Consider the following 115,343-nt stretch of genomic DNA (forward strand, 5'->3'; position numbering starts at 1 on the left):
CGGGGCTGGGTGTCGGGGTGAACGCCGAGACGGTGGTCAGCGCACCGGTGGGCTTCAGCATCGCCTATGATGGCGGGAGGATTCGCCCGTACATGACCCCGCGCGTGGTGCTGGAGCATCACTCCGGGCCCGCTCCGTACGTGGGTCCGTGGGAAGGTCGCGCGGTGGTGGACTGGGGCGTCGACGTGTCGCTGCCGGTCGGCGGCACGCTGCGCGCGGCGCTCACGACCGGGAGCTACAAGGCGTTCGGGATCGGAGTCAGCTTCTGATCCGGACGGCAGGTGGGCGCGTTCCGGCCGCACCCATCGGCACCGAAAACAGGACTGGCCCGCGCAGTTGCCGCGGGGCCGGTCGTCTTTCGCGCTCGCCGTGGACGGCTGGGCGATTTGGTTCGGCTGGCGCCTCCCGACGATGTCTGCCCGGCCGATGAACTTGCGGTGCCGTCCGCCGCGCCTGAGCTTACGACCCCTGTGCAGATCCAAATCCATCGATCTTCTCCATGCTGATCGCGCTGACGCAAGCCGTTCCGCCGAGCATCGTCCACTGCGAACTCACGCACCTGGAGCGCGAGCCCATCGACCTGGCTCGTGCAATGGAGCAGCACCGCCGCTACGAGGAGGCGCTCGTGGAACTCGGCTGCAGCCTCCAGCGGCTCCCTCCCGCACCGGAGCTGCCGGATTCGGTGTTCGTCGAGGACACGGCGGTCGTGCTCCCGGAGCTCGCCATCGTCGCCCGTCCGGGTGCGGAGTCGCGCCGCGCCGAAGTAGCCTCCGTCGCGGAGGCGCTTCGGCCTTACCGCCGCCTGGCCTTCATCGAAGCTCCGGGCACGCTCGACGGAGGCGACGTTCTGGTCCTGGGCTCCCGCATCTGGGTGGGGCTGTCGGAGCGCACGAACGCCGATGGAATCCGTCAGCTGGAGAGGATCGTCTCGGGCTTTGGATATGAGCTTCGATCCGTCACCCTCACGGGCTGTCTGCACCTGAAGACGGCCGTCACCCAGATCGGCGAGCGCACCGTGCTCCTGAACCCGGCCTGGATCGACGCCGCCATGTTCGAAGGGCTGGATCGTGTCGAGGTGCACCCGGACGAGCCGTTCGCGGCGAACGCGCTCCGGGTTGGCCAGGTGCTTCTCTATCCCGCTGCGTTTCCGCAAACGCGGGAGCGGCTGGAGGAGCGGGGCTTCACCGTCCGCACCATCGAAGCCGACGAGCTGGCGAAGGCGGAGGCGGGCCTGACCTGCTGCAGTGTCCTGGTTCCGGTGTAATCCTGCACGGCGAAGCCGAACGAGAGCACAGTACGGCGAACCTCGAGCTTCGATCGCGACGCAACCACGTGAGCCCGGCTACGGTTCGCTCCGCTTGCCCCCGCGCCGGTTTCCCCATAGGCTGCTGGCCGACCCCGTCCGCCGCTCCCCCTGATCCCGTGCGCCCATGACCAGGCCGATCTCCCGCCGTGACTTCGTACGCACCGGCGCAGCCGCCGGGGTGGCCGCCGCGCTCCCCGTGCCGCTGGCCGGCGCGCCCGCGGTGATCGTCCGCTCCGCCGCGCGGCCGGTGGTGATCGCGTCCGGCAACGGCAACCACATCCGCAACGGCGGCCCCATGGCCGCGGTAGAAACGGCGTTCAGGCGGATGACGGCCGGCGCCGACGTGCTGGACGCCATCATCGCCGGCGTGAACCTCAACGAGCTGGATCCGGCCGACTCCAGCGTGGGCTACGGCGGATTGCCCAACGCGGAAGGCGTGGTGTCGCTCGACGCCTCGGTGATGCACGGGCCCCGCAGGCGCGCGGGCGGCGTCGCGGCGCTGGAGGGCGTGCGCACGCCCTCACTCGTCGCCAGGGCGGTGATGGAGAGCACCGACCATCACCTGCTGGTGGGCGAGAACGCGCAGCGGTTCGCGCGGCAGATGGGCTTCACCATCGAGGACGACCTGAACACCCCCGAGTCGCGCCGGCTGTGGCTGGAGTGGAAGCGGCGCACGGATCCGGCGCGCTACCCGGACCCTGCAACGCGCGCGCAGGCCGGCCACGAGGCGGGGCTGCAGATGGTGGCCGAGGGGCTGATCGATGCGCACCACTACTACGGCACGATCAACTGCAACGCCATCAACGCGGCGGGCGACATCTGCGGCTGCACGACCACGAGCGGCCTGGCGTGGAAGATCCCCGGCCGCGTGGGCGACTCGCCCGTGCTGGGCGCGGGGCTGTACGTGGACAACGCCGTGGGCGCGGCGGGGAGCACGGGGCGCGGCGAGGCCAACCTGTACAACCTGACGTCGTACCTGATCGTCGAGAACCTGCGGCGGGGGATGTCGCCCCGGGACGCGGGGATGGAGGGGCTGAAGCGCATCGTGCAGAACACGGTGGAGCGCCGGCTGCTGAATGAGCGGGGAACGCCCAACTTCGGCATCCAGTTCTACGTGCTGAACGCGCGCGGCGAGCACGCCGGCGTGTCGCTGTACCCGGGCGGCACCTACGCCGTCTGCGACGAGAACGGCCCCCGCGACGAGCCGCTGGTGCCGCTGCTGCAGGGCCGCGCATGACCGCCGGGAGGGTCGCCGCGCAGCGGATGTTGCGCCCCGCCGGCCCCTCGCGATAACCTCCCCTTACGGCGCGCGTCCCAACGGGGGCCTCGCGCCGTGGCCCGCGCACGCATCGGAGCGATGCCGCTGGGCGCTGGCCTGGACGCGCGGCGCGGGCTTCCGATCACCCGCAGAGGAAAACGAATGCGCATCCGCTCGGTGCTGGGCCTGCTCCTGTTCTGCGTTCTTCCTTCGGCCCTGCGCGCGCAGGGAAACTGTCCCACACTCGCCGCGGGCTCGCTCGTCCGCCTTCACTCCGGCACCGAGGGCACCTACAGGCTGCCGCTGCCCGTGCAGCCCACGGATACCGCGATCGTCATCCCGGCGTCCGGCGAGATCGTGCGGCCCCCCGTTCGCTGCGGCGACCTGCGGCGGGTGGAGCTTCGCGTGGGCCCGGGCTCGCGCGTGAGGTCGGGGCTTACGGGCGCGGGTGTCGGAGCGTTGATGGGGGGCATCGTCGGCGCGGCGCTGGGCTATGCCGACTGGCGGGGGAGCTCCGACTTCCAGCTGTTCTCGCGGCAGGAAAGCATGGCGCTCGGCGCGGTGCTGATCGGCGGCGTGGGCGCGGTGACGGGCGGCGTGATCGGGGTCGTCGCGCCGGGGAGCCGCTGGGAAAACGTCCCCCTGCGCTCCGGCCCGGCGCGCACATCCGCAGGGGGGCTGCGCATCGCTCCCGCGGGACGGTCGCAGGTACGCGTATCCTACACGCTGCCGCTGTGAGCGACGGCGTGGCTGGATGGACGGGCGAACACAGCTTGGCGCGCCATCCGGCGCGCCGGCTCACGGGAGGATGAGATGACGCACGCAACGGGAACGTTCGAGGTGAAGCTCGCGCCGCAGGCGGTTACGTTCGAAGAGTCGGGGCTGGGGCGGCTCTCGATCGACAAGGTGTTCCAGGGCGACCTGCAGGCCACCAGCAAGGGCGAGATGCTGGCGTATCGCACCGCCGTGCAGGGCTCGGCCGGGTACGTGGCGATGGAGCGCGTGGACGGAACGCTGCACGGGCGCGCCGGCACCTTCGTCCTTCAGCACAGCGGCACCATGAACCGCGGCGTGCAGCAGCTGGCGCTCGCGGTGGTGCCGGACTCGGCCACGGGGGAGCTGGAGGGGCTTTCGGGGTCGATGAAGATCATCATCGAGGGCGGCCAGCACTCGTACGAGTTCGAGTACGAGCTTCGCGCCGAGCCCTGACCTCCACCGTGAACGGGATGCCGGTGCCGGACAGGTACGTGGCGCTGCTTCGCGGCATCAACGTGGGCAAGGCCAAGCGCATCGCCATGGCCGACCTGCGCGCCCTGGTCGCGGACCTCGGCTACGGTGACGTGAGCACGCTGCTGAACAGCGGCAACGTGGTCTTCACCGCGCCCGGCGCGGACCCGGACCACGCGGCGCGCCGCATCGAGGATGCGCTTCGCGAGCGGACCTGCGTGTCTTCGCGGGTGGTGGTGCTCACCGCGCGCGAGATCGGGGAGGCCGTGGAAGGCAATCCCTGGCGCGACGAGGTGGTCGACCCGTCGCGGCTGCTGGTGACCGTGCTGTACGATCCCGCCGACCGCCGCAAGCTGGAGCCGTTGATGGACCAGGACTGGGGCACCGATCGCCTGGCGCTCGCCGGCCGCGTGGCGTACGTGTGGTGCCCGGACGGGGTCCTGCAAAGCAAGCTGCCCGAGGCGGCCGGCAAGGTGCTCCGCGACGCGGCGACGTCACGAAACTGGGCGACGATGCTCAAGCTCCACGCGCTGGTCCATCATCCCACGTCGTAAGAAGGCCGTGCGCCGCCGTGGCGCTTGCGCGGCGCGCGGATTCCGCGTAGCGTCCGGGTGAGGCAATCGTCCTCGCCTCCTCCCGCAGACCCTTCCTCCCCAGATCCTTCCATGACACGATCCAGCGGCTTTCTCCTGCTCCTTCTCGCCGGCTGTGCCGCCCAGGCTCCAACCCCCGCCGGGCCGGAGCGGGTGAGCACCGTTGCGCTGCCGCCCACCCCCGACGGCATGATCGAAGCCGGGACGCTCGCCGTCCGGACACGGGTGGAGCCGCGGGTCGCCAACGTGCTGCTTCCGTTGGACAGCGCGTGGGCGGCGCTTCCCGACGTGTATGCCGCGCTGGGGCTGACGGGCGCGGGCGTTATGGACGAGGCTGCCCGGCAGTTCGGTGTGGGCCCCGTGGTGCTGCCCCGGCGCCTGAACAACACGCCGCTGTCGCGTTTCGTGGACTGCGGCTCCACGCAGTTCATGGCCAACGCCGACTCGTACGCCGTCCGGCTGCAGGTTTCCACCCAGCTCGTCGCGGAGGGAACGGCCGCAACCCGCGTACTGACCGTCGTGGAGGGCACCGCCCGCTCGCGCGAGATGTCGGGCAATCCCGTCACGTGCACCAGCACGGGCGAGCTGGAGCGGCGGATTGCCCGGCAGCTGCACCGCGCGCCCTGAGGGCAGTGGCTTCCGCATGGGCGGGAACGGCTCGCGCCCTCTGCCCCTCACAATCGTTATCGCGATGACTCCACCCATGAATCGATCGATCATTCTGCCTCTCGCGCTCCTGTGCGCCTGTGCTCCCCAGGCGTCGCAGGTTCCCGTCGGGCCCGAGCGGATGAGCACGGTGATCATCGAAACGCCGGGAGGAAGCGCGGAGGTGCGCATGGTGGCCGGTCGCCCGCACACGCACAGCAGCGTGGTGCTGGCGCCCGTGGAGCAGGCCTGGGCGGCGCTGCCCGGCGTGTACGAGGGGCTGGGCCTGCCCGGCGCCGGCATCGTGGACGAAGGGCAGCGGCGCTTCGGCATGGGGCCCGCGACGATGCCCCGCCGCGTGAACGGCGAGCGCCTGGCGCGCTTCCTGGACTGCGGCCACACCGTGTCGCTCCCCAACGCCGATGCGTACGCCGTGACGCTCACCATGATCACGCAGCTGAATGCCGAAGCGCCGGCTGCCACGCGGGTGCAAACCGTTCTGGAGGCCACCGCGCGGCCGCGCGACACGGCCGGGAACGACGTAACGTGCACCAGCACCGGCCACCTGGAGCGCCTGATCGCCTCGCGCCTGCAGCCCGCCCCGCGGTAGCCGTTTCGCCGTCCGCATCCTCGCTTCACCATGAGCCGGGCGGGTCTTCTCCCGCACGGCTCACCCGTTTCTCTCCATCCCGATCGAAAATGAGAATGTCGATTCATGCGTTCTGCCGGGTTCTTGGCTGTGCGGCCGCCGCGGTGCTCCTGGGGTGCGAGCCGGCCTCCCAGGACGATGCCCGCCGCGCGCTGGCCGCCGACACGACGGAACCCGCCCGTCCGGCGGAGGTGGCTGCCCTGGAGCTGCTCTCGTTCGATCCGGAGGCGCTGCCCCCGAACGCCGACGTGACCGGAAACGTGGTCGATGGCGCCCGGTGGCGGGATGCCAACGGCGAGAACGTGGTCGTGCTGGCGGAGACGGGCGAGTTCCCGTCGGCCGGCGAGTGCGATACCGATCCCCCGTGCCGCGACGCCGAGATCCGCGCCTACCACTTCGCCCGGAATGGATCCACCTGGAAGCGGCTCTGGCTCGTGACGGACTTTCAGCGGGAATGCGACTTCGACCTGATCGCCGAGTTCGTGAAGGGCAGCCTCTCGGTGACGGACCTGGACCACGACGGCGTGGGCGAGAGCACGTTTTTGTACGCGCTCGCCTGCACCAGCGACGTCAGCCCCTCCACGCTCAAGCTGATCATGCACGAGGGGCAGGCCAAGTACGCCATCCGCGGCACCACCGACCTGTCGGCCGTGCTCGGCACGTCCGAGTACTCGGGGGGCGACCGGAACGTCGATCCCGCCTTCGGGCGCGCGCACCCCAGGCAGCGGTCGTACGCGCTCGCGCAGTGGGGGCGCTTCGTGAAGCCGAAGTCCTCCGTCGTACCCGATGCGGGGGAGCACGACCACTGAGCGGCGCGTGGCGCGGAAGGTGCCGCGCCGGGCAGCCCCACTCGATGCAGGAGAAGCAAGGATGTTTCGAAAGCTGTTTGTGACGATGGCCCTCTGCGCGGGGGTGCTGGGCGGGTGCGACAGCCCGTCGAAGCCCGAGGAGTTCGATCCGGTGGGCACCCTGAGCTTCAGCTACCAGGGCGCGATCAGCGGAACGTTCCAGGCCACGGGCGCCATCGACGTCCAGCCGGGCACCGTGCCCGCCGCGGCGACCGGCGCCACGGCCGTGCGCGAGGAGGAAAGCCTCGCGCTGGTGGCGTTCCAGGCACGCGGGGCGGGGCGGGGGGATGCGTTCGCGCTCCTGCTGGGCGACGCCGAGAAGGGAACGCTTCAGCTGAACCCCACCGCCTGCCAGCAGCAGCCGGCGCCGGAGTGCCGCATCGGCATCTTCGTTCCGGACGTAGCCGCCACGGAGCTGCCCGACACGCGGGATCCCTCCGAGCTGATGGCCAAGAGCTACGTCCTGGTGCTGGGGGCCGTGGAGGTGGTTTCGCGGACGCGCCTGCGGATCAGGGGGACCTTCCAGGGAGTGGCGGTGCGCACCGACAATCCCGGCTTCCAGAACACCATCAACATCGGCCAGGGCCAGTTCGATCTGCCCATCCGGCCCGAGGAGTGACGGGGGCGCTCCGGGATGATCACCCCCGACGAGATCGTCTCCGCCCTGCTTCCCATGCTGCGGACGTGGGTGGCCGGCGAATACGGAATCGCGATCGGGGGATCGTACGCCAAGGGGAGCGGCGATTCCCTTTCCGACGTCGACATCTACCTCTTCGCGAACGAGGTGCTTCCGGCCGCGCGCCGCGACGAACGTGTGGTGGCCGAACTCGGGGCGGAGGCGCGGCCGGAGTCGTGGGGCGCGGACGATCCGTTCGTGCAGGGCGGGACGGACTTCTGGTACGCAGGCCAGCGGGTGGAGTGCTGGCTGCGAAGCACGCGCGCGGTGGATCGCACGCTGCGGGCGTGTCTTGGCGGGGAGGTGCGGCGCGAGTACGTGGTGTGGACGGTGATGGGATTTCTGAGCTACGCCGCGCTCGCGGACGTGCATTCGATGAAGGTCGTGGACGATCCGCACGGCACCCTCGCCGGATGGAAGGCGGCCGTGGCGACCTACCCCGAGGCGCTGCGGCAGAGCATCCTCGGCCGGTTCATGCCCGAAGCCGCCTTCTGGCCGGAGAACTTCCACTACCGAACCGCCGTTCAGCGAGCGGACGGCATCTACACCTCGGCTATCGTCCAGCAGGTCCTGCAGGCGCTGATCCAGGTGGTGTTCGCGCTCAACCGCGTGTACTTCCCTGGTGAAAAGCGGCTGGCGCGGGCGATGGAAACGCTGCCCGTCCAGCCGTCCGGCTTTGCGCGCCGGGTGCAGGAGCTCCTGGCGTCGGCGGCGATGGACGTGGCGGGGCTGGAGAAGCAGCGGCGCGAGCTGGCGGACCTCGTGGCCGAGATGCGTGGCCTGGTCTCGGCGGAATCGAGCTAACCCGTTGCCGCACCAAGCCTGTCATCCTGAGGCCCAGTCGCGCGGTACCTGCCGGTGCGCCGACCCTCGCGGGCCGAAGGATCTAGCCTGGGGCGCGAACCAACCGGGGCGCGGGCGGCGGGTTCACCCGTTCCGGGACGGAAGGGAGCCGGGTTGCCCGATCCACGCGCGACGCGGTATAATCCCCGGCTCCCGAGCCGCCGGACGGCCGGGACGTACCATCGACTCAAGGGAGATGCGCGTGAAGAGCATCGTGTGCGTGAAGCGCGTCCCGGACACCGAGGCGCGCGTTCGCATCGCCGGCGACGAAAAGAGCGTGGATGCCGCCGGCATCAAGTTCGTCCTGAACCCGTACGACGAGTTTGCCGTCGAGGCCGCCCTGAAGCACAAGGAAGCCGCGGGCGCCGGCAGCGTGACGGTGATGACGGTGGGTGGCGCCGAGAGCGCCGAAACGCTGCGTACCGGCCTGGCCATGGGCGCCGACGACGCCGTCCTGCTCAAGTCCGACACCAAGCCCGAGGGACTGGCCGCCGCGCGCGCCCTGGCCGAGGAGATCAAGGGGCGCGAGTACGACCTGGTGCTCTTCGGGATGAAGGCCATCGACGACGACCTGCAGGCCGTGGGGCCCATGACCGCCGAGCTGCTGGGAATTCCCTGCGCCAGCGCGGTCACCGAGTTCAGCGTGGCCGACGGCAAGGTGACGGCGAACCGGGAGATCGAGGGCGGCCACGAGGTGGTGGAGCTCAAAATTCCCTGCGCGCTGACCCTCACCAAGGGCGCCTACGAGCCGCGCTACGCGTCGCTCAAGGGCATCATGGCGGCCAAGAAGAAGCCGCTGGAGCAGAAGGACGCCGCCGCGGGCGACTCCGGGGTGCAGGTGCGCAAGCTCAGCTATCCCGCCGAGCGCCAGGCCGGCCGCATCGTGGGCGAAGGCGCCGACGCGGTGCCCGCGCTGCTGCGGCTGCTGCGCGAAGAGGCCAAGGTCATCTAAAGGCGAGAGGAACCAATCATATGCCAGGCATTTTCGCGTTCGCCGAAACGCGTGACGGCGAAATCCGCAAGGTTTCGCAGGAAGTGGTGACCGCCGCCCGCAAGCTGGCCGATGCGCTGGGCAGCGAGGTGCACGCCGTGGTTCTGGGCGGCTCCGGCATCGGCGGGAGCGCGGCCGAGCTGGGCCGCGTGGGCGCCGACAAGGTGTTCGTGGGCGAGGCCGAGGCGTTCGGCACCTACTCGGCCGAGGGCTACACCACCGTCATCGTCAACTTCATCCAGCAGCACGGCTGCGACGCCGCGCTCTTCCCGGCCACGTCCATGGGCAAGGACCTGGCGCCGCGCGTGGCCGCCCGGCTGGGCGTGGGCTACGCCAGCGACTGCACCGCGCTCGACGTGCAGGGCGGCGACATCGTGGCCACGCGCCCCGAGTACGCCGGCAAGCTGAACGCCCAGGTGGCGTGCACGGGCAAGCCCGCCGTGCTGTCGCTGCGCCCCAACGTGTTCCTGCCCAGCGACAACGCCAAGGCGGGCGAGGTGCAGGCGCTGGACGTGTCCATCAACACGGCCGACTTCGGCGCCATCGTCCGGGAGATCAAGGCGGGCGCGGCGGAGAAGCTGGACGTGGGCGAGGCGCCCATCATCGTCTCCGGGGGCCGCGGGCTGGGCTCGCCCGAGAACTTCAAACTGCTCGACGACCTTGCCGCCGCGTTCGGGGGCAAGTGCGCCGTCGGTGCGTCGCGCGCGGTGGTGGACGCCGGCTGGCGCCCGCACGCCGAGCAGGTGGGGCAGACGGGGAAGACGGTGTCGCCCACGCTGTACTTCGCCGTGGGCATCAGCGGGGCCGTGCAGCACCTGGCGGGGATGCGCACGTCGCGCTACATCGTCGCCATCAACAAGGATCCCGAGGCGCCCATCTTCAAGGTGGCCGACTATGGCATCGTCGGCGACCTGAACGAGATCCTTCCGCGGATGACGGAAGAGGTCCGCAAGATGATGGCGTAAGCCGTCGCCGCGGGTGATGAAGATCGCAGGGGGCGCGGCCTGGCCGCGCCCCTTTCGTTCCTCGTTGCGTGCGGGAGTCGCGCGCCGCGTTCCGCCGTGCTATCGTATACGCTCCACAGACGGGCATCCCCGCTTTCGAACCCGCCCCACGCCACAATGAGCGACGACCTCACCGCGCCGGACCACCTGGAAAAGGCCCGGGAAATCATCTGGGAAGCCGTCGACATGCTCGAAGAGGCGCAGCGGGTGCTCTTCAAGGCGGGCGACTGCTACGTGGGCCAGGTGTGGGGCGACGGGGTGCGCGCCATTCTCGACATCACCGAAGAGATGTCGGAGCTGGCGGGCGACATCACGGCCGTGCACATCGAGATTGGCAAGCTGTCGAAGCGCGACAAGGCCCGCGAGTGATCTGCTGACGGCGCAACGACATGCGGGGCCGGACCTCACCTTGGGTCCGGCCCCGCGTCTTTGTCTGCTCGGCTTCTCGCGCTACTCGAACCAGGCGGAAATCTCGTCCAGCGGCTTGCGCGACAGGTCCGGCACGCGGGCGTCGGCGGCGGGATAGCCCACGGGCATCAGCAGGAAGGGCTTTTCGTTCGCGGGGCGCTGCAGCAGTTCGGAAAGGAAGCCCATCGGCGAGGGCGTGTGGGTGAGCGTCGCCAGCCCCATCCGGTGCACGGCGGCGATGAACAGCCCCGCCGCGATTCCGCAGCTTTCCGTCGAGTAGTAGTGGGTGCGCTGGCTCCCGTCCGCATTCACGCCGTGGCGCTGGCGGAAAAGGACCACCACCCAGGGCGCGGTGGTGATGTGCTCCTTTACCGCGTCCGTGCCCAGCGGCGCCAGCGCGTGCAGCCACTCGGGCGGCATCCGTCCGCCGTAGTTGGCGCGCTCCTCCTCTTCCGCCGCCTCGCGCATGATCCGCTTCATTCCCGCATCGCCCACCACCACGAAGGTCCACGGCTGCTGGTGCGCCCCGGACGGAGCCGTCCCCGCGGTGCGGATCGCATGTTCGATCAGCTCGCGCGGCACCGCCCGGTCGGAGAAGTGGCGGGTCGTACGCCGCCGGTCCATCTCCGCGTAGAACTCGCGCGCACGGCGCAGCATCTCGTCCTCGGGACGCCGCTCGAAGTTCAGCGGCACGAACGCGCGATCGGGATCGTGTTGCACGGCGGAAGCGTCGTCAGGGCAGGGAGGGACGGGGGACTCGGCCGATAATATCGCCTGCCCCTTCCACCGGGCCACCTTTGACACCGTTCCGCCCGGTGTCTAAATTGCTCGCCTCTTTTCCTGGCCTTGGCCGGGTGCTGCACGGGGCTGAACGAGGGCGGGATGGAGCGGCTGACACGCGCGCGGCTGGAAGAGATCCTGGAGCGGTGCAGGGGGTTGCGCGTGGCGGTGGTGGGCGACCTGATGCTCGACGTCTACCTGGTCGGCGCCGTGTCGCGCATCTCGCCCGAGGCGCCGGTCCCTGTGGTCCAGGTCACCGAAGAGCGCCTGGCGCTGGGGGGCGCGGCGAACGTGGCGGCCAACGTCGTCGCCCTCGGCGTGGATTGCGCGCTGATCGGCACGGTGGGCGCGGACGCGGCCGGGCTGCAGGTGCGCGGCGCCCTGACGGAGCTGCACGGCGGCACCGTGCGCCCGCTGCTGGTGGAGCACGCCGGCCGCCCCACGACCACCAAGACGCGCGTGGTGGCGCGGCACCAGCAGGTGGTACGGTTCGACCGCGAGCGCGACGAAGACGTGGGCGGCGACTGCGCGGCCGAGCTGGCGCGGGCCGTGCGCGAGGCGGTGGCGGAATGCGACGCGCTGGTGCTGGAAGACTACAACAAGGGCGTGCTGGTGCCCTCGGTCATCCGCGCGGCCCTCGAGGCCGCGGCCCAGGCGGGCATCCCCAGCGTGGTGGACCCCAAGTTCCGCAACTTCTTCGAGTTCGGCGGAGCGACGGTGTTCAAGCCCAACGCGGTGGAGCTGAGCGCCGCCCTGGGGCAGCCGCTGAACGCCGACGACGACGCCTGGCTGGAAGCAGCCCGCGTTCGCGTCGGCGCGCGGCACCTGCTGCTGACGCTTGGCGAGCACGGCATGGCGCTGCGCTCCGAGCAGGGTGAAACGCTCCGGATTCCCACGGTGGCGCGGCAGGTGTACGACGTGTCCGGCGCGGGCGATACGGTGACCGCGTTCGTCGCCGTGGGGCTGGCGGCGGGCGCCACGATCGAGGAAGCCGCGGTGCTGGCGAACCTGGCGGCCGGCATCGAGGTGGGAAAGGACGGCGTGGCCGTGGTGACGCCGGACGAGCTTCGCGCCATGCTTCCCGAAGGCCGCCGCACGGAAGACGGCTGACCCGTCGTACTTCCGCACTCACGCACTAACGCACTCACGCACTGAAATGCAACGAGTTCAGACCGACCAGGCACCGGCCGCCATCGGCCCGTACAGCCAGGGGATCATCGCCAGCGGCTTCGTGTTCACCGCGGGGCAGGTGCCGTTCGATCCCGCGTCCATGCAGCTGGTGGAAGGCGACATCGGCACGCAGACCGACCAGGTGATGAAGAACCTGGGCGCCATCCTGCGCGAGGCCGGCGCCGACCTTTCCACCGTGGTGAAGACGACGGTGTTCCTGCGCGACATGAACGACTTCGTGGGGATGAACGAGGTATACGAGCGGCATTTCGGCGAGCACAAGCCGGCGCGCAGCACCGTGCAGGTGGCGCGGCTTCCGCGCGACGTGGCGGTGGAGATCGAGGCCGTCGCCGTTCTGCTGGACCGCTAATTGTAGCAGTCGACGGGCGCCCCCCTTCGGCGGGGGGCGCCGTGTTTTTTCCTGGACCCAAAGCCCGAGCCGGCACCAATGACGACCGTCAATCCGCATATCTTCCGTCAGTACGACATCCGTGGCGTGGTGGGACCCGACGTCACCGCGCAGGTGGCCGAGCAGATCGGCCGCGCCTATGCCTCGCTGGCGCGCCGCCGGCTGGGCAAGGACCAGCCGGTGCTGAGCCTGGGCCGCGACAACCGCCTGACCAGCAACGAGCTGGCCGACGCCGTCTCGCGCGGCATGGTGGCCGCGGGCGCGCGCGTGGTGGACGTGGGGCTGGTGCCCACGCCGGCGCACAGCTTCTCGGTCGCGCACTGGGGGCTGGACGGTGGGCTGCAGGTGACGGGCTCGCACAACCCGCCCCAGTACAACGGCTTCAAGATGACGCTGGGCGGGCGCTCCATCTTCGGCGACTCCATCCAGGAGATCCGCCGGATGATCGCCGAAAGCGACTACGAGTCCGGCGAGGGCGCGGTGGAGCACCGCGAGGTGCTGGGCGAGTACGTGCAGGTGCTGGCGGCCAAGTTCACCATCGACCGGCCGATCAAGGTGGTGGTGGACTGCGGCAACGGCACCGGCTCCATCGTGGCGGTGGAGCTGCTGCGCGCGCTGGGGCCCAACGTGGAGGTGATCCCCATCTTCTGCGAGTCGGACGGCACCTTTCCCAACCACCACCCGGACCCGGTGGTCGACAAGAACCTGGTCGACATCATCGCCAAGGTGAAGGAGACCGGGGCCGACCTGGGCGTGGCCTTCGACGGCGACGCCGACCGCATCGGCGCCATCGACGACCAGGGCGGCATCGTCCGGGGCGACACGCTGCTGCTGCTGTACGGGCTGGACCTGATCCAGAAGCACGGGCCGGGGCAGAAGGTGGTGATGGACGTCAAGTGCTCGCAGCAGCTGACCGAGGTGCTGGAAAGCAACGGCGGCGTGGCGATCATGAACGCCACGGGCCACTCGCTGATCAAGGAGCGGATGAAGGAGGAGCACGCGCTCCTGGCCGGCGAGCTCTCCGGCCACATCATGTTCGGCGACGACTACTACGGCTTCGACGACGCCCTGTACGGCGCGCTGCTGCTGATCGACATCGTCGCACGCAGCGGGCGGCCGCTCAGCGCCTGGCTTGCGGAGTTCCCGCAGTTCGTTTCCACCGCCGAGCTTCGCTACCCGGCCACGGAAGAGACCAAGTTCGAGATCGTGGGCCGTGCGACGGCGCACTTCCGCAAGGACCACGACGTGATCGACGTGGACGGCGCCCGCGTGCTGTTCGGCGACGGCTGGGGGCTGATCCGCGCCTCGAACACCGAGCCGGTGCTGGTGGCGCGCTACGAGGCGCGCTCCGCCGAGCGGCTGGAGGAGATCCGCTCGACGATGGAAGGCTGGCTGCAGGGTGAGGGCATCGGCGGGCCGTCCGTCGGGCACTGACGGGGCTCACCGCAGTGGGTGCGCGACCAGGGCGTGTCATCCTGAGGCCCAGGCGCACCGTACTGGCCCGCACGCCGGACTTCGCGGGCCGAAGGATCTAGCCTGCGACGCGTAAACGGTTGGGCGCGGCAGCGGTCATTGTAGCCGAGGCCTCGGCTGCCGTGGGGCCCTCACCCGGCCGCGCTGACACGCGTGCCACCCTCTCTCCCACAAACAGCGTGGGAGAGAGGGTATACTTCAGGCATCGGTGCAAACCCGTTCCTCCTGAGCAGGAGCGCGCGGCATGGCGGTGAACTCGTCCAGTCCGTTGAACGCGGTGGCGGCCCTGCTGGTACTGTGGGGGGCCGTCATCACGCTGCCGCTGGGCCTCGTGGGAGCGCTGTCGGACACCGGGCCCATGCGCATGGTTTTCGCCGTCATGGCGGCGGGCGGCGCGGGCATGCTGTACGGCGGCGTAAAGATGTGGAAGCGGTGGCGCCTCGCCGTGCTGGTGGAGCGCGAGCACCAGCGGGAGATGCGCGCCGCCGTCGGCGCGCCGCCGATGGAGCACGGATCGCCCATCCCGCCCGGCCCGGGCGTCGCCCTGCGGTCCGGCGAGCTGGTGCTGGCGCGGTGGACGTACACCGCCGACGAGTGGCGCGAGTACACGCGCGCCGAGTGGAAGCGCCGGCGGCTCGAGGCGATCGTCGTCGGCGTGTTGCTCCTGCTGGTGGGATACTGCAGCGGCAGGGGCGGGGGCGACGAGGGGAACGCGATGATGGCCGCCGCCGGGCTGGTGGGGGTCGCCATCACGGGCGGGTTGCTGGGCAGGGCCTACCTGGCCCGCAAGGCGAACGAGTCCGCGCCGGGCGAGGCGGTGATCACGGGCTCGGCCATCCTGCTCAACGGCAAGTACCACGTGCTCTCGAACGAGACGTACAGCTTCCAGGGCGTGCGGTACGACACCGAGGCCAAGCCGCCCCTGCTGGAGTTCAGCATCAGCTGGAGCACGCGCCAGGGAGCATCCGGGGAGAAGATTCGCGTTCCCGTGCCCGCCGGGCGCGAAGCGGAGGCCCGGCAGGTGGTGGCCGCGCTCGGGGGCCGGGTGGACCCGCCGAGCCCGCCCGGCACGTCCTGAACCAGCTTGCCGCCCCTTTGCGGCAGGCGTAGAATGTCGCCCCGCTGCAGAGGGTTCGTGGCGCAGAAGACCGTGGTGATCGCGCTGGGCGGCAACGCGCTGGCCCAGCCGGACGAAGAAGGGACGATCGCCCAGCAGTTCCGGCACACGCGCGAGTCGCTGTCGGCAGTCGTGGAGCTGGCGCGCGAGGGATGGCAGATCGCCATCGTGCACGGCAATGGGCCGCAGGTGGGCAACGAGCTCATCCGCAACGAGCAGTCGCGGCACCTGGTTCCCCCGCTTCCGCTGGGCGTGCTGGTGGCGGGGACGGAGGGGTGGATCGGCTACATGATCCAGCAGTCGCTGCAGAACGCCCTTCGCGCGGGCGGCGTGGACCGGCAGGTGGTGACGATGGTCACGCAGGTGCTGGTGGACCCGGACGACCCGGAGCTGCGCCGGCCGACGAAGCCCATCGGCCGCACGATGGACGAGGCAACGGCCCGCGCCCTGGCCGCCGAGCTGGGCGGCCAGGTGGCCGAGGCGAAGGGGGGATGGCGCCGCGTGGTGCCCAGCCCGCGCCCGACGGCCATCGTGGAGCGGGAGATGATCCGCTCCCTCGTGGCCCAGGGCCACCTGGTGATCGCGGCGGGCGGCGGCGGCTGCCCCGTCTACGACCATCCGCGGTACGGGCTGGAGGGGGTGGACGCGGTGGTGGACAAGGACCGCGCCGCCGCCATCCTGGGCCGCGACATCGGCGCCGACGTGCTGGTGATCCTGACCGACGTCGACCGCGTGTACCGCGGCTTCGGCACGCCGGAACAGCGTGCCGTGGAGCGGCTGACGGTGGACGAGGCGGACGAGCTTTTGGCCGGCGGCGGGCTGGGAAGCGGCAGCATGGCGCCCAAGCTGGAAGCCGCGGCCGAATTCGTGCGCCGGGGAGGCACCCGCGCCATCATCGCGCGGCTGGACCAGGGCAGGGAAGCGGTGGCGGGGCAGGCGGGAACCGAGGTAGTGCGGAGGAAGTGCGGAAGTGCGTTCGTGCGGGAGTGAACACCGCGTCGAAACGCACTCACGCACTCACGCACTCACGCACTTGTTGTTAAACCCCAACAGGGATCGTCCGTGAACATCCACGAATACCAGGCGAAGGAGCTGCTCGCCGCCCAGGGGGTTCCCGTCCCCATGGGCGAGGTGGCCACCACGCCCGAGCAGGCGGAAGCGATCGCCCGGCGGCTGGGCGGCGCCGTGGTGGTGAAGGCGCAGGTGCACGTGGGCGGCCGGGGCAAGGCCGGCGGCGTGAAGCTGGCCAGCACCCCCGAAGAGGCGCGCGACAAGGCCGCGGCCATCCTGGGGATGGACATCAAGGGCCTCACGGTGGAAAAGGTGCTGATCGCCCCCGCCGAGGACATCGCCACCGAGGCCTACGTGGGCATCATCCTGGACCGCGCCAGCAAGGCGCCGGTGTGGATGGTTTCGGCCGCCGGCGGCATCGACATCGAAGAGGTGGCGGCCACCGACCCGGACAAGATCACCAAGATGGCGGTGGACCCGCGCTACGGGTTCCTTCCCCACCAGGCCCACCTGCTGGCCACCAAGCTGTACAGCGATCCCAAGCAGGTTCGCGCCACGGCCAGGATCCTCCAGCAGCTGTACAAGGCGTTCATCGAGGCGGGCGCCTCGCTGGCCGAGATCAACCCGCTGATCACCACGCCCTCGGGCGAGGTGAAGGCCATCGATGCCAAGTTCAACATCGACGACAACGAGCTCTTCCGCCTGCCGGAGATCGAGGCGCTGCGCGACGAGAGCTCCGAGGACCCGGCCGAGGTGCTGGCGCGCGAGGCCAACCTCACCTTCATCAAGCTGGACGGCGACGTCGGCTGCGTGGTGAACGGCGCCGGGCTGGCCATGGCCACCATGGACCTGGTGAAGTACTACGGCGGCGAGCCCGCCAACTTCCTGGACATCGGCGGCTCGTCGAACCCCGAGAAGGTGGTGAACGCGCTCAAGATCATCACCACCGACCCGCAGGTGAAGGCCATCCTGTTCAACATCTTCGGCGGCATCACGCGCACCGACGACGTGGCGAACGGCATCGTGACGGCGACGAAGATGATCGACATCAAGGTGCCCATCGTCATTCGCCTGACCGGCACCAACGAGGAGATCGCCGTGAAGATCCTGGCCGAGAACGGCTTCGCCGCGATGACCGACATGGACGAGGCCGTGCAGAAGGCCGTCGCTTTGGCCAAGGGGGAGGCCCAGTGAGCATCTTCATCGATCAGAGCACCCGACTCATCGTACAGGGCATCACCGGGCGTGACGGCTCGTTCCACGCCAAGCAGATGATGGAGTACGGCACCAACGTGGTCGCCGGCGTCACGCCGGGGAAGGGCGGCCAGACGTTCGAAGGCAGCGTGCCCATCTTCAACACCGTCGAAGAGGCGATGAAGGAGACGGGCGCCAACTCGTCGGTCATCTACGTGCCGCCGGCCTTTGCCTCCGACGCCATGTTCGAGGCCGCCGACGCGGGGATCTCGTTCATCGTCTGCATCACCGAGGGCGTGCCGGTGCTCGACATGACCCGCGTGCGTCCGTACGTGCTGGACAAGGGCGCGCGGCTCCTGGGGCCCAACTGCCCCGGCCTGCTGTCGGCCGGCAAGAGCAAGGTGGGGATCATCCCGGGCCACATCACGCAGCCGGGGCCGGTGGGGCTGGTGTCCAAGTCCGGCACGCTGACCTACGAGGTGGTCTACAAGCTCAAGGGCGCGGGGATCGGCACGACGACGTGCGTGGGCATCGGCGGCGACCCCATCAACGGCACCTCGTTCATCGACTGCCTGGCGGCGTTCGAGGCCGACCCGGAGACCAAGGCCATCGTGATGCTGGGCGAGATCGGCGGCACCGACGAGCAGGACGCGGCCGCCTACATCAAGCAGCACGTGACGAAGCCGGTGGTGGGCTTCATCGCGGGCCAGACGGCGCCCCCGGGGCGGCGGATGGGCCACGCGGGGGCCATCATCTCCGGGAGCGCGGGAACGGCCGAGGAGAAGCTGCAGGCCTTCCGCGACAACGGGATCGCCGTCGCCCAGCGCCCGCTGGACGTGGTGGGGCTCATCCAGGAGGTTCTCTGAGCGAGGCCCCCTCCCGGGCGGGGCGCGCGGTTCGGCTGACGGAGATCCTTCGTCCCGAGCACGTCGTCGCCCCGCTCTCGGCGGCCACGATTCCCGAGGCCGTCACGCAGCTGGCGCGCACGCTGGTCGCCTCGGGCGCGGTGCCCGACCGCGAAAAGCTGCGCAAGCTGCTCACCGCGACCCGCGTCCGCGACCTGATCCACGTGGGCGACCGCGTGGTGATGCCCCACCTGCGCACCGACGCGGTGGAGGAGCTGGTGGTGGCCGTTGGCATCGCGCCGCGGCCGCTGCCCGAGGCGCCGGGCGACGCGGGCGCCGTGGCGCAGGTGGTGGTGCTCGTCCTCGCCCCGCTTTCCGCCGCGGGGCTGTACCTGCAGACGGTGGCGGCGCTGGCGCGCGTGCTTCGGCACGACGACGTGGTCGACCGCCTGGTGGCGTCGCGCAGCGCGGCCGAGGTGCTGGCCATTCCCGCCGTCCGCGAGATTACAATCCAGCCACGGCTGCTGGTGAGGGACGTGATGACGCAGCGCGTCTTTCGCACCACGCCCGACTCGCCGGTGCAGGAGGTGCTGGAGATGATCGCTGAGCACAAGCTGCGCGCCGTCCCCGTCGTCGGCGAGAACCGAGAGGTGCTGGGGATGGTGAGCGACCGCGACCTGCTGCGGCACTTTCTTCCCGGCGTGCAGCGCCCGGCGGAGGCCAACGCGCTGGTGTGGCAGGAAACGCGGGTGCGCGAGGTGATGTCGCGCTCGGTGATCTGCGTTTCCGAAGACCAGGCGCTGGCCGAAGTGACCGGCATGCTGGTGAGCAAGGACATCGAGCGCCTGCCCGTGGTGCACGATGGGCAGCTGACCGGCTTTTTGACCCGCGGCGACATCCTGCGCAAGGTGTTCGGGTTCGCCGCGGCTCCCTTGGACCCTGACCACGAAGGATAGATTTCTCATGGCACGCACTTTCGCCATCATCAAGCCCGATGCCGTGCAGAACGGCCACGCCGGCAACATCATCGCCCACGTCCAGAAGGCGGGCTTCCGCATTTTGGGCATGAAGCTCACGCAGATCAGCCTGCCGCAGGCCCGGAAGTTCTACGAGGTGCACGCGGAGCGCGGGTTCTACGGCGAGCTGGTGGAGTTCATGTCCAGCGGCCCGTCGGTGGTCCTGGCGCTGGAGGCCGACAACGCGGTGGCCCTGTGGCGCGAGACCATCGGCAGCACCGACCCGGCCGAGGCCGCCGAGGGCACCATCCGCAAGCTGTACGCGGAGAACAAGGGCCGCAACGCGGTGCACGGCTCCGACAGCGACGAGAACGCCGCCATCGAGATCGCCTTCTTCTTCAGCGGCACCGAGCTGGTGGGCTGAGGCTCGCCGGGACCCCTGGTTCCGGGGCGGTGACGTAGTTTCGGTGGGACATGACGGGGATGCTCTCCAGCGGAGGGCGTCCCCGTTTGCCTTCCTGGCGCCCAGACCGTTGCCGAGGCGCCGGATTTCCGCTTATCCTGTCCCTTTCGCGTGTACCCGCCCCCCGCCGTGGAGACCCTTCCATGCTCCTGAAGATGTTCGTGCTGGCCGCCGCGTTCCAGCAGCAGCCGGCGGCGCCGCCCTCCCCCGTCGCGCAGATCCGCGTGACCCCCGCCGCCCCCGTGATCGCCGCGTACGACTCCCTGCAGCTCCGGGCCGAAGCGCTTGACGCGCAGGGCCGGCCGGTGCCGGGGGCGCGCATCGTCTTTCGCCCCGCCGGCGGCCGGTTCGAGGGCAAGGTAGACAGCACCGGGATGGTGCGCTCCGGCAGCACCGGGACGCTGCCGGTTTCGGTGGTGGCGCTGGTGCCGGGGAGCCGCCCCGCGCTGCACCGGGTGGAGGTGCGCATGGTCCCCGGCCCCGCGGCGCGCGTGGAAGTGACCCCGGGAACCGCGCGGCTGGTGGTGGGGCAGCGGCTGCGGCTGTCGGCCACCTCCTTCTCCGCGGCGGGCCACACCCGCGAGGACGCTTTCAACTGGTCCAGCTCCCTCGCCCGTGTGGCGCGGGTGAACGAGGCCGGCGTCGTGCAGGCCGTGGCGCCCGGGCGCGCACGCGTTTCTGCGGCCGTGGGCGGGGTATCCGGGGCGGTGGAGGTGGAGGTGGTGCCCGACAACGTGGCGCGGCTGGAGATCACCCCCGCCACGCACGGGGCGCGCACCGGCGACGTGGTGCGCTTCCGGGTGACGCCGCGCGACGCGCAGGGGCGGGAGATTCCCGGGCTGACCCCGACGTTCAGCTTCTCCCCGGGGGAGGGCGTGATCGGCGCGGACGGCGCCTTCGTGGGCTACGAGGCCCGCGCGTACACGGTGACGGCGCTGCTGGGCCGGCACTCGGCGGACGCCACGGTCACGCTGCGGCACCGCGACGTGCGCCGCCCCGCCACGGTGGTGGGGCGCCTGCCCCGCACCCGCTTCAGCACCGAGGAGGTGTGGCTGCACCCCAACGGCCGCAACGCCTACCTGGGCTCCGGGGCCGGGGGAGACGTGCTGTACGTGCTGGACGTGAGCAATCCCGCGCAGCCCGTGGTCACCGACTCGATAGTGTCGAACACCCGCCGCGTGAACGACGTGATGACCACGCCGGACGGGCGCTACATGGTCCACACGCGCGAAGGCTCGTCGGACCGCCGCGACGGGATCGTGATCGCGTCGCTGGAGGACCCTGCCCATCCGCGGGTGATCTCGGAGTTCAAGGAAGGGGTTAGCGCGGGGGTGCACTCCGCCTTCATCTACCAGGACCCGCGCCACGGGACGCACGTCTATCTCACCAACAACGGCACGGGCGCGCTGCACGTGCTGAACCTGGACGACCCGGCGAACCCGCGCGAGGTGGCGCGGTGGAGCACGCCGCGTCCGGACGCGGGGCGCAGCCTGCACGACGTGGACGTGCAGAACGGGCTGGCCTACCTGAGCTACTGGAACGACGGGCTGGTGATCCTGGACGTGGGGAACGGCGTCCGCGGCGGCACGCCGGCCAGCCCGCAGCTGGTGTCGCAGTACCGGTACGACCTGAACGACCTGTACCGGCAGGTGGAGGCCGTCGGCGGGCCCGGGTTCATCCGCGGCACGCACACGGCCTGGCGTCACCGCGACTACGTGTTCATCGCCGACGAGGTGTTCGCCTCCACGCCGCCCCGCGGCGCGCGCGACGCGTCGGCCGACCGCGCCTATGGGCGGATGCAGGTCATCGACGTGTCGGACATCACCCGCCCGCGCTCCGTGGCCTGGTACGAGCCCGAGTACGGCGGCGTGCACAACGTGTGGGTGGATGGCGAGACGCTGTACATGGGCGCCTACAACGGCGGCTTCCGCGCCTTCGACGTGAGCGGCGAGCTGCGCGGCGACCTGCGGGCGCAGGAACGCGAGATCGCGCACGTGCACACCGCCGACATGCAGGGCCACGTGCAGAACCACGCCATGACCTGGGGCGTGGTGGTACGCGACGGCCTGGCGTACGTGAACGACAACAACAACGGGCTGTGGATCATCCGCATCGAGACGGCTCCCGAGAGCGGGGTACGGTGACGCGCCGCACGGCGCTGGCGGCGGCGCTCGCGGCGGCCGTCTGCGCCCCCTGTGCCCTGGCCGCCCAGCCGGGGCCGGAGCGCACCTACTACGTGTGGGTGGCGGCCGAGGCGGTCGACCGGCTGTCGCTGGTGCGCTTCGGCCCCGGTGGCGCCCGCGTGGAGCGGGAGGTGGGCATCGGCAGGAACATCATGGACCCCGAGGGGCCGCACGGGGTGGACGTTTCGCCCGACGGGCGGCGGCTGTACGTCTCCACCGGCCATGGAACGCCCTTCGGCGACCTGTGGGCCTTCAATGCCGCGGGCGACAGCGTGCTGGGATCGGTGACGCTCGGGGACTTTCCCGCCACCCTGCAGGTGAGCCCCGATGGCGCGTACGCCTACGTGGTGAACTTCAACCTGCACGGCGAGCACGTTCCCTCCTCGCTGAGCGTGGTGAGCACGGACCCGCTGGTGGAGGTGGCGCGCATCCCCACCTGCACCATGCCGCACGGCAGCCGCCTGAGCGCGGACGGCACGCGCCACTACTCCGCATGCATGGTGGACGACCTGCTGGTGGAGGTGGATACCCGCGCGCTCGGCGTCGCGCGCCACTTCCGGCTGACCCGCGGCGCGGAGGGGGGGATGCAGGGCCCCGTCCCGCCGAAAGCGCCGGGGGGGCCCCCCGCGGACCACGGGGGGCACGGGATGGCGACGCCGGCCCCGGGAGGGTCCGCCTGCTCGCCTACGTGGGCGCAGCCGTCGCCCGACGGAGCGCGGGTGTGGGTGGCCTGCAACCGCAGCAGCGAGATCGTGGAGGTGGACGTCGCCTCCTGGCGCATGGTCCGGCGCATCCCCGCAGGCGACGGCATCTACAACCTCGCCGTCACCTCGGACGGGGCCCTGCTGGTGGCCACGAACAAGCGCGGGCAGAGCGTGTCGGTCTTCGACACCCGGACGGGGCGCGAGCTGGCCCGCATTCCCACCCTGCGGCGGGTGGTGCACGGCGCGGCCATCTCGCCGGACGACCGCTATGCGTTCATTTCCGTGGAGGGGGTGGGATCGGAGCCGGGGACGGTGGAGGTGATCGACCTCCGCGCCAGGCGGCGGGTCGCGGCCGTGGACGTGGGCCAGATGGCCGGCGGGATCGACGTGTGGAAGATGGAGCCGTAAGCGTGTCCATCGATGCCGCGAACCCCAACTTCATGATTCCGCGAATCCGGCGGACGCTGGCCGCCCTGCTGGCGCTGGCCGGGCTGTCCGCGGCCCCCCCGGCCGTGGCGCAGGAACCCGTCGTGATCCGGGGCACCGTCGCCGATTCCACCGGCACCCCGGTGCAGTCGGTGACGGTGCGGATCACGCGGCATCCGCAGAACGATGCGGCGGCGACGCAGACCGGTTCCGCGGGCACCTTCACGCTGACCTTTCCACCCGGCGCCACCGAGTACTACGTGCTGGTCTCGGGACCGGGATGGAAGCCGTTCCGCACGCGCATCGCCCCCGATCCCCCGAATCCCGCGTGGTCCCGGCTGTCCGTTCGCCTCCTCGCGGCCGACCCCGTGGTGCTGGCCCCGGTGACGGTGCGCGCCGTCCGCGCGCCCCCCGGCCGCGACATGGCGATGGGCCCCGGCGTCGGGGCGGCGGAAGCGCCGGTGGAAGGGGTGGCCGCCTCGCTCGCTCCCACCGAAGCGGGAGAGTTGGCCGCGATGGCCGCCACGGTTCCCGGGGTGGTGCGCACGGGGGAGGGGTTTTCGGTCCTGGGGCTGGACCCTTCCCAGAACCGCGCCACGCTGAACGGGATGGAGTTCGCCGGGAGCTCGCTGCCGCGCGACCTCGCGGCGCGGACACGCGTCGCCACCTCCGCGTACGATCCCGCGCGCGGCGGGTTCAGCGGCGCCGAAGTGGCGGTCGAGGTGGCGCCAGGGAGCGCGTACACCCTGGGGAACGCCTCGCTTTCGACTGGCGGCTCGCCCTTTTCATCGGGGGGAGACGCGACCCAGCCGAACGATTTTCGCGCCGGCGTCGGGCGCAATGGCGAGCTCTCTCCGGAGCGCCTGTACTACAGCGCCGGCGCGCAGGTGAACCGGCAGTCGCGGGATGCGATTTCGATCGAGAGCGCAAGCGCCGAGGCGCTCGCCGGTGCGGGGGTGAGCCCCGCCGCCGCGGCGCAGCTCGAGCAGGTGTTGTCGTCGCTCGGCATCTCTCCCGGCGCGGCCGGCGGCACCGCCACGACGGACGAGCTGGCGCTGATGGCGCGCGTGGACCACACCCCGTTGGGGCCGCGCTCGTGGGGTGCCACCGCCTACGCCAACGCGGGCCGGAGCGATGCCGTGCCCGGGTTGACCTCCACCGCCGCGTCGGGGGTGCGCCGCCGGTGGGCGACCCTCGCGCTGCAGGGGGAGCACTCGCGGCTGATCGGCCGTTTTCACCGCAACGACACCCGCACCTCGCTGAGCGTGTCCACCCGCGCCGTGGAGCCGCTCTTCGCGCTCCCCGGGGGCCGGGTGGAGGTGGAGGGGGACGTTCCGGGAAGCGTGGCCTCGCTCGGCTTCGGCGGCGGCTCCGCCGACGCACGGGGCCGCAGGTGGAGCTGGCAGGCGACCAACGAGACCCGCTGGAACGATTCCGAGAACCGGCACCAGCGCAAGGTATACCTGGAGTCGCTGCTGGAGGGGTTCGACGACGCCGACGCAACGGGCACGCGCGGCTTTTTCACCTTCCGTTCGCTGGACGACCTGGCCGCGGGCCGGGGCGCCACGTATTCGCGCCGGCTGGGGAGCACCCGCGCCGAGGGCGTGCAGTGGAACGGAGCCCTCGCGCTGGGCGACAGCTGGCGCGTGTCTCCGCGGCTTCGGGTGATGGGCGGTGTGCGCCTGGACGCGAACCGCTTTCTCACCGCGCCGGCGGAGAATCCCGGGGTGCAGGAGGCGTTCGGTGTGCGCACCGGCTACGTCCCCAGCGGGTGGGGCCTGAGCCCGCGCCTGGGGTTCAACTGGTCGCCGCGACGCAGGCTCCCCACGCCGGGCATTCGCTTCTCCCCCCTTGGCTCCCGCGGTGAAACCCCGGTTGGGCTGGTGCGTGGGGGTGTGGGCGTGTTCCGGGGGCGCCACGCGGTGGAGGCGCTGTCCGGACCCCTGCTGGCGACGGGCCTTTCCGGCGAGGCGGACGAGATCCGCTGCTTGGGTCCGGCCGTTCCCGCCGCTGACTGGACCGGGGCCGGGGCGTCGCTCCCGGCGCGTTGCGCGGATGGCGGCGGGGCGTTCGCCGATTCGACACCCCGGGTGGAGCTCTTCGCGCCGGGTTTCAGCCCGCCGCGGAGCGTGCGGGGGAACCTCGCCTGGAGTTCGCGGGTGGGGTGGCTGGGGTACACGGTCGAGGCGCTCTACTCGCTGAACCTGGACCAGCCGGGGACGGTGGATCTCAACTTCGCGGGAGCGCCGCGCTTCGTGCTCTCCTCCGAGGCGGGGCGCCCGGTGTACGTGGCCCCGTCGGGGATCGATCCGGCCACGGGTTTTGCCGCGCCGGGTGAGGCGCGCCGGGATCCGGCCTACGGATCGGTGCGTGCCCGGCGGTCGGACCTGCGTTCCGAGAGCCGACAGCTCACCGTGTCGCTGGCTCCCGAGCTTCCGGACCGCTACTGGCTGGGACTGGGCTACACGCTTGCCGGCTCCCATGCGCAGTTCCGCGGCTTCGACGGGGCCGCGCTCGGCGATCCCTCGGCGGCCGAGTGGGCACCGGGGCGGTTCGATGCGCGCCACCAGCTCCAGCTCCAGGCGGGGTGGAGGCGATCGCATCTTAGCGTGGGATTGTACGCCCGCTTCACCTCCGGCCTTCCGTACACGCCGGTCGTGGCTGGGGACGTGAACGGCGATGGCAGGGCGGGCGACCGGGCCTTCGTCTTCGACCCGGCCGTAGCTCCCGCGGGTGTCGCGGAGGGGATACGCGCGCTCCTCGCGTCGGCCCCGGGCGGGGCGCGCGACTGCCTGCGCGGACAGCTGGGCCGCGCCGCGGGGCGGGGCAGCTGCCGCGGACCGTGGACCCAGCACTCCAACCTCCGCTTCTCCTACGGGAGCCCGAACATGCGCGGTGCGCGGCTGCGCGACCGGACCTCGCTCCAGGTGGCGGTCGAGAACCCGCTGGGCGGTGTGGACCGGCTCGTCCACGGGCGCGCGGGCATTCGCGGCTGGGGGGCGGCGGCCTCGCCGGACCCCGTGCTGCTGCGCGTGACGGGCTTCGACGCGGCGGCCCAGGCGTTCCGCTACAGCGTCAACCCGCGGTTCGGAAGCACCCGTGCGCACGCCGCCGCGCCCGTTCGCGTCACCGTGCAGCTCAGCCTGGCGATGGGTGCGCCGGTGGAGCGGCAGCAGCTCCAGCTTCATCTTCGCCCCGGGCGTGGCGCGGCAGGTGCGCGGATCACCGCGGAGACCCTGCAGCGGCGGTACGCCCGCAACGTCCCCGACGTGTACGACCGCATCCTGGCGATGTCGGATTCGCTGGTGCTTTCCGGCGAGCAGCTGCAGGCGCTCCGGGCGGCCCAGGCGCCCTACCGCGCCCGGGTGGACTCGGTGTGGGCGGGCCTGGCGGCGTACCTCGCCGCCCTCCCCGAGAAGTACGACGTGGCCGAAGCCGTGCGGCGGCAGGAAGAGGCCACGGACCGCGCGTGGGACCTCAACCGCGGCCAGGGCCCCGCCATCCGCGCCATCCTTTCGCCCTTCCAGATCCAGATGGCCGACTGGATCGTCATCGACGCGCTCGGCGGCGTTCGGCCGGGCAAGCCGCGGCTCTTGTGGCAGTGACCGCCGCCGCGGGCCGCGGGGAGGACGAAAAGCGGGGACGCCCTCGGCCGGAGGGCGTCCCGTTTCCGTTCCGATCGACTGGCCCGAATCGCGCGGGACCAACGTTTGCGGCAAGGAGCGGGTCGGTCTTGTAATCGGACTGGTTCCGCGAGGTACACCCTGAACCCATCACTGCCCATGCAGCGAACAATCCTGTTGTCCACCGCCGCCGCGGCGCTCGCGCTGGGGGTGGCGGCCCCCGCCGCGGCGCAGAACGCCACGGCACCCCGCACCGTCACCATCACCAACCCGGTGCCGCTGACGGTGGAAACGTACCGCCTGGCCAACGGGCTGAACGTGGTCCTGTCGCGCGACACCTCCGTGCCCGTCGTGGCGGTGAACGTGTGGTACCACGTGGGCTCCGGCAACGAGGTGGCCGGGCGCACCGGGTTCGCCCACCTGTTCGAGCACATGATGTTCCAGGGGTCGGCCAACGTGGGCGACGACCAGCACTTCCGGCTGATCTCCGAGGCCGGCGGCACCCTGAACGGCACCACCAACTCCGACCGCACCAACTACTTCGAGGCGGTGCCCAGCAACTTCCTGGAGCGGGTGCTGTGGCAGGAGGCCGACCGCATGGGCTTTCTGCTGAACGCCATGACGCAGGAAAAGCTCGACAACCAGCGGAGCGTGGTGCAGAACGAGCGGCGGCAGAACTACGACAACGCGCCGTACGGCCTGGCCACCGAAACCATCTCGCGGCTGCTGTTCCCGGCCGGCCACCCGTACTCGTGGACCACCATCGGCTCGCTGACGGACCTGAACGCCGCGTCCATGGAAGACGTGTCGGGGTTCTTCCGCCAGTACTACGCGCCCAACAACGCCTCGCTGGCGGTGGTGGGCGACTTCGACCCGGCGCAGGCCCGGCGATGGATCGAGCGCTACTTCGGCTCCATCCCGTCCGGCCCGCCCATCACGCGGCCCACCCCGCAGCCGGTGCGCCTGGCCTCCGAGGTGCGCCACGTGCTGGAAGACCGCGTGCAGCTTCCGCGGCTGTACGTGGTCTGGCCCTCCCCGGCGCAGTTCCAGCCGGGTGACGCCGACCTGAACGTGCTGGGCTACATCCTGGCCGGCGACCGCAGCTCGCGTCTTCACCAGCGGCTGGTGCTTCGCGACCAGCTGGCCCAGTTCGTCGGCGCCAACCAGGGCGGCCGCTCGCTCGCCGGCCAGTTCGGCATCACGGTGCAGGCGCGCCCGGGGGTAGACCTGGACCGCGTGCTCGCCATCGTCGACGAAGAGGTGGCGCGCCTGCGCGCCGAGGGGCCCACGCAGCGCGAGGTGGAGCGCGCGCGCAACAACCTCGAGGTGTCGTTCGTCCAGCGGATGCAGACCACGCTCGGGCGCGCCGACGCGCTGAACAGCTACGCCACGTTCAACGGCGACCCGGCATTCATCCAGCAGGACTACGCCCGCTACGCCTCCGTCACCACCGGCACCGTGAAGCAGTCGCTCGACTGGCTGGGCGCGGGCCGCATTGTCCTCAGCGTCGTGCCGCAGGGGCAGACGCAGCTCCAGGCTTCCCGATGAACGCGAGGGCGATTTCCATGACCAAGGCACATCTTCTCGCGGCGGCCGCACTGGCCGCGGGAACCCTGGCGGGCTGCGCGCCCGCCGCACAGCCGGCGACGCAGCCGTCCGGGCAGCCGCTGGACCGGGCCACCATGCCCACGGCGGCCGCCGATCCGTCGTACGACTTTCCCAACGTGGAGCGCCGCACGCTTTCCAACGGGCTGCGCGTGTGGCTCGTGCAGCGCCCGGGCGCTCCGCTGGTGACGGTGCAGATGATCGCCGACGCCGGCGCCGTCGCCGACCCGGCCACCATGCCCGGCATCGCCTCGCTGACCGCGTCGATGCTCAACGAGGGCACCGCCACCCGCACGGCCGATCAGATCGCGGACGAGCTGGGCTTTCTGGCCGCGTCGATGAATGCCGGGGCGGGGCTGGAAGCGGCGTCGGCGAACCTGTCGGTGCTGGCCCGCAACTTCGACCCGGCGCTGGACGTGTTCGCCGACGTGGTGGCCAACGCCTCGTTCCCCGAGAGCGCCTGGCCCCGCATACAGTCGCTGCGCCTGGCCGCGCTCCTTCAGCAGCAGGACCAGCCCGCGGTGCTGGCGAACGACCAGTTCCAGCGCATCGTCTACGGACAGGGGCACCCGTTGGGCCGTCCGGTCAGCGGCACGCCGGCCGCGGTGCGCGCCGCCACCCCGGCGGCGCTGCGTGAATTCCACCGCCGCTACTACCGCCCCGACAACGCGCACCTGATCGTGGTGGGCCCGCTGGCGGCGGCAACCGTGCTGCCCAAGCTGGAGCGTGCGTTCGGCAGCTGGCAGCGGGGCGGGCCCGGGGCCTGGACCCCGCCGTCGGACCCGGCGCCGCTGCAGGCCACGCGCATCTACCTGGTCGACAAGCCGGGCGCCGCGCAGTCGGAAATCCGCATCGGCCACGTGGGCGTGCCCCGCGTGCACCGCGACTACTTTCCGCTCCTGGTGATGAACACCATCCTGGGCGGGCAGTTTTCCAGCCGCATCAACCTGAACCTGCGCGAGGCCAAGGGCTACTCGTACGGCGCGCGCAGCGGGTTCCAGATGGGCCGCATGGCCGGGCCCTTCGTGGCGAGCGGCGGCGTGGAGACGCGGGTGACCCGCGAGTCGGTGGTGGAGTTCATGCGCGAGCTGGAGGACATCCGCGGCGCGCGGCCGGTCACGCAGGAGGAGCTGGACCTTGCCCGCGTTTCCATCATCCGGCGCGAGCCGCTGACCATGGAAACCAACGGCCAGATCGCCGGCCGCATCCAGGACATGATCCTGTACGACCTGCCGGAAGACTACTTCGACAGCTACAACCGGCGGGTGGCCGCGGTGACGGCCGAGGACGTGAACCGCGTCGCCCGCGAGTACCTGCAGCCGGGGCGCTTCGCGATCGTGGTCGTGGGCGACCGTTCGGTGGTCGAGGCGCCGCTCCGCCAGCTGCCGTACCCGGTGGAGGTGGTGGCGGCGGAAAGCCAGGCGCCGGCCGCCCCCAGCGGCGGGCGCTGACCGGGCCCCCGGCGCCGCCCGCGCGGGGCGGTTCCGGGTGATGTGAAGGGGGGAGGAGCACGCACCGTGCTCCTCCCCCCTTCGCTTCTACGGCCCGCTCTTCGTTCTACCCGTCGACGGCCACGGCCGGCGGGTACCACGTGGGCCAGACGGGCACCGGGTTGCGGATGAACTCCAGCGTGCGCTGGCGCCAGCGGTCCGTGGCGCCCGGGGCCTGCCACTCGCCCTCCGGCCGGCCGGTCGCCAGGGTCACGTGCATCACCCGCGGCAGCAGGCGCAGCACCGCCAGGTCCATCCCCGTGGCCGCGTCGAGGTCGGGGAGAAAGACGTGGCCGGGGTCGTTGCTGTCGGCCCCGTACCCCAGCAGGCCGATGGCCGCTGCCACCTCGTGAAAGCGCGCCAGCTGGCCGGGCGCCACGTCGTAGTCCGCCGCGCGCGCCGCGGGGCGCCCCAGCCGGTCCACCCGGCAGTGCCACGAGGTGAGCGTGGTGGTGGCGAAGGGGCCCGGCCGCGAGCGCCCCTGCTGGAACACCCACGCCTGCCGTTCGGCGCTGCGGTACGTCTCGCGGCGGCGCGCGCGAATCCCTCGGCTGGCCAGGTCGCGCTCGAAGCGGCGGATCATGGACATGAACACCGGGTCCAACTGCAGCAGGTTGTTGTGCACCCGCCGCACCTCCGGCCCAAAGCGCGTCCGCAGCACGCGCCACTCCCACTCCTCGAAGCTTTCCCCCGGCTCGGGGTGCGGCATCCCCGGCACGCCGACGATGTGCGTGCCCGGAAGCGGGGTCGCGGGGCGGTAGACGGGCACGTCCAGGTACGAGAGCAGCCCGAACCTGCCCGGTCCCTGCGCCCCGTACCGGCAGCGCATCTCCAGCGGCGACGGATCGCGGCGGAGCGATTCCAGCGGCGGAATGCCGCAGTCGGCCCAGGTGGTGGGCGGACGCAGCCCCGCGGGCGATTGCGCGCCCGCCGCGCCCGACAGGAGCGCGGCGGTGAGGGCGAGAAGGGCCGGTTTGCGAACGGGCATGGATTGCGGGCGGCGGTGCGATCGGATCGACGTCCACGAAAGCTCTGCGCGGAGTCGCCCGCGCGCAACTCCCGCCCGCAACGCAACGCGGTCCGGGCGCAGTGTGCGCGTGGGATGGTGGCCAGCCACGGCAGGCGCCTCTGCCTAGGTTGCGGGCACCCCGCGCCCGGCCTATGCTGTGCCCGCCGAGCGCCGCGCCACGTCGACCCGACCCTACGGATGTCCGACATCACCGCCGACACGTATCGCCTCCGCCGCGAGCGGTTCCTGGCCGCCATCGGCGACGGGGTGGCGGTGCTGCCCGCCGGCCCCGAGCTGCTGAAGTCGCGCGACACCGAGATCCCGTACCGCCAGGGGAGCGACTTCCACTACCTGACCGGCTTTCCGGAGCCCGGCGCCATCGCCGTCCTCACGCCGCACGACCCCGAGCACCGGCTGACGCTCTTCGTCCGCCCGCGCGATCCCGAGCGCGAAGTGTGGAACGGCGCCCGCGCCGGCGTGGAGGGCGCGCGCGAACGCTTCGGGGCAGACGCCGCGTATCCCATCGAGCAGCTGGACGAGCACCTGGGCAAGCTGCTGGAGCCCGCCGACGCCGTGTGGATCTCGCTCACCGGCACCGCAGGCGACCTGGAGATGCGCGTGCTGCGGCTGGTCGCCGGCTTCCGGAGCACGCGCCCGCGCGCCGGCAAGGGCCCGGTGGACGTCCGCGACCCCGGGTCGGTGCTCGACGCCATGCGCCTGGTGAAGGAGCCCGAGGAGATCGCGCTCATCCGCACGGCGGCAGAGCTGGCTGCGCGCGGGCACCTGGCCGTCATGCGGGCGGGGCGTGCCGGCGTGGGCGAGTGGGAGCTGCAGGCCCTGCTGGACCACACGTACCGGAGCGCCGGGGCGGAGTGTGGGACGGCCTTTCCCGCCATCGTCGGCTCGGGTGCGAACGCGACGACGCTGCACTACCACGCCAACTCGCGCTGCATCGAGGAAGGCGACCTCGTGCTGGTGGATTCCGGCGCGGAAGTGGGGATGTACTGCTCCGACATTACCCGCACCTTTCCCGCGTCCGGCCGCTTTTCCGCCCCGCAGCGGCGGGTGTACGACGTCGTCCGGGCGTCGGTGGATGCGGCCATCGGCGCCATCCGCCCCGGCGCTCCCTTCAGTGGCGTGCACGAGGCTGCGCGGCGCGTTCTGGTGCAGGGGATGGTGGACCTGGGGCTGCTGACGGGAGAGGTGGACGCGCTGATCGAGTCGGAGGCGTTCAAGCGCTTCTTCATGCACCAGACGTCGCACTGGCTGGGGATGGACGTGCACGACGTGGGCATGTACCGCGACCGCACCGGCGAGTCCGTCGCCCTTCAGCCCGGGATGGTGCTGACCGTGGAGCCAGGCCTCTACATCCCCGCCGACGCGGACGACGTTCCGGCCGAGCTGCGCGGCATCGGCATCCGCCTGGAAGACGACGTCCTGGTGACCGTCGATGGAAACGAGATCCTCACCCGCGGCGTCCCCCTCGACGCCGACGAGGTGGAGCGCATCTGCCTGGGCGAGTGACCGCCTGCTCAACCCTCGATTCGCATCCTCAAACCTCTCCCTCCCCATGATCCGATCCCGCCTGATGGCCGCGCAGCAGACCGAAGCCCACGGATTTCGCCCGCGGGGAAGAGAAGTGTCGCGCCTGGAGGGGCTGAGTGACGCGGTGTTCGGCTTCGCGATCACCTTGCTGGTGGTGTCGCTGGAGGTGCCGCGGACGGCCACGCAGCTGTTCGAGGTGATGCGCGGGTTCGGCTCGTTCGCCGCGTGCTTCGCGCTGCTGTTCCTGGTGTGGTGGAACCAGTACCGCTTCTTTCGCCGCTACGGGCTGAACGACGGCGTGACGATGGTGCTGAACGCGGCGCTGCTGTTCGTCATCGTGTTCTTCGTGTATCCGCTGAAGTTCGTCTTCACCATCGTCATCGGGATGTTCACCGGCTCCGCGCCGTGGCGGGCGGTGTCGGCGGGTGGCGATCCCGTGCTCACGCACGACCAGTGGCCCATGCTGATGGTGGTGTTCAGCGGCGGTTACGTGGCGGTGTTCCTGATTTTCGCCCTGCTTCACCTTCACGCGTACCGGATGCGCGAGGCGCTGGAGCTGGACCCGCTGGAGCAGTTCGACACCGTCACCACTGCGCGCGAGAGCATGGTGAACGTGGGGATCGGCGTGTTGTCCATTCTGCTGGCGGTCTTCGGCGGCGGGCTGGGGCCGTTCCTGGGCGGGATGGTCTTCTGGCTCGTGGGCCCCGCGATGTGGCTCAACGGCACCTTGGCCGGCCGCGCGCGCAGGCGGCTGCAGGCGTCGCTCGCCGCGGGCTGAGAGCCGCCCAACGCTCCCGGGTGCGGCGTTGTACTCTGAGATGCGGGCATGGAACACATCCCCAAGACATCTCCCTCTCGCTGGAGTGGAAAACCATGAAGACGAAGTGGCTGCTGGCCCTGGCCCTGGCGATTGCGCCGGCCTCCCTTGCGGCGCAGGTGGTGGCGCCCCCGCAGACGCCCGAGGCGCGCGCCGAGCGGGAGCGCGCTGTTCACCGCGAGCACGCACGGGCGCGGCACGCGGAGGGACGCGCCCACCGCGAGCACGCGCTTCGCCAGCGGGAGCACGCCGGCCGGATGCGCGAGCACGCGGCGCGGCAGCGGGAGCACGCCGCCCGCATGCGCGAGCATGGGGTACGGACCCGTGCCCATGGAGCCGCGCGCGCGCAGGCTCTTCGCGCTCGGGAGCATGCGGCCCGGCGGGGTGAGCACACCGCCCGCGTCCGCGAGCACGCGGTGCGGCACCGCGAGCATGCCCGTGCCCACCGGGAGCGCGCAGTCCATCGCGACGCCGCCCGCGCACACAGGGAGCGCGCCGTGCGCCGGGCCCGCGACCGCCGCGAGGACGTACGCGACCGCGCGGAAGACCGCCGCGATCGCCGTGAAGACGTGCGCGACCGGCGCGAGGACCGCCGGGACCGGCGAAACTGACGCGAGTCGACGCGATATCGTCGCGGAAGGCGGGAATCGCCATCGTGCGGCGCTGGCGCGTCGCTTCCATCGTAGAAAAAACGCCCCGTCCGGCGCTGCCGGGCGGGGCGTAGTCTTTGGCGCGCGAGGCGCGCTCTTTCGTGAACGAGGGCGGCCTCCCAGACCCGCTCAGCGCGCGTCCAGTGTACCGCCGGTGCTCAGGGCCCCGGCTCTGCGGGCCGCAGACGTTGCAGCTGTCCGCGCAGGTCTGCCAGCAGGTGTCGCCGCCACAGGTGTTGTTGCTGCACCCCCCGCCGCAGGACCAGTCGCAGGTGGCCCAGGCGGTCGCGCCGCCGTTTCCCGGGCAGTCACAGGTTACCACGATGGACTGCGGTTCTTCCGGCTCGGTGCTTTCGTGCAGGCGCACGGTGCCGCCCCCCCGAACGGGCAGGGCGGTTTCGAAGGAGTCGACGCGCAGGGAATCCAGGTTCAGGCGTAGCTTTTTCATCTCGTTCTCTCGTGTGCTGGAGTGATCCGGTTGCCGCCGCGGGGTCAGGGCGGGCAGCGCTGCGGGCCGGTCGGAGGGTTTCCGTTTTCAGCCACCTTTCAGATGGAATATGGCGAAGCGCGCCGCGTGCGCAAGGCGCGCCGCGTGCCGCCCCTTGCGTGATGCGCCGCAACTGCTAGATTTGCCGCTGCACGTGAGATACGTGCCGTGGATGGATTTGCGCGACCGCTTGCGTACCACGTTAAAAAAACGCTAAAGAGTCGGGATGGATCGGAGGACACAGCCGGTCCGACGCGATTTCGCCCCGCACTCACCACGAGCCGCGGGGTTTTTTCTGTCATGCACGGAATTGGATCGATGGACAGCAGCCGCTCGCCCTACCTTGCCGCCCTCGACGAACGCGTCCTGGTGTTCGACGGTGCCATGGGCACCAGCATCCAGCGCTACGACCTGACGCCGGAGGACTTCGGCGGGCAGGCGCTGGAAGGGTGCAACGACTACCTGGTGATCACCCGCCCCGACGTGGTGGGCGAGATCCACGCGTCGTTCCTGGAGGCGGGAAGCGACGTGCTGGAGACGGACACCTTCCGCAGCAACCGGCTGACCCTGCGCGAGTACGGCCTGCACGACCAGGTGCGCGACATCAACGTGGCCGCGGCCGGGCTGGCGCGCTCCGTCGCCGACCGGTTCGCCGCGGAAACGGGGCGTCCCCGCTTCGTCGCCGGCTCCATCGGCCCGTCGGGGTTCCTGCCCTCCGCGAGTGACCCCACGCTGGGCAACATCACCTTCGCCGAGCTGGTGCCCGTCTTCCAGGAGCAGGCCGCCGCGCTCATCGAAGGCGGCGTGGACGTGCTGCTGATCGAAACGTCGCAGGACATTTTGGAGGTGAAGGCCGCCGTTTTCGGCTGCCGCGCCGCCATCGCCCAGGCCGGCCGCCCCGTCGCCCTGCAGGTGCAGGTGACGCTCGACACCTCCGGCCGCATGCTGCTGGGCACCGACATCGCCGCCGCCATGGTGACGCTGGAGTCGCTGCGGGCCGACGTCATCGGCCTCAACTGCTCGACCGGGCCCGAGCACATGCGGCAGGCCATCCGCTACCTGGGCGAGAACTCGCGGCTGCCCATCTCCTGCATCCCCAACGCCGGCATCCCGCACAACGAGGGCGGCTGCGCGGTGTATCCGCTGCAGGCGCAGCCCTTCGCCGAGCAGATGGCGGAGTTCATCGGCGAGCACGGGGTGCGCATCGTGGGCGGGTGTTGCGGGACCACGCCCGACCACATCCGCCAACTGGTGGAGCGCATCCGCGACGTGAAGCCCAAGCGCCACGAGGTGGAGTACGTGCCGCGGCTGTCGTCCGGCATCCGCGCGATGGACCTGGTGCAGGTGCCCGCGCCCACGATGATCGGCGAGCGGGTGAACTCGCAGGGGTCGCGCAAGGTCAAGCGGCTGCTGCTGAGCGACGACTACGACGGCATTTTGGACGTGGCGCGCGAGCAGACGGAGAACGGCGCGCACGTGCTGGACGTGTGCGTGGCGCTGACGGAGCGGCAGGACGAGGGCGACCAGATGCGGAGCATCGTCAAGCTGCTGTCGCAGGGGGTAGAGGCGCCGCTGTGCATCGACAGCACCGAGGCCGACGTCATCCGCACGGCGCTGGAGCAGTCGCCCGGCCGCGCCGTGGTCAACTCCATCAACCTGGAGAACGGGCGCGAGCGCATCGACGCCGTTCTTCCCCTGGTGGCGGCGCACGGCGCGGCGGTGATCGCGCTGACCATCGACCGCGACCTGGGCGGCATGGCCAAGACGGCCGAGCACAAGCTGCAGGCCGCGCGCAAGATGTACGACATCGCCACGGGCGAGTTCGGGCTGCCGGCCGACGCGCTGATCTTCGACGCGCTCACCTTCACCCTGGCGACGGGCGACGAGGAGTTCCGCCGGTCGGCGGTGGAAACCATCGAGGGGATCCGCGCCATCAAGCGCGAGCTTCCGGGGGTGCTGACCACGCTGGGCGTCTCCAACGTCAGCTTCGGGCTGGCGCCCCACGCGCGCGCGGTGCTGAACTCGGTGTTCCTTCACCACTGCGTGCTGGCGGGGCTCGACACGGCCATCATCAACCCGGCGCACGTAAAGCCGTACTTCGAGATCGATCCGGAAGAGCGCCAGCTGGCCGACGACCTGATCTTCGACCGGCGCGCCGAGGGCAAGGACCCGCTGGCCGACTTCATCAACTTCTACGAGGGGAAGTCAGGCGAGACGGAAGCCGTGGGCGACCCCACGCTGGAGATGACGCCGGAAGAGGCGCTGCACTGGAAGATCCTGCACCGCAAGAAGGAAGGCGTCGAGGACTGGATCGACCGCGCGGTCGAGAAGCTGGGCGCCGTTCCCGTGCTGAACGACGTGCTCCTCCCCGCGATGAAGGAAGTGGGCGACAAGTTCGGCGCCGGCGAGCTGATCCTGCCCTTCGTGCTGCAGAGCGCCGAAGTGATGAAGAAGGCCGTGGCGCGGCTGGAGAACTACCTGGAAAAGGCCGAGGGGCAGACCAAGGGCAAGGTGGTGCTGGCGACGGTGTACGGCGACGTGCACGACATCGGCAAGTCGCTGGTGAACACCATTCTGACGAACAACGGCTACACGGTGTTCGACCTGGGCAAGCAGGTGCCGGTGAACACCATCATCGAAAAGGCGCAGGAGGTGGGCGCCGACGCCATCGGCCTCTCCGCGCTGCTGGTGTCTACCTCCAAGCAGATGCCGCTGGCCGCGCAGGAGCTGTCGAAGCGCGGCCTGAGCTACCCGCTGCTGGTGGGCGGCGCGGCCATCAACCCCAGCTTCGTGCGCAGCGCGTCGCTGATCGGCGAGCAGCCGTACGCGTCGGGGATGTTCTACTGCAAGGACGCCTTCGAGGGGCTGGCGACGATGGACCGCCTGATGGCGGAAGACGGGCGGGAGTTCGTCAGCGCGCACAACGAGGAGATGGTGCGGCGCCAGCGCGAGTACGAGGAGCGCAAGGCGTCGGCGAAGGACCAGCGCCCCGCCAGCCGCGAGAACGCGCTCCCGGCGGCCGACGTGCCGGCGCCGCCGTTCTGGGGATGGAAGGTGCTCGACAAGATCCCCGTGGACGACGTGGTGGAGTGCATCGACCGGAACACGCTGTACCGCATGCAGTGGGGCGCCCGCAACCTGAAGGGCGACGAGTGGGACCGCGTGGTGCGTGACGACTTCGAGCCGCGGCTGGCGCGCTACACCCGCGAGGCGCGCACGCAGGGGTGGCTGCGGCCGCGGGCCATCTACGGCTACTTCCCGGCGGGACGCGACGGCGACGACGTGGTGGTGTTCGACCCGTCGGACCGGACGAAGGAGATCGGGCGCTTCTCGTTCCCGCGGCAGGACGACCGCGAGCAGCTGTGCCTGGCCGACTACTTCCGCCCGCTGAACGGCGGGGGACCCCAGGACGTGCTGCCGCTGCAGGTGGTGACGAGCGGCGACAAGGCCGCCGAGTTCATCGAGCGCCGCACGCAGGGCGGGGACTACAGCGAGGGGTACTTCCTGCACGGCTTCAGCGTGCAGACGGCCGAGGGCACGGCCGAGTACGTGAACCGGCTGGTGCGGCGGGAGCTGGGGATGGAGGGGAACCGGGGGCTGCGCTACTCGTGGGGCTACCCCGCGTGCCCCGACGTGGAGCAGCACGAGGTGCTGTTCCGCGTGCTGCCGGTGAAGGAAAAGATCGGCGTGGGGCTGACGGCCGGCTTTCAGCTGGACCCCGAGCAGTCCACCGCCGCGCTGGTGGTGCACCACCCGGCGGCGAAGTACTTCAGCACCTGACTGAGGAAGACGCCACACCCTGTCATCCTGAGGCCCAGGCGCACCGTACTGGCCCGTACGGCGGACGTTGCGGGCCGAAGGATCTAGCGGCGGAAGGGAAATAAGCCTGGGCGCGGCAGCGGTCACCGTAGCCGAGGCCTCGGCTGCCGTGGGGCCCTCACCCCGCCGCGCTGATACGCGTGCGACCCTCTCCCACAAACAGCGTGGGAGAGGGGGTACACTTCGGGTCGGGGCGCGGGGGCGGGCATGGAGGCACGGCCCCGCCCCGGTCGCGGCGGTTGAAACCGCGTCTGGAACGTCACGAAGTCCGCCTGCGCGGACTGCACGCGCAGTCGAGTGCGCCAGGCCAGCCGAAACGCAGTTTCAGGTCTCCCCCTCCCCTGCGCAGCGGGGGAAGGGGGCCGGGGGGAGGGGGCTCCCGGGGCATGCGAGGCAGCCAGTCGAACCCCCATCGAAGTTCCCCTCTCTCCCGCGCAGTTTGCGGGGGAGAGGCCGGGAGAGGGGGGGCCGGGGGAGGGGCCGGGCCCGGCATGCGCCGGCATCACCGGTGCGAAGTGGCGCCTGATCCCCACGGGGGTCGCACTTTCACCAAACGGCAGGAAACCTGCAATCGCGCCGCCGGTTGCATCGGTTTCCCCATTCGGCCCGCGCGCGGGCCCAGCCGCAGGAGGCACTCATCGCCAACGATTACGTCACCCGGGTAGACGACGCGCTGCGCGTCAACAAGAACAAGTCGCGCATGGTGAGCGCCGGCATCATCGTCCTGGGCCTGCTGGTGGTGGGGGGCACGCTGCTGTTCTCCGGCTCGCGCAAGCGTGAGGGCGCGGCGGTGGACGTGATGGTGGGCGACGACACCACGGCCGTGGTCGGCCTGCTGGGCCAGCCTCCCCACCGCTGCGAGACGAGCTCGCTCTCGCACCTCGCCTCGCACTTCGTGGCCGGCACGCCGCGGCCGACGATCGACGAGACCATCAACACGCTGCGGCCACGCACGGTCGCCCGCTGGGTGTATCCCAAGGGCGCCGGGTGCGTGACGGACGGCGGCGACACCGAGATCGGGCTGGACAGGAACGGACAGGTGCTCTGGATCGTACCCGTCGCCGACAAGCAGCCCCTGCGATACGCGGGCGAAGCCCCCACCTGACGGGGGTTCACATACAGGAAGACCGATGCGCGATTTTCGCCGCCTGCTGGCCGATGGACGTCCCCACCTCTTCGACGGGGCCATGGGGACCATGCTGTACGCCAAGGGCGTCTACATCAACCGCTGCTACGACGAGCTTTCGCTCACCCAGCCAGACCTGGTGCGCGACATCCACCGCGCCTACGTAAAGGCCGGCGCGGAAATCCTCGAAACCAACTCCTACGGCGCCAACCGCCCCAAGCTGGCGCGCCACGGGCTGGACGACCGCGTCCGCGAAATGAACGTGGCCGCGGCGCAGATCGCCCGCTCGGCCGCGGGCGACCGCGTGTACGTGGCTGGCGCAATCGGGCCGCTGGGGCTGCGCATCGAACCGTACGGCCCCACCGCGCGCGAGGAGGCCCGCGGCTTCTTCCGCGAGCAGGCCGAGGCGCTGGTGGAAGGCGGCGTGGACCTGTTCGTCCTGGAAACCTTCGCCGATCTCGAGGAGATCCACCAGGCCATCCTGGGCGTCCGCGAGGCGTCGGAGCTGCCCATCGTGGCGCAGATGGTGATCCGCGAGGACGGCACGACGGCGTTCGGCAGCGACGTGGCGCTGCTGGCCGAGCGGCTGGGCGAGTGGGGCGCCGAGGTGGTGGGCCTCAACTGCTCGGTGGGCCCCAGCGCCATGCTCAGCGCGGCCGACCGGCTGATGGCCGCCACCTCGCGTCCCGTGGTCATGCAGCCCAACGCCGGCCTGCCGCGCCAGGTGGACGGGCGGACGATGTACATGGCCTCGCCCGAGTACATGGCCAGCTACGCCGCGCGGATGATCCGCAAGGGCGTGCGGCTGATCGGCGGGTGCTGCGGCACCACGCCCGAGCACGTGGCCGCCATGGCCGGCGCGGTGCGGATGCTGTCTCCCGCCGCCGAGCCGCGCGTGGTCGTCGCCGAGCCCGACGCGGAGGGCGCCGCCCCGCGCGATCCCGTGCCGCTCCCCGAGCGCTCCGCGTGGGGGCGCAAGCTGGCCGCGGGCGAGTTCCTGACCACGGTGGAGATCGTTCCGCCGCGCGGCTCCAACCCCGAGGCCATGCTCGACGGCGTGCGGCTGCTCAAGCAGGCGGGGGTGGACGGCGTGAACGTGCCCGACGGCCCGCGGGCGCAGTCGCGCATGGGCGCGCTGGCGACGGCCATCCTCATCCAGCAGCAGGTGGGGATCGAGGCGGTGGTGCACTACTGCTGCCGCGACCGCAACCTGCTGGGCATGCTCAGCGACCTGCTGGGCGCGCAGGCACTGGGGCTGCGCAACCTGCTGCTGATCACCGGCGATCCGCCCAAGATGGGGCCGTATCCCGACGCCACGGCCGTGTTCGACATCGACGCCATCGGGCTCACCAACCTGGTGTCGCGCCTGAACCGCGGGCTGGACCCCGGCGGCAACGCCCTGGGCGAGCCCACCAGCTTCGTCGTGGGCGTGGGCGTGAACCCGGGCGCCGAAGACTTCGAGCACGAGATGCGGCGCTTCTACTGGAAGGTGGAGGCCGGCGCCGAGTACGCCATCACCCAGCCCGTGTTCGACCTGCGGCAGCTGGAGGCGTTCGTGGAGCGCATCGGCAAGGACGGGCTGAAGATCCCGGTGATCGCGGGGGTTTGGCCCCTGGTTTCGGCCCGCAACGCCGAGTTCCTGGCCAACGAGGTGCCCGGCGTCGTCGTTTCCGACGAGGTGATGGCGCGCATGCGCCGCGCGAGCGCCGAGAGCAAGGAGCGCGGGGTGGAGGAGGGCACGCGGATCGCGCAGGAGATGCTGGCCGCCGCGTTCCCAATGATCCAGGGGGTGCAGGTGAGCGCGCCGTTCGGCAAGGTGCCGCTGGCGCTCCGCGTCTTCGACGCCATCCCCGGGTGGGCGGCCCACGAGGAAGCGGTCGCGGGCGCCGCGTGATGAAGGGCGGCGGATCCCCGGTGGGACGGGATCGCGCGGAGGGGCCGGGGACCGGCTTCCTCCGCGTTCCGTTTCTGGCGCTCGTGCTCCTTCTCGCCGCGGGGTGCTCGCCCCGGCGCATGGGCGAAGCGCTTCTGCTGGGGAGCCACTTCGTCCGCACGCAGGACGTGGCGTACGGAACCGGACCGCGCCAGCAGCTGGACGTGTACCGCCCGCGGACGGCCGCGGGGCCGCTGCCCGTGGTCGTCTTCCTTTACGGCGGCCGCTGGCAGGCGGGCAGCAAGGACGAGTACCGGCTGCTGGGCGACGCGTTCACCCGGCGCGGCATCGTCGTCGTGGTTCCCGAGTACCGGCTGTATCCGGAGGTGCGCTTTCCCGGGTGGGTGCTGGACGCGGCGCAGGCGGTCCGCTGGACGCGCGACAACGCTGCCCGCTTCGGCGGCGACCCGGGGAACATCGTCGTCGTGGGCCACTCGGCGGGCGGCCATACGGCGGCGCTGCTGGCCTTGGACGAGCGCTACCTGCGCGACGCGGGGGTGCCGGCGGGGAGCGTCCGCGGCTTCGTTTCCCTCGCCGGCCCGGTGGACACCACGTGGACGGCCCCGGACGTACAGGCGCTGATGGGGCCGGCCGCGGGATGGCCGGCCACCTATGCCGGCACGCACGTGGATGGGCGCGAGCCGCCGCTCCTGCTCCTGCAAGGCGCGGACGACGAGACGGTGTCACCCGCAAATTCGAGGGGATTGGCGGCGCGCATCCGGGAGCGGGGAGGGTGCGCCCGCTCCGTCGTGTACCGCGGCCTGGGGCACGTGGAGATCGTCGTGGCGCTCGCCGTGCCCCGGCTACGCAGCGCCCCCGTGCTGGACGACGTCGTCGCGTTCGTCCGCGAGCCGCGCGCCCGCGCCTGCCCGGGGTGACGGGGGAACTCCCGCGAACGCCGGATCGATGTTATCTTGTTTCTCCGTAAGCACTTGACTGCCCTGTTGCGGGCACCCGTCCTGCCCGTCTTCCCCGCTCCCAGACCCGGATCCATGAAGCCCATCTCGCGAATCGCGGTGCTCCTCACCCTGGCCATCACACCCGCCGTCGCCCAGGGCCAGGCCAAGATCAACGGCTACGGCGACCTGAACTGGGGCGCCACGCGCGACGCCGTAACCCGCTACTGGCGCGAAACGCCCGCGGCGGAAAATACCGAGCGCGGCATGGCGTTCATGCAGTTCAAGGACTGGCAGGGGCTGCAATGGATCGTGGCGGCGCACCAGCAGCAGGGGTTCTCGCACTTCCGGGCCACGTCGGTGCCCACGCTCGCCGCGGCCGACTGCCCGCGCGTGTTCGGGCGGCACGTCGCCGCGCTCACCCGTTCGTACTCGCCGGTCGCCGCGCAGGGCGGCGTGAACAATCCCGGCGGCGGGAACCTGTGCGACGAGGTGCGCGCCGGCCGCGCGACCGCCCGGTACACCTGGGCAGACCCGGTGAACAACGCGGCGGCCACCCTCTACATCGATCCCGCCAACGGCAGGATCGTGTACACGGCCGAAACTCCGTTCTTCCGTGAGTGGCTGGCCCAGCGCGGCCAGCCCGCGGCGCAGAGTGCTCCCCAGCCGGCGCCCGCGCCCGCCGCCGCCCCGGTGCCGGCCGCTCCCACGGGGTACGACAGCCGCCTGTGGAGGCCGTCCGACCAGCCGGTGCGGCAGCTCCCGTTCGGCGCCTCGCGCGCGGACATCCAGCGCACGTTCGGCGAGCCGCTGCTGGCACGCAGCGACGACGTGAGCCCGGGGATGATCGAGCTGCTGTACAGCCGGGACGAGGGCGGCCTGGTGTTCACCGTGCACCAGACCAAGGGGCTGATCCGCGTGGTGAACAGCACCGGCTTCATGGGCCCCGACGAGCCGTGCAACGCGTTCTGGGAGCGCATGCGCGCCCGGGTGGCCGCGATGTTCCCGGGGGTGACGCCGCAGGGGGGCGCCCACAATCCCGCGGGCGGTGACCTCTGCGAGCAGGTAAAGGCCGGCCGCGCGTTCGCCGAGACGGCGTGGCCCACGGCGGACGGCGGGTCGGTGTGGCTGCGCATCGGGCCGTCGACAGGCGCGATCTCGGTGGCGGTCTCTACGCCCGACTACCACCGGTGGTTCGACGCCACTGCCGACGGCCGTGAGCGCGCCGACCGCCTGCGCCGCGCCTCGGGAGCGGCCGCGCGGCAGTAGGCTCGCGGCGGCACGATCAAGATTCCGGCCCCCTTCACGGACGTGGAGGGGGCCGGTTTTGCGAGCGGGTGCCGCGTGCGTGCGCTCTTGGTTCGCGGAAGGGTGCTCCGCGTCCTCCCCTCTCCCGCGCCGTTTGCAGGGGAGGGGCCGGGGGAGGGAGGCACCTTGCGCCCCGCGCCCGCTCCGGCGTAGTTCTCGCAATGAGAACGTCAGCACGCCCACCCGACCGCGCAGAAGAGCCGTGAGCGAAAGCGTTCCCGTCGACATTCCCGAGCCCGTTCCTGACTGGGCCGTCCGCTACAACGCGGGCGACTATCCGCCCCATGCCGTCACCGGCGACGCGGTGGCCCTGGCGCTGGAGTGGAGCGGCGGGCACTGCGCCCTCCATGCGTTGCTCGTGGTGCGCGCCAAGGAGCCCTTTGCCGGGCTCGATGCCTGGCCCGGCGGCTTCATGGACTGGATGGAAGACGCCGATTCGGTGCAGACCGCCATCCGCGAGATGCGCGAAGAGACGGGGCTGGACGCGCCCGAGTTCGTGGAGGCGCTGGCCAGCTACAGCCGCAACGGCCGCGACCCGCGCCAGTTCGCCGGCTACCGCGACGGACAGAGCGGGGAGTGGATCGCACGCGGCGCGCGGGTGACGACCAACGCCTACCTGATGCTCGTCCGCAAGCCGTCCGACGGCTCGGGGCCCACGGCCGCGGACGATGCGTCCGAGGCGCGCTGGGTGGACGTGTACTCGCACCTGCCCTGGGAAGACCTGCGCGAAGCCAGCCGCGCGCCCTCCGCCAACGCCGCCGGGGAGGTGCTCCACGTGTGGGGCGCGGAAGGCGGACAGGAGCGCGTGCGCCGCGTGCAGGACGTGTTCGGGCGCGACGAATGGAACGAGGAGCGCGCGTCGGACCGCTACGGGCTGCTGATGGAGGCCGGCTTGGTTCCCGAGGCCCGCCGCGACCTGTGGGGCAGGGCGGAGGAGCGCGAGGGCGACGAGCGGTTCGGCCGGCCGATGGCCTTCGACCACCGCCGCATCCTGGCCGACGCGCTGGGCCGGCTGCGCGGAAAGATCAAGTACATGCCGTCTACCCTGATGGCGCTCACCGGGCCGGACGTGACGCTCGACGAGCTGCAGGCCGCCTGCGAGGCGATCGCGGGCCGTCCGCTCCATCGGGCCAACTTCCGCCGCGCCGTCGCCCACACCGGCGCCGGCGCCCCGCGCGCGCCCCGGCTGGTGGAACGCACGGGGCAGACGCGCCCCCGCGAGGCCCGCGGCCCCGGCGTGGCGCCCGAAATCTACCGCTTTCTCCCCGAAGCCACGCACGCACGCCTGGAAACCTCCATCCGCTTCCCGTGGCTCCCGCTGGCCGACGCCCGGTAGCTCCGGGGCCGGATCGAACTTTTTTCTTGACGGCGACCGCCGCGACGATTATTCTCGTGTCGAGAACAAACGATGGACGTGAACTCCTGATGACGGATTCCCATGCAACCGACTGATACAAGCCGCGCCGATACGCTGCACGATGGACTCGCGCAGTATCCGGCCGAGCTCTTCCAGTTCGATCCCCGGATGTGCGGCGGGTGGCTCTCGGACCGCTACTTCGTCCGCACGGTCAACACGCTGCTCCACGCCGGGCGCGACCCCGTGGTGACCGTGCAGGTGTTCGCCAAGCGCAAGGGCGTGCTGGCCGGCGTGCACGAGGCGCTGCGGCTGCTGCAGACGCAGCTGGCGCCCGGCTACGACCATCGCGAGCTGAAGGTGCACACGCTGCTGGAGGGCGACCCCATCAACCAGGGCGGGGAGGACGATTGGGAGCCGGTAATGCACGTCACCGGGCGGTACGGCGGCTTCGGGCACCTGGAAACGCCGCTGCTGGGCATCCTGGCCCGCCGGTCGCTCGTCGCCTCCAACACGCGGATGGTGGTCACCGCGGCGGGCGGCAAGCCCATCATCTTCATGGCGCCCCGGCATGACGACTGGCGGGTGCAGACGCCCGACGGCTACGCGGCCCAGGTGGGCGGTGCCGAAAGCGTCTCCAGCGACGCGGCCGGCGCGTGGTGGGGCGTGCGCGGGGTGGGGACCATGCCGCACGCCATGATCGCCGCGTTCGGAGGCGACACGGTAGAAGCCACGCTGGCGTTCGGCCGCTACCTGCGCGACCAGGAGCCCGGCGTGCAGCTCCTGTCCCTCGTGGACTACGACAACAACGCGGTCGAAACCTCGCTGGCCGTCGCCCGGGCGGTGCGCGCGGAGTTCGGCGACGACGTGCTCAAGGGCGTGCGGGCGGATACGAGCGAGCGGCTGATCGACGATTCCATGATCGGCGATCCCGAGGCGTGGGGGCGCGCCAAGCTCACCGGCGTCAATCCCTATCTCGTCCGGAAGATCCGCGCGGCACTGGACGCGGAGGGATTCGGCTACGTGGGGATCGTCGTCAGCGGCGGGTTTACGCCGGACAAGATCCGCCGCTTCGAGAAGGAAGGGATTCCCGTGATGGCGTACGGCGTGGGCAGCAGCCTGCTGGGCCACAGCAAGGGCGACAGCGGGCTGCTGACGGACTTCGATTTCACGGCGGACCTCGTGCGCGTCGACGGCGGCGACGAGGGCAAGGTGGGGCGCAGCTTCCGGGAAAATCCCCGGCTGGTGCGGGTGGATTGGGATCGCGTGTGAAGCGCGGTGGTGTTCGTTCCTGGTTGGAAATGAATCCCTCATGGGGAGGGTTGGCCTGATGAACGGCAATCCGAGCGGTCCCGCCCTGGTGGGATGGGTGGTGGATGCGCAGAACGATTTCATGCTGCCCCCCGAGCGGGGCGGCCGGCTGTACGTGCACGACCTGTTCGACGGCGGCAAGGATCCTGGGGCTATGCAGATCCTTCCTGTCCTCGTCCGCGCGGTGGAGTGGATGCACGCGCACTGCGCCGTGGTCGTCTTCACCGGCGACTGGCACGCGTACGGGGACGAGGAGATCGATCCCGTGGCGCCCGATGCGACCAGGGGCACCTATCCGCCCCACTGCATGGGCCTGTCGGAGGACGAAGCGGAGCGACGCGGGGCCGAGGTGATCGACGAGATCCGCCCCGCGAATCCCGTCGTCCTGGCCCGCGACGCGAGCGCGGACGACGCGCGCGAGGTGGCGCGCACGGCCCTGCGGGAGCGCCGGCCCATCTTCATCCACAAGAGCCGCTTCAGCGTATTCGAGGGCAACCCCGCGACGGATGCCCTCGTGGACGCCCTGCGCGGGCAGCTGGGCGCGCTGGAGTTCGTCGTCGCGGGTGTCGCCCGCGACGTGTGCGTGAAGGGCGCGGTGGAGGGGTTCCTGGACCCGGCGCGGCGCCAGCCCGTCACCGTGATTACCGATGCCACCTGGGGGCTGGGGCTGGAGAGCGAGGCGGAAAGCCTGGCCCGGTGGATGCGCGAGGGCGCCGCGCTGGTCACCACCCGCGGGCTGGCGCTTCGTGCGCCGGCCGCGGCAGCGAGGGAGTGACATGACGGATGGCGAGCTTCCCCTCGATGGGCGGATCGAGGTGGTGCACGGCGACATCACCCGGCTGGAGGTGGACGCCATCGTCAACGCCGCCAACACCTCGCTGCTGGGCGGGGGCGGCGTGGACGGCGCCATCCACCGCGCCGCCGGCCCCGGTCTCGTCGCGGAATGTCGCATGCTGAACGGGTGCAGGACCGGGCAGGCGAAAATCACCGGGGGTCACAAGCTCCCCGCCAAGTGGGTGATCCATACCGTGGGACCGGTATGGCAGGGCGGCGGGCATGGCGAGGACGAACTGCTGGCAAGCTGCTATCGCGAATCGCTCAAACTCGCCTCCGGCAAGCAGTTGCATACGGTGGCATTCCCCGCCATCAGCACCGGGGTATACCGCTTTCCGGTGCATCGGGCGGCGCGCATTGCGGCGGGCGAGGTGGCCCTGTTCCTGTCCCGGAACCCGCATCCCCGGCGGGTGATCCTCGTATGCTTCGGCGAAGAGGCGCACAGAGAATACTTGACGGCGGTGCAAGGGGGCGTTTAAATATGCCCACACAGCAACATTGCGGCACCACCGCAAGGACACCCGCCGTGCCGGCGCGCCCCTGAGCCCCACCGCACCGGCCGCTTGCCCCAGGAGACAAGGTCCCCATGGAAGACCTCCGGCCGATCAAAGAGCTGCTCGACGAGATCAACACCGCAATATCCAGCTACGACCCCGTGCTCAAGGAGCGCGCGCGCGACATCCTGCTGGAGCACGCCTTCGGACGCGCCGCCGCGCCCGCCCGCCCCCGCGCCGCCGCCGCGTCGGCCGATGAAGGCGGCGAGGGCGAAGAAGCGCCGCGCCGCCGCCCCGGCCGTCCCAAGGGAAGCGGGCTGGGCGTGCGCCGCGGGCCCCGCGCCGGCATGAGCATGGGGTCGCTGCTGGAGCAGTGGCACCCCGAGACCATGGCTGAGCGCGCGCTGCTGGGCGCCTACACCCTGTCGCGCGGCAAGGCCGACAAGACGGTCACCAGCCAGGCCATCAACGCCGAGCTCAAGCGCGCCGGCATTCCCGTGCCCAACATCACCCGCGCCATCGAGTCCAACCTGCGGGCCAAGCCGCCGCTGATGGTGCAAAAGAAGAAGATGGGCACCACCCGCCAGGCCCGGAAGCAGTACGCCATCGCCCCCGAGGGCGTGGAGTTCGTGGAAAGCCGCCTGCAGGGCGGCGGGGGCGACGCCGGCGACACGGGCGAGGAGTAGCCCCGGAGCGTTTCCGGCGTCGTTCGCGCGCCGCCCCGGCCGGGGCGGCGCCGCTGTTTGGGGACGGTCCGTTTCGGGCCGGGTCCTGCCCCGGGCCCGCGTTTGACACCACGTGCCCGCATGGGCATGTTTTCCGCATGCCCGCGGGCGTACGCCCCCGCCACGGGGCCATCGCGCCACCCGCAGCCCAGTCCGTTGACCGACGCCGCCAGCACCGCCTCGCGCCGCTTCCTGATCACCTTCGCCCTGTTCCTGGCGGTGGTGGTGGTGCTGGTGGTGCAGGCGTACTTCACCATCCGCGAGCTGGGCGTGGCCAACCGCGGCAGCATGCAGACGTACCGCGTGCTGTCGGCCACGGTGCAGATGCAGGAGGGGCTGGCCGAGGTGGAGGCCGGGTACCGCGGATACGCGCTGACCCGCGCCCCGCGGTACCTGGAGCAGTGGAGGGCCGGCCAGACCCTGTTCACCCTCGAAGCGGCGCGCCTGCGCTCCCTGGTCGCCGGCGAGCCCGAGGGCGGGCAGCGGCTGCGCACGGGCGTCATCGAGCGCGCCTTCGCCGACTTCATCCGCATGCAGCGCGAGTCGGGGGTGCTGGACCCGGCCACCTCGCGCGACGACGCCATCCGCGCCGCGAGCGACCTGGCCGGCGCCGAGCGCCGCAGCGAGCGCGTCGCGGTGGTGCGCCGCGAGCTGGGCGCGGTAGAAACGGCCGAGTCGGCGCTGCTGCGCGAGCGCAGCGCGAGGGCGATCGCGCTGGAGCGGCGGACGGCGGTGCTGGTGCCGGCGGGCTTCTTCCTGGCCATCGCGCTGGCGCTGGCCACGGCCGCCATGGTGCAGCGCCGCACCCGCCGCGTGCACGAGGTGAACCGGGCCATGCAGGCCGAGATCGCCGAGAAGGAGCTGGCCCGCGGCGCCCTGCTGCGCATCAGCCGCCAGAACGAGCTGATCCTGGACGCCGCCGCCGAGGGCATCTACGGCATCGACCCGCACGGCTACACCCTCTTCATCAACCCCGCGGCCAGCGAGATGCTGGGCGTTCAGCCCGACGACGTCATCGGCCGCCCGTTCGAGGCGGTGCTGGGGCTGGGCGGCGGCGCCCGGGTGGACCTGGGCGTCAACGCCATCCGCGCCACCCTTTCCACCGCCGCCCCCCGCGCGGTGCCCGACGCCCTGTTCCGCCGCGCCGACGGCTCGTCGTTTCCCGTGGAGTACGCCTCCACGCCCATGCTGGAGGGCGGGCGGGTGACGGGCGCGGTGATCACCTTCCGCGACGTCACCGAACGGCGCGAGGTGGAGCGGATGAAGGACGAGTTCGTGTCCGTGGTCAGCCACGAGCTGCGGACGCCGCTCACCTCCATCCGGGGCTCGCTGGGGCTGCTGGCCGCCGGCAAGCTGGGCGAGATGCCGGTGAAGGGCCGCCGGATGCTGGAGATCGCCGTTCAGAACACCGACCGGCTGGTGCGGCTGATCAACGACATCCTCGACATCGAGCGCATCGAGTCCGGCCGCGTGACCATGGAGGTGCGGCGGGTGCGGGCGGCCGAGCTGGCGCACCAAGCGGTGGAGGTGATGTCGTCCATGGCCGAAAAGGCGGGGGTGCAGCTGTACGCCTGGGCCGACGACCTGCCGCTGACCGCCGACCCCGACCGCATCCTGCAGGTGCTCACCAACCTGCTGAGCAACGCCGTCAAGTTCTCGCCCCCCGGCGGCGAGGTGACGGTGACGGCCGAGCCCGTGGCCGGCGACGTGCTCTTTCGCGTGCAGGACCAGGGGCGCGGCATCCCCGAGGACCGGCTGGAAAGCATCTTCGAGCGCTTTCAGCAGGTGGATTCGTCCGACGCGCGCGACAAGGGCGGCACCGGCCTGGGCCTGGCCATCTGCCGCAGCATCGTCAGCCAGCACGGCGGGCGCATCTGGGTGGAAAGCCGTCCCGGGGAGGGAAGCACCTTCTTCTTCACCCTTCCGGCGCCCGAGGCGGGCGACGACGTGACGCGCGACCCCGCCGCCGCGCCGGGACAGGCCGGTGCGGCGCCGGCGCCGCCGGAGCCGGCCCGCGACCCCGAGGGCCCGCTGGTGCTGGTGTGCGACGACGACCCGGTGATGCTGGCCACGGTCGAGGAGATCCTCCAGGGATGGGGATACCGCACCGTGGGGGTCACCGACGGCGAGACGGCGCTGCGCGAGGCGGCGCGCATCCGCCCCCGCGCCATCCTGCTGGACATGATGATGCCGGGGATGAACGGCTCCGAAACGCTGCGCGCGCTGCGCCGCGGCCCCGAGACCGCCGACATCCCGGTGGTCATCCTGAGCGCCGTGAAGCCCATGCCCCGCGTGCAGGAGCAGCGCGACGTGGTGGAGTGGGTGGAAAAGCCCTTCGCCGAGCAGGGGCTGCTCCACGCGCTGGAAGAGGCCGTGGCCCGCCGCGCCCGCCCCCGCCGCGTGCTGGTGGTGGAAGACGACCCCGACCTGGCGCGCCTGCTCACCGACATGTTCGGGCGGCACGGAATCGAGGCCATGCACGCCGCCACCGGCGTCGAGGCGGTGGAGATCAGCCGCAGCAGCCCGCCCGACATGATCGTGCTGGACCTGGCCCTTCCGCACGGCGACGGCTTCTGGGTGGTGGAGCGGCTGCGCGGCAATGGGCTGCGCGGGGTGCCGCTCGTCGTGTACTCCGCCCGCGACCTGGACGAGGGCGACCGCGAGCGCCTGCGCCTGGGCCACACCGAGTTCCTCACCAAGGGCCGCCTGCCGCCGGAAGACTTCGAGCGGCGGGTGGTCACCCTGCTGAACAGGATCGCGCCCGCGCGACGTGCCGAACCCGATGAGCCACACGCTGCTGCTGGTTGACGACGAAGATGACATCCGCGAGGTCGCCCAGCTTTCGCTGGAGATGACCGCCGGATGGGAAGTGCACACGGCGTCCTCCGGGGCCCAGGCGCTGGCCGCCGCGCGCGCGCTGAAGCCCGAGGCCATCCTGATGGACGTGATGATGCCCGAGATGGACGGCCCCACCACGGTCCGCCACCTGAAGGCCGATCCCGAGACGGCCGGCATTCCCGTGATCCTGCTGACCGCCAAGGTGCAGGCCTCCGACCGCGCCGCCTTCGAGGGCCTCGGCGTGGCGGGCGTGCTGGCCAAGCCCTTCGACCCCATGGCGCTGGCCGACGAGGTGGCGGCCGTGCTGGGGTGGTGACCGCGAGGTGAGCGCCTCTCCCGCGGCCGTGCTGGTGGCCGGGCTGCCCCCCGACGTTCCCGGGTGGCTGTCCCGCCGGCTGGGCGGCGCCAGCGTGCACTTCCTTCCGGCCGCCCCCGAGGCGGCCGAGGCGCTGCGCGCGTCGCGCTTTCAGCTGGCCGTGGTGGACGCGGCGCTGCTGGAGCCCTCGGTGGTCCAGGCGCTGGCGGGCCGCGGGACGGACGGTCCGGCGCTCTTCGTCACGGCCCCCGCCGGCACCCCCGGCCCCGGGCTGGCGGCCCTGCTGGCCACGCTCAAGCCCACCCGCGTCTTCCATCACCCGCTGGACCGCGAGGGGCTGGCCCGCGAGGCGGCCGCCGCCCTCGGCGCCGCGGAGGCCGCGGCGTCGCCCGCGGCGCCCGCCGCCGGGGGCTTGAGCGCGGCCGTCGCCCAGGTGTGGGAGCGCTTTCGCGAGCCGGTGCTCAAGCGGGTGGACGTGGTGGAGCAGGCCGCGCTCTCGCTGCTGGAGGGCGGGCTGGATGCCGAGGCGCGCCGCAACGCCGAGCGCGAGGCGCACAAGCTGGCCGGCTCCGTGGGCACCTTCGGCTACGGCGAGGCGTCGCGCCTGTCGCGCGAGGCCGAGCAGCTGCTGACGGGCCCCGGCGAGCTGGGCCAGGCCGACGCGCTGCGCCTGGCGGACCTGGCGGTGGCCATCCGCCGCGAGCTGCAGGCGCCCATCGGCGCGGCGGTGCCGGCCGCGGCGGTGCCGGGCGCCGTGCCCGAGGGGCAGGCGGGGGACGGGCCGCTGCTGCTGATCGTGGACTCCGACCGCGAGATGGCCGAGCGGCTGGCCATGGAGGCGTCGGGGCGGGGGATGCGGACCGTCGTCGCGCACGGGGCCGACGCGGCGCGGGGAAGCCTGGCGCGGCGGCGCCCCGACGCCGCGCTGCTGGAGCTGGACGGCGAGGGGCGCACGCTGGAGCTGCTGCGCGAGCTGGCCGACGGCGAGCGCCCCGTGCCGGTGGTCGTCCTCACCCGCAGCGACGACTTCGCCGACCGGGTAGAGGTGGCGCGCCACGGCGGGCGCGGCTTCCTGCGCAAGCCCATCTCGCCCCCGCGCGCCATCGACGCGCTGGAGCCGCTGCTGCGCGGCGGCGGCGAGCGCGAGGCCGTGGTGCTGGCGGTGGACGACGAGCCCGCCGTGCTCGAGGCCATCCGCACCATCGTGGGCGTGGGCGGGGTGCGGGTGGAAACGCTTTCCGATCCCCTGCGCTTCTGGGACGCGCTGGAGTCGGCCGCCCCCGACGTGGTGCTGCTGGACTTCCAGATGCCGGGGGTCACCGGGCTGGAGCTGTGCCGGGTGCTGCGGAACGATCCCCGCTGGCAGTCCGTCCCCGTGGTCTTCCTCACCGCGCAGACCGACCCCGACACCGTGCGCCGCGTGTTCGCCGCCGGGGCCGACGACTTCGTGGGCAAGCCCTTCGTGGGGCCGGAGCTGACGGCGCGCATCCGCAACCGGCTGGAGCGGGTGCGGCTTCAGCGCGCCATCGCCGAGACGGATGCGCTGACCGGCGTGGCCAACCGCCGCGGCTCCGAAGACGTGCTGGAGCGCTTCCTTCGCCTGGCGTCGGCGCAGAACGAGCCGTTCGCGCTGGCGCTGATCGACCTGGACTGCTTCAAGGGGATCAACGACCGCTGCGGCCACGCCGTGGGCGACGAGGTGCTGGCCCGGGTGGCGCGCGTGCTCCAGAAGCGCTTCCGCTCCGAGGACGTCGTAGCGCGCTGGGGGGGCGAGGAGTTCGTGGTGGGCATGTACGGGATGGACCGCGCCGACGGGGTGCAGCGCATCGCCGAGGCGCTGGAGGTGGTGCGCGAGGAGGTGTTCACCGACCCCGAGGGGAAGCCCTTCTCCATCTCCTTCAGCGCGGGCGTCGCCGACTATCCGGCCGACGGGCGCGAGCTCCACACCCTGTACCGCGCCGCCGACGCGGCCATGTACCAGGCCAAGGCGGCGGGGCGCGACCGGGTGGTGCCCTCCGGCTGGACCCCCGAGCGGGGGGAGGGGCCGCGCTCGGTGGACGTGCTGGTGGTGGAAGACGACGACGCCATCGCCCGGCTCCTTCAGCACGCGCTGGAGACGCGCGGCTACCGCCACGAGTGGGTGAACAGCGGCAGCGGCGCCGTGGAGCTCCTCACCGGCCCCACCCCCGAGCTTCGCGCCCGCGTGGTGCTGCTGGACGTGGACCTTCCCGGAATGGACGGCCTGGGCGTGCTCCGCCGGCTGGCGCAGGAAAAGCTGCTGGGCCGCACCCGCGTGATCATGCTCACCGTGCGCACCCACGAGGCCGAGGTGGTGAGGGCGCTGGAGATGGGCGCCTACGACCACGTCCCCAAGCCGTTCAGCATTCCCGTGCTGCTGCAGCGCATCCGCCGGGCGCTGCGGGGCTGACCGCGGTGGATCCCGTCCAGCTGGTCCGATCCGTTCTCCTCATCGAGATCATCGCCTTCGCCGGCGCCCTCGCCGTCTTCTTCGGCCACGCGGTGGTGTCGAACGCGCGCGAGCGGCGCTGGGCCGTGGCCACCGCGCGGGGCCGGCGCGCGCTGATGGAGGTGGTGAGGACCGGGCGGCCGACGAAGGCCGACGAGGCGCTGCTGCGCGGGCTTCCCACCCGGCTGAAGGTGCGCCTGTTCACGGAGCTGATTCCCAGCATCTCGGGCCAGGGGCGCGCGCAGCTGGGGGCCCTGGCGCGCGAGATCGGGCTGGTGCCCGTGGCGGAGCGGCTGGCGCGCTCCCGCTCGTGGCGCGACCGCCTGCTGGGGGTGCGCCTGCTGGCCACCATCGGCGGCGGGCTGGACATCGTTCCCGCCCTGCTGGACGATGGCCACTCCGGCGTTCGCGCCGAGGCGGTGGAGTGGGCGGGCGAGCATCCCACCCCCGAGATCGTCGAGCGGCTGGTGGGGCTGCTTCCCGCCACCGACTGCTACGGCCGCTTCGTGGTGCGCGACACCCTGCTGCGGCTGCGCGCCGCCACCATCGGGCCGCTGGTGCGCTACCTGGAAACGCACGACGGCGCGGCGGCCGAGCCGGCGCTGGACGTGGCCGCCGGCATTGCGCACCCCGCCTTCAGCGCGGTGGCGCTGCGGCTGTGCCACGACCCCGACGCGCCCGTGCGCGCCCGCGCCGCCGCGCTGGCCGGCGCCATCGGCAGCGAGGAAGCCATGGGCGTGCTGCAGCGCATGGTGCACGACGACGACGCGGGGGTGCGCGCCGCCGCCGCCGCCGCCCTCGGCCGGCTGGGCCACTGGCCCAGCGCCGCGGTGATCGCCCCGCTGCTGCGCGACCGCGCCTGGATCGTCCGCAGCCAGGGCGCGCTGGCGCTCCGCGGCCTGGGAAGCCCGGGGCACCTGTACCTGCGCCGCGGGCTGACGGACGAAGACCCCTTCGCGGCCGACATCTCCCGCCAGGTGCTGGACCTTCCCGAGTCGTCGGCCGAGCGGGAGCGCTGGTAATGGACGTGGGACAGTTCGTGGAGCTGGTGCTGGTGCGGCTGGAAACGGCGATCCTCGTCTACTTCCTGCTGGTGAACGGCTGGTACCTGCTGCTGCTGGTCAGCGCGGGGTACGAGATGCGCGAGTACGTGCTGCTGGCGCGCGGCCGCGCCCGCTGGCGGCTGATGGGCTCACGCGCCGCCCCCAGCATCTCCATGCTTGCCCCCGCCTACAACGAGGCCGCCACCATCTCCGAGAGCGTGCGGGGGCTGCTGGCGCTGTACTATCCCAACCTCGAGGTGGTGGTCGTCAACGACGGGTCCAGGGACGAAACGGTGCAGGTGCTCATGGACACCTTCGACCTGGCGCCCATCCATCCCATCTACCAGAAGCGCATCCGCTCCAAGGACATCGTGGGCCTGTACCGCTCGCGCCTGCACCCCAACCTGGTGGTGGTCGACAAGGTGAACGGGGGCAAGGCCGACGCGCTGAACGCCGGCTTGAACCTGGCCACGGGCGACCTGGTGTGCGCCATCGACGCCGACACGCTGATCGAGGCCGATTCGCTGCAACGCATGGTGGGGCCCTTCCTGCACCGCAACGACGTCGTGGCCGCCGGGGGCACCATCCGCATCGCCAACGGCTCCATCGTCGAGAACGGGCGCGTGACGCAGGCCCGGGCCCCCCGTGCGCTGATCCCCGGCTGCCAGGTGGTGGAGTACCTTCGCGCATTCCTCTTCGGGCGGCTGGGGTGGAACCGGCTGGGCGGAAACCTGATCATCTCCGGCGCCTTCGGCCTGTTCGACCGGCAGGCGATGATGACCGCGGGCGGGTACGAGCACGACACGGTGGGCGAGGACATGGAGATCGCCCTGCGGCTGCGGCGCGCGGGCTACGAGACGAAGGGCCCGCACCAGATCGCCTTCGTTCCCGATCCCGTGGCGTGGACGGAGGCGCCCGAGTCGCGCCGCGTGCTGGGCCGGCAGCGCGACCGCTGGCACCGCGGCCTGGCCGACGTGCTGTGGCGGCACCGGGGCGTGATGTTCAACCCCAGGTACGGGACGATGGGGATGGTGGTGTATCCCTACTTCGTCATCGTGGAGCTGATGGCGCCCATCGTGGAGTTCATCGGCCTGCTGGGGCTGGTGCTGGGGCTGGCGATGGGCGCCATCAACCTGCCGTTCGCCATCCTCTTCTTCCTGGTGGCCTACGGCCTGGGCGCCGTGATGACGCTGATGACGCTGGTGATGGAGGAGATGTCGTTCCAGCGCTACGACACCTTCACCGACCGCGCGCTGCTGGTGCTGTGGGCGCTGCTGGAGAACGTGGGCTACCGCCAGCTGACGGTGTTCTGGCGTCTGCAGGGGATCTGGAAGTACCTGCGCGGCAGCAAAAGCTGGGGGGCGATGGAGCGGAAGGGTTTCGCGGCGGCCGTGAAGAAGTAGCCAAAGTGGTCATCGTGGATCGATCATGCGCTTCGCTGACGGGGAGGGGCCGGTCATGCGGATGAGTTCGGGGCGGCATTCGTCCACGGGGCCGGCGTGAGCGCGCCGGCGCCGTCGCCCGTGATGCGGCTGGTGGTCTTCTTCTACCTGATGGGGACGATCGGCTTCTTCGCGGGGACGCTCACGCTGCTGGGCCCGGTGCGCTGGGCCACGTCGGCGCTGCGGGCGCGCGGGGCGGGGCAGGGCGTGGAGGACCTGGTGGTCCGCGGGATGATCCTGCTGCTGGTCGCCGGCGCCGCGTTCGTGGCGTGGAAGCTCACCGGCAGGTTCATGGCCATCGCGGGGAGGGGGCGCTGGGCCACGCCCGCGGTGACCACGGCCCTCGCATGCGGCGCCCTCCTGATGTGGATGAACCCGCGCCTGGTGAACCGCGGCGAGCAGATGACGGACTCCGGCGAGCGCTTCGTCTTCGGTCCGTATCCCGACCGCGCGGCGCTGGCCCGGCTCAAGCGACAGGGCTTCACGGGCGTCATCACGCTCCTCCATCCCGCGGTCGCCCCTTTCGAGCCCCGCCTCCTCGCCCAGGAGCGGGAGGCCGCGCGGGAGGTGGGAATCGAGTTGATCCACACCCCCATGCTCCCGTGGATCAGCGAAAACGAGGAATCCGTCGAGCGCATCCGCACGCTCGCCCGGTCCGGCCAGGGCCGCTACTACGTGCACTGCTACCTGGGCAGGGACCGGGTGAACGTCGTCCGGCGCCTGCTGATGGACGGTGACGCCTCCGTCGCCGAGGCCGAGAAGGAAAGCGGCGCGCGCCGCCTGGGCGACATGCCGGCGTTCGAGCGCGGCGGCATCTACCACTTTCCCGACGGCGTCCACGTGGCCCCGTTTCCCACGGACGAGGAGTGGCTGGGCTACGTGCTTTCCGGCTCGGTGAAGCAGGTGCTGTCGCTGCTGGACACGGCGAACGCGGAGGACGCCACGTGGGTCGCCAAGGAGCGCGGGCTGGGGCGGCAGTACCGGATGCCCGTGGAGTTCGCGACCATCCGCTCGTTTCCGTACGATCCCCAGCAGGCGCTCGCCGCCGCCCGCCGGGCCAAGGCGCTTCCCCGGCCGCTGATGGTGCACGGCTTCCGCACGGTGTCGCCCGCGGTGGAGGCCTTCGTCCAGGCGTACCGCACGGGGCTGCCGCCACTGCCGCCCTCGCTCTTCGCCGAGCCGATGGAGGGCGGGCCGGTGCGCGTGCTGGCCCCCAACGTCGCCGTGGGCCCCCGTCCGACGGGGCGCGAGTTCGGTGCGTACCTCCAGCAGCGGGGCGTCCGCGGGATCGTGCACGCGGGCACGGCGGACGCGGCGTCCCGCGCGGACCGGGCGATCGCGGAGTCCATCGGGCTCACGTGGAAGGCGGGGGGCGCGACGGCGGCGGAGGTGCGCGCGGCGACCGCGCAGGGCGGCCCGTGGTACGTGTACGGCCCCGGCCTGGGAGCGATCCAGGCCGAGCTGGACCGGCAGATGGATCCCGGGGTGCCGTAGCGGGGCAGGTACATCCCGAGGCCTCGGCTTCATTCGCCCGGCCCTGCTGGGGCGACTGAAGTCGCGGCAACGACGGCCCGAAGGTCCGCCTTCGCGGACTGCACGCGTGGTGGAGTGCGCCGGGCCGGCGGCAACGCGATTCAGGTCTCCCCCTCCCCTGCGAAGCGGGGGACGGGGGGAGGGGGCTCCCAAGGCATGCGCCGGCAGCCAGCCATCCACGCGGATGTCATCCCGATGGAGCGGCCAATTCGGACCTGCCGGGTGAGCCAAACACCGCAGCGACTGAGGGATCCGCCACACACCGGGCGTGATGATGCGCCGACGCGGGAACACCGTGGCCTTCTGCGGTTCCCTCCCAAACAGGGCCTGAGAGCCTGGTGTAAGCCGTCTCGGAAGCGTTTGGAGGACTATGTGGCGGATCCCTCAGTCGCTGCCGTCGACGGTGCGGATGCAAGTTGGGTGTGGCCGCTCCATCGGGATGACATCCGGCGCGATTCCGGGTCGCGCACGCACCTATGACGCCGATCGAAGTTTCCCCCCTCTCCGCATGTAGTTTGTGCGGAGAGGGGCCGGGGGAGGGGCGCCCCGAAAAACTTTCCTCCCCGCGCGCCGCCCGTTATCTTCCGCCGCTTGCCGGTACCCCGTCCCGAGCGCCCTTCGTGACCGAACCCGTGTCCCTTCTGAACGCGCGCTGGCTGGCCCCCGCCGCGCTCGGCGTGGCGTTGCTCTCGCTGGCGCTCAACGTCGTGCTGCTGTACGCGGTGCGGCGCCCGGAAGCGGTGGTCGGGCCCATGCTCGGCCGCACGATCACGCGGCTGCAGGCGTCGGACGCCACCCTCAAGTACACGGTGCGCATCCCCTCGGGAACGCCGCTGCACTTCGACGTGCCCATCGACGAGCAGTACCGGGTGCAGCTGAACACCACGCTGCCCATCAACACCACGATCAACCTGCCCATCCAGACGCCGTTCGGAAACCGCACGGTACGCGTGCCGGTGAGGACCACCATCCCCATCCGGCAGACCATCCCCGTGCACCTGCGCGACACCTTCCGCCTGCGCACGCAAACGCAGGCCGAGCTGGTGGTTCCGCTGGAAGTCCCCATCCGCGACCTGCCGCTGGACGAGCTCCGGAAATCCCTGGATCCCTGACCATGCACCGACTCCTGGCCTGCGCCGCCCTCGCCGCCCTGGCTGCCTGTGGCGACTCCGCGCCCCGTGCCGGCACCCCGGCCGACAGCACGCCGTCCGCCGTGCAGGCGCCGCCGCCCGCGGCAGACTCCGGCGTGGCGGCGTGGACGTCCAACCCCGCCGAGGACGTCAGCGTCACCGTCCAGGGCGGGAGCGCCACGGTGCAGACCGGCCCGCACGCGGTGCTGTGGCCCCGGGGCGCGGCAGACCTGGCGCCCCCGTACACCGTGCGCGCCACGCTGACCAAGGACTCCGGCCGTCTGCACGAGGGATACGGCCTGGTGTTCGGCGGCACGGGGCTGGAGGGCGGCGAGGCGGGGCAGGCGTACAGCTACTTCCTGGTGCGCGGCGACGGCAGCTTTCTCATCAAGCGCCGCGACGCCGCGCAGACGCCGGTGATCCGCGACTGGACGCGCCACCCCTCCATCAACCGCGACGCCGCCGGCGCCGGCCGCGCCAACCGGCTGGAGGTGCGCGTGGGCGCCGACACCGTCGTCTTCGTGGCCAACGGCGCCGAGGTGGCGCGGGTGCCCGCGGCGGAGCTGGCGGTGAACGGCCGCCCGGGCATCCGCATCGCCCACGACCTGGTGCTGCGCGTGGCCGGCTTCCGCGCGGGGGCCCCGTGAACCGTCCCGTCCGGGTGCTGGTCGCCGACGACGATCCGGCCATCCGCGGCGTTCTCCACGTGATCCTGGCCCAGGGCGGGTACCACGTCGAGGAGGCGGTGGATGGATCGGAGGCGCTGCAGGCCTTCCAGTCGCGCGGGGCCGACCTGATCCTGTCGGACCTGCAGATGCCGGGGATGAGCGGGCTGGAGCTGCTTCGCCGCGTCCGCGCGCTGGACGACACGGCGGGCTTCATCATCCTCACCGGCGCCTCCACCGTCGAGAACGCGGTCGAGGCGCTGCGCGTGCAGGCCGACGACTACCTGGTGAAGCCCTTCAACCTGGACGAGGTGCTGCTGGCGGTGGAGCGGGCGCTCAGCTACCGCCGCCTGCTGCGCGAAAACCGGTCGTACCAGCAGCACCTGGAAGACCGAGTGGCCGAGCAGGCCCGACAGCTGGAGGCGCTGCTGATGGACGCGCTGCGCTCCCTGGCCAGCGCCATCGAAACGCGCGACGACTACACGGGCGGCCACGTGGAGCGCGTGGCCCGCTACGCGGCCGCCACGGGCCGCGAGATGGGGTTGCGCCGCGACGAGCTGCGCTCGCTGTGGGTGGGCGCGCTGCTTCACGACGTGGGCAAGATCGGCGTATCCGACCACGTGCTGAAGAAGCCGGGCCGGCTGACGGCGGACGAGTACGAGGAGATGAAGCGGCACCCGGAGATCGGCGGGGTGATCATGGAGCGCAGCTCGTTCCTGCGCCCGGGCCTTCCCGCCGTGCTCCATCACCAGGAGCGGTGGGACGGCTCCGGCTATCCGCGTGGGCTGCGCGGGGAGGAGATCTCGCTGCAGGGGCGCATCGTGGCGGTGGTCGACACCTTCGACGCCATCATCAGCTCGCGCCCGTACCGCGACGCCAGCAGCTGCGAGTTCGCCATGGAGGAGATCCGCCGCAACGCGGGGACGCAGTTCGATCCCACGGTGGTGGAGGCCTTCTTCCGGGCCGAGAAGAAGAACTTTCCCGACGACCCCGACACGCCGTCCCTCCCCGCCGTGGAATAGCGGCGCCAGACCAGAACCGGAGCAGGAGAACCGATGGCGGAACACCAGGCCGCGACGCTCGGCGACGTTCCCGAAGGCGAGGCGCGCGAGTTCACCGTGGGCGGGCGCGAGATCGTGCTGTGCAACGTGGAGGGCGAGATCTACGCGCTGCAGGGGATGTGCACGCACGAAGACCTTCCGCTGGACGGCGGCGAGGTGGACGGAACCGAGCTGGTGTGCAACTGGCATGGGGCCAGCTTCGACGTGTGCACCGGCCGCCCGATCGGCCTTCCCGCCACCGAGCCGCTTCAGACCTTCGAGGCGCGGGTGGATGGCGAAGGCCGCATCTACGTGACGATGCCGGACTGAGCGGGACCTTGCGGGGCGGGAGGCGGGATGGACAGGCGAAGGGCGATCGGAAGGATGCTGGTGCTCGCGCTGGGGCTGGCGGGGTGCGCGCGGCAGGGGACGGACACGGGGGCGGGGAAGATGAAGTTTCTGGCGCTGGGGGATTCGTACACCATCGGCGAGGGGGTGGCGGCGAGCGACCGCTGGCCGGTGCAGCTGGTGGCGCTGCTGCGCGAGCAGGGGCAGGACTTCGCCGAGCCGCGGATCGTCGCGCGCACCGGCTGGACGACGGACGAGCTCTCCGCCGCCATCGACGCCGCCGATCCGCGGGGGCCGTACGACCTGGTGTCGCTGCTGATCGGCGTCAACAACCAGTACCGCGGCCGTGGCACGGAGGAATACCGAGCCGAGTTCGCCGGCCTGCTGCAGCGCGCCATCGGCTTTGCGGGCGAGGATGCGGGCCGGGTGATCGTGCTCTCCATCCCCGACTGGGGCGTCACGCCCTTCGCGGAGGGCCGCTCCCGCGCCGGCGTCGCCGCGGAGATCGACGTGTTCAACGCGATCAATCGCCAGGAAACGGAGCGGCTGGGCGCGCGCTACGTCGACATCACCCCGCAGAGCCGCACGGTGGGCTCCAATTCCGCCTTCCTGGCCGCGGATGGCCTCCACTACTCCGGCCTCACCTACGCCGAGTGGGCGCGCCTGGCCCTCCCCGCCGCGCTTGAAGCCGTGCGGTAACCAGCTATCTGAACAGCAGTTTCACGCAGAGGACGCAGGGAGAACAGAGAGGACGCAGAGGGAATGGTGAGCCTCCTCTGCGTCCTCTCTTTTTCCTCTGCGCCCTCTGCGTGAAACTGCTGTTCAACTCTCAGGCTCCACGATCTCCACTTCGCCTCCGCCGCCGCGGCGCATCTTCAGGCGCACCTGCTGGCCGGGGCGGTAGCGCGAGAACTGGCTCATCGGCACCTCGCGCTCGTAGGTCTTGCCGTCCTCGTCCCTGAAGCGCAGCACGTACTTTTCCACGCGCGCGCCCTCCCGCTCGTTCTTGCCGATGCGTACCGCGGGCCACGCGGGTTCCTTTTCGGCCCCGCCGCGCGCCCACGCCGTGTCGTCGGGCAGCCACCGCTCCAGCTCGTACGAGTACTTCGTGCCGTACACCGGCTCGCGACGGTAGATGGGCTCCTGGTATTCCTCGGTGTGGCTGCGCGTTTCGTACTCCGGCTCCGTGCAGGTGATGTCCTCGAAGTAGCCGTTCCCCATGTCGCGCTGCCCGCAGGTGAAGCTGCGCGTGCCTACCTGCACCTTTTCCGATACCTGCCGGGTGCGCGTCTCGTAGTGGTCCAGCACCTGGCGGTAGTCGCGGATGGCGCGCTCGCTGCTCAGCTGCCGCGCGCCGGAGGGGAGCGACCAGTCCTCCTCCCGCACGGTGCGGTACTCCTGCACCTCGATGGCGCGCTGCCAGTCCGCCTCGGCCACGGTTGCCGTGACCTCCTTGGGGCTGTTGCACCATCCGAACGCGCCCACCAGCGCCAGCACGAAGGCGGGCCCCTTCCACCGCCGCTTCGGGCGCGGCGGGGCGGCGGACGCGGCCGCCATCAGCGGACGGGAAGGCTCCCCGGAGCGAGGGACGTCGTCCATCCCGTACTCGTGCGTCGCCTGCACCGGGCTGCTGCCGCGCTCGGCACCGCAGCCGGGGCAGCGCGCGTCGGCCGCGCGGGCGCTGGCGCCGCAGTGCTCGCACACCCAGTCCGCGCCGCCGCGGGCCTGGGCCAAGCGCGCCGCGTCCGACACCTCGGGCGCGTCTTCCGGCAGGTAGAAGCGCGTGCCCTGGGGACGCGGATTGCCGCACCCGGCGCAGTTCACCTGCCGCCCGGGAAGCGCGACGGAGCCACAGGTGGGGCAGTCCCAGCAGCCTTCGCGAATGGCCATCTTCGGATCGATCAAACGGGGGAGGGGTGCCGCGAGGTGCGCGGCGCGAGCGGAGTGAAAACGAGCGGCACGCCAAAGATGTTTCATCGCCGCGCGTTTGCCAAGCCGGGGAACCCGGACGCGTCGGAGGGGTTCATTCCCCGCGCGTTCACCCCCATCCGCCGGCCCGATGTCCATCCGAGACGAACTGTACGAAAAGCTGTGCGCCGAGAACGAAGCAGCCGAGCTCGCCGCGCGCCGCGCCGTGCGGCGCTACTGGATCGTGACGCTGCTCGTCTGCTGGGGGTGGTGCGTCGTCGGGGGTGCGGTGACGGTCTATGGCTTCCACATCTTCGACCCCGTGAACGGGCCCATGCTGGTGGACGCGGGCCCCAAGATCGCCGCGGCCGGAACCCTGGCAACCGTCCTGATCGCCGGCTACCTGCGGCGGGAGCGCGGCTACGAGTGACCCGCTTCGCCAATCGAAGAAATCGGCCGCTTCCCGGAACGGAGGCGGCCGATTCCACATGAGGTAATCGGGTCTAGGTCGTTTCGATGGATGGACTTGGCAGCGCTGGAATCGTGTCGTTTCCATCCATCAGAACGCCGGCCGATCCTGGGCCGGTGACGTATTCCTGCCGGTAGATCTTCAGCAGCTCGAAGAAGTAGGCGATGGCCAGCGGGCCCAGCAGCACCCCCAGCAGCCCGACGTACTTGAGGCCGGCGAAGGCGCCGATCAGCGTGGCCATCGGGTGGATGTCGGAGATGCGCTTGAACACGATCAGCCGTACGACGTTGTCCGCGTTCGCCCCGATCAGCCCCAGCGTCGACAGCAGCACCGCGCCGCCCCACTGCTCGCCGACGATCAGCACCGCCACCCCCGGCACCCACACCAGCGCGCTCCCGAACATCGGCAGCACGGCCACGATGGCCGTGATGACCCCCCAGAACGCCGCGCTGGGCAGCCCCACCAGCATGAATCCCACCCCCACGATGGTCCCCTGGATGGCCGAGGTGAGCGCGATGCCCACCAGCGACGCCACGGTGACGCTGTGGAAGCGGTCGCGCAGGGTGTCGGCGGCCTGGTAGGAGAAGGGAAGGAAGTCGCGGACGCTCAGCCAGATCTTTTCCGGGTGCAGCAGCAGGAAGTACAGCCCGAAGAAGGCGATCACCAGGCTCAGCAGGCTCCGGGCGGCGCCGCCGGCGAACGCCAGCGCGTTCTGCGTGACCCACGACACCGCCGTGCCCCCCGCCGACGCGAGCTGCGTCCCCAGGTCCACCGACCCGATGCGGATGTTCGACAGCCGGTCGAGCACGGCGCCGTTCTGCAGCATCCGCAACGTGTTGGGCGCCTCGTTGACCATGATCCCCACCACCACCGCGAGCGGCAGCAGCACCAGGACCAGCGCCACGACGAGGACGATAGCGGCCGCCACGCGCGGCGGCAGCACGCGCGAGAGCCGGCGGTGCGCGGGGGCGCAGATCACGTACAGCACGGCGGCGCCCAGCAGCCCCGACGCAAACGGCGTCAGCGCAAGGGCGATGGCGATACCGAGCACCGCCACAAGGGCGGCGGCGCGGGAACGCGGGGTCTGCAGCAGGGCCATGCGGGGCGTCGGCGGAGGGCGGGCGTGAGTTCCTGATGATAATGCCTACGGACGCGGGGGCGAAACCGTTTCGCCCCCGGCACCCGTACTAATCATTCGCTAACCCCGCCGGGGAAACTCCTGTTCCGCGCCGGGTTACAGCATGGGACCCCGACAACATCGATCCTTCAACCCCGCGCCTGCGCCCCTCGGATCCGGAGGCCGCGCGGGCACCTCCGCGCCCGAACATCACGGCGGCGGCCGTCCGCGCCGCCCGAGCAGAGGAAGGTGGATCGCCATGCTCTACAGGAACGAACCCCCGTTCAAGGTGCGCGGCACCCTGGCCGCCGCGTTCGCGCTGGTAGCCGCGGGCACCGGCATGGGCCTGGCGCAGCGCGGAGAACAGCCGCGCGCGCTGGAGAGGGTGGAGGCGGTGATCCCGCAGCCGGTGGCGTTCGCCGCCGTACGCGTGGTGCGCGAGGCCCGGGTGCCGCGCCAGCCCCGGCTGGGCGCGGATGCGCGCATGTCGTCGCAGCAGCTGTCCGCGGCCGAGCGGCTGGTGCGCGACGAGGTGAGGCGCGGCGCGTTTCCCGGCGCAGCGCTGGCCGCGGGCCGCGGCGCGCACCTGGGGCTGATGGCGGGCGTGGGCAATGCGGAGTGGGGGCACGGCGCGGTAGACCCCGAGCGCACCGTGTACGACATCGCCTCGCTGACCAAGGTGGTGGCGACGACGACGGCGGTGATGCTGCTGGTGGAGCAGGGCAAGCTGGACGTGGACGCGCCTGTGTCGCGCTACCTTCCCGCGTTTTCGGGCGGGGCCAAGGACAAGGTGCGCATCCGCCACCTGCTGGCCCACAACTCCGGCCTCCCCGCCGGCGCGGGGGTGGGCGGCACGCCGGACCAGGCGCTGAAGCAGCTGATCCGCACGCCGCTGAAGACCGCGCCGGGCGAGCGGATGGAGTACTCCGACGTGGGCTTCGTGGTGCTGTGGGCCGCCGCGGAACGCGCCGCGGGAGAGCCGCTGGACGAACTGCTGCGCCGTGAGATGTGGGAGCCGCTAGGCATGCGCTCCACCGGCTTCAACCCCGGGGAGGGCTGCGCCCGCTGCGTGCCCACGTTCAAGCGGGCGGACGGCACCCCGGTCCGCGGCAAGGTGCATGACCCCATCGCCCGCAGGCTGGGGGGCGTGGCCGGGAACGCGGGGCTGTTCAGCACCGCCGGCGACCTGGCGCGCTTCGCCGCCATGCTGGCGAGCGGGGGCGAGCTGGAGGGGGTGCGCGTGCTGGAGGAAGAAACCATCCGCCGCTTCACCCGCCGGCAGCCCAACGCGCAGAACCGCGCGCTGGGCTGGGAAACGCCCCACGAGCGCGGCGGCTCCGCCGGGCGCGAGCTGAGCCGGCGCGCGTTCGGGCACACGGGGTTCACGGGAACGTCGCTGTGGGTAGACCCGGAGCGGGCGACGTGGACGGTGCTGCTGGCCAACCGCACCTTCGACCCGCACGCCCCCAACCGCATCCAGGCCCTGCGCCGCGCGGTGAACGACCGCGTAGCCCAGGCGGCGGACGCGGGCGGGCGAGGCATGGGCGTGCTGCTGGATTGAGGGCGCCCCTCCCCCGGCCTCTCCCCCGGCAAACTGCGCCGGGAGAGGGGAGAACGTCGGGCGAGCGCCGCAGCCTGTCACATCCAGAGGCCCAAGCGCACCGAACTCGCCCGCACACCGTCCTGTGCGGGCCGAAGGATCCAGCCTGAACCACTTCTCAAACCGGGCGCGACAGCGGCACGGAGCCCGTGGACCCCGGCCTCTGCGCGTTCTGCCGGACGGGATGGACTTCGCTCGGCACGGATCGGTTCGGCGCATTCGACGGGCGCCCCCCATCCCCAACCCTTCCCCCGCAAACTGCGCGGGGGAAGGGAGCCAGTCCGGCGCGTGAGGGTGGCCAAGTGCGAGGGCGGGCGATGCTGGACGGCTGGGTGGGGGTTCGACTGGGGCCGGCGCAGTCCCCGGCTGCCCTCTCCCCCGGCCCCTCGCCCGCAAGCGGGAGAGGGGAGAATTCGATCCCGCTTCGGCAGGTATCGTGTACGTGCAGGTGAAGCCCCGGACGGGACGCGCCAGCGGCCCGGGCCGGGGCTTACCGCTTCCCGAGCGGCGGGTTCACCCGCTCTCGCGGGGCCGGGGCTTTTCACTGGCGTTCCGGCGGCGCGGCGGTTCCCCCCCCGCGGCCGCCGGGCCCTCGCCCGCGGGACTCCGGCCTTCGGACCCCGGCTCGCGCGACGGCCTCCGCGGGCCGACTCCGCCCGGTTGTTCGAACGCGCGTTCCAGGTTACAATCCGCTCACACCATCACCCCCAGAGCGCAGCCGTATGAAACGCCGCGAATTCATCACCCGCAGCGCAGCCGCAGCCGCCGGGCTTTCCGTGCTCCCGGGCGGCGCCGCCCACGCGGCCCGCATCCTCGCGCCCGGCGACGCCGACCAGCGCGAGCTGGCCATGCGCGCCCTGGACGCCGCCCGGAGCGCCGGCGCGCAGTACGCGGACGTCCGCATCAACCGCAACCGCAACCAGTCCGTCGGCACGCGCGAGCGGCAGATCACCGGCTTCCAGGACTCGGAAACCGCGGGCTTCGGCGTGCGGGTGCTGGCGAACGGGGCGTGGGGCTTCGCCGCCAGCCGCGAGGTGAACGCCGAGGAGGTCACGCGCGTGGCCCGGCAGGCCGTGGCGCAGGCGCGGGCCAACGCCGCCGCGCGCCAGCGGCCGGTGGAGCTGGCGCCGGTGGAGCGGGTGACGGACGGGCGCTGGCAGTCGCCCATCCAGGTGGACCCCTTCGACGTGCCCATCGAGGAAAAGGTGAACCTGCTCTTCGAGGCCAACGCCGCCGCCCTGGGCGTGGCCGGGGCGCGGTTCGTCACCTCGTCGCTCTTCTTCCTGCGCGAGGAAAAGACCTTCGCCTCCACCGAGGGCACCTACACCGTCCAGACCATCTACCGCACCCTGCCGCAGATGACGGTGACGGCGGTGGCCCCGGACGGCGGCGACTTCCAGGCGCGGCAGAGCACCCCCGTGGCCGCCATGGGGCTGGGGTACGAGCACGTCCGCAACGCCGACCTGGTGAACAACGCCCGCAGGTGGGCCGAGGACGCGGTGGCCAAGCTTTCCGCCAAGCCGGTGGAGCCGGGGCGCTACGACCTGGTGATGATGCCCTCGCACCTGTTCCTGACCATCCACGAGTCCATCGCACACCCCACCGAGCTCGACCGCATCATGGGGTTCGAGGCCAACTACGCGGGAACGTCGTTCATCCACCCCATCGGCGACTTCCTGGGCAAGTTCCGCTACGGCCAGGACATCATGAACATCCAGGCCGAGCGCAGCACCCCCGGCGCCCTGGCCACCGTGGGCTGGGACGACGAGGGCGTGCGCCCCGACGAGTACCTGATCGTCAGGAACGGCATTCTCAACGACCTGCAGACCACGCGCGAGCAGGCGCCCATGCTGGCCGACTGGTACCGGCAGAGCGGCAAGCCCGTGCGCAGCCACGGCAACAGCTACGCGCAAAGCTGGGCCGACGTGCAGTTCCAGCGCATGCCCAACGTCAATTTGATGCCGCACGCCACCCGCGACGTGAAGCTGGACGAGCTGGTGGGCGGGATCGAAAACGGTATCCTGATCGAGGGGCGCGGGTCGTACTCCATCGACCAGCAGCGGTACAACGCCCAGTTCGGCGGCCAGGTGTTCCACGAGATCCGCAACGGGCGGGTGGGCGGCATGCTCAAGGACGTGGCGTACCAGATGCGCACGCCCGAGTTCTGGAACGGCATGGACCTGATCGGCGGGCGAAGCACGTACGAGATCCACGGCTCGTTCAACGACGGGAAGGGGCAGCCGGCGCAAAGCAACGCCGTTTCGCACGGATGCCCGCCGGCCCGCTTTCGCCAGGTAAACGTCATCAACACCGGCCGGCGCGCCTAAACCGCCGCCTGGCAACGGCTTGGGTGTACGCCGCCCCGCTCCCGGCACCCCCGGCGGGCGGGGCGGCGGCGGTTGACAGGAGCACGTAAGGGCGGCTAACTTTTCGAGTTATCCCGAACGGCGCCGTCGTTCCCCGTTTTCCCGCTCCGGGAAAGCATCCTCGCACATCCTCCCTCGGGAGTTCACAGCTCCGATGTTTCAGAACGTCAGGGCCCGTCTGGGCTTGATTCTCGTGCTCGCGGCCATCTGCGTCGGCCTCCTCTTCTGGAACCAGGGCCGCAAGGGCCAGATGGTCACCCTGGGGCTGGACCTGCAGGGCGGCATCCACATGGCTCTCGAGGTGGACGAGACCGGCAAGGCGCTCACCGCCCAGCAGCGCAGCGACGCCATCGACCGCGCCCTGAAGGTGGTGCGCATTCGCGTCAACGCGCTCGGCGTGTCGGAGCCGGTGGTGCAGAAGGCCGGCAACGACCGCATCGTGGTGGAGCTGGCCGGGCTGCAGAACATGAACCAGGCCCGCGACGTGATCTCCAAGGCCGCGTTCCTGGAGTTCCAGATCGTCAACCGGCCCGAAGAGGTGCAGCCCGCGATGGCCCGCCTTGACCAGGCCGTGGCCCGCGCCTTCCCCAACGCGGCGCGCGCGGCCCCAGCGGCCGAGTCGCCCGTGGGCGGCGTGTTCAAGCAGAAGGGCGCCGCCGCCGACAGCGCGACGGCGGGCAAGCCCTTCGAGAGCAAGATCGCCAGCGTGGGCCCCGAGGGGCAGCTGCTGGTGGCCGTGGCCGACACGGCGTCCATCGGTGCCTGGCTGCGCCACCCGGCGGTCGCGGCGGCGGTGCCCCGCGGGACGGAGATCCTGTGGGGCGTCCCCGAGGCCGAAGAGAACAAGCAGTTCCGCTCGCTCTGGTTCGTGCAGAACCGCGCCATCATGACCGGCGAGTACCTGCAGTCGGCGGTGGCGGCGACGGACCCGCAGTTCAACCGCCCGGTGGTGAACTTCGAGCTGAACCGCCGCGGCGGGCGCGTGTTCGGGCGTGAGACCGGCCGCAACCTGCAGCGGCAGATGGCCATCGTGCTCGACAACCAGGTGTTCACGGCCCCGGTCATCCAGGGGCAGATCGAGCGCAACGGGCAGATCACCCTGGGCAGCGCCACGCTGGAAGACGCCAGCGAGCTGGCCCTGGTGCTGCGCGCGGGCGCCCTGCCGGTGCCGCTGAAGATCGTGGAGGAGCGCTCGGTGGGCCCCACCATGGGCGCCGACTCGGTGCGCGCGGGCTTCATCGCCGGCCTGATCGGGCTGGCCGGCGTGGTGCTGATCATGATCGGCTACTACCGCGTGGCGGGGCTGTTCGCCGTCATCGGGCTTGCGCTGTACGTGCTGTACACGCTGGGCTCGCTGGTGGCGGTGGACGCGGTGCTCACCTTCCCCGGCATCGCCGGCCTGGTGCTTTCCATCGGCATGTCGGTAGACGCCAACGTGCTGATCTTCGAGCGCATCCGCGAAGAGCTGGACGCCGGCCGCGCCGTGCGCCCGGCCGTGAGCGAGGGGTTCAAGCAGGCGCTTTCGGCCATCGTCGACTCCAACATCACCACCCTGCTCACAGCGGCCATCCTGTACTACGTGGGCACCGGGCCCATCCAGGGCTTCGCGATCACCCTGGGCATCGGCATCATCATCTCGATGTTCACGGCCATCTTCGTGACGCGCACCCTGTTCACCCTGTACCTCGAGCGCCGGTCGTCCGCCGCGCAGGGTCTGGCCATCTGACGCGGGGAGAATACTGACATGCGCATCTTTCAGAACGCGAACTTCCCGATCATGCAGGTGCGGCGCCGCGCCTACATCGTCACGGCGATCCTGTTCGCGGCCAGCCTGGGGGCCATGCTGCTCAACGTGCAGCAGATCGGGTCGTGGCTCAACTACGGCGTGGACTTCCGCGGCGGCACCCTGGTGCACCTGAAGTTCAACCAGCCGGTGGAGATCGACCAGATCCGCGCCGCCGCCCGCGGCGCGGGGCACGCGGGGTGGGAGATCAGCGAGTTCGGCGGCCCTCGCGACGTGGTGATCCGCAAGGAGTTCAAGGCCGAGGTGGGCCGCACCGCCGCGCAGGACGTGCAGCAGGCGCTGGCCTCGAAGTTCCCGGCCAACTCCTATACGGTGTCCCGCACCGAGTCGGTGGGCGCCAAGGTGGGCGACGAGCTGCAGTACCGGGCGCTGATGGCCATCCTGCTCTCGTTCGCGGTGACGCTGATCTACCTGGCCATCCGCTTCGAGTGGCGGTTCGGCGTGGCGGCCATCGCGGCCACCGGGCACGACATTCTGATCACGCTGGGCCTCCTGGCGATCATGCGGTCCGAGGTGTCGCTGGGCACGGTGGCGGCGTTCCTGACCATCGTGGGCTACTCGCTGAACGACACCATCGTGGTGTTCGACCGCATCCGCGAGAGCCTGGCCAAGCCGCGCCACGGCATGAGCTACATGGATCTGCTGAACCGCGCCATCAACGAGACGCTGCCCCGCACGGTGCTCACCGCCTCGGGTACGCTGGTGACGCTGGTGTCGCTGTTCCTGTTCGGCGGCCCGGTGATCCGCGACTTCGCCCTGGTGCTGATCCTGGGCATCGCCATCGGTACGTTCTCGTCCATCTTCGTGGCGTCGCCGGTGCTCTACTTCATCGAGCAGAAGTGGCCGCACCAGCCCACCAAGAAGACGCAGGCCGCCCCCTCGCACAGCAACCGGCCGCGGGCGCGCACCGCCGTCTGACGCAGCACCGGGAGGGTTGAACGAGGGCGAGCCGCCGTGGTCTTTCACGGCGGCTCGCCTTTTTGCGTACGGGGGATGTAGATTCGCCGCTCCGGCTCGCCGTCCACACCAGACCACGCCTCCCGATGATCCTCGCCATTGACCAGGGCACCACCGGCTCCACCTGCCTGATCCTCGACGCCGACGGCCAGGTGCGCGGGCGTGCGTACAGCGAGTTCACCCAGCACTTTCCGCGGCCCGGCTGGGTGGAGCACGACGCGGGCGAGATCTGGGAGGTCACCCGGCGGGTGGCGCGGGTGGCGGCCGAGCACGCCGGCATCGGGCTGGAGGGGGTGCGCGGCGTCGGCATCACCAACCAGCGCGAAACCATCGTCCTGTGGGACCGCACCACGGGGCAGCCGGTGCACCGCGCGCTGGTGTGGCAGGACGGACGGACAGCGGACACCTGCCGCGCGCTCAAGGAGGCGGGGCACGAGGCCCGGGTGCGCGCGACGACCGGGCTGGTGATCGACCCCTACTTCAGCGCCACCAAGCTGCGCTGGCTGCTGGACAACGTGCCGGATGCACGCCGCCGCGCCGAGGCGGGCGAGCTGGCGGCGGGGACGATCGATTCGTGGCTGGTGTGGAACCTTACCGGCGGGCGCCTGCACCTGACGGACCCCACCAACGCCTCGCGCACCCTGCTGTACAACCTGGAGACGGGCGCGTGGGACCCCGCGATGCTGGAGCTGTTCGGCATTCCCGCCGCGGTGCTGCCGGAGATCCGTCCCTCGTCGGAGGTCTACGGCTCCACCTCGGGCGATGCGCTGGGCGCGGAGATTCCCGTGGCGGGCATCGCGGGCGACCAGCAGTCGGCGCTGTACGGGCACGGGTGCTGGTCGCCCGGGGAAGGGAAGAACACCTACGGCACCGGCGCCTTTCTCCTCGTCCACACGGGCGACCGGCCGGTGGCATCGAAGCACGGCCTGCTGACCACCGCCGCCTGCGGGCCGCGTGGCGAGCGGGCGTATGCGCTGGAGGGCTCCATCTTCATCGCGGGCGCGGCCGTGCAGTGGCTGCGCGACGGCCTGGGGATCCTGAACGAGGCGGGGGAGACGGAAGCGCTGGCCCGCTCGCTGGAATCGAACGACGGGGTGTACTTCGTCCCGGCGTTCACCGGGCTGGGCGCGCCGCACTGGGAGCCGGGGGCACGCGGGACCATCGTGGGGCTCACGCGTGGGAGCACGCGGGCGCACCTGGCCCGCGCGGCGCTCGAGGCCATGGCGTACTCCACGCTGGACGTGGCCGCGGCCATGGAGGGCGACGCGGGGGTGAGCCTTCCCGAGCTGCGCGTGGACGGCGGCGCCACCGCCAACGACTGGCTGATGCAGTTCCAGGCCGACGTGCTGGGCACCCCCGTGCGCCGCCCGGCGATGGTGGAGATGACGGCGCGCGGCGCCGCCGGGCTCGCGGGCCTGGCGACCGGGGTCTGGGCCACGCCGGACGACTTCCACGCCGCGCGGCCCGAGGAGTCCGTGTTCACGCCGTCGGTCGACCAATCCGCCCGCGCGGCCCTGCTGGCCGGCTGGCGCCGCGCCCTGAGCGCCACCCGCGCCTGGGCCGCGGACGACGGCCGGTGACGGGCTTTAGAGGTCGAGCTGGAGGCGGAGAGCGGCTTCTACCCGCTTCAGGTCCGCGGCCGTCAGTCTGCCCGCCCGGTTGAGCAACCGTTCCTTTGCTGCGGTGGTGAGTTGTGACGCAAGCGCCTTGCGCTGCTCGCCATTCAGTGCGACCAGGGCCTCGCCTCTCGACACGCGGCTGACCGCACTTGTGAGTGGTACCACCTGGACACGGTTGAGAACGCGGTTGGAGACGTCGTTGCTGACGATGATCGCCGGCCGGCGCTTCTGGATCTCACCTCCGATCGTGGGACCGAACTCGACCCAGAAGACCTCACCCCGGTTCATCGGCCACGTCCCCGATCAGGCCGTTCGCCCATTCAAGTGCTTCTGCCTCGCTTTCCTCGTCGGCCGCCATCGCGGCATAACTGGCTTCGAGGTCGTCGGCCCCTGTAACGTGGGGCCGGACGAGGTTCTCGATGAACCGGCTGATCTTGCGAGTGCCGACTACCCGATGCAGTCCTTCGTACACGGCGTCATCCAGGGTAATGGTGAGCTTTCTCGGCATCTTTCCCGCTCCGTGAAGGTGGCTGCGCGTTGAATGTACGCGCGGCCTCGTCCGGAGTGGAAGTGCCGAGGACGGGCAGTTCAGAAACGGGTTCCGTTTGTACGCTACGGGAGATTTCCTGAGCAGCCCCCGATGCCGCGCGATGCACGAGCGGCGCTTGGGCCTGCGCGACCACTCCATTTCTTCTGGGCGGATCGGCCACTTCTTCATCACGGCCTCGATTGCGGCCCGAATCTGTTCGTCGGTGAACCGACCCGGCCCCACGTTCATCCCGGTCCGCTCCGGCTTCCTCTGTCCAAGCATGGGTTCCGCCTTCGAAAGAGTGCAGAGTGAACGAAGGGTAATGCGGTCGCGGGCTCCTGTCCAGAGCGTGACGAAACTCCGTCGCACCTGAGGCGGAGCGGGATCGCGCGGATGGGGACGCGGGCGGGAACGCAGCGCGAAACGAGCGGCCCGGGAGGGATCCCGGGCCGCTCGTTCGTACTTCGATCTATGCCATCAGCGCGCGGATCGTCCGCGCGCATCGGGGAGGGGAAGGGTGCTCGCGGTCACTCCGCCAGGCGGATGGCGACGGCGCGGCCGCGGCGCTGGGGCTCGTAGTCGGTCAGCACCTCGGCCACGCGCTCCAGCGTGGTGGGGTCGCTGATGTCGCCGATGATGATGGCGTTGGCGCCCAGCTTGGCGGCACGCTTGCGCATCGCGCGGATCAGGTCGGTTTCGTCGGTCCACCCGGCGTCGCTCTTGGCCGTGACCAGGGCGATGCGCTCGTACTCGGCGGGGACGTCGCGCTCCCGCAGGAAGACGCGGACTTCCGCCGGGTTCAGCTCGGGATAGGTGCCGCTGCCGCCCAGGAGCACGGCGCTGGTGGTGGTGCAGGCGGCAAGCAGGATTGCGGCAATCAGGCTCAGGAGTGCGGCTCGGATCTTCATGGCGAACTCTCGGATCATCGAAGTCGAAAATGGACCGGCATCTGCTGGACTTCAAAGGCAAACGCTTCTCCATCGTGGTCCGGAATCGCAAGTCGATGATCCGCAATCGGATGCAGATTTTCGGGCTGCGTGGTGAGCCGACGGGGTGTCCTCTCGATCGGACATCTTTGCGGGCGAGGTGGAGACGCCGCGACGAACAGAAGCGGGGCCGGCTGCCACCTGGCAGCCGGCCCCGATTCCGTTGGAAACGCGGGTCGATCAGGCCGGGACGGGCTCCGCCGTAGCGAGCGCGTCCTGGAACTCGCCGAAGTCGGGCTCCGGCTGGTCGGCGTACACGGGGTTGGAAAGGTACCGCTCGCCGAAGTCGCAGATCACCGAGACGATCAGCTTGCCCTCCATCTCCGGCCGCGCCGCGATCTGCAGCGCCGCCCAGGTGATGGAGCCCGACGAGATGCCTGCGAAGATGGCCTCGTCGCGCGCCAGCCGCCTGGCGGTGGCGATGGCGTCGTCGTTGGTCACCTGCACGACCTCATCGAAGATCTGCATGTCGAGGTTGCCGGGGATGAAGCCGGCCCCGATCCCCTGCTGCTTGTGGGGCGAGGGCTGCCCGCCGGAGATCACCGGGCTCTCGGCCGGCTCCACCACCACGATGCGCACGCCGGGCTTGCGCTCGCGCAGGTAGCGGCCGACGCCCGTAGCCGTGCCGCCGGTGCCCACGCCCGCCACGAACACGTCCACCTGCCCCTGGGTGTCTTCCCAGATCTCCGGGCCGGTGGTGCGGTAGTGGATGGCCGGATTAGCGGGGTTGTCGAACTGCCGCGGCGTCCACGCCCGGCCGCCCAGCCTGCCCGCGATCTCCTCCGCGCGGGCGATGGCACCCTTCATCCCCTTGGGCCCCTCTGTCAGCACCACCTTGCAGCCCAGCGCGCGGAGCATGTTGCGGCGCTCCACCGTCATGGTCTCGGGCATGGTGAAGATGCAGCGGAAGCCGCGCGCCACCGCCGCGTACGCCACCCCGATCCCCGTGTTGCCGCTGGTGGGCTCCACCACCACCATCCCGGGCCTGAGGATGCCGCGCTCGATGGCGTCGTCCACCATGGCCGCGCCGATGCGGTCCTTGACGCTGTTGAAGGGATTGTAGCCTTCGTGCTTCACCACGATGCGTCCGGGAAGCCCCGCCGCGATGCGGTTGAGCTGGATGAGCGGGGTCCCCCCGAGCGTTTCCGTGATGTCTCCGTAGATCTTGCCGCGTACCATGCCGTCTCCCTGGAAAGTTGGCCGCCACCGCCGCACGCCTGGCGACGGGCCGATGAGGCCGATACACGAATCGCGGGGACCCGGTTCCGCCCGGTTTTCAGACCGGCGCCAGCGGGCGGTGCGGCCCGGGCGGCGGCTCCACGCGAATGGGGTCGCCCGGGCGCACCTCGCCGCCCGCGATCACGATGGCCATGACGCCCGCCTTGCGCACCAGCTCGCCGTCCTCGTCCCGGTCCAGGCAGGCCGCGGTCAATCCCGCCTGGAAGCGGTCCAGCTGCACGCACGGGTTCCGCAGCCCGGTCACCTCCACCACAGCGGATTCGCCCAGGTGGAGCCGGGTGCCGGTGGAGAGCGCAAGGAGGTCGATCCCTCGCGTGGTGACGTTCTCGCCGATGTCGCCCGGCTGCACGGAAAACCCCGCGGCGCGAAGCTCGTCGTGCAGCTCGGCGTGCACCAGGTGCACCTGCCGCAGGTTGGGCCGTGTGGGATCGGCCCGGACGCGCGAGCGGTGCTTGACGGTGACGCCCATGTGCGCGTCGCCGTCCACGCCCAGTCCTTCCAGCAGGTGGATGGCCTCCGCGGTCTGCTTTCTGAACGTGTGCCGGGCGGAGCGGCTGACCGCGACGACGGAGATGCTCACGGCGCGTCCGCGGTGCGGAAGAAGCAGGCGATGGTGTAGCGCACGCCGTGGGTGACGGGCGTAACCTCGTGGGTGGTCTCCGAGCGAAAGGCCACGAGGGTGCCCGGGTCGGCCGGGGCCTCCACGCGCCGGTCGGGATCCGTGCGGTAGTCCCCGTGCAGCACCAGCGGGCCGCCGCCGTACGTGCCCTCACGCGGCTCGTCCGAGCGCTCGTTCAGGAAGATCACGGTCGAGACGCGGCGGAAGCGCGAGGCGTCGTACACCAGCGAGGTGTTTCCGTCCTGGTGGGGAACGAAGAAGTCGCCCTCTTCGTAGCGCAGGAACTGCGGGTCTTCGCAGTCGCCGAGCGCCACGCCGAAGCGGGCCGCCAGCACGTCCGTGGCGTTCATCAGCCGCTCCTTCATGCGGTCCCGCGTTTCGGGCGAGACGGCGAGCCGCGTCGTCTTGCGGACGCTCGGCTGCACCCGCCCGGCCATGTCCGGGCTGAGCACGGTGGCGGCGGTGCCCGGAATGGCGCGCAGCTCCGCGAGAAGCTCTTCACGTTCGCCGTCGGGCACGAAGCCCGGGATTTCGAGCAGGTCGATCATCGGTGCGATGGAGAGGAGATGGAAAAGAGCCGGGATCCGCGGATCACGCGCGGCCGATCGTGCGCGGCGGAAGCGTGACGCCCACGACCACGTCGGAATACGACCCGGCGTACACCGAGCCGTCCCCGGCCGCGGGGGAGGAGAGGAGGTGTCCCGTGGGTAGGCGGTGACGGGCCACGATCCGTCCGTCGTCCGCCGCGATCACCCACAGGCTCCCGTCCACCGAGCCGATGCTGACGAGCCCGTCCGCTACGGCCGGGCTGGAATCGTAGATGGTGCTGCCGGTGGCCGCCACCCAGACCTCGCGCCCGTCCGCCGCATCGATGCAGCGCACCTCGCCCCGCTCGCCCAGGCAGCCGATGTAGATGCGGCCGTCCACCAGGGCGGGGGAGGAGTAGCCCACCTTGTCCCCCGGCGAGGTGTACGTCCATCGCGTCGCCCCGGTGGCGGCGTCGAAGGCGTGGAGCACGTTGCCGTTGGCGGGGATGTACACGGTTCCCCCGCCCACCGCCGGCCCGCCGATGGCCGGCGAGTACGCGAACGAGCGCTCCGTCCCCGGCTGGCGCCAGGCGAGCGCGCCCGTCTCCGCGTCCAGCGCGTACACGTGCTTGTCCCACGCGCCGATGAAGAAGCGCTCGCCGTCCGTCCCCGCGGGGCTCTGCGCGAACGCCGACGGGCTGGGCGGAAGCGCGAAGGTCCATCGCACCGCGCCGTCGGACAGGTTCAGCCCGTACACCGTGCCGTCGCCGGACGCGATGGCCGCCACGCCCCTGGCCACGGCGGCGGAGGCGTACACCGGCCCGCCCGTGCGCCGCGCCCACAGCCGGCGCCCGTCGCGGGCGCGGAAGGCGTACACCTGTCCGTCCGCGCTTCCCACGATGATCCGACCCTCCGCCAGCACGGGAGACGAGTGGCAGTAGCCCTCCGTCTGCGCCTTCCAGCGCGGCGTTCCGTCCGCGGCGCGCAGGGCGTTCACCGATCCATCCATGGCGCTCACGTACAGCGTTCCGTCCGCCAGCAGCAGGTGCGACATCACCCCGCCGGTCAGCCGCCGCTCCCAGCGCCGCTCCAGCTGGGGGACGACGGGGGCGGGGACGGCCGCGGCCGCCCGGGCCGCCGCGGCGCCGATGTTCAGGCCCACGGGGTAGACCGGCCGCTTGTCGCGCGCGGCGGCCACCGGAACGGTGGCGATCAGCCGGGGCTCCGGCTGTTCGGTGGTGCGGCGCGAGAGCCGGACCTCGCCCGCGAGCGCATCCACGTCCACGCGCTGGTACGAGCCCTGGTACAGCCCCTTGTTCATCGTGGACGCGAGGCCGTTCCACTCCCACAGCAGGTCCGAGTGGCCGTGGCCATTGAACACCAGCTTCACGTTGTACGGCTCGATCGCCCGGAACAGCGCGTCCTGGTTGTCTACCATCACCGGCGCGCGTCCCACCCAGTGATGGGTGAACAGCATCACGGGCGTGGCCCGGCCCACGCGGCGCAGGTCGGCCTGCAGCCAGCGGAGCTGGGCCGTCTCGTAGTGGCCGTAGTGCGAAAGGGGAACGGTGCTGTCGAGCAGGACGAAGTGGACGCCGGCGTGATCGAAGGAGCGGAACGGCGCGCCCACGCGCTCGCGGAAGATCTGCAGCCCCCGCGGGGCCCAGCGCACGTCGTGGTTGCCGGGCACGTGGTGCACGGGAAAGCCGATCCCCGCCAGCACCCGGTCGTAGCCGTCGTACTCGCCGGCCCAGCCGTAGTCGGTCACGTCGCCGCCGTTGATGGCCAGCGTCGGACGCACCCGCTCCGCCATCTCCACCACCAGCGAGCGGCACGCCTCCAGGTTGCGCCCCTCCAGCCCCAGGTGGGTGTCGCTGAAGAAGGCGAAGGTGAACGACCGCGGGTCCGGCAGCCAGCGCAGCGCGGGCGACAGGCCCGTGGCGAGTCCCAGCTTCAGCAGGTCGCGGCGGGTGATGGACGATGTCATCGGTGATGTTCGCGAGGTGGATGCGCGCTACGATCGTCGCAGCCAGATGACGATCACGCCGCACCCGGACGATCCGCCGTACTCCGTCGGCGCCTCGGCCGCGCCGGCGTACGCCTCGATGGCTTCTACGTGCTCGGGAGGGAGCATCGCGAGCTGATCCATGTCGGCCGGCATGCCATCGATGTAGACCGCCGGCTGGCAGGCCCCGCTCCCCAGGCTGTCGGGGCCGCGCCTGGACTGCACCACACACCGCGTACCCACACTTCCCGCGGCGACGGAGAAGCCCGGGAGACGGTAGAAGAGGGGGCACAGGCTGCCGCCGATGCGTTCCGCCCGGGCGACGTCCTGGCGGTCCAGGAACCTGCCCAGCCCCTGCTGCCGCCGCTTGTAGAAGCCGTTCTGGTGCAGGCGCAGCACGAACCGCTCGGCCGTCGCGACGACGGTGTCCAGCGCCAGCGGTTCGGGGGTCAGCACCACGCGGATGGCGATGGTGGCGCCGGGGGCGAAGTCGAGAAGCGCGCGTTCTTCGCGGAAGCCCGGATGGCGGATGCTCACCAGGCGCGAACCGGGGGTGATCGGCTGCACGGTGGCGTTCCCCGCGCTGTCCGTCGTGCCCGGCACGGGTGATCCGCTCACCACGATGCGCGTGCCGGGAACGGGGCGCTGCAGGCTGTCCGCCACGACCACATCCAGCCGCGCTGGACGCCCCTGCGCCTGCGCCTGCCCCGCGAAGAGCAGCGCCAGGGCGGCCAGGAGGAGCCGGGGGATGACGGAGATCGGCGGGCGCATGGGGCAGGCGTGGAGGGTTCGGGCTCTCCGCAAGCTCATCGGGAAGGGGAGCGCGCGCAAGAGCGGCCGGCCGGACGAACTCTGTCATCCTGTGAGGCCCAGGCGCGCTGGACCAGCCCGCCCGCAGGACTTTGCCGGCTGAAGGATCTTGCCGCGGAACCGTACAAGCCTGGCGCGCGGCAGCGGTCATCAATCCTAGGGCCTCGGCTGCCGTGGGGCCCTCACCCGTCCTCGCTTATGCTCGTCCACCCTCTCCCACAAACAGCGTGGGAGAGGGTGTACACACCAGAGTCGATGCGTGGGGGGCCGGGTCCGGTGCTCGGGCCGGCGCCCCCCACCCCCAACCCTTCCCCCGCAAAGGGCCGCGGGGGAAGGGAGCCAGTCGAGTGCGCGAGGCCAGCCGGAGCGCGGTTCAGCTCTCCCCCTCCCCTGCGCAGCGGGGGACGGGGGCCGGGGGGAGGGGGCTCCCAAGGCATGCCCGCCCTACCGCCCGCCTACCGCGCGCTGCGGGCGAGCAGGGCCGCCAGGGCGCCCTCGTCGAACCACCGCCCGCGGGCCATCACCCCGGCGATCGCCCGCGTGTTCCTGATGTCGTCCAGCGGGTTCGACGAAAGCAGTAGCAGGTCCGCGCGCCTGCCCGCCTCCACCGTGCCGAAGTCGTCCTTGCGCAGGTACGCCGCGGCGTTGCGCGTCCCCGCGGAAAGCGCTTCGTAGGGCGACAGCCCCAGCTCCACCAGGTTCTGCAGCTCGTGGTGCACCGAAAAGCCGGGCACCGCGCCGGCGACGGGCGCGTCGGTCCCCACCAGCAGAGGCACGCCTTCGCGGTGCATGGCCTGCAGCAGCAGCCGCTGGTAGTGCAGCCCGGCTCGCAGGTGATGAAGCCGCCGGGGGTGCGCGAACATCAGGGACCGCTCGTTCTTTTCGCGGATCCACGCCGCGTTGTACAGCGTGGCGGGGATGTACCGCACCTCGGGACGCGCAAGCTCGCGGTCCAGGTCTTCCGCGTGGGCGATCATGGCCTGGTAGGTGACGAACGTTGGCGTCACGTACGTTCCCGCCTCGGCGGTGATGCGCGCGAAGTACGAGACGACGGCGGTGTCCAGCTTTGCGTCCTGTGCGGTCAGCGTGTCGGAGCTGCGGAACCCGAAGTACTGGTACAGGAACTCTTCCATGTGCACGATCCCGCGCTGGCCCGAGCCCAGCGTGGCCTCCAGCCCGGCCGGGCGCACCACGTGGCCCACGACGGGCATCCCCAGCTGGTGCGCGCGCAGGGTGATGCCGCGGTAGCCTTCGACGGAGAGGCGGTTGTACACCTTCATCAGGTCGTAGCCCGCGGCGTGGTCCTGCTCCACCCGCCGCATTCCGCCCTCGCGCGTCATCGTGGAGTCATTGGCCTGGGCGCGCGCGATGTACAGCGTGGGCCCGGGCCGATGGCCGGCGTTGATGGCCGTGCGCAGCTGGAGCCGGGCCGAATCGCCCGGAAGCCCCATCCCGCCGAGCTCGATGGCGGTGGTGACGCCCTTCGCCAGGAGCACGGCGGCAACCACGCTGTCGATGTCCGCGCGGTTGCTCAGGTGGATGTGCGCGTCCACCAGCCCCGGGATCAGGTATCGGCCGCGCCCGTCGATCACCCGCGCCCCGGCCGGCACGGCCGTCCGCCCCGCGCGCCCGATCGCCTCGATGCGCTCCCCGCGGACGATCACCGTCATGTCGCCCAGCACGGTGTCGCTCGTCATGGGAATGACGTTCACGTGCGTGATGGCGATCACGTTCCCGCCGCCGGACGGCACGGACGCGGGGTGCGGGTTCCGCGAGCACGCGGCCAGGAGGACGAGCAGGATGGAGCGCTTCACGCGGGGCCTCTCGGTGGGTGGGGGAGGGGTGTCCGCGTGGTTGGATACGGGCGGGGCGGGAAAGGTTTGATCCTGCGGCGGGCCAGGTGCCGAGCGCCGTCGGTCGATAGGCGCGTGTGGTTTACCGGATTTCGCGGGAAGGTTGGACGGATGATGGCGCTCAAAACGCGAGAGGCGGTCCCGGGTGTCCGAGGCCGCCTCTCGCGTCGATCTTCCGTGGTCGGGCGTCAGCGGCGCGCGAGGAAAGCCCGCGCGGCCGCCGCGTCCGGCCGGTCCGGGTCGGCCTTGGCCATCAAGGCCAGCAGCTGGCGGTAGTAGTCCGCCGCCGCGTCGCGCTCACCCGACGCCTGGGCGGCGCGCGCGGCGCCGTACAGGGCGCGCGCCCGGTTGGGCTCGCGGCGCAGCGTCTCGCGGTACGCCGCCAGCGCGTCCGCCGGGCGGCCGACTTCCAGCAGCAGGTCGGCCTGCAGCTCGCGCGCGGGGAGCAGCGGGCCCGGCATCACCGGGTGCTTCTCCACCGTTTCCTCCAGCTCCGCCGCCTGCCGTGCCAGCTGGAGCGCCCGTTCGCGGTCGCCGCCGGCATGGACGATCCAGGCCTCGGCGGCCAGACGCTGCGCCCCGACGGCGGTGGACCAGTACGATTCTCCCGCGGCCGTGAGGCTGTCGGCGAGCAGGGCCAGCGCCTGCACGGACTCCGCCGCGTCGCGGGGCGAGCCGGCGCGCGCCGCGCCGATGCCGCGGGCGAACAGCCGGATGGCCCTCACGTACGCCGGCGCCGACGCGGGCACCATCAGCTGCGCCGCTTCCGTCCACCGTCCCCGCTCCAGCGCCAGCCGCGCCTGCATCGCGCTGAAGTTGTAGCTGGTGATCCCGGCGCCGTAGAAGCGGTCGGGGTTCTGCACCGCGCGCTCCACCACCCGCGCGGCCTCGCGGTCGCGGCCCTGCTGGAGGTACGCGTACACCAGGTAGTCCATCGGGTGGACGGCCGCGTTGCTGTCGGCCTCGGCGGCGGCGGAGCGGCGATTGGTCTCGATGGACTCGTCCCAGTAGCCCAGTCGCGTGAAGATGTGCGAGGGCATGTGCAGCGCATGCGGCGCGTCGGGCGCAACGCCCGCGTAGCGGCGCGCGGCGTCCAGCGCCCGCTGCGCGATGGGCGGGGCGTCGAACGCGTGGATGGTGTAGTGGGCGAGCCCGGGATGGTCCGGACGATCGCGGAAGAGCGGCTCCAGGATGGCGGCGGCTGCGAGCTGCTTCGTGTACTGCAGGTCCGTCGGCGGGGCGTTGGCGATGAAGGCGCGCGCCAGGAAGATCGCGGCCTCGTCATCCTCCGGGTGGGCCTCGTGCAGGCTGCGCATCGCCGCCTCGTGCGCCTGGAGCCGGGCGCGGAACGGCGTCGTCGGGTGATCCGCGTACAGCGCCAGGGCGGCACGCGCATACATCTGCTCGCGGTGCGTCGCGCCGGCGGCGAGCTCGGTTGATCGCTGGGCGGCCTCCAGTCCCCGGGCCAGGTTCGCGGGCGAGGGCGGGATGGCGGTGAACAGGTTGCCCAGCAGGGTCATGGCCGTGCCCCAGTGCGGCATGGGGCACCGCGCGTCGGCGGCGGCCGCCTGCTGGAACTCGCGCTCCGCGGCATCGAACCAGAACGAGTGCAGCATCGCCACGCCGCGCTCGAAGTGCGCCTGGGCCGGCGGCGCGCACGACGTGGGGAACTCCACCTTTCCGATGCCGCTGGGGTGCGCGGCATGCGCGTGGTCCTGCGCGGCGGCGGGAAGGGCGATGACGAGCGCGAACGCGACTGCGGCGAGCGGGATGCTGTGTGGACGGCGGGCCATGGGCGGCCTCCTTGTCGGCGGGGAAACCTCGGATTGTCCGCACGATAGCCCGTCCGGCACGGGAAGGAAAGCGTTTCCGGCAACTGCTCCCGCCGCAGCTGCTGTCGGCGGGTGCCCGGCGCCTATGCCGCCGCCGTCGGCCGAGCCGGCGCAGAGTGACGATACGCTCGCAGGCTCGCCAGATATGCGGCGATGATCAGCAGGAAACGGATGCGGTCCCAAAAAAGCCATGCGCCCGCGCGTTCCGTGATCTGCTCCGGTGTGAGCCCCGCGCCGGCCTTCACCATCAGCGGCTCGATCTCCGGGATGAAGTACGATCCCGTCCAGAGGGTCACCACCAGGAAGAGACCGAGGCTCGCCCCCAGCCACAGGCGAGCCGGACGGTGCGGCCAGAGGGCGACGAGTGCGCCCACCAGGAACAGCGGAAAGGTGCCCAGCAGGGGATGAGTCCAGAACCGCGCCATGGCCGCGGCCCATTGCGATCCACCGAAGAAAGCGGGCAGTGACGCGGGAAGGGCGCCGCCCCACTCCGGGTTGATCACCAGCATCTGGTACACCGTGCCGCCCAGGAACACGGCGCCGAGCAGGAGGGTGATGGTCAGCAGCAGGTCGCCGATACGGTGGCGTGTCGTCATGGAAGCGTTCGATCGTGGAGAGACGGGTTCCGTCGCCGGGCATCCGCCGGCGGCCGTGCACCAGGATACCCGTCTCTCACCGCATGCGATTGTATCAATCGGACATCTGCGCCATGAACACGTGCCCCGTAACGGGCCCCTTTGCATCCCGGTACTGTGACGGCGTGATGCCGCCCAGCACCTTGAAGTCGCGACAGAAGTGGGCCTGGTCGTAGTACCCGGCCGCGTGCGCCACCCGGGTCAGCGACCCGCGGCCCTCCAGCAGGTGCATCGCCCTCACGAAGCGGCTCAGCCGCAGGTAGCTGGACGGGCTCACACCCACGCGGTCCAGGAACAGGCGCCGGAGGTGGCGCTCGGACACGTAAAGCGATTTGGCCACTATGCGCACCCCGCCCTCGTCGGCGAACCGCGCCCGCGGATCAGCCATCGCGCGGCAGGCGTGCGCCAGCAGCCCCGCCTCGGGCCGGGGCCGCAGACGGGCCGTCAGCCAGGGGACCACGATCGCGCAGCGCGCCGCGAAATCCGGTGCCTCGCACAGCCGCTCCCACACCTCTTCCGCGCCCTCCAGCACCAGCCGTCCCTCCACCCACACGTCCGTCGCCTCGCTCAACGGCAGGGCGAGCAGGGCGGCCGCCCATTCCGCTCGCACGCAGACGCCCAGCAGGTGCAAGCCGGAGGAGGGGACGGCGGTGAGGGCGGTGGTCTGCACGCCGGTGATCCGAATGCGCTCCGCCGCGGCGATGAACGCCTTGCCGCCGCGAACGACCGAGTACGCGGTGCCGTGCAGGTCGAAGATGATGTCTACGATCCCCTTGGGCAGGATGGTCTCCCCGGCGTACCCGGCATCGCCCTGGCCGGCCTGCACGGCCCAGATGGATTGCACCACCGGATGCAGCGGATGGCCAGGCGGGAGAACCAGACGTTGCGCGTTCATCAGGGAGCTTGCGGTGGGAGAAAGGCGTCCGAATGCTGACGGCGGGAGCACCCGGTGTGGGAGGCATTCGTCGCGGTGGATAGATAACGCCGATCAGCTCGATCGGAAATCATCATGGTGCGCGATCGATCCTGGTCCTGGATGGCGTGGACGTGAGTCGGTCGCGTGTCACCCGATCCGGCGGGCCGTGACGATCATCCGCCGCCCATCCAGGCGTTCCGCCCTGCGCGACGCATAGCTGGCGTGGACCTCGAACTCGCCGAATCCGGCCCCGCGCATCAGGTGAAGGAGGTCGGGCAGGGTCGTCATCGCGTACACGTGCCGCTTCCACGCCTTTTCCTCCCGTCGATCCGGCTCCGCGATCGTGTACTCCTGGTCGGTCGTAAACGTGGCCTCGTGGAAGTCCACCGTGTGATGGTGAAGAAGGCGAACCTGCTTTCCGTCCGCCTGCGTCACCACCTCTTCGGGAGCGCGGTAGTTCCTGAGGATCCACGGGAAGTTCGGCAGATCGAGCAGGAGAACGCCGCCGGGTTCGAGCGCCGCGTGGAGTTTTTGGAACGCGTCCGCCCGGTCGGCGGGCGTGAGCACGTGCGCGAAGGCGCTGTTGACGGCGATGGCGAGCGTGAACTCATGGTCGTGCGCCAGGTCGTTGAACGCCTCCGGGGTGACGGTGGCGCCTACGTGGGCCGCGGCGGCTTCCAGCAGATGGCGGTACTCCGGATCGGGCTCGGTGGCCGTCACCCGCCACCCCAGTGCGGAGAGCGGCCCCACCATCCGCCCCACGCCGGCGCCGACGTCCAGCACGCGGACGGGATCGGCGAGCCCCCGGTGCCCGGCGAGCCAGCGCAGGAAGTCCACGATGTGGGCCGGGTCCCCATCCACCGCCCTGTACAGCCATCCGAGATTCCCCATGCGTCTCTCCGGCGCCGAAGGAGGTGGTCGAGGAGGAGCGGGCTACCCCAGCACTCGCGAGAGAGAACGGGAGAGCGTGACCACGGGGGTGAACCTCCAGCCACTGCCGACGATCGCCTGCACGAGCGGCGCCTTCATCTCCGAAAGGACGAAGCGGTAGTCGTATGCCTTCATCGTCCAGCGGCCATCCCGAAAGAACACTCCCATCATGACCCCGCGGCTGTACTCGAAGAACGAGATGCCGCGAAAGAACGAGAACGAGCCGCCCAGGCGGGCGATGCCGGCGCTCCACGAAACGGTTCGACGCTCGTCCAGGCTCCGCACCCCGTGGCCGTCCGGGTCCAGTTCCATGTAGATCCTGTGGACGTCGCGAAGGCCACCGGCCTCCATCAGCCCGACCCACCGGGCATCCGCGATGCGCCACTCCGCGACCAGCCGGTTGGATTCCTCGCGGACGTGGAACGGCAGGTCCAGGTCGTTCAGGGCCAGGATGCGCGAGCGGAGCGTATCCACGGCCACGGGCGGGGTGCGGGCCGCGGGCGCGATCTCCGCCGCCCAGCTGGCGCCCCGGGCCATGAAGACGCCGAGCCCCAGGATGTACAAGCCCAGCCCGGAGAGGGCCACGCCCGTGTGGTCCGTGAAGAGGAGCCACATCAGGTTCTTCTCGGGATTCTCGCGGATGAACGGAAGGGCGCGGAGCCGCTCGTCGACCGCGCGGTCGTCCGCCGCCTCTACCTGCACGAGCCGGCGATCCACCGGCAGCAGCAATCCACGCCGCTGATCGTCGGCGCGCGTGTAGCGCACCACGTTCATCGTTTGCGAGGTGGAACTCGTGGGGAGGGACTGGCTGATGGACTCGGCTTCGTGGACCGCCGCCGCGGAGCTCGGGAATGCGGTCACGGAAACGGTGGAGCCATCGGGATACTGCCGCGGCGATGACCACTCGGGTCCCAGGCCGTCCTCGTTCAGCAGGTAGGGCGCGGGTCCAAGGAACGCGAGCAGGAAGGCGCCGGCGACCGGCACCACGACCGCGGCGAGGATGCCGGCCACGTACAGAATGATCCTGCGGCGGTTCGGCTTCATGGGCGGCGCCTGCGCGGGGTGCACCTCAACGCACACCGGAACGTACCCCGCGCTTCCGTCCGCGCCGCGAGGTCCCAGGCCAGGCGCGCGATACGATCCGGGATCATTTTGCTTCCACTCGTGTGAAGATCAACCTTCCATGCGGGTCGGAGTTGCTGTCGGTGTCCGACACGTCGGAGTAGGTCAGGAGGATGCGGGCCGGCCTGTCCGACTGGATGTCGCCGAGCGCCAGCCCTACCTCACGCTCCTCGTTTTCGTACAACCAGATCAGACGCCGGCCATGCAGCACGCCTTCCACCGTATGAAAGGAGATCGACAGCGGCGTGCCTGGACTCTCGACATCACCCGTGATGTCGAATCGCGAGTCTTTGCCGCGCTGGCGAATGGTGGCCGTTCCCATCCACTTTTCCCCATTGCTTTGCACCAGTTCAACTCGGTATTCGCCCGCAAGCTCGATCTCCGTGCTGTCTTCCTGTTGTCGCGTGCGCTCGTAGGCGTGCGAGGTGAGCCAGAAAACGAGCACGAAGCCGGCAAGCGCGCCACCGTACTTGATCGTTCCCCCCATGAGCTCCGACTGGCCTTCCGCGTGCGACTCCAGCCATCTGAACACCACGAACGTGACCAGGAGGCTGATGACCGCGAGGATGACGACTTCGACAAAGCTCTGTGACATGGGCGAGGCGCTAGGGTCGCAAGATGCGGCAGGACGGGCGGGCGGACCTGACGCGGGCGGCTGATGGGGGAACAACCGAACGTAGTCGGCGGAGGGACGGAGCACCAGCGTTTCCGCGGGGGCGCTGATCTGGGGAGCGTCATGCGCTGCAAGACGCGTCACACGGCGCCGATCCCGAGGTATTCGCGGCGAAAGAGCCAGTCGCGTTGCGCGGATTCCAGATCGCCGAGCGGGCGCGTGGTGCCGCCGTTGATCCATGTGACGCGGTCCGCGACGGACAGGATGAAGGGCACCTCGTGCCCGGTGACCACGATGGCCGTTCCGCAGCCGGCCAGCCTGCGGAACACGGCGATGAACACGTCCGTGTCCGCCGGAGTGATCCCCAGGAACGGCTCGTCCGCCAGCAGGCACGCGGGGGCGCGGATGACGGCCAGCGCCAGTTCGGCGCGCCGCCGCTCGCCTCCCGAGTAGCTGTCAGGCGATTGGTCCAGCAGGTGGGTGATCTTGAGCTCCTCCAGCACCTGGTCGCCGTCAGGCAGGGCGAAGCGCCTCCGCATTGCGGCAAGCTGCTGGCGAAAGATGAGCGTGCGGACCAGGATGGACCGGTCCGCGGGGAGCAGGAACAGCCCCTCGCGGGCCAGGCGGGGCAGGTGGTGCGCGTGTACACCTGGCCGCGGAAGCGCAGGTGGCCGTGGTCGGGCGCCATCAGCCCCGCCATGATGCGCAGCAGCGTGCTCTTTCCCGAGCCGTTCCGCCCCACGAGCGCGGTCACCACGCCGCGGTCGGCGTGCAGCGTGGCCGCGGAGAGCACCTTCCGCTCCCCGAACCGCTTGCCGATGGAGTCGGCGCTGAGGATGGGGTCCGCCGTGACGCTCACGCGCCGAACACGGCGCTGAGCCCCGCCAGCGGCAGGCCCACGTACGCGGCCAGCATGGGCCAGCCGAACCGGGCGACGGTGCACGCGGCTTCCAGCGCCGCCGCGGGCGCGAGCAGGTAGGCGGCGATCGTCAGCCAGCCGTAGCCGAGGTTGGCCAGGAACAGGTCCTCGTCGCTGCGCCGCGCCTGCAGCATCCCCAGGCCGGCCACCAGCACCACGATCAGCGGATTCGCCGCCGGGGAGCAGGTCGGCCGGGTCGAGCGCCCGCCCTCCCATGCTGCCGGCGAACGCCATGATGACGACGCGCATCATGTGCAGCAGCACCCAGTACGCCACCGAGCGGCGCATGAACACGCTGGAGAACGGCGCGACGAGGAGGCTGCTGGACAGGTGGCGCCGTGACATTCCGGGCGGGTCAGAATGGTGCGGGAAGGAAGTGCATCGGGGGCTCTCGTGTCGTCGAGAGTACCAGCGGGGCCGGCGCGTGGTTCCGCCCCGGGAAGGGCCGAGCTCGGACCTGGTCGACCCCCAGGTTCCGCTCAGCGGGGCCGGCGCTCCGGCCGGCCCAGACGCGTGCGGCTCCCGATGCACGTCGCGCACCGGGAGCCGAGTCGACCAAGATTTGTGGCCGGCCGCCCGAGGGCGGCGGCGGGACCCTGTTACGGAGCCGCGCCGGAGGCGAAGGACGCTCGCAGAACGCCGGGTTGCTGCCGGTTCACCGCCGCCGTGCTGCTGCTGGCGGCCGGGCCGATCTTCTCGATGGCGAGCAAGGTGTGCAGGGCCACGGGATAGTCTTCCTTGTACCGGTTGGCCGCCCAGTTGGGGATGTACGCCTCCAGCCCCCGCGAATAGCCGATCCCCTGGTACCTGGTCGAAACCACCAGCGTGTCGCCCCGCCGGATATCCAGCGAATCGATGGTGCCCTGCAGGCCACCCGGCAACCCGATTACGATGCGGTCGATGTTCGACGAGTCCGCGCGTTCCAGGAACTGCAGCCTGTCCAAATAATAGTGCTGCGGCGCGCCGTTGATCACCATTTCGGTCGCACGAAGGACCACGCGTTCGTCCGTCAGCGGCTGCGAAGACGGGTCGGGTCCCTCGTACGGGTCGAAGATGCTGTCCAGCAGTGGATCGCAGGCGGCGAGCCCGCCGGCGACGAGCAGTAGCGCCAGGGCGCGCGAAGCGTGGGTGAGCAGCGTCATGCGCGGTACCTTCTCCTATCGATTTGCGGATCGCTGTTGAACACAGTCTCTCGCCGGCGACGGACCGAGAGCCTCGGTGGGCGCCGCGATTGTACACCACGTCTTTGGTGCGGTTTCCGGCAGGGAAGTACATCACCCTGACCTTGGGCAGACTGCCGCTGCCGCACGGCATTCGGCGTGTCAGCGGCCGGCCGGGAGGTGATCCGCGATGAAGGCATTGAACCGCCTCTCGCGATCCACGCGGAACGGCCGGGCGGCAATCTCGGGCGGCGAGCGGCGGAATGCCTCCTTCTCCTCCACGCTGAAGTCGCTCCCGCGGATGGTCCGCCTGAAAACCGGGAGGGTCACCCGGTCGCCCGGCTGCAGGAGGAGCACGTCGGTGGAATACTGGCTGCCGGTGTGGGATGCGAAACCGGCTTCCTGGTGGTATTCGCGGATGCGCTCGTTCTCCAGCAGGACCGTGACCGGGGTGCCGCGCGCAACGATCACCACCGGCACCGCGACGCCTCCAACGGAGAGCTCCAGCGCGCCCGGGGCGACCGCCTCGAAGACGGCATGCACCTCCACCGTCTCGCCCAAGCTGCGGTGCGGCATCTCGTCGAGGCGCGCACCCAGGTAGCGCAGGTGCGGCGCGGCGGGATTGAGCGTCGTGGCCGCGCGGTCGCCGTCCGGCGCCGGCTCGGCCGACCGCTGCCACGCACCGGCGTCTCCTCGGCGCCTTGCTTCGAAGATATGCCCGCCGAGCGGTCCTCTGCCGTCTCCCGCCATCACGGGAATCACGATCACGTCACCCAGGCAGGCGGTGCGCCCTCTGCCCGCCGTGCGCACCCAGCCTCGCCCACGGAAAAGCCGGTGGTGTGCTCCACGTGCGTATAGAGCGGATCCTGCGGCCGCACACGGTCGCGGTACTCGTGCACGTAGCGAAGATCGTAGTCGCCGCTCCGGAGCGGGCGGACGTGCGCCAGCCAGAAGATGCCCCCGCGCTCCCGGAGGCCGGAGTGCAACTCGGTGCGGACGAGCTCGAAGTCGCTGCCCAGCGCGGCGGCGAGGCCCTGCCGAAGGTGCGCGGTGTCGGGGGGCGGCGCGTTGGCAGGCTGGGCGCCCGCGGGGCGGCTCAGCGCGAGGGAGAAGCAGAGTACGGTACCGCGGAGAAGGCCCTGCATGGTGCCTCTGGCATCCGGGGGTTCGCCTGCGGAAGGGCCGCACGGAGTCTGCGGCCGGCGCTCGTCTACCCGGCGACACCCGCCGGGTTTCCGCGTCCGCGGGTCGCGATGCCCACGGGCTCTGCGTCTTCTCGGCAGAGGAGCGTCACACGGGCGGATGCCGAGGTAGTCGCGGTGAAACAGCGGGTCGGTGGAGTCGGCGTAGGCGGATGGCGGAGCTTGGGCGGCGAACGGTAGCCGCGGGCTCACCCGGGGACGTATCTTCCGGCTTCGCCACTTTCTCAGGAAGGAACACCGGTGCACACCGCCGCTCGACTTTGCTGGGGCGCCGTCACGGCGCTCGTCGCACTCCCCCTGGCAGCGCAGCAGCCGCCCGGGCTGGACGTTCCCTACGTCCCCACACCGCCCGAGGTGGTCGCGGTGATGCTCGCGCTCGCCAACCCCACCCGCAGCGACGTGCTGTACGACCTGGGCTCCGGGGATGGGCGCATCGTGATCGAGGCGGCGCGGCGCTTCGGCACGCGGGGGGTGGGGGTGGACCTGAACCCGGTGCGGGTGGAGGAAGCCATCGCCAACGCCCGCCGGCGCGGGGTGCAGGACCGCGTGCGCTTTCGCCAGCAGGATCTGTTCGATACCGACCTTCGCCCGGCGAGCATCGTCACCCTGTACCTCCTCCCCCGCGTCAACCTGGAGCTCCGGCCCAAGATGTTCCAGCAGCTGCGCCCCGGCACCCGGGTGGTGTCGCACGCCTTCGACATGGGCGACTGGGAGCCGGACACCACCGTGGCGGTGCGGGTGAACCAGGGCACCGGCCGGGCGATGGTGTACGCCTGGACCATCCCGGCGCAGGTGGCGGGGAGGTGGACGCTTACCACTCCGGAGGGACGCCGGGTTGCGCTGCAGCTCCGGCAGCGCTACCAACGCTTCACCGGGCCGGGGGGAGTGAGCGGACGACTGGTCGGGGAGCGGATCGACTTCACCCTGACGGAACGGGTGAACGGAAGGACGGTGACCCGCCGCTTCTCCGGCCGCGTCACCGGCGACGGGATGAGCGGGCGGGTCGCCGGTGGGGGAGCGTGGAGGGCAGTGAAGGTACCGCCCGGTGCTCCGCGGTGAGTGAATGACTACGAGCACGCGCGAAACAATCCGCGAGGGCCCGACAACTGTAGGCCGAATGACACGTGAACCACGGGCAGTGCGTTGCATCCTTCCGCACTGGCTCTCCCATCGGACCGGCCGGCGCGTCCCCCCCAACCGGCTAGGCTCGCGGGCCACGACCGGGAAACATCATTGCCGTTATCGATCGTTGTTCCGAGCGGCCACTAGCCGGAGTCCATCCCAGGATCGCGCGCTCACCGGAGAACCGGAGTTCCAGAAGCGCTCGGTACCGCTCAAGTTCATCCAGCTCCGGCGTTTCAGCGCCTCGCACCAGCAGAATCAACACGCCGCCGGGCTTCATCAGCGGAGCTTCAGCGACCGACGCGAGCACGCTGGTGACCGACGCCACGAAGCTCTCTCCGATGCACTCACGTACGAGTGCGCTTCCGAGTCCTGCGTTTTCCAGGAGTTCCCTGCCGGTGACACGCTCGGAGAGCAGTCGAGCCCGTCCTTCGCTGAGGTCGGAAACCGCTTCGGCAACTACGCGCTGGTAATCGTCGGCTACAGCGAGCGCGGCATGCGGCAGGGCATGGCCTGGCGACGGCAACAACGAATCATGATGAATAACGATTGTGGAATGGCAGTGAGCGGCCAACCGCGACAGAGCGGCAGAGGCTGATCCAGTGCGGAGGCTGCCTTCCATCAGCGAGAATGGCAGTGTCACAACTGCAGCTGTCAAAGCATCGCCCTCCCGAGCGAGTTGTGCCGCGAGGGGGCTGAACTGGTTGGCGGTTCGGCCGCCCAAGCCCGCAAGGATCAATACGGTGGTCCGTCTGGCGAACGTTGTCTGCAGCGCCTCCCGGCACCCGCTCGAAGCAACAGGCGGATCCCTGCTCCCTTCGTCGGGCTCGGCCCGTTGGAGCAAAATGGGCGTCTCTGAACCGAGCAGTGGAGGCACGTGTGCAGGCACGGAAGTGTCTGCGAGTGCGACGTCCGCACCGGAAAAGCCAGACTGGATCAGGGCACGCGCAGCCCGGCACCCCGCGCCCCCAACGCCAAGCACAAGAAGTGGCGAACGCTCCCGCGAGCGGCTGTGCTGCATAATCCTTTCGCCTCGCGGAGAAGGGCTACCGCCGTGCGCTCTGCCTGCCGAACATCCGTAGAAATTCTTGTTCGCTGACCAGAAACACCTGCGGCTCCGGTTCCTCTGTATGGATGAGCACGCCCACTCCGGGCTTGCTGTCACGGAGCGTTACTGCCCCCGGCACCGACGCCCTCGCGTGAGACCCATCCTGCATGAGTAGAAGATCGGTGTAGCCATCGTTTGCTCCGGAGTGTACAAGATCGGCGAGCACCAAACCATTGCGCATCGTTGCAATGCCGGCCTGGGCACGAGCTCCCGGCTTCACATGTGCGGCACCCGGGCCACGCTGAAGTGTCGGCGGTGGCGCACGGAACGGATCCGGGATCGAAACCGAATGCGGCCCACTGTCGCCACACGGCCACTCGAGTAGCAGGGGAACGGTCGCGAGGTTGTGCCGAACCAGCGTGCCCTGGTGGTGTGCAATGAAACCATAGGGCGTGCCCATCGCGATTCCGCTGGCCGGCATCGAGTCCCGGTACAGGCTCTGCACCTCCGGACGGCCGTGCGCAAAACGCACCCGGTGGAGCCACAACGGTGCAGCACCTGCACCCTGCACGCGCGGGCCGTACAACCGCCATTCGCCACATGCCTCACCCGCCGCAAGGGGCAGGAAATCAGCCGTAAAGACGTGTTGAAGCTTCCCAGCCAGGTCAAACTGCTGTACACGCCGCTGGCCATCTGCAACCAGGATCGCGGTGTCGCCGGAGGTCGCCAGGGTCACTGGAAACCGCGCTTCGCCCGGGCCGCCACCCTGCCCAAGAAAACTGTGGCGCAGCGTCCCGCTGCGGTCGAAAACCTTCACGTGAGGGGGCACGGCGTCGAGTACCACAATGTGCGCACCATTCTCCGTCAGCCGGGCAGCGATCACCACACCCAACACGGCGCCAGAAGCGGTCACCCCGGACCCGTCGATGTGCACCAGGTGCCGCTCCTGCTGTGCGAGGAGATCAACTCCTGCTTGCGAAGGGTGTGGGAGTTCGGTGCCTAAGCGCGCCGATCGATCGCACGCCACGCAAGCGGTAATCAGACCGGCGACGATGAGGAGTCTTTGCATGGGTGATGTAACCTCCAAGTAAAGGGCAGCCCCTGGCCAGGAGAGCCGTGGATGTCTAGCTCAACAGCACGCCGTAGTAGCAGTACACGTTGTTCCCTTCCGTAACGCAACCTGCGTAGTAATGCACTTCTCCGTCATGCACGTGGACCAGACCGAATGTGCTGATGCAAGCCCAGCCGCATCCGCCTTCATCGGCCTTCAGATCTCCGGCGGACGTTGTCAGAAGGAGGAGGGCAGTGGCGAGCGCCGCAACCATTTTCGTTCGTGCTCTCTTGATAAGCAGTAGTAACATTGTCGCCTCGTTGTTGGGGGATTCGTCCTCTGGCCAGGGACTATGTTCCGTCACGTGTCATCGGCAAGTCCGTGTCGCGCGTCGAACCGGCGGACTCGAGGTGCGACAGAATCTGGTTGGGCAACGTGGGGTCGAGGGGCACGGGCGCCCACTCCGCGATGCGGGTTCCAGTGCCCCCGAGTACGACGATTGCCGGCGTCACCTTGATGTTGTGCATCCGAAAGTATGCCTGTGCCGAATCCACTACGATCTCTCCCGGGATGAGCGGCCGGAACTTCATCGCACCGGCGGTGGGACTGCCGACTACGGTTCGGAAGGCCACCCCAGATCTTGTGAGCACGTCATGAATGTGACGGAAACGCTCCCCACCGATCAGGCACGCAACGCATTCCGCAGTCGTAAAGAGAAGGACGACGGCCGTATCCGCCGTCACGAATCTGACGGATCTGCCGCTCAGCTCGCGCGCATACCCAAGCTGTGCGTGATCGGTGGGGACACGTAGTCCGTTCGCCGAGATGCCGCGGCCGGCGAAGAGCACGACCAAGCACACGACGGCGAGAAAAGCTGCCACAGGCCACGCGCTCCGAAATCGACGCATGGTGCTTCTGAGGTGCGGAGGGGAGTGAAGCCAACGGGCTCACCTAATTGATGATTTCAGCACAGGCTGTCGTCAAGAGGTTTGTGCGCTGCGCACGTCTGGCCCGGCGTGCTGCGATTTAGCACCCGTGGGGGAGTGGACCTGAACCCGGTGCGGGTGGAGGAGGCCACCGCCAGTGTCCGCAGGCGCGGCGTGCAGGACCGCGTGCGCTTCGCCAGCAGGATCTGTTCGAGACCGACCTTCGCCCCGCGAGCATCGTCACGCTGTACCTCCTCCCCCGCCTGAACCTGGAGCTCCGGCCCAAGATGTTCCAGCAACTGCGCCCTGGCACCCGGGTGGTGTCGCACGCCTTCAACATGGGCGACTGGGAGCCGGGGACCACCGTGGCGGTGAGGGTGAACCAGGGCACTGGCCGGGCGATGGTGTACGCCTGGACGATCCCGGCCCAGGTGGCGGGGCGGTGGACGCTCACCACCCCGGAGGGACGCCGGGTTACGCTGCAGCTCCGGCAGCGCTTCCAACGCTTCACCGGGCCGGGGGGAGTGAGCGGACGGTTGGTGGGGGACCGAATCGACTTCACCCTGACGGAACGGGTGAACGGGAGGCGGGTGACCCGCCGCTTCTCCGGCCGGGTCACAGGCGACGGGATGAGCGGGAGGGTCGCCGGTGGGGGAGCGTGGAGGGTCGTAAAGGTGCCGCCTGGCGCTCCGCGGTGAGTGAAGAACCCACGAGCAGGCGCGAAATCACACCGGGAACAATCCGTCAGGGCCGACGGCCCGGTGTCGGCACGTATCCTCTTCACGGGGTAATGGGTGCGCGGCAACCACGGGGCGAGGACCGCAGCCGCAGGCAAGGCCGGCGGCTGCGGTGCGAGTGCGGACGATTCCGCGGGCCGTAAGGAAGCGCCTCAGTCCTTGTCGCCGCTCGCGTACTTCTCTCCATCCCTCTCGTCCGCCTGCTCGCGTGAGTAACCGACACCAGTGTAGGTGTCGTTGTCCTTATGGATCGTCGTTACATGGAGGGTGCCGCCTAAATCACCTGTAAACGGGACGACACCACTTGAAGTGTGTGTAACGCGATCCGGGTCACTTTCTCTCTGGCCCATTTTGCCTCCTATCTAGTGAGAACACACGCCTACGTCACGTCTCCGTCTGCGCAGCAACAGCCGTACCGTGGGCCGCGACGAACGAAAGCACCGACCTGCAGAGCATGCTAACTCTGGAGTCCGGGCCCATCGTCATCGGCCAAGCGGCCGAGTTCAGTCGCCCGTCTGTGCGGCGAAAGCCGGGTTATACCTGACCCGGTTCCGAACAATGCTGTCGAGGACCATTCCGGAGGCTCCATTCGTCCAATGGTGGTCTCTTATCTCATCTATAGATCGAGAGGACGAAACCATCCGGAAATAAATCTCAAGTGCGCGTCGGGTTTTGTGAGAATGGGATCTTTAAACTTCCATTCACCTGCACCTAACAACTCGAATACCCATCCTACCAAAGGGAGTTTGTCGAATTTCAGCGTTCGTCGAACGTACTTCACGCCGAGATCGGGATCTATGGCCCAGTTCTCAATATGGCCGTGAAGATCTTTCAAGACCCGTTGTGCTTGTACTTGGCTCGCGAGCGAGCCACGGAGCGCTTGCTCAAGTTTGAACACCAAAGTCCGGTAAGCTACGGCCTCTGGCTTGACACGCACACGATGCAGTTCAGTGTACAGAGATTCGTGATGAACGAGTGCGGAAATCAGGATCGACTCTGCCAGTGGAGGTAGTTGGATTGCTACTGCCCCAGGTGTATCCGGAAGTTCATTTGCGCCCACGGTAGCGAGTGCTGTTGTCACGAGATTTGTATGGATACCGAATAGTACCGGGTGCGATTGATATATGACACGGGCGAGTTTCTTCAGTAGAAATTCTTTGTTTTGGCTTACAATTAATGGCACTTGAGCGGCACTCGCGACTAACCCGTAGAACACGGCACGCTCGGCAACGTCGCCGCTGTCTGCAAAGCAGTACAGCCGGGTTCGATCAGTTCTGTGCAGCCCATCATGAAAATTTTTATCTGCAGCGTCGAAATCCGTGTGGGTAAGATCATGCCTGAATGGAGATATAGCCTCGCGCCGGGTACGGATCACATTCGCCGCGGCTTCGTAGACAGGAGATGGAACGCTTATCGGGATCAAAAACGGTAGCCGGTCCCGGAGGTTTTCTAGGTGTTGAAGCACAACCCGCCTGTTGTGAAATTCCGCCTCTAAAGTAACGCTATCAATAACTAGGTGTTCATGACAGACGATCCGGTCGAGCAAACTCAAAGCGGCCCTGACCTGCTCGTTCTCGCGTGCATAGCCAAGGATTACGCTTGTAGCGAGTTCCGGGCCTCCTTTAGAATTCAGCTTGATCCAAGCTTTTCTATAGCTTTCATACACCGGGGATGTTCCGTCTAGAAAAGCAAAGATGTCTCTATCTAAGAGCAGTCGAAGCGAACTGAAGTCCATCACCGCAGAGGGAGTTGATGGAAGTTCGGCGAAGTTCCTAGGAATCGTGTTCATAATCGCTCCTCCGGATGGATCGACGGTTATCTTGACTAACGATGTGAATGTCCGGATTTGTATTCGCCTCACACGGACGGCGCAAGGGTGCTCTACCTCAGATGATTTGTGAGGGTTCAGAGACCGGTAACTCTGGGTATGACCTTTCTTCTTCGCCCTCACCGATCCTGTATTCCCGCCCCGACCGACAGCCCGATCGGCACTCCGCGCCGGCCTTCCGCGAACGACGCGCGGACGGGCCGGGGACGCAGGCCGTCCGCGCCCTCCGCGAAGAGGGCTACCGCGTGATCCTGGTCAACAGCAACCCGGCCACGATCATGGCGGATTCCGACTCGGCTGACATCACGTACAAGGCGCCGGCACCCTAGGTCGGCGCATCGATAGACCGGGTAACGAGCGGCAGAACGCTGGGGTACCCGCTGGATAGAACGAGTCGACAACCCTGCCCTCGTCGACCGTGGATCACGGCGTCGACTCTACAAGGTCTACGAGCGCCTCGAAGCGACGCGCAATGTGGGAATTTGAGCAGAGCCGCTCTATATCCTTGTCGTTGCGAAGAGCCCGCAGCTCGTCCGAGATGGTGTCTTTGGCATTGCTAATCAGCGTCTCGACGATCGGTGCACCTGTATTGCTGTAGAATACATGACGTATGTTGCCGTAGCTTGTGCGTCCGCCAGGTTCGCCGAGGTACAATTGAACAAGGAACTTCAGGATCTTGTGACGCGCATCCGCTGGGCAGAATCGCAGACCGCCAAGTTCTTGGAAGGATCGCAGCAGCTCACCATGTTCAGCGTACAGATCCCAGCGGTGTCCCACGGCTTGCATGCGCTGGAACTCGGAATCAAAGAAAGTCGCGATGTCAGCGCGCTTGAGGTAGGGGAGCGCACCAGCACCGAACGCAACCCGCGCTGTTCTGCGATCTAAACCACTTCTCCCGATCTTCCCCTGCAGGTGAGATGCGAGAGTCAGTTTCACAGGATTTTGTGTCAATGGTTCGAACCGGACGAGCGCATTGTACGCGTTCTGTTGAACGATCTCCGACTGCTCTTTATTCGTTGCGATGCTTAAGAGGAACTTCATGATCTCCTCTTGGCGCGGTTGCGGAGCTTGAGCATAGTCGTCAATAAATGATTCCGCAGGAATCATGGGCGTGGGTTGCTCTACAAGCTCCTTGATGTCTTGCACTCTGATCAGGTGCGCAGGATCCTTCGCGAGGACCACCTCGATGCACGTCTTGAAGATGTAGATGCAGTCCTCGATGCCAGCTTCATATTCATCATCCTCATGCTCCAAGTCGCGCCGGATCTCGTAGCAGCGGGAGAGGCGACGCCACTCTGGACGTGAGAGGAGTCCGATTCTATAGGCCAAGTCGATCAAATTACTCACAGAGTAATTTTCGACTTCGTCCGCTTTTTCGATGGGCGGCAGCTTGTATGCCTTTGCTGCTTCCCGGGCGATATCAATCCCGGCGATAACAACCTTTTCGCGTAGATCGTGCATCGCAGCATTGAAGAGGCGTTGGCACGCGCTACTTGGATCAACTTGGGCAAGTCGGCGCACACGTGAGATAAGACTCTTCGCCTGCCATGCGGGACGAATCTGTCCAAGGAGCGTGGCAACATCAGAATTGCGGGTCAGATCCGCAGAGACACTGCCTACAACAATCTCATTGCTCATTGGCCGGTCGCAGCACGGTGGCGGAAAGGGTGCTCGTGGAGCGGTGAAGTCCGCATAGGAGTTTCAAGAACGATGCCGAGAGTATTCGGATTTCTTGAGTGCGGCCGTGCGTCTGCTAATTCTGCGCCGGTAGCGTCCAGTTCGATTCTAGCGACGCTGCCCGTCTCCCGCCACGCGCCGAAGTTGAACCGCCAGTTCCCGCAGCGCTACTGACCGGCTCTCCAAGCCTTCCGCTAATTGCAGGAGGCTGCCTGGGCGCGGCGAGCGGATGCCTGTAATCCACGCGTGCAGCGCCGCGTAGCTCAACCCGGCGTCCCGGGCGAGCTGCGCCTGCGACACCCCGCTCGCGTCCACGATGTCGCGAACGAGCGCCTGAAGGTCCTGCTCACGCTTGGCCAGAGGACTCTCCTAATCGTAAGCGCAAAACCTTGACGATGAACGTCAAGTAAATTAGCTTACATCCAGACGGATGCACCGCCTGCAACGTATGCGCGGCACTGCGGGACGCGCAACGACGACGCATGTGGTGTGCTGATTCAAACGGGATCACAGGGGAGAATGCGAGTATGGAAACTGAATCTGCGCACGGACTCGCCTCACCGGCACGGCTTCTTGAGATGCTGACGGACCGCTTCGGTGCGTTCGAAGCGCTCGCGATGGCATCAATCAAGCTCCGCCGTCACGTTCCCGAGGAGGAGCGTTCCATGGACTCACTCGTGGCGGAAGCGGTCCTGGAGTTCGGCGACGATCTACGCGCCGCGTCCATGGCGGTGGAGAAGTGGATGGAGGTTCGGCGGGCGGCGTAGGCTCACTCCCATTCGATTCTTTCCCCGCCCGCCGTCCGGCCCTATATTCCCGCCCCGACCGACAGCCCGTCCGGCACTCCGCGCCGGCTCGCCGCGAACGACCCGCGGACGGGCCGGCGCTCGCGCACGCGCACACGACGTTAGCGACCGATGCCCAAGCGCACCGACCTGCAGAGCATCCTCATCCTGGGCTCCGGGCCCATCGTCATCGGCCAGGCGGCCGAGTTCGACTACTCGGGCACGCAGGCCGTGCGAGCGCTGCGCGAAGAGGGGTACCGCGTGATCCTGGTCAACAGCAACCCGGCCACGATCATGACGGACCCCGACCTGGCCGACGCTACCTACATCGAGCCCATCACCCCCGAGTGGGTGGAGCGGGTGATCGAAAAGGAAAAGCCCGACGCCATCCTCCCCACCATGGGCGGCCAGACGGCGCTGAACGTGGCGCTCGAACTCCACGACACAGGCGTCCTGGCCCGCCACGGCGTGGAGCTGATCGGCGCCAACGCGCGCGCCATCCGCATGGCCGAGGACCGCAGCGAGTTCGCCAAGGCCATGGACCGCATCGGCCTGAAGGTGCCGCACGGGGGCTTCGCGCGGTCGCTGGACGACGCGTGGCGCATCGTCGACGACACGGGCTATCCCGCCATCATCCGCCCGTCGTTCACCCTGGGCGGCACGGGCGGCGGCATCGCGTACAACCGCGAGGAGTTCGAGGAGCAGGTGCGCCACGGGCTGGAGCTGTCGCCCGTGCACGAGGTGCTGATCGACCTGTCGGTGATCGGCTGGAAGGAGTTCGAGCTGGAGGTGATGCGCGACGGGGCCGACAACGTCGTCATCATCTGCTCCATCGAGAACGTCGACGCCATGGGCGTGCACACGGGCGACTCCGTCACCGTGGCGCCGGCGCAGACGCTGTCGGACGTGGAGTACCAGAAGATGCGCGACGCGGCCATCGCGATCATCCGCGAGATCGGCGTGGAGGCCGGCGGCTGCAACGTGCAGTTCGCGCTGAACCCCGCGAACGGCGAAATGCTGATCGTGGAGATGAACCCCCGCGTGTCGCGGTCGTCGGCGCTGGCGTCCAAGGCCACGGGCTACCCCATCGCCCGCATCGGCGCCAAGCTGGCCGTGGGCTACACGCTCGACGAGCTGCCGAACGCCATCACCGCGTGCACGCCGGCGTCGTTCGAGCCGGTGCTGGACTACGTGGTCGTCAAGTTCCCGCGCTTCGCCTTCGAGAAGTTCCCCAAGGCCGATCCCACGCTCGGTGTGCAGATGAAGGCCGTCGGCGAGTCGATGGCCATCGGACGCACCTTCAAGATGGCGTGGCAAAAGGCCATCCGCGCGCTGGAGGTGGGCCGCAGCGGCTGGGAAACCAGCACGCCCAAGGAAGACCGCCTGGACGACGACCAGCCCGAGACGCTGCGCCGCGCCCTGCGCCGACCCACCCCCGAACGCTACTACCAGCTGAAGCGCGCCCTGGAGGCCGGCTTTTCCGTCGACGAAATCGCCGGGCTCACCTTCATCGACCCCTGGTTCATCGCACAGCTCGAGCAGCTGGTGCAGGCCGAGCGCGAGTACGCCGGGCTGGGCGAGGTGGATCGCGACGCGCTGCAGCGGATGAAGAAGCTGGGCTTCAGCGACGCGCAGCTGGCGCGCATCCGCGGCGAAACGGAGGACGCCGTCCGCGAGCGCCGGTGGGGGATGAAGCTGCACCCCGTCTACAACCGGGTGGATACCTGCGCGGGCGAGTTTCCCGCCACCACGCCGTACCTGTACTCCACCTACGGCGAGGAGAACGAGTCCGAGCCGTCCGACCGGCGCACGGTGGTCATCCTGGGCTCCGGCCCCATCCGCATCGGGCAGGGCGTGGAGTTCGACTACTGCTGCGTGCAGGCCGCGCTGGCGCTGCGCGAGGCGGGGTTCGAGACGGTGATGGTCAACTCCAACCCGGAGACCAACTCCACCGACTTCGACATCAGCGACAAGCTGTACTTCGAGCCGCTGACGCTGGAAGACGTCATCGAGATCGTCCGGCTGGAGCGGCCCGAGGGGGTGATCGTGCAGCTGGGCGGGCAGACGCCGCTGAAGCTGGCGCAGCCGCTGGACCGGCTGGGCGTTCCCATCCTGGGCACCTCGGTGGAGGCCATCGACCGCGCCGAAGACCGCGAGCGCTTCGAGGAGCTGGCCCGCTCGCTCGGCATCCGCCAGCCGCCGAACGGCTTGGCCACGAGCATGGAGCAGGCTGTAGAGATCGCGGGGCGCATCGGCTATCCCGTGCTCGTGCGCCCCAGCTACGTGCTGGGAGGGCGGGGGATGGTGATCGTGTACGACGAGCCCCAGCTGCGCCACTACTTCGCGACGGCCGCCAGCGTCAGCCACGAACGCCCGGTGCTGATCGACCGCTTCCTGGAAGACGCCTTCGAGGCCGACGTCGACGCGCTGTGCGACGGCGAGACGGTGGTGATCGGCGGGGTGATGCAGCACATCGAGGAAGCCGGCATCCACTCGGGCGACAGCGCGCAGGTGCTGCCGCCGTACCTGCTGGACGACCGCCACATCGAGCAGATGCGCGAAAGCACGCGGCGGTTCGCGCTGGAACTGGGCGTGGTGGGGCTGATCAACGTGCAGTACGCCGTCTTCGAGGGCGAGGTGTACGTGATCGAGGTGAACCCGCGCGCCTCGCGGACGGTGCCGTTCGTCAGTAAGGCCACGGGCGTGCCCCTCGCCCGGATCGCCGCGCGTTTGATGGGGGGCGAGCGGCTGGCGGACTTTCACCTGCCGGAGGAGATCCCCGTCGGCGGGGTGGCGGTAAAGGAATCCGTGTTCCCCTTCAACAAGCTGGAGGGCGACACGGTGCTGGGGCCGGAGATGCGGAGCACCGGCGAGGCGATGGGCTTCGACGACAGCTTCGGGATGGCGTTCGCCAAGGCGCAGATCTCCGCGGGGATGGAGCTGCCGTCGCAGGGCAACGTGATCATCACGGTGAACGACCGCGACAAGCGCACGGTAACGCCCATCGCGCGGCGCCTTCACGACATGGGGTTCCGCATCCAGGGCACCAGCGGCACCGCAAAGTACCTGCGGCAGCGCGGAATTCCGTGCGACCCCATCTACAAGGTGAACGAGGGGCGGCCCAACATGGCCGACCACATCATCTCGGGCGACGTGGCGCTGCTGATCAACACGCCGCTGGGCAAGCAGAGCCAGTACGACGACTACACGGCGCGGCGGGCGGCCATCACCTACAAGGTGCCGTACATCACCACCATGTCCGCCGCCGAAGCCGCCGTAGACGCCATCAGCGCCCTCCGCAGCCGCACCCGCGAGGTGCGCAGCATCCAGGAGCGCACGGGGCACCTGGTGGGGGCGGGGACTGGTGCGGGCGCTGGCGTCTAGGGGGTCCCGCTTGAATTGGACGTCGGGAGCCTTGATATTAGGCACGCGACGATGCCCATCGGGCGTTGCAAACCCTTGCTCGGTGAGCGACAATGATCACGGTGAAAGAGGCTGTCCAGACGGCGCAGGATTGGGTCCGGCAAATCTACACTGACGCGGCGCTGGAACATCTCCGACTTGAGGAGGTGGAGCTTGCCGACGATGAAAAGCACTGGAACATAACCCTGGGGTGGGTTGAGCCGGCTGTCCGGGAGAACGCTTTGGCTGCCGCACTGAACGGGCATGTACGCGTGCTGCCCCGGGTATACAAGACCCTGCATGTCGACGCGGAAACCGGAACGGTGAAATCGATGAAGATCCGCGAGGTCGCCTGATGGACCGTTCGCGGAGGCGCAACACTCTGCTAATTGACACGAATCTGCTGCTAGTCCTACTCGTTGGGGGGCTGGACGTGAACCAGATCGAGCAGTTCAAGCGGACGCGCGCGTACACCCGCGACGATTACGCGCTGCTCGCAGCATTCATCGGCGAGCACGAGCGTATGGTGACCACGCCCAACGTGCTCACGGAGGTGAGCAACCTTCTTGGTCAGCTTACCGGACCCCTCCGTATACGCGCCCTCCTGACGCTCGGAGCACTCGCCGGGGCCCTCCATGAATCATATTTGCCCAGCAAGCACCTGGTCCTCGACCCGCACTTTCCCTCGCTCGGCCTAACTGATACTTCGATTCTCCATTCATTGGAAGGCGGCGTCACGGTCTTGACGGACGATCTTCAACTCTACCTCCAGCTAGCCGCCCAAGGTAGTGAAGTCATCAACTTCAATCACCTTCGGTCAGGGTCGTGGGGCTAATCTCGACTGCTGTCCGTATCTACCCCGCGACCGCTGCTGGGGAGGTCTGATGCCCATCTCCGGGTTCCTTGAGGGCGAGGAAGAAGCGAGGACCGAGCGATACCGGCGTATGGCGGTTGGTGAGAAGTTGAAGTGTATCGCCGAGCTCAACCGGCTGGAGGATGAGCGGCGCCGGGCCGACATCCGCGTGCGGTACGGGGCGATCTCCGAACGCGAGATGCGGCTGCGCGTTGCCGCGCCGAAACTCGGCCGCGAGTTGATGGTCGAGGCTTTCGGGTGGGATCCAGACGAGAAGGGCTGGTGATCACCTGCATCTGCCCCGAGTGACGGCTGGCGCGGGCTGATGCACATCGACGCGCCGCCCGAGCGGTACGCGGCGCCAGATGATGGCGGGACGTCCGTGATCCCCGTGAACGCCCACAATCCGCCCGCCTCCACTTTCCTCGCCTGATGGCACGGATCCTCATCCTCTTTGCGCACCCCGCGCTGGAAAAGTCGCGCGTCCACCGGCGGCTGCTGACGCGCGTTCCGCCCGGCGTGACCCTCCACGACCTGTACGAGGCGTATCCCGAGTTCGACGTGGACGTGCCGCGCGAGCAGGCGCTGCTGCTGGCGCACGACCTGATCATCCTTCAGCATCCGTTCTTCTGGTACAGCACGCCGCCGCTCGTCAAGCAGTGGGAAGACCTGGTGCTGGAGCACGGCTGGGCGTACGGCTCGCGCGGCACGCAGCTGCGGGGCAAGTGGATGATCAACGTGCTTACGGCCGGCGGGCGGGCCGCGGCGTACCACCGCGAGGGCTACAACCGGTTCACCGTGCGCGAGCTGCTCGCCCCCATCGAGCAGACGGCGCGGCTGTGCGGGATGCACTACCTGCCCCCGTACGTCATCCACGGCACCCACAGCTTGGGCGAAGCCGCCATCGAGCGTGAGGCAGACCGGTACGCCGCGTTCCTTTCCGCCCTGGCGGCGGACGAGTACGACCTGCACGCCCTGGCGCCGCTTCCCGAGCTGGACCTGGATCGCCTGCCCCCAGCCCGGGAGGCGGCGCGATGACCGGGTTCCTGGAGCAGGCCTTCGTCTACCTGCTGGCGGCCGTCGTCGCCGTTCCCCTGGCGCGGCGCCTGGGGCTGGGCGCCGTGCTGGGATACCTGCTGGCCGGCGTGGCGATCGGGCCGTTCGGGCTGGGGCTGCTGGGCTCGGAGGGCGAGAGCGTCATGCACGTGGCCGAGTTCGGCGTGGTGATGATGCTGTTCGTCATCGGGCTGGAGCTGCAGCCGTCGCTGCTGTGGCGGCTGCGGGCGCCCATCCTGGGACTCGGCGGGTTGCAGGTGGCGGTGACCACGGCCGTGTTCGCCGCGATCGCCGGCGCGCTGGGGCTGGAGTGGCGCGCCGCGCTTGCCGTGGGGATGATCCTTTCGCTCTCCTCGACCGCCATGGTGCTGTCGACGCTGGCGGAGAAGGGGCTGATGAAGACGGAAGGGGGCCAGAGCGCGTTCTCCGTGCTCCTTTTCCAGGACATCGCCGTCATTCCCATGCTCGCGCTCTTTCCCCTCCTCGCCACAGCGCATCCCGCGCCGGCGGGCGGGGAGGGCCACGCAGGCGCGCAGACGTGGGTATCCGGCCTGCCGGCCTGGGCACAGACCGTGGCCGTGCTCGGCGCAGTAGCCGCGGTGGTCCTGGGCGGCCGGTTCGTGACGCAGCCGGTGTTCCGGGCCGTCGGGCGCTCGCGCAGCCGCGAGATCTTTACCGCGGCCGCGCTGCTGCTGGTGGTGGGGATCGCGCTGCTGATGACGCGGGTGGGGCTGAGCCCGGCGCTGGGCACCTTCCTGGCCGGCGTGGTGCTCGCCGAGAGCGAGTACCGGCACGAGCTGGAGAGCGACCTGGAGCCCTTCGAGGGGCTGCTGCTGGGGCTGTTCTTCATCGCCGTCGGCGCCACGATCGACTTTGCGCGGGTGGCGGCGCAGCCCCTGGCCATCGCGGGGCTGGTCGCCGGGCTCGTGGCGGTGAAGCTGGTGCTGCTGCTGGTGCTGGCCCGCGCGTTCCGCCTGAGCCGCGACCAGGGGCTGCTCTTCGCCTTCGCGCTGCCGCAGGTGGGCGAGTTCGCGTTCGTCCTGCTGTCGTTCGCGGAGCAGGAGGGGGTGCTGGGCGCGGCCGTCACGGCGCCGCTCGTGGCCGCCGTCGCCCTTTCCATGGCGTTGACGCCGCTGCTGATGCTGCTGAACGAGCGCGTGATCCAGCCCCGCCTGGGCCCGGGCGCCGCCCCGGCGCGCGAGGCCGACCGGGTGGCCCACACCGAGCACCCCGTGCTCATCGCCGGGTTCGGCGCATTCGGCGCCACGGTGGGGCGTCTGCTGGCGGCCAACGGGGTGGGCACCACGGTGCTGGACATCGACTCAGACCGGGTGGAACTGCTGCGCTCGCTGGGGCTGCGCGTGTACTACGGCGACGCCACCCGCCACGAGCTGCTGCGCGCCGCCGGGGCGGAACGCGCACGGCTGCTGGTCCTGGCGCTGGATACCCCCGAGCGCACCCGCGAGCTGGCGAACGCCGCGCGCAAGCACTTTCCCCACCTGACCATCCTGGCCCGCGCCTTCGACTGGGACGACGCGCACGACCTGATCGCGTCGGGGGTGACGCACGTGTACCGCGAGTCGCTGGACTCGTCGCTGCGGATGGGCGAGCAGGCGCTCTCGCTGCTGGGATTCCGCGCGCACCAGGCCCACCGCGCCGCGCAGAAGTTCCGGCGCCACGACGAAGATTCCGTTCGCGAGCTGACGGAAAGCCGCGAAGACCGGTCGCGCTACCTGGGCGCAGCCCGGCGCCGCATCGCCGACCTGGAGCGGATGCTGATGGCGGACCTGGAGGGGGTGGAGCTGAACCGTGACGCCGGGTGGGATCCCGAGTCGCTGCGCGAGGAGGTACGGCGGATAGCCGCCCCCGCGCCGGCCCCGGAGTAGCCGCATGCGAGCGACCCGGGAGCGGCGATGACCACCATCCGCCTGTCGATCCACATCACGGCGCCGCGAGAGCGCGTGTTCGACCTGGCGCGGAGCATCGACTTCCACAGCGTCTCGCTCGCGCACACGGGCGAGGAGGCGGTGGGCGGGCGCACGTCGGGGCTGATCGAGCTGGGCGAGTCCGTGACGTGGCGCGCGCGGCACTTCGGCGTGCGGCAGCACCTGACGAGCCGCATCAGCGCGTTCGACCGGCCGCGCTACTTCCAGGATAGGATGGTGCGCGGGGCGTTCGCGTGGATGGTGCACGACCACTTCTTCGATGCCGCCCCGGATGGCGGGACGGTGCTGCGGGACGAGCTCCGGTTCGCCGCTCCGCTGGGCATCCTGGGGCGCATCGCCGAGCGCGTGGTGCTGCGGCGCTACATGACACGCTTCCTCGAAGGCCGCAACGCCGTCCTCAAGCGCGTCGCGGAGTCCAACGAGTGGAGGCAGTTCCTGGAGGGGACTCCGGACGCGCCGCAGGGCTGAAGGCGCAGTCCGCGAAGGCGGACTTCGGGCCGTTGTTGCCGCGACTTCAGTCGCCCCAGCAGGGTGTGCACCGGGCCTGTGTGACCGCTGCCGCGCCCGGGCTTGTACGTGGCTCAGGCTAGATCCTTCGGCCCGCGAAGGGTCTGCTACGGGCCGGCCCGGTGCGCCTGGGCCTCAGGATGACAGGGTGTGGCGCGTGTGCCGCGGGCCGGGTTGGTGCCCTTGGGCCTCGCGGATGACAGATCCGCCCGGTGCGCGTCGAAGCCGTTTTCTCCCCTCTCCGCACGTAGTTTGTGCGGGGAGGGGCGGGGGAGGGGCGCCCCCCCTACGGCAGCGGCAACCGCATCACGTGCGCCGGCTCCAGCACCATCCCGGGCTTCACCGCGCCGTCGTCGCCGATGCGCTCCCAGCCGCTGTCGGGGATGAAGAACAGCTCGCCCCCGACCACCACCGCGTGAGTCGGCTGCGTGAGCAGGGGCGTGCCCGACTCCAGCGCGCGCCAGCCCGTGACCGCCTTGCCGGCCGCATCCAGCTCCAGGTAGATCACCCGGTTGGGCGTCACCCCGTTCTGCAGCGCGATCAGCCCGCGGCCGGCGCGCACCAGGCCGTCGACACCCGAGATCGCGACGGAGTCGGCGGCCTGCACCCACTCCACTTCGCTGCTTTGCCGGTCGACGATGGCGATGCCGCGCACGTAATCCGCCACGTACACCCGCCGCCCATCCGCCGCCACCGCGATCCCCTGCGGCGACACCAGCCCCTCCGCCGCGAAGGGCTCCATCTCCGCCGCGCCGCGCTCCAACCGATAGACCACTCCCTGGTCCGCATCCGACACGTACACGGTGCCGTCCGGGGCCACGGCCATGTCGCCCAGCGTGTGGCGCCCGTCCCCCTGCGGCTCGTAGCGGCGCCGGAGGGCGCCCGTGTCCATGTCGTACGCCAGCAGGGCCGATCGCCCGGAATCCGCCGCCTGGTACCCGGCAAAGAGCGGCGACGCGGCCGTGGTGGCCCACAGGGTACGCGTCAGGGTGTCGGCAACGACGGCGAGCATGGACCACTGGCCGTCGCGCCGCGGGGGCACGAGCTCCGTCCATCCACCCGCCGGCGAGTACGCGGAGATCCCCCCGTGGCGCAGGCCGGAAAGGAAGAAGCGCCCCGTGCGAGGATCGAACGCCACGCCCTCGGGGAGGAATGCGGAATCCGGCAGCGTGAACGCCACCTGGGCCGCGCCCACCGGCCGCGCGTTGGCGGCGATCCGCTCGGCGATCGCATCCCAGCCCGGGGCCGAGCGGATGGATTCCAGCGCAGAGTCTGCCGCGATGTCGCTGGTCAGGCCGGTGGCGGCGTACGCGCGCAGCCACTCGACGGCGTCTTCCGTCCGCCCCAGCCGCGCGTCGGCACGGGCCAGGTTCAGCACGATGGACGGGTGATAGCCGATCTGCTCGCGCACACGCACCAGCGCGTATCGCCACGTCCCCCAGTCGCCCGCGCGCCGGGCCGCTTCGCCGGCTTCGTAGTGCTCGCGCCAGGTGCTGTCGGATGCGGCGGTTGCCGTGTCCGGGGCGGTTTCCTGCGCGGCGGCCGGAAGCGACGCCAGGAGCGCCGCCAGCGTGAGCGGGGCGGCGCGCACAACGATCGTGATCATTCGTAGAACAGGTTCCGGGATCTCTCACGGGCCGCATCGAGAAGACGCGGCTTGATGGCGTAAACCGCGGCCGGGGCGGCGGTTCCTCGCGATTGCCCGCTTCCCTCCGCACGAGGCGCGCCCGCGCCCGGACCACGTCGTCCATCCGCTGAAACTCTCGTCCGATGCAGCCGTAGAAAGAAAACACTGGCGCGGGGAGGGGCAGGGTGCTAAAGTATTAGCACGAACGAGCGCCCTCTCGTCCGCCAGGGCCGTTGCAACCATCGCGGACCCCCGCGCATCCAAGTGACAGTCCGCCGTCACGTCTGCGCGGCCGCCCCGGTTCAGACCCTCAACCGTTCGTAGCCACGGAGCCCGACCATGCGTCGCAACCCCCTGCGGCATCTCTCGTTGGCGATGTTTTTGTCGACAATATCCGTCCCTCTCACGGCCCAGGGCTCGTCGCAGCCCCTGCAGCCGCCCGCGGCCGCCCCGTCGCTGGAAGCGCCGCGCGTGCTGCAGGGCGTGCGTGCCAGCGGCGCCATCCGCGTGGACGGCCGCGCCGACGAGGCGGCGTGGGCGGCTTCGCCCGTAGCCACCGACTTCGTGCAGCGCGGCCCGCGCCCCGGCGAGGCGAGCACCGAGCGCACCGAGGTGAGGTTCCTGTACGACGACCAGGCGGTGTACGTGGCCGCGCGGATGTGGGACCGGCACCCCGACAGCATCGCCGCGCCGCTGGCCCGGCGCGACCAGGGGGTATCGAACTCCGACTGGTTCGACGTGGCGCTGGACAGCTACCACGACCGCCGCACCGGCTTTCGCTTCAGCGTGAACCCCGCCGGGCTGCGGCGCGACATCTACCACTTCAACGACGACTCCGACGACGACACCTGGGACGCGGTGTGGGACGTCGCCGTTTCCCGCGACAGCGCCGGATGGTCGGCCGAGTTCCGCATTCCCCTGTCGCAGCTTCGCTTCAACGTGCCCCGCGACGGCGCGGCGCAGACGTGGGGCATCAACTTCGGCCGGGTGATCGCGCGGCGCGACGAGTCGTCGTTCTGGGCGCCGCTGCTGCCGAACACGGCGGGCATCATCTCGCGCTTCGGCACGGTGCAGGGGCTGGCCGGGCTGCGCGCGCCGCGGCGGCTGGAGATCATGCCGTACTCCAGCGCCCACGTGGACCGGCAGCCCGACCGCCCCGGCGACCCGTACTACAGCGCCACGGAAGGCGGCGCCGCGGTGGGCGTGGACGTGAAGATGGGGCTCACCTCCGGGCTGACGCTGACGGGAACGGTGAACCCGGACTTCGGCCAGGTGGAGCTTGACCCGGCCGTGGTGAACCTGACGGCGTTCGAGACGCAGTTCGAGGAGCGCCGGCCCTTCTTCGTGGAAGGGAACGACGTCTTCCAGTTCGGGCAGTCGCAGGCGTTCAACAGCTACGGCGGCCAGGGGTTCTTCTACAGCCGCCGCATCGGCCGGGCGCCGCAGGCGGGGCTGGGGACCAGCGGCGACCGCCCGTTCGTGGACCAGCCGGAGCAGTCCAGCATCCTGGGCGCCGCCAAGGTGACCGGGCGCACGGCCGGCGGCTGGTCGCTGGGCCTGCTGAACGCCGTCACGGGGCAGGAGCAGGCGCGGTACGTGGACGCGGAGGGCGACGAGCACACCGCGCCCGTGGAGCCGATGACCAACTACCTGGTGGGCCGCGTGCGCCGCGACCTGAACGGGGGGAGCACGGTGCTCGGCGGGATGGCGACGGCCACCAACCGCAGCCTGGACGGCCGGCTGGAGCCCCTGCTGCGCCGCGACGCGTACGTGGGCGGGGTGGACTTCGAGCACTCCTGGGCCAAGCGCCTGTGGACGGTCAGCGGCTACGTGGCCGCCAGCAGCGTGGGCGGCAGCGCCCAGGCCATCGAGCGCACGCAGCGCGGCAGCGGGCACTACTACCAGCGGCCGGACGCGGGCCACGTGGAGCTGGAGGCGGACCGCACGCGGCTGTCGGGACACTCGGCATCGCTGGCCATCCAGCGCGCGGGCGACTGGGACATGAGCGTCAAGGTGCAGAACGTCTCGCCGGGTTTCGAGATGAACGACCTGGGCTTCGCGCAGCGCGCCGACGTGCGGTCGCTGGCCACCTTCCTGGGCACGCGGCGCACCAAGCCGACGCCGGTGCTGCGCCAGTACTCCATCGCCGGCTTCACCACGCACGCGTGGAACACGGCGGGCGACGCCATCTTCGCCGACTTCGGGATGGGGCTGTGGGGGCAGCTGCACAGCCTGTGGAGCGGCGGGCTGAACCTGAGCCTGTCGCCGGCCACCCGCGACGACCGCCTGACCCGCGGCGGGCCGCTGGGCGCGCGGCCCGCCTCGTGGGGGGTGAACGCCCACTTCAACTCCGACTCGCGGAAGCCGTTCTCCGTGAGCATGGGCGGGTACGTGGGCGGCGACCAGGCGGGCGGGGAATCGCGCTCGGTGGGGCTGAACCTCAACTACCGCCCCAGTCCGTCGGTGCGGCTGAGCATGGGGCCGTCGGTGGACCAGGGGCGCGACCCCGACCAGTACCTGTTCGACTTCGCGGACGAGTCGGCGGAGGCCACGTTCGGGCAGCGCTACGTGTTCGGCGCGCTGGACCAGACGGTGTTCGCGGTCAACACGCGCCTGGACTGGACGTTCACCCCCACGCTCTCGCTGCAGCTGTACGCGCAGCCGTTCGTGGCGGCCGGCGACTTCCGCGACTTCCGCGAGTTCACCACGCCCGGCAAGGCCGAGTACGACGTCTACGGCAGGGACCGCGGCTCGGTGTGCGGCTACGGCGGCGCGTACGCGCTGAGCCCGGTGGCGTCGGTCACGTGCCCGGCCACGCTGCAGCAGGCGGAGGCGGACGGGCTGATGGTGGTGGGCAACCCCGACTTCAACGTCCGCTCGCTGCGCGGCAACGCGGTGGTGCGGTGGGAGTACCGGCCCGGCTCGGCGCTGTTCTTCGTGTGGCAGCAGGAGCGCGAGGGATTCGAGGGCGTAGGCGGCTTCGATGCCCGCCGCGACGTGGGAAGCCTGTTCCGCGCCCCCGCCCGCAACGTGTTCATGATCAAGGCGACGTACTGGATCGGTTGATGGATGGCGCCCGTCCCGCGTCCCCGACCGGGGGCGCGGGGTGGATCGCCCGGTTTCCCGCTTTCCGGAGGATGCACGATGCTCCGCTCCCTGACGCTTCTCGCCGCCGCGGCCGCCCTGGCCGGCATCCTCGCCCATGCCGTTCGCGCCGAGCCGGGTGGGCTGGATGGCACCGTCCACCCGCACCAGGTGCAGATCGTCGTCAGCGGCGCGGACGAGGTTTCTACGGTGCGCTACGAGAGCGGAGCGGATGGCGCCGCGGACGCGGGCATGAAGGTGATCGTCCGCCGTGCTGTACACGAGGGTGATGCCGCCGGGGCGACGACGTTGCGCAGGGACTGCCCGCGCGAGAGGGACGGGGGGGGCGCGCACGGACATCCCCTGACGCCGATGCTGCGGAGCTGAGGCCCCGGCCCTGCTGGGGCGACTGAAGTCGTGGCAACGACGGCCCGAAGTCCGCCTTCGCGGACTGCACGCGTAGCCGGGTGCGCGGGGCTGGCGGAATCGTGATCGAATTCTCCCCTCTCCCGCTGGCGGGAGAGGGGCCGGGGGAGAGGGCAGCCGGGGATTGCGCCGGACCGTTTCGAAACGCCCCGGCACCGCGGCCTCTGCAATGGCGACCGCTGCCGCGCCCAAGTTTGGGAGCGCCCCAGGCTAGATCCTTCGCCCCGCGAGCGATGTCGTGCGGGCTGGTACGGTGCGCTTGGGGCTCAGGATGACAGGCTGTGCGGAAAGGCCGGTGTGACGCAGGCACTGGCTCCCTTCCCCCGCGCAGTTTGCGGGGGAAGGGTTGGGGATGGGGGGCGCCCGTCGTCGCGCCGAATCCCGCCGAACCCCGGCTGAAGTACTTCCGGGAGGAGTCCGGAATCGCCAGCAACTCCGGATCAACCACCTACGTCCGGTGTACCTGCGGGACGCCGCTTCCGAATGCCTGATCGCCCTTGATGAAGACCCGGATGCCCCGCGCTTCCGCCGCCGAACAGCGGCGCCGCAGTTCCCTTCGCCGCTCGCTCGCCGCCGCGCTGCTGCTCCCCGCCTTGGCGAGCGGCTTCGCGCTGCAGGCCCTGGGCGGCCGGCCGGGCGAGCAGATGTTCCACGAGGTGATCTCGGCCCTGTCGGCACGCGGGATCGACTCCATCTCCGACGCGCAGCTGTACGAGAAGGCCGCGCGCGGGCTGCTGGTGCAGATCGGCGATCCGTACGCGGAGCTCTTTTCCCCGGAGCAGCTGGCGCAGTTCTCCCGCGAAACGCTGCGGAACTCGTATGGCGGCGTGGGCATGCAGATCACCACCGTGCGCGACACCGCGCTGGTCACCCGCGTCTTCGAGGGCTCGCCCGCGGCGCGCGCGGGCGTGCGGCCCGGCGACCGGGTGATCGGCGCGGCGGGCGAGAACGTCACCGGACAGCCGGTGGACCAGGTCACCCGGCGGCTGCTGGGCGAGCCGGGCACCACCGTGGCCGTGGACTACCACCGCCCGGGCGTGGGCACCATCCACCACGAGTTCACCCGCGAGCGCATCCGCTATCCCTCGGTGGCGTACGCGGTGATGCTGGAGCCCGGGATCGGGTACGTACCGCTGGAGGGCTTCAACGACAGCTCGGGCGAAGAGGTGCTGCGCGCGCTGGTGAGCCTGCGGAAGTCCGGCGCCCACGCCTTCGTGCTGGACCTGCGCGGCAACGGCGGCGGCAGCCTGGAGCAGGCCATCCGCATCAGCGACCTGTTCCTGCGGCCGGGGCAGTCCATCCTGCGCGCCGAGTTCCGCAACGCGCCGACGGAGAACGTCCTGGCGCGCACGGAGCCCGTCGTCCCGGACGCGCCGCTGGTGGTGCTGACGGACGAGAACGCGGCGTCGGCGTCGGAAATCGTGGCCGGGGCGCTGCAGGACCACGACCGCGCGGTGATCATCGGCGAGACCACCTTCGGCAAGGGGCTGGTGCAGGACATCTTCCGGCTGGACGGCGGCTGGGCGCTCAAGCTCACCACCGGCCGCTGGTACACGCCCAGCGGGCGCACCATCCAGCGCCCGCGCCGCATGACGCCCCAGGGGCGGCTGGTGGAGGTCCCCACCGACTCCGTGGCCGACCGGCCCGTCTTCCGCTCCGACGCGGGGCGCGTGGTGTACGGCGGCGGCGGCATCACCCCCGACCTGCACGTGGACGCCGACACCCTGGCCGGCGCCGAACGCGCGCTGGCCGTGGTGCTGGGCGCCCGCGCGGGCGACTTCAACTCGGCCGTGCAGGAGATGGCCGTAGACCGCGCCCCGGGGCTGGGCGAAGGCTTCCGCGCCACCCCCGAGTGGCGGGCAGACCTGTACCGCCGGCTGGAAAAGCGCGGGGTGAAGGTGTCGCTCCCTGCCTGGAACGCCGGCGCAGCACTGATCGACCGCATCATCGAGGACCGCGTCTCCGGCTACGCCTTCGGCGACGCGGCGGCGTTCCGGCGGGGCATCGCCCGCGACGCGCAGCTGCAGGCGGCGCTGCGGGTTCTGCGCGGCGCGGCCACCCAGACCGAAGCGCTTTCCCGCGTGCCCACTGGCGTCCGCGCCCAGCCCACGGGCGCCTGAACCCGTTCATCGACCGACCCCGGGGCGCCCGTCTGTGCCCCGGCCATCCTTCTCCCATCCAGGAGCCGTTTTCGTGATCCGAAACGCCCGTCTTGCCGCGCTCGCCTGCGCGGCCGCCGCCCTTGCCGCGCATCCCGCACGTGCGCAGGAACCCCTGAAGCACGCGCCGCGGCCCACCGCCGGCGCCATCTCTGCCCAGGACCTGCGCACGCGCCTGTACGCCTTCGCCGACGACTCCATGATGGGCCGCGAGGCAGGAACGCGCGGCAACGCCATGGGAACCGCCTACATCGCGTCCGAGCTGCGCCGCCTGGGCCTTCGCCCCGCGGGGGAGAACGGCGGCTACTTCCAGGACGTGCCGATGGTGCAGCGCGGCCTTGCCCC

At 70.4% G+C, this 115,343-nt stretch carries 102 protein-coding genes, 2 pseudogenes and 1 riboswitch (2 of these 105 running past the window's edge); of the genes and pseudogenes, 72 read left to right on the forward strand and 32 right to left on the reverse strand.

Features of this window, described 5'->3' with window-relative positions; all coding sequences use genetic code 11:
* The 14 genes from VGB24_RS02700 to VGB24_RS02765 form a co-directional block, all read left to right on the forward strand.
* Positions 1–269, forward strand: partial view of a hypothetical protein gene (locus VGB24_RS02700; RefSeq protein WP_331071415.1) — the 3' end only. Its footprint begins 358 nt before the window's first position; the window shows 269 of its 627 coding nt (coding positions 359–627); its start codon lies off the left edge, out of view; the stop codon is at positions 267–269.
* Between the two features lie 230 nt (positions 270–499).
* The gene (locus VGB24_RS02705) at positions 500–1,264 is read left to right on the forward strand and encodes a dimethylarginine dimethylaminohydrolase family protein (RefSeq protein ID WP_331071416.1); all 765 of its coding nucleotides are present in this window, start codon (positions 500–502) and stop codon (positions 1,262–1,264) included.
* A gap of 166 nt (positions 1,265–1,430) precedes the next feature.
* The gene (locus VGB24_RS02710; protein WP_331071417.1) at positions 1,431–2,543 is read left to right on the forward strand and encodes a N(4)-(beta-N-acetylglucosaminyl)-L-asparaginase; all 1,113 of its coding nucleotides are present in this window, start codon (positions 1,431–1,433) and stop codon (positions 2,541–2,543) included.
* A 183-nt stretch (positions 2,544–2,726) separates the two neighbouring features.
* Positions 2,727–3,302 (forward strand): hypothetical protein, encoded by a 576-nt coding sequence (locus tag VGB24_RS02715; RefSeq protein ID WP_331071418.1) that lies wholly within the window; start codon positions 2,727–2,729, stop codon positions 3,300–3,302.
* A gap of 75 nt (positions 3,303–3,377) precedes the next feature.
* Positions 3,378–3,773, forward strand: coding sequence for a DUF3224 domain-containing protein (locus VGB24_RS02720; RefSeq protein ID WP_331071419.1), 396 nt, complete (start codon positions 3,378–3,380; stop codon positions 3,771–3,773).
* A 23-nt stretch (positions 3,774–3,796) separates the two neighbouring features.
* Positions 3,797–4,345, forward strand: a complete 549-nt coding sequence (locus VGB24_RS02725; RefSeq protein WP_331071420.1) for a DUF1697 domain-containing protein — start codon at positions 3,797–3,799, stop codon at positions 4,343–4,345.
* A 111-nt stretch (positions 4,346–4,456) separates the two neighbouring features.
* Complete coding sequence (locus tag VGB24_RS02730; RefSeq protein ID WP_331071421.1) at positions 4,457–5,011, forward strand: hypothetical protein; 555 nt, start codon at positions 4,457–4,459, stop codon at positions 5,009–5,011.
* 76 nt (positions 5,012–5,087) lie between these two features.
* Positions 5,088–5,639 carry a hypothetical protein gene (locus tag VGB24_RS02735; protein ID WP_331071422.1) on the forward strand — a complete coding sequence of 184 codons (552 nt, stop codon included), beginning with the start codon at positions 5,088–5,090 and terminating at the stop codon, positions 5,637–5,639.
* Between the two features lie 95 nt (positions 5,640–5,734).
* The gene (locus VGB24_RS02740; RefSeq protein WP_331071423.1) at positions 5,735–6,487 is read left to right on the forward strand and encodes a M949_RS01915 family surface polysaccharide biosynthesis protein; all 753 of its coding nucleotides are present in this window, start codon (positions 5,735–5,737) and stop codon (positions 6,485–6,487) included.
* A gap of 61 nt (positions 6,488–6,548) precedes the next feature.
* Positions 6,549–7,145 (forward strand): hypothetical protein, encoded by a 597-nt coding sequence (locus tag VGB24_RS02745; protein WP_331071424.1) that lies wholly within the window; start codon positions 6,549–6,551, stop codon positions 7,143–7,145.
* Between the two features lie 15 nt (positions 7,146–7,160).
* The gene (locus VGB24_RS02750; protein ID WP_331071425.1) at positions 7,161–8,006 is read left to right on the forward strand and encodes a DUF4037 domain-containing protein; all 846 of its coding nucleotides are present in this window, start codon (positions 7,161–7,163) and stop codon (positions 8,004–8,006) included.
* A 235-nt stretch (positions 8,007–8,241) separates the two neighbouring features.
* Positions 8,242–8,997 (forward strand): electron transfer flavoprotein subunit beta/FixA family protein, encoded by a 756-nt coding sequence (locus tag VGB24_RS02755; protein ID WP_349263884.1) that lies wholly within the window; start codon positions 8,242–8,244, stop codon positions 8,995–8,997.
* Positions 8,998–9,017: 20 nt separating this feature from the next.
* Positions 9,018–10,001 (forward strand): electron transfer flavoprotein subunit alpha/FixB family protein, encoded by a 984-nt coding sequence (locus VGB24_RS02760; RefSeq protein ID WP_331071427.1) that lies wholly within the window; start codon positions 9,018–9,020, stop codon positions 9,999–10,001.
* Positions 10,002–10,157: 156 nt separating this feature from the next.
* Positions 10,158–10,409 (forward strand): hypothetical protein, encoded by a 252-nt coding sequence (locus VGB24_RS02765; protein ID WP_331024973.1) that lies wholly within the window; start codon positions 10,158–10,160, stop codon positions 10,407–10,409.
* A gap of 81 nt (positions 10,410–10,490) precedes the next feature.
* Here the strand turns inward: VGB24_RS02765 and VGB24_RS02770 are convergent, their stop codons facing one another.
* Entirely contained in the window at positions 10,491–11,168 is a 678-nt protein-coding gene (locus VGB24_RS02770; protein WP_331071428.1) for a nitroreductase family protein, read from the reverse strand.
* Positions 11,169–11,294: 126 nt separating this feature from the next.
* Here VGB24_RS02770 and VGB24_RS02775 point away from each other — a divergent pair, with 126 nt between their 5' ends.
* The 14 genes from VGB24_RS02775 (at position 11,295) to VGB24_RS02840 (ending at position 29,858) form a co-directional block, all read left to right on the forward strand.
* Complete coding sequence (locus VGB24_RS02775) at positions 11,295–12,338, forward strand: bifunctional ADP-heptose synthase (RefSeq protein WP_331071429.1); 1,044 nt, start codon at positions 11,295–11,297, stop codon at positions 12,336–12,338.
* A 46-nt stretch (positions 12,339–12,384) separates the two neighbouring features.
* Positions 12,385–12,768, forward strand: a complete 384-nt coding sequence (locus VGB24_RS02780; RefSeq protein WP_331024970.1) for a RidA family protein — start codon at positions 12,385–12,387, stop codon at positions 12,766–12,768.
* 78 nt (positions 12,769–12,846) lie between these two features.
* Positions 12,847–14,241 (forward strand): phosphomannomutase/phosphoglucomutase, encoded by a 1,395-nt coding sequence (locus VGB24_RS02785; protein WP_331071430.1) that lies wholly within the window; start codon positions 12,847–12,849, stop codon positions 14,239–14,241.
* Between the two features lie 283 nt (positions 14,242–14,524).
* On the forward strand, positions 14,525–15,358 hold the full coding sequence (locus tag VGB24_RS02790) for a hypothetical protein (protein WP_331071431.1): 834 nt from the start codon (positions 14,525–14,527) through the stop codon (positions 15,356–15,358).
* Positions 15,359–15,415: 57 nt separating this feature from the next.
* A complete protein-coding gene (locus VGB24_RS02795; RefSeq protein WP_331071432.1) occupies positions 15,416–16,387 on the forward strand; it encodes a carbamate kinase in 972 nt (323 codons plus the stop codon).
* A gap of 72 nt (positions 16,388–16,459) precedes the next feature.
* On the forward strand, positions 16,460–17,602 hold the full coding sequence (gene sucC / locus VGB24_RS02800; protein ID WP_331071433.1) for an ADP-forming succinate--CoA ligase subunit beta: 1,143 nt from the start codon (positions 16,460–16,462) through the stop codon (positions 17,600–17,602).
* Complete coding sequence (sucD, locus tag VGB24_RS02805; protein WP_331071434.1) at positions 17,599–18,468, forward strand: succinate--CoA ligase subunit alpha; 870 nt, start codon at positions 17,599–17,601, stop codon at positions 18,466–18,468. The genes sucC and sucD overlap by 4 nt, the downstream gene beginning before the upstream one ends.
* Before the next feature lie 44 nt (positions 18,469–18,512).
* Positions 18,513–19,403: a CBS domain-containing protein gene (locus VGB24_RS02810; RefSeq protein WP_331071532.1), complete on the forward strand. Its 891-nt coding sequence runs from the start codon at positions 18,513–18,515 to the stop codon at positions 19,401–19,403.
* Between the two features lie 7 nt (positions 19,404–19,410).
* Positions 19,411–19,827 (forward strand): nucleoside-diphosphate kinase, encoded by a 417-nt coding sequence (ndk, locus tag VGB24_RS02815; protein ID WP_331071435.1) that lies wholly within the window; start codon positions 19,411–19,413, stop codon positions 19,825–19,827.
* A gap of 182 nt (positions 19,828–20,009) precedes the next feature.
* Complete coding sequence (locus VGB24_RS02820) at positions 20,010–22,010, forward strand: Ig-like domain-containing protein (RefSeq protein ID WP_331071436.1); 2,001 nt, start codon at positions 20,010–20,012, stop codon at positions 22,008–22,010.
* Positions 22,007–23,161 carry a YncE family protein gene (locus tag VGB24_RS02825; protein ID WP_331071437.1) on the forward strand — a complete coding sequence of 385 codons (1,155 nt, stop codon included), beginning with the start codon at positions 22,007–22,009 and terminating at the stop codon, positions 23,159–23,161. Before VGB24_RS02820 ends, VGB24_RS02825 begins: the two co-directional genes overlap by 4 nt.
* Positions 23,162–23,163: 2 nt before the next feature.
* Positions 23,164–26,784, forward strand: a complete 3,621-nt coding sequence (locus tag VGB24_RS02830) for a carboxypeptidase regulatory-like domain-containing protein (RefSeq protein WP_331071438.1) — start codon at positions 23,164–23,166, stop codon at positions 26,782–26,784.
* A 177-nt stretch (positions 26,785–26,961) separates the two neighbouring features.
* Positions 26,962–28,350, forward strand: a complete 1,389-nt coding sequence (locus tag VGB24_RS02835) for a pitrilysin family protein (RefSeq protein ID WP_331071439.1) — start codon at positions 26,962–26,964, stop codon at positions 28,348–28,350.
* A gap of 17 nt (positions 28,351–28,367) precedes the next feature.
* Positions 28,368–29,858 (forward strand): pitrilysin family protein, encoded by a 1,491-nt coding sequence (locus tag VGB24_RS02840; protein WP_331071440.1) that lies wholly within the window; start codon positions 28,368–28,370, stop codon positions 29,856–29,858.
* 106 nt (positions 29,859–29,964) lie between these two features.
* Here VGB24_RS02840 and VGB24_RS02845 read toward each other — a convergent pair whose 3' ends face one another.
* On the reverse strand, positions 29,965–30,885 hold the full coding sequence (locus tag VGB24_RS02845) for a hypothetical protein (RefSeq protein ID WP_331071441.1): 921 nt from the start codon (positions 30,883–30,885) through the stop codon (positions 29,965–29,967).
* 219 nt (positions 30,886–31,104) lie between these two features.
* On the opposite strand from VGB24_RS02845, the gene VGB24_RS02850 reads away from it, so the two are divergent.
* The 24 genes from VGB24_RS02850 to VGB24_RS02965 all read left to right on the forward strand — a co-directional run bounded on the left by VGB24_RS02850 (position 31,105) and on the right by VGB24_RS02965 (position 61,726).
* Positions 31,105–32,430: an aminopeptidase P N-terminal domain-containing protein gene (locus tag VGB24_RS02850; RefSeq protein WP_331071442.1), complete on the forward strand. Its 1,326-nt coding sequence runs from the start codon at positions 31,105–31,107 to the stop codon at positions 32,428–32,430.
* Between the two features lie 46 nt (positions 32,431–32,476).
* A complete protein-coding gene (locus VGB24_RS02855) occupies positions 32,477–33,229 on the forward strand; it encodes a TMEM175 family protein (RefSeq protein WP_331071443.1) in 753 nt (250 codons plus the stop codon).
* Between the two features lie 95 nt (positions 33,230–33,324).
* Positions 33,325–33,879 carry a hypothetical protein gene (locus tag VGB24_RS02860; protein ID WP_331071444.1) on the forward strand — a complete coding sequence of 185 codons (555 nt, stop codon included), beginning with the start codon at positions 33,325–33,327 and terminating at the stop codon, positions 33,877–33,879.
* A 684-nt stretch (positions 33,880–34,563) separates the two neighbouring features.
* Positions 34,564–34,642: riboswitch (SAM riboswitch) on the forward strand.
* Between the two features lie 81 nt (positions 34,643–34,723).
* Positions 34,724–38,185: a methionine synthase gene (gene metH / locus VGB24_RS02865; RefSeq protein ID WP_331071445.1), complete on the forward strand. Its 3,462-nt coding sequence runs from the start codon at positions 34,724–34,726 to the stop codon at positions 38,183–38,185.
* Positions 38,186–38,807: 622 nt separating this feature from the next.
* The gene (locus VGB24_RS02870; protein ID WP_331071446.1) at positions 38,808–39,329 is read left to right on the forward strand and encodes a hypothetical protein; all 522 of its coding nucleotides are present in this window, start codon (positions 38,808–38,810) and stop codon (positions 39,327–39,329) included.
* Positions 39,330–39,354: 25 nt separating this feature from the next.
* On the forward strand, positions 39,355–41,244 hold the full coding sequence (locus VGB24_RS02875; protein ID WP_331071447.1) for a bifunctional homocysteine S-methyltransferase/methylenetetrahydrofolate reductase: 1,890 nt from the start codon (positions 39,355–39,357) through the stop codon (positions 41,242–41,244).
* Positions 41,245–41,264: 20 nt separating this feature from the next.
* The gene (locus tag VGB24_RS02880) at positions 41,265–42,161 is read left to right on the forward strand and encodes an alpha/beta hydrolase (RefSeq protein WP_331071448.1); all 897 of its coding nucleotides are present in this window, start codon (positions 41,265–41,267) and stop codon (positions 42,159–42,161) included.
* A 114-nt stretch (positions 42,162–42,275) separates the two neighbouring features.
* A complete protein-coding gene (locus VGB24_RS02885; RefSeq protein ID WP_331071449.1) occupies positions 42,276–43,448 on the forward strand; it encodes a hypothetical protein in 1,173 nt (390 codons plus the stop codon).
* 241 nt (positions 43,449–43,689) lie between these two features.
* On the forward strand, positions 43,690–44,823 hold the full coding sequence (locus VGB24_RS02890; RefSeq protein WP_331071450.1) for an NUDIX domain-containing protein: 1,134 nt from the start codon (positions 43,690–43,692) through the stop codon (positions 44,821–44,823).
* Positions 44,824–44,925: 102 nt separating this feature from the next.
* On the forward strand, positions 44,926–46,113 hold the full coding sequence (locus VGB24_RS02895) for a hypothetical protein (protein WP_331071451.1): 1,188 nt from the start codon (positions 44,926–44,928) through the stop codon (positions 46,111–46,113).
* Between the two features lie 58 nt (positions 46,114–46,171).
* Positions 46,172–46,927 carry a cysteine hydrolase family protein gene (locus VGB24_RS02900; protein ID WP_331071452.1) on the forward strand — a complete coding sequence of 252 codons (756 nt, stop codon included), beginning with the start codon at positions 46,172–46,174 and terminating at the stop codon, positions 46,925–46,927.
* Position 46,928: 1 nt separating this feature from the next.
* Positions 46,929–47,465, forward strand: a complete 537-nt coding sequence (locus VGB24_RS02905; protein ID WP_331071453.1) for an O-acetyl-ADP-ribose deacetylase — start codon at positions 46,929–46,931, stop codon at positions 47,463–47,465.
* 107 nt (positions 47,466–47,572) lie between these two features.
* Positions 47,573–48,166 (forward strand): hypothetical protein, encoded by a 594-nt coding sequence (locus VGB24_RS02910; RefSeq protein WP_331071454.1) that lies wholly within the window; start codon positions 47,573–47,575, stop codon positions 48,164–48,166.
* Positions 48,167–48,361: 195 nt separating this feature from the next.
* Positions 48,362–51,013 (forward strand): response regulator, encoded by a 2,652-nt coding sequence (locus VGB24_RS02915; RefSeq protein WP_331071455.1) that lies wholly within the window; start codon positions 48,362–48,364, stop codon positions 51,011–51,013.
* Entirely contained in the window at positions 50,988–51,359 is a 372-nt protein-coding gene (locus VGB24_RS02920; RefSeq protein ID WP_331071456.1) for a response regulator, read from the forward strand. Before VGB24_RS02915 ends, VGB24_RS02920 begins: the two co-directional genes overlap by 26 nt.
* Before the next feature lie 7 nt (positions 51,360–51,366).
* Positions 51,367–53,787: a response regulator gene (locus VGB24_RS02925; protein ID WP_331071457.1), complete on the forward strand. Its 2,421-nt coding sequence runs from the start codon at positions 51,367–51,369 to the stop codon at positions 53,785–53,787.
* Between the two features lie 5 nt (positions 53,788–53,792).
* Positions 53,793–54,848, forward strand: coding sequence for a HEAT repeat domain-containing protein (locus VGB24_RS02930; protein WP_331071458.1), 1,056 nt, complete (start codon positions 53,793–53,795; stop codon positions 54,846–54,848).
* A complete protein-coding gene (locus tag VGB24_RS02935; protein ID WP_331071459.1) occupies positions 54,848–56,272 on the forward strand; it encodes a glycosyltransferase in 1,425 nt (474 codons plus the stop codon). The genes VGB24_RS02930 and VGB24_RS02935 overlap by 1 nt, the downstream gene beginning before the upstream one ends.
* A 96-nt stretch (positions 56,273–56,368) precedes the next feature.
* Positions 56,369–57,805, forward strand: a complete 1,437-nt coding sequence (locus tag VGB24_RS02940) for a hypothetical protein (protein ID WP_331071460.1) — start codon at positions 56,369–56,371, stop codon at positions 57,803–57,805.
* A gap of 671 nt (positions 57,806–58,476) precedes the next feature.
* Complete coding sequence (locus VGB24_RS02945; RefSeq protein WP_331071461.1) at positions 58,477–58,956, forward strand: hypothetical protein; 480 nt, start codon at positions 58,477–58,479, stop codon at positions 58,954–58,956.
* 2 nt (positions 58,957–58,958) lie between these two features.
* On the forward strand, positions 58,959–59,621 hold the full coding sequence (locus tag VGB24_RS02950; protein ID WP_331071462.1) for a hypothetical protein: 663 nt from the start codon (positions 58,959–58,961) through the stop codon (positions 59,619–59,621).
* On the forward strand, positions 59,618–60,661 hold the full coding sequence (locus VGB24_RS02955) for an HD-GYP domain-containing protein (protein WP_331071463.1): 1,044 nt from the start codon (positions 59,618–59,620) through the stop codon (positions 60,659–60,661). The genes VGB24_RS02950 and VGB24_RS02955 overlap by 4 nt, the downstream gene beginning before the upstream one ends.
* Before the next feature lie 33 nt (positions 60,662–60,694).
* On the forward strand, positions 60,695–61,009 hold the full coding sequence (locus tag VGB24_RS02960) for a non-heme iron oxygenase ferredoxin subunit (protein WP_331071464.1): 315 nt from the start codon (positions 60,695–60,697) through the stop codon (positions 61,007–61,009).
* A gap of 120 nt (positions 61,010–61,129) precedes the next feature.
* Entirely contained in the window at positions 61,130–61,726 is a 597-nt protein-coding gene (locus VGB24_RS02965) for an SGNH/GDSL hydrolase family protein (RefSeq protein WP_349263886.1), read from the forward strand.
* 123 nt (positions 61,727–61,849) lie between these two features.
* On the opposite strand, the gene VGB24_RS02970 is transcribed toward VGB24_RS02965, so the two are convergent.
* Positions 61,850–62,917 (reverse strand): hypothetical protein, encoded by a 1,068-nt coding sequence (locus VGB24_RS02970; protein WP_331071466.1) that lies wholly within the window; start codon positions 62,915–62,917, stop codon positions 61,850–61,852.
* Between the two features lie 169 nt (positions 62,918–63,086).
* Between VGB24_RS02970 and VGB24_RS02975 the strand changes: the two genes are divergently transcribed.
* On the forward strand, positions 63,087–63,365 hold the full coding sequence (locus tag VGB24_RS02975; protein ID WP_331071467.1) for a hypothetical protein: 279 nt from the start codon (positions 63,087–63,089) through the stop codon (positions 63,363–63,365).
* Positions 63,366–63,438: 73 nt separating this feature from the next.
* Here VGB24_RS02975 and VGB24_RS02980 read toward each other — a convergent pair whose 3' ends face one another.
* On the reverse strand, positions 63,439–64,503 hold the full coding sequence (locus VGB24_RS02980; RefSeq protein WP_331071468.1) for an AI-2E family transporter: 1,065 nt from the start codon (positions 64,501–64,503) through the stop codon (positions 63,439–63,441).
* A 277-nt stretch (positions 64,504–64,780) separates the two neighbouring features.
* On the opposite strand from VGB24_RS02980, the gene VGB24_RS02985 reads away from it, so the two are divergent.
* From VGB24_RS02985 to glpK, 5 genes are all read left to right on the forward strand, one after another.
* Positions 64,781–66,082, forward strand: coding sequence for a serine hydrolase domain-containing protein (locus VGB24_RS02985; protein WP_331071469.1), 1,302 nt, complete (start codon positions 64,781–64,783; stop codon positions 66,080–66,082).
* A gap of 761 nt (positions 66,083–66,843) precedes the next feature.
* On the forward strand, positions 66,844–68,448 hold the full coding sequence (locus tag VGB24_RS02990; RefSeq protein ID WP_331071470.1) for a TldD/PmbA family protein: 1,605 nt from the start codon (positions 66,844–66,846) through the stop codon (positions 68,446–68,448).
* Positions 68,449–68,641: 193 nt separating this feature from the next.
* Complete coding sequence (gene secD / locus VGB24_RS02995; RefSeq protein ID WP_331071471.1) at positions 68,642–70,213, forward strand: protein translocase subunit SecD; 1,572 nt, start codon at positions 68,642–68,644, stop codon at positions 70,211–70,213.
* Positions 70,214–70,231: 18 nt separating this feature from the next.
* Positions 70,232–71,209: a protein translocase subunit SecF gene (gene secF / locus VGB24_RS03000; RefSeq protein WP_331071472.1), complete on the forward strand. Its 978-nt coding sequence runs from the start codon at positions 70,232–70,234 to the stop codon at positions 71,207–71,209.
* Positions 71,210–71,334: 125 nt separating this feature from the next.
* A complete protein-coding gene (glpK, locus tag VGB24_RS03005; RefSeq protein WP_331071473.1) occupies positions 71,335–72,828 on the forward strand; it encodes a glycerol kinase GlpK in 1,494 nt (497 codons plus the stop codon).
* 6 nt (positions 72,829–72,834) lie between these two features.
* Here glpK and VGB24_RS03010 read toward each other — a convergent pair whose 3' ends face one another.
* The 21 genes and pseudogenes from VGB24_RS03010 to VGB24_RS03105 form a co-directional block, all read right to left on the reverse strand.
* A complete protein-coding gene (locus VGB24_RS03010; protein ID WP_331071474.1) occupies positions 72,835–73,155 on the reverse strand; it encodes a type II toxin-antitoxin system PemK/MazF family toxin in 321 nt (106 codons plus the stop codon).
* Positions 73,142–73,375, reverse strand: coding sequence for a hypothetical protein (locus VGB24_RS03015; protein ID WP_331071475.1), 234 nt, complete (start codon positions 73,373–73,375; stop codon positions 73,142–73,144). The genes VGB24_RS03010 and VGB24_RS03015 overlap by 14 nt, the downstream gene beginning before the upstream one ends.
* Positions 73,376–73,923: 548 nt before the next feature.
* On the reverse strand, positions 73,924–74,304 hold the full coding sequence (locus VGB24_RS03020; protein WP_331071476.1) for a hypothetical protein: 381 nt from the start codon (positions 74,302–74,304) through the stop codon (positions 73,924–73,926).
* A gap of 258 nt (positions 74,305–74,562) precedes the next feature.
* Entirely contained in the window at positions 74,563–75,561 is a 999-nt protein-coding gene (gene cysK, locus VGB24_RS03025; protein WP_331071477.1) for a cysteine synthase A, read from the reverse strand.
* Between the two features lie 97 nt (positions 75,562–75,658).
* Positions 75,659–76,195: an MOSC domain-containing protein gene (locus VGB24_RS03030; RefSeq protein WP_414676701.1), complete on the reverse strand. Its 537-nt coding sequence runs from the start codon at positions 76,193–76,195 to the stop codon at positions 75,659–75,661.
* Positions 76,196–76,197: 2 nt separating this feature from the next.
* Positions 76,198–76,788, reverse strand: coding sequence for a 2OG-Fe(II) oxygenase (locus VGB24_RS03035; RefSeq protein ID WP_331071479.1), 591 nt, complete (start codon positions 76,786–76,788; stop codon positions 76,198–76,200).
* 43 nt (positions 76,789–76,831) lie between these two features.
* A complete protein-coding gene (locus VGB24_RS03040) occupies positions 76,832–78,754 on the reverse strand; it encodes a PQQ-binding-like beta-propeller repeat protein (RefSeq protein ID WP_331071480.1) in 1,923 nt (640 codons plus the stop codon).
* 27 nt (positions 78,755–78,781) lie between these two features.
* Positions 78,782–79,543, reverse strand: coding sequence for a TonB-dependent receptor (locus VGB24_RS03045; protein WP_331071481.1), 762 nt, complete (start codon positions 79,541–79,543; stop codon positions 78,782–78,784).
* 494 nt (positions 79,544–80,037) lie between these two features.
* On the reverse strand, positions 80,038–81,396 hold the full coding sequence (locus VGB24_RS03050; protein WP_331071482.1) for an amidohydrolase family protein: 1,359 nt from the start codon (positions 81,394–81,396) through the stop codon (positions 80,038–80,040).
* A gap of 227 nt (positions 81,397–81,623) precedes the next feature.
* A complete protein-coding gene (locus tag VGB24_RS03055; protein WP_331071483.1) occupies positions 81,624–83,228 on the reverse strand; it encodes a hypothetical protein in 1,605 nt (534 codons plus the stop codon).
* A gap of 122 nt (positions 83,229–83,350) precedes the next feature.
* Positions 83,351–83,863 carry a hypothetical protein gene (locus VGB24_RS03060; protein ID WP_331071484.1) on the reverse strand — a complete coding sequence of 171 codons (513 nt, stop codon included), beginning with the start codon at positions 83,861–83,863 and terminating at the stop codon, positions 83,351–83,353.
* 94 nt (positions 83,864–83,957) lie between these two features.
* The gene (locus VGB24_RS03065) at positions 83,958–84,797 is read right to left on the reverse strand and encodes a helix-turn-helix transcriptional regulator (protein WP_331071485.1); all 840 of its coding nucleotides are present in this window, start codon (positions 84,795–84,797) and stop codon (positions 83,958–83,960) included.
* Positions 84,798–84,965: 168 nt separating this feature from the next.
* Positions 84,966–85,709 (reverse strand): class I SAM-dependent methyltransferase, encoded by a 744-nt coding sequence (locus tag VGB24_RS03070; RefSeq protein ID WP_331071486.1) that lies wholly within the window; start codon positions 85,707–85,709, stop codon positions 84,966–84,968.
* A 42-nt stretch (positions 85,710–85,751) separates the two neighbouring features.
* Positions 85,752–86,792 carry a hypothetical protein gene (locus tag VGB24_RS03075; RefSeq protein WP_331071487.1) on the reverse strand — a complete coding sequence of 347 codons (1,041 nt, stop codon included), beginning with the start codon at positions 86,790–86,792 and terminating at the stop codon, positions 85,752–85,754.
* Between the two features lie 103 nt (positions 86,793–86,895).
* Positions 86,896–87,465, reverse strand: coding sequence for a hypothetical protein (locus tag VGB24_RS03080; protein WP_331071488.1), 570 nt, complete (start codon positions 87,463–87,465; stop codon positions 86,896–86,898).
* A gap of 158 nt (positions 87,466–87,623) precedes the next feature.
* Entirely contained in the window at positions 87,624–88,022 is a 399-nt protein-coding gene (locus VGB24_RS03085) for an ATP-binding cassette domain-containing protein (RefSeq protein ID WP_331071489.1), read from the reverse strand.
* A gap of 92 nt (positions 88,023–88,114) precedes the next feature.
* Positions 88,115–88,426: pseudogene (locus VGB24_RS25300) on the reverse strand (ATP-binding cassette domain-containing protein); the annotation flags it as partial.
* Positions 88,339–88,557, reverse strand: a complete 219-nt coding sequence (locus VGB24_RS03090; RefSeq protein WP_331071490.1) for a hypothetical protein — start codon at positions 88,555–88,557, stop codon at positions 88,339–88,341. The gene VGB24_RS03090 and the pseudogene VGB24_RS25300, both read right to left, overlap by 88 nt.
* Positions 88,558–89,001: 444 nt before the next feature.
* Complete coding sequence (locus tag VGB24_RS03095; protein WP_331071491.1) at positions 89,002–89,544, reverse strand: hypothetical protein; 543 nt, start codon at positions 89,542–89,544, stop codon at positions 89,002–89,004.
* Positions 89,545–89,724: 180 nt separating this feature from the next.
* A complete protein-coding gene (locus tag VGB24_RS03100; protein WP_331071492.1) occupies positions 89,725–90,312 on the reverse strand; it encodes a hypothetical protein in 588 nt (195 codons plus the stop codon).
* A 14-nt stretch (positions 90,313–90,326) separates the two neighbouring features.
* Positions 90,327–90,707 (reverse strand): hypothetical protein, encoded by a 381-nt coding sequence (locus VGB24_RS03105; RefSeq protein ID WP_331071493.1) that lies wholly within the window; start codon positions 90,705–90,707, stop codon positions 90,327–90,329.
* A 297-nt stretch (positions 90,708–91,004) separates the two neighbouring features.
* Here VGB24_RS03105 and VGB24_RS03110 point away from each other — a divergent pair, with 297 nt between their 5' ends.
* Entirely contained in the window at positions 91,005–91,823 is an 819-nt protein-coding gene (locus VGB24_RS03110) for a class I SAM-dependent methyltransferase (RefSeq protein WP_331071494.1), read from the forward strand.
* A gap of 142 nt (positions 91,824–91,965) precedes the next feature.
* Here VGB24_RS03110 and VGB24_RS03115 read toward each other — a convergent pair whose 3' ends face one another.
* The 3 genes from VGB24_RS03115 to VGB24_RS03125 all read right to left on the reverse strand — a co-directional run bounded on the left by VGB24_RS03115 (position 91,966) and on the right by VGB24_RS03125 (position 94,866).
* Entirely contained in the window at positions 91,966–92,907 is a 942-nt protein-coding gene (locus tag VGB24_RS03115) for a hypothetical protein (RefSeq protein WP_331071495.1), read from the reverse strand.
* Positions 92,908–92,932: 25 nt separating this feature from the next.
* Positions 92,933–93,868, reverse strand: a complete 936-nt coding sequence (locus VGB24_RS03120; RefSeq protein WP_331071496.1) for a hypothetical protein — start codon at positions 93,866–93,868, stop codon at positions 92,933–92,935.
* Positions 93,869–94,335: 467 nt separating this feature from the next.
* Complete coding sequence (locus tag VGB24_RS03125) at positions 94,336–94,866, reverse strand: hypothetical protein (protein WP_331071497.1); 531 nt, start codon at positions 94,864–94,866, stop codon at positions 94,336–94,338.
* A gap of 332 nt (positions 94,867–95,198) precedes the next feature.
* On the opposite strand from VGB24_RS03125, the gene VGB24_RS03130 reads away from it, so the two are divergent.
* Positions 95,199–95,609: a hypothetical protein gene (locus tag VGB24_RS03130; protein ID WP_331071498.1), complete on the forward strand. Its 411-nt coding sequence runs from the start codon at positions 95,199–95,201 to the stop codon at positions 95,607–95,609.
* A 655-nt stretch (positions 95,610–96,264) separates the two neighbouring features.
* Here the strand turns inward: VGB24_RS03130 and VGB24_RS03135 are convergent.
* Entirely contained in the window at positions 96,265–97,437 is a 1,173-nt protein-coding gene (locus tag VGB24_RS03135; protein WP_331071499.1) for a hypothetical protein, read from the reverse strand.
* A 233-nt stretch (positions 97,438–97,670) separates the two neighbouring features.
* On the opposite strand from VGB24_RS03135, the pseudogene VGB24_RS25410 reads away from it, so the two are divergent.
* A pseudogene (locus VGB24_RS25410) lies at positions 97,671–97,796 on the forward strand (carbamoyl-phosphate synthase subunit L); the annotation flags it as partial.
* Positions 97,797–97,899: 103 nt separating this feature from the next.
* On the opposite strand, the gene VGB24_RS03140 reads toward VGB24_RS25410, so the two are convergent.
* Positions 97,900–99,114, reverse strand: a complete 1,215-nt coding sequence (locus tag VGB24_RS03140) for a hypothetical protein (protein WP_331071500.1) — start codon at positions 99,112–99,114, stop codon at positions 97,900–97,902.
* Positions 99,115–99,261: 147 nt separating this feature from the next.
* Entirely contained in the window at positions 99,262–99,513 is a 252-nt protein-coding gene (locus tag VGB24_RS25415) for a helix-turn-helix domain-containing protein (RefSeq protein ID WP_414676702.1), read from the reverse strand.
* Positions 99,514–100,070: 557 nt separating this feature from the next.
* Here VGB24_RS25415 and carB point away from each other — a divergent pair.
* The 7 genes from carB (at position 100,071) to VGB24_RS03175 (ending at position 107,663) form a co-directional block, all read left to right on the forward strand.
* On the forward strand, positions 100,071–103,322 hold the full coding sequence (carB, locus tag VGB24_RS03145; protein ID WP_331071501.1) for a carbamoyl-phosphate synthase large subunit: 3,252 nt from the start codon (positions 100,071–100,073) through the stop codon (positions 103,320–103,322).
* A gap of 92 nt (positions 103,323–103,414) precedes the next feature.
* Positions 103,415–103,696 (forward strand): hypothetical protein, encoded by a 282-nt coding sequence (locus VGB24_RS03150; RefSeq protein ID WP_331071502.1) that lies wholly within the window; start codon positions 103,415–103,417, stop codon positions 103,694–103,696.
* A gap of 77 nt (positions 103,697–103,773) precedes the next feature.
* The gene (locus tag VGB24_RS03155; protein WP_331071503.1) at positions 103,774–104,175 is read left to right on the forward strand and encodes a hypothetical protein; all 402 of its coding nucleotides are present in this window, start codon (positions 103,774–103,776) and stop codon (positions 104,173–104,175) included.
* A 49-nt stretch (positions 104,176–104,224) separates the two neighbouring features.
* The gene (locus VGB24_RS03160; RefSeq protein WP_331071504.1) at positions 104,225–104,479 is read left to right on the forward strand and encodes a hypothetical protein; all 255 of its coding nucleotides are present in this window, start codon (positions 104,225–104,227) and stop codon (positions 104,477–104,479) included.
* A gap of 146 nt (positions 104,480–104,625) precedes the next feature.
* Positions 104,626–105,231, forward strand: a complete 606-nt coding sequence (locus VGB24_RS03165; protein WP_331071505.1) for an NAD(P)H-dependent oxidoreductase — start codon at positions 104,626–104,628, stop codon at positions 105,229–105,231.
* Complete coding sequence (locus tag VGB24_RS03170; protein ID WP_331071506.1) at positions 105,228–107,135, forward strand: monovalent cation:proton antiporter-2 (CPA2) family protein; 1,908 nt, start codon at positions 105,228–105,230, stop codon at positions 107,133–107,135. The genes VGB24_RS03165 and VGB24_RS03170 overlap by 4 nt, the downstream gene beginning before the upstream one ends.
* A gap of 27 nt (positions 107,136–107,162) precedes the next feature.
* Positions 107,163–107,663, forward strand: coding sequence for an SRPBCC family protein (locus VGB24_RS03175; protein ID WP_331071507.1), 501 nt, complete (start codon positions 107,163–107,165; stop codon positions 107,661–107,663).
* A 325-nt stretch (positions 107,664–107,988) separates the two neighbouring features.
* Here the strand turns inward: VGB24_RS03175 and VGB24_RS03180 are convergent, their stop codons facing one another.
* The gene (locus VGB24_RS03180) at positions 107,989–109,308 is read right to left on the reverse strand and encodes an SMP-30/gluconolactonase/LRE family protein (RefSeq protein WP_331071508.1); all 1,320 of its coding nucleotides are present in this window, start codon (positions 109,306–109,308) and stop codon (positions 107,989–107,991) included.
* Positions 109,309–109,668: 360 nt separating this feature from the next.
* On the opposite strand from VGB24_RS03180, the gene VGB24_RS03185 reads away from it, so the two are divergent.
* The 4 genes from VGB24_RS03185 to VGB24_RS03200 all read left to right on the forward strand — a co-directional run.
* Positions 109,669–112,395: a DUF5916 domain-containing protein gene (locus VGB24_RS03185; RefSeq protein ID WP_331071509.1), complete on the forward strand. Its 2,727-nt coding sequence runs from the start codon at positions 109,669–109,671 to the stop codon at positions 112,393–112,395.
* A 78-nt stretch (positions 112,396–112,473) separates the two neighbouring features.
* The gene (locus VGB24_RS03190) at positions 112,474–112,800 is read left to right on the forward strand and encodes a hypothetical protein (protein ID WP_331071510.1); all 327 of its coding nucleotides are present in this window, start codon (positions 112,474–112,476) and stop codon (positions 112,798–112,800) included.
* Between the two features lie 551 nt (positions 112,801–113,351).
* A complete protein-coding gene (locus tag VGB24_RS03195; protein ID WP_331071511.1) occupies positions 113,352–114,959 on the forward strand; it encodes a S41 family peptidase in 1,608 nt (535 codons plus the stop codon).
* 73 nt (positions 114,960–115,032) lie between these two features.
* A protein-coding gene (locus VGB24_RS03200) for a M28 family metallopeptidase (RefSeq protein WP_331071512.1) crosses the window boundary here: on the forward strand, positions 115,033–115,343 show its 5' portion. It continues 1,408 nt past the right edge of the window; only the first 311 of its 1,719 coding nucleotides appear in the window; its start codon is at positions 115,033–115,035; its stop codon lies off the right edge, out of view.

The organism is Longimicrobium sp. (assembly GCF_036399935.1).
In the GTDB taxonomy this organism is placed as follows: Bacteria; Gemmatimonadota; Gemmatimonadetes; order Longimicrobiales; family Longimicrobiaceae; genus Longimicrobium.

Coding starts and splice junctions, on each gene's coding strand:
- VGB24_RS03170 (WP_331071506.1), top strand. CDS start 105,228: ATGACCGGGTTCCTGGAGCAGGCCTTCGTCTACCTGCTGGCGGCCGTC.
- VGB24_RS02745 (WP_331071424.1), top strand. CDS start 6,549: ATGTTTCGAAAGCTGTTTGTGACGATGGCCCTCTGCGCGGGGGTGCTG.
- VGB24_RS02920 (WP_331071456.1), top strand. CDS start 50,988: ATGAGCCACACGCTGCTGCTGGTTGACGACGAAGATGACATCCGCGAG.
- VGB24_RS02785 (WP_331071430.1), top strand. CDS start 12,847: ATGACGACCGTCAATCCGCATATCTTCCGTCAGTACGACATCCGTGGC.
- VGB24_RS02960 (WP_331071464.1), top strand. CDS start 60,695: ATGGCGGAACACCAGGCCGCGACGCTCGGCGACGTTCCCGAAGGCGAG.
- VGB24_RS02935 (WP_331071459.1), top strand. CDS start 54,848: ATGGACGTGGGACAGTTCGTGGAGCTGGTGCTGGTGCGGCTGGAAACG.
- VGB24_RS03190 (WP_331071510.1), top strand. CDS start 112,474: ATGCTCCGCTCCCTGACGCTTCTCGCCGCCGCGGCCGCCCTGGCCGGC.
- VGB24_RS03165 (WP_331071505.1), top strand. CDS start 104,626: ATGGCACGGATCCTCATCCTCTTTGCGCACCCCGCGCTGGAAAAGTCG.
- metH (WP_331071445.1), top strand. CDS start 34,724: ATGGACAGCAGCCGCTCGCCCTACCTTGCCGCCCTCGACGAACGCGTC.
- VGB24_RS02720 (WP_331071419.1), top strand. CDS start 3,378: ATGACGCACGCAACGGGAACGTTCGAGGTGAAGCTCGCGCCGCAGGCG.
- VGB24_RS02820 (WP_331071436.1), top strand. CDS start 20,010: ATGCTCCTGAAGATGTTCGTGCTGGCCGCCGCGTTCCAGCAGCAGCCG.
- VGB24_RS03150 (WP_331071502.1), top strand. CDS start 103,415: ATGATCACGGTGAAAGAGGCTGTCCAGACGGCGCAGGATTGGGTCCGG.
- VGB24_RS03180 (WP_331071508.1), bottom strand. CDS start 109,308: ATGATCACGATCGTTGTGCGCGCCGCCCCGCTCACGCTGGCGGCGCTC.
- VGB24_RS02705 (WP_331071416.1), top strand. CDS start 500: ATGCTGATCGCGCTGACGCAAGCCGTTCCGCCGAGCATCGTCCACTGC.
- VGB24_RS02855 (WP_331071443.1), top strand. CDS start 32,477: ATGATCCGATCCCGCCTGATGGCCGCGCAGCAGACCGAAGCCCACGGA.
- VGB24_RS03115 (WP_331071495.1), bottom strand. CDS start 92,907: ATGCAGCACAGCCGCTCGCGGGAGCGTTCGCCACTTCTTGTGCTTGGC.
- VGB24_RS02895 (WP_331071451.1), top strand. CDS start 44,926: ATGCAACCGACTGATACAAGCCGCGCCGATACGCTGCACGATGGACTC.
- VGB24_RS03075 (WP_331071487.1), bottom strand. CDS start 86,792: ATGAAGCCGAACCGCCGCAGGATCATTCTGTACGTGGCCGGCATCCTC.
- VGB24_RS03135 (WP_331071499.1), bottom strand. CDS start 97,437: ATGAACACGATTCCTAGGAACTTCGCCGAACTTCCATCAACTCCCTCT.
- VGB24_RS02850 (WP_331071442.1), top strand. CDS start 31,105: ATGTCCGACATCACCGCCGACACGTATCGCCTCCGCCGCGAGCGGTTC.
- VGB24_RS03160 (WP_331071504.1), top strand. CDS start 104,225: ATGCCCATCTCCGGGTTCCTTGAGGGCGAGGAAGAAGCGAGGACCGAG.
- VGB24_RS02780 (WP_331024970.1), top strand. CDS start 12,385: ATGCAACGAGTTCAGACCGACCAGGCACCGGCCGCCATCGGCCCGTAC.
- VGB24_RS02710 (WP_331071417.1), top strand. CDS start 1,431: ATGACCAGGCCGATCTCCCGCCGTGACTTCGTACGCACCGGCGCAGCC.
- VGB24_RS02715 (WP_331071418.1), top strand. CDS start 2,727: ATGCGCATCCGCTCGGTGCTGGGCCTGCTCCTGTTCTGCGTTCTTCCT.
- VGB24_RS03035 (WP_331071479.1), bottom strand. CDS start 76,788: ATGATCGACCTGCTCGAAATCCCGGGCTTCGTGCCCGACGGCGAACGT.
- VGB24_RS03015 (WP_331071475.1), bottom strand. CDS start 73,375: ATGCCGAGAAAGCTCACCATTACCCTGGATGACGCCGTGTACGAAGGA.
- VGB24_RS03045 (WP_331071481.1), bottom strand. CDS start 79,543: ATGCGCCCGCCGATCTCCGTCATCCCCCGGCTCCTCCTGGCCGCCCTG.
- VGB24_RS03140 (WP_331071500.1), bottom strand. CDS start 99,114: ATGAGCAATGAGATTGTTGTAGGCAGTGTCTCTGCGGATCTGACCCGC.
- VGB24_RS02730 (WP_331071421.1), top strand. CDS start 4,457: ATGACACGATCCAGCGGCTTTCTCCTGCTCCTTCTCGCCGGCTGTGCC.
- VGB24_RS02835 (WP_331071439.1), top strand. CDS start 26,962: ATGCAGCGAACAATCCTGTTGTCCACCGCCGCCGCGGCGCTCGCGCTG.
- VGB24_RS02975 (WP_331071467.1), top strand. CDS start 63,087: ATGTCCATCCGAGACGAACTGTACGAAAAGCTGTGCGCCGAGAACGAA.
- VGB24_RS03195 (WP_331071511.1), top strand. CDS start 113,352: ATGCCCCGCGCTTCCGCCGCCGAACAGCGGCGCCGCAGTTCCCTTCGC.
- VGB24_RS02740 (WP_331071423.1), top strand. CDS start 5,735: ATGTCGATTCATGCGTTCTGCCGGGTTCTTGGCTGTGCGGCCGCCGCG.
- VGB24_RS02985 (WP_331071469.1), top strand. CDS start 64,781: ATGCTCTACAGGAACGAACCCCCGTTCAAGGTGCGCGGCACCCTGGCC.
- carB (WP_331071501.1), top strand. CDS start 100,071: ATGCCCAAGCGCACCGACCTGCAGAGCATCCTCATCCTGGGCTCCGGG.
- VGB24_RS03100 (WP_331071492.1), bottom strand. CDS start 90,312: ATGGCGGGAGACGGCAGAGGACCGCTCGGCGGGCATATCTTCGAAGCA.
- VGB24_RS02790 (WP_331071431.1), top strand. CDS start 14,525: ATGGCGGTGAACTCGTCCAGTCCGTTGAACGCGGTGGCGGCCCTGCTG.
- glpK (WP_331071473.1), top strand. CDS start 71,335: ATGATCCTCGCCATTGACCAGGGCACCACCGGCTCCACCTGCCTGATC.
- VGB24_RS02755 (WP_349263884.1), top strand. CDS start 8,242: ATGCGCGTGAAGAGCATCGTGTGCGTGAAGCGCGTCCCGGACACCGAG.
- VGB24_RS03065 (WP_331071485.1), bottom strand. CDS start 84,797: ATGAACGCGCAACGTCTGGTTCTCCCGCCTGGCCATCCGCTGCATCCG.
- VGB24_RS03130 (WP_331071498.1), top strand. CDS start 95,199: ATGTTCCAGCAACTGCGCCCTGGCACCCGGGTGGTGTCGCACGCCTTC.
- VGB24_RS03175 (WP_331071507.1), top strand. CDS start 107,163: ATGACCACCATCCGCCTGTCGATCCACATCACGGCGCCGCGAGAGCGC.
- VGB24_RS02750 (WP_331071425.1), top strand. CDS start 7,161: ATGATCACCCCCGACGAGATCGTCTCCGCCCTGCTTCCCATGCTGCGG.
- VGB24_RS02875 (WP_331071447.1), top strand. CDS start 39,355: ATGCGCGATTTTCGCCGCCTGCTGGCCGATGGACGTCCCCACCTCTTC.
- VGB24_RS03085 (WP_331071489.1), bottom strand. CDS start 88,022: ATGCGGAGGCGCTTCGCCCTGCCTGACGGCGACCAGGTGCTGGAGGAG.
- VGB24_RS02905 (WP_331071453.1), top strand. CDS start 46,929: ATGACGGATGGCGAGCTTCCCCTCGATGGGCGGATCGAGGTGGTGCAC.
- VGB24_RS03105 (WP_331071493.1), bottom strand. CDS start 90,707: ATGCAGGGCCTTCTCCGCGGTACCGTACTCTGCTTCTCCCTCGCGCTG.
- VGB24_RS03055 (WP_331071483.1), bottom strand. CDS start 83,228: ATGGCCCGCCGTCCACACAGCATCCCGCTCGCCGCAGTCGCGTTCGCG.
- VGB24_RS02900 (WP_331071452.1), top strand. CDS start 46,172: ATGAACGGCAATCCGAGCGGTCCCGCCCTGGTGGGATGGGTGGTGGAT.
- VGB24_RS03095 (WP_331071491.1), bottom strand. CDS start 89,544: ATGACGCTGCTCACCCACGCTTCGCGCGCCCTGGCGCTACTGCTCGTC.
- VGB24_RS02980 (WP_331071468.1), bottom strand. CDS start 64,503: ATGGCCCTGCTGCAGACCCCGCGTTCCCGCGCCGCCGCCCTTGTGGCG.
- VGB24_RS02840 (WP_331071440.1), top strand. CDS start 28,368: ATGACCAAGGCACATCTTCTCGCGGCGGCCGCACTGGCCGCGGGAACC.
- VGB24_RS02965 (WP_349263886.1), top strand. CDS start 61,130: ATGAAGTTTCTGGCGCTGGGGGATTCGTACACCATCGGCGAGGGGGTG.
- VGB24_RS03070 (WP_331071486.1), bottom strand. CDS start 85,709: ATGGGGAATCTCGGATGGCTGTACAGGGCGGTGGATGGGGACCCGGCC.
- VGB24_RS02765 (WP_331024973.1), top strand. CDS start 10,158: ATGAGCGACGACCTCACCGCGCCGGACCACCTGGAAAAGGCCCGGGAA.
- VGB24_RS03020 (WP_331071476.1), bottom strand. CDS start 74,304: ATGAAGATCCGAGCCGCACTCCTGAGCCTGATTGCCGCAATCCTGCTT.
- VGB24_RS02970 (WP_331071466.1), bottom strand. CDS start 62,917: ATGGCCATTCGCGAAGGCTGCTGGGACTGCCCCACCTGTGGCTCCGTC.
- secD (WP_331071471.1), top strand. CDS start 68,642: ATGTTTCAGAACGTCAGGGCCCGTCTGGGCTTGATTCTCGTGCTCGCG.
- secF (WP_331071472.1), top strand. CDS start 70,232: ATGCGCATCTTTCAGAACGCGAACTTCCCGATCATGCAGGTGCGGCGC.
- VGB24_RS02760 (WP_331071427.1), top strand. CDS start 9,018: ATGCCAGGCATTTTCGCGTTCGCCGAAACGCGTGACGGCGAAATCCGC.
- VGB24_RS03060 (WP_331071484.1), bottom strand. CDS start 83,863: ATGACGACACGCCACCGTATCGGCGACCTGCTGCTGACCATCACCCTC.
- VGB24_RS03040 (WP_331071480.1), bottom strand. CDS start 78,754: ATGACATCGTCCATCACCCGCCGCGACCTGCTGAAGCTGGGACTCGCC.
- VGB24_RS02910 (WP_331071454.1), top strand. CDS start 47,573: ATGGAAGACCTCCGGCCGATCAAAGAGCTGCTCGACGAGATCAACACC.
- ndk (WP_331071435.1), top strand. CDS start 19,411: ATGGCACGCACTTTCGCCATCATCAAGCCCGATGCCGTGCAGAACGGC.
- VGB24_RS02845 (WP_331071441.1), bottom strand. CDS start 30,885: ATGCCCGTTCGCAAACCGGCCCTTCTCGCCCTCACCGCCGCGCTCCTG.
- VGB24_RS02860 (WP_331071444.1), top strand. CDS start 33,325: ATGAAGACGAAGTGGCTGCTGGCCCTGGCCCTGGCGATTGCGCCGGCC.
- cysK (WP_331071477.1), bottom strand. CDS start 75,561: ATGGTACGCGGCAAGATCTACGGAGACATCACGGAAACGCTCGGGGGG.
- VGB24_RS02735 (WP_331071422.1), top strand. CDS start 5,088: ATGAATCGATCGATCATTCTGCCTCTCGCGCTCCTGTGCGCCTGTGCT.
- VGB24_RS03080 (WP_331071488.1), bottom strand. CDS start 87,465: ATGTCACAGAGCTTTGTCGAAGTCGTCATCCTCGCGGTCATCAGCCTC.
- VGB24_RS02885 (WP_331071449.1), top strand. CDS start 42,276: ATGAAGCCCATCTCGCGAATCGCGGTGCTCCTCACCCTGGCCATCACA.
- VGB24_RS02950 (WP_331071462.1), top strand. CDS start 58,959: ATGCACCGACTCCTGGCCTGCGCCGCCCTCGCCGCCCTGGCTGCCTGT.
- VGB24_RS02990 (WP_331071470.1), top strand. CDS start 66,844: ATGAAACGCCGCGAATTCATCACCCGCAGCGCAGCCGCAGCCGCCGGG.
- VGB24_RS03010 (WP_331071474.1), bottom strand. CDS start 73,155: ATGAACCGGGGTGAGGTCTTCTGGGTCGAGTTCGGTCCCACGATCGGA.
- VGB24_RS03185 (WP_331071509.1), top strand. CDS start 109,669: ATGCGTCGCAACCCCCTGCGGCATCTCTCGTTGGCGATGTTTTTGTCG.